110 protein-coding genes and 3 pseudogenes (1 of these 113 only partly in view) are annotated in these 115,068 nt (G+C 65.6%); 69 read left to right on the plus strand and 44 right to left on the minus strand.

What is annotated here, in order from left to right:
• Positions 1–270 precede the first annotated feature (270 nt).
• Positions 271–804 (minus strand): sigma-70 family RNA polymerase sigma factor, encoded by a 534-nt coding sequence (locus ASF21_RS10875; protein WP_055770882.1) that lies wholly within the window; start codon positions 802–804, stop codon positions 271–273.
• A gap of 64 nt (positions 805–868) precedes the next feature.
• On the opposite strand from ASF21_RS10875, the gene ASF21_RS16880 reads away from it, so the two are divergent.
• Positions 869–1,009: a hypothetical protein gene (locus ASF21_RS16880; protein ID WP_157365870.1), complete on the plus strand. Its 141-nt coding sequence runs from the start codon at positions 869–871 to the stop codon at positions 1,007–1,009.
• Positions 1,010–1,396: 387 nt separating this feature from the next.
• A pseudogene (locus ASF21_RS17350) lies at positions 1,397–1,723 on the plus strand (hypothetical protein); the annotation flags it as partial.
• 790 nt (positions 1,724–2,513) lie between these two features.
• Here ASF21_RS17350 and ASF21_RS16885 read toward each other — a convergent pair.
• Positions 2,514–2,738 carry a hypothetical protein gene (locus tag ASF21_RS16885; RefSeq protein ID WP_157365871.1) on the minus strand — a complete coding sequence of 75 codons (225 nt, stop codon included), beginning with the start codon at positions 2,736–2,738 and terminating at the stop codon, positions 2,514–2,516.
• A 104-nt stretch (positions 2,739–2,842) separates the two neighbouring features.
• Between ASF21_RS16885 and ASF21_RS10890 the strand changes: the two genes are divergently transcribed.
• Positions 2,843–3,421, plus strand: a complete 579-nt coding sequence (locus tag ASF21_RS10890) for a TetR/AcrR family transcriptional regulator (RefSeq protein ID WP_055770888.1) — start codon at positions 2,843–2,845, stop codon at positions 3,419–3,421.
• Positions 3,422–3,516: 95 nt separating this feature from the next.
• Here ASF21_RS10890 and ASF21_RS10895 read toward each other — a convergent pair whose 3' ends face one another.
• Complete coding sequence (locus ASF21_RS10895) at positions 3,517–4,680, minus strand: glycoside hydrolase family 26 protein (RefSeq protein WP_235498930.1); 1,164 nt, start codon at positions 4,678–4,680, stop codon at positions 3,517–3,519.
• Positions 4,681–4,999: 319 nt separating this feature from the next.
• Between ASF21_RS10895 and ASF21_RS10900 the strand changes: the two genes are divergently transcribed.
• On the plus strand, positions 5,000–5,362 hold the full coding sequence (locus tag ASF21_RS10900) for an Hpt domain-containing protein (protein ID WP_157365872.1): 363 nt from the start codon (positions 5,000–5,002) through the stop codon (positions 5,360–5,362).
• A gap of 59 nt (positions 5,363–5,421) precedes the next feature.
• Here ASF21_RS10900 and ASF21_RS10905 read toward each other — a convergent pair whose 3' ends face one another.
• The 4 genes from ASF21_RS10905 to ASF21_RS16890 all read right to left on the minus strand — a co-directional run bounded on the left by ASF21_RS10905 (position 5,422) and on the right by ASF21_RS16890 (position 11,232).
• On the minus strand, positions 5,422–5,715 hold the full coding sequence (locus ASF21_RS10905; protein WP_055770894.1) for an antitoxin: 294 nt from the start codon (positions 5,713–5,715) through the stop codon (positions 5,422–5,424).
• A gap of 182 nt (positions 5,716–5,897) precedes the next feature.
• A complete protein-coding gene (locus ASF21_RS10910) occupies positions 5,898–7,220 on the minus strand; it encodes a tail fiber protein (RefSeq protein ID WP_082471484.1) in 1,323 nt (440 codons plus the stop codon).
• A gap of 599 nt (positions 7,221–7,819) precedes the next feature.
• Entirely contained in the window at positions 7,820–8,260 is a 441-nt protein-coding gene (locus ASF21_RS10915) for an SRPBCC family protein (RefSeq protein WP_055770900.1), read from the minus strand.
• 551 nt (positions 8,261–8,811) lie between these two features.
• Entirely contained in the window at positions 8,812–11,232 is a 2,421-nt protein-coding gene (locus tag ASF21_RS16890) for a hypothetical protein (protein WP_157365873.1), read from the minus strand.
• A gap of 849 nt (positions 11,233–12,081) precedes the next feature.
• Here ASF21_RS16890 and ASF21_RS10920 point away from each other — a divergent pair.
• Positions 12,082–12,450: an STAS/SEC14 domain-containing protein gene (locus tag ASF21_RS10920; protein WP_055770903.1), complete on the plus strand. Its 369-nt coding sequence runs from the start codon at positions 12,082–12,084 to the stop codon at positions 12,448–12,450.
• Between the two features lie 151 nt (positions 12,451–12,601).
• Here ASF21_RS10920 and ASF21_RS10925 read toward each other — a convergent pair whose 3' ends face one another.
• On the minus strand, positions 12,602–13,609 hold the full coding sequence (locus tag ASF21_RS10925) for a LysR family transcriptional regulator (RefSeq protein ID WP_055770905.1): 1,008 nt from the start codon (positions 13,607–13,609) through the stop codon (positions 12,602–12,604).
• A gap of 174 nt (positions 13,610–13,783) precedes the next feature.
• Here ASF21_RS10925 and ASF21_RS10930 point away from each other — a divergent pair, with 174 nt between their 5' ends.
• The 4 genes from ASF21_RS10930 (at position 13,784) to ASF21_RS10945 (ending at position 17,445) form a co-directional block, all read left to right on the plus strand.
• Entirely contained in the window at positions 13,784–14,932 is a 1,149-nt protein-coding gene (locus tag ASF21_RS10930; protein WP_055770907.1) for a glutathione-independent formaldehyde dehydrogenase, read from the plus strand.
• Positions 14,933–14,981: 49 nt separating this feature from the next.
• Complete coding sequence (locus ASF21_RS10935) at positions 14,982–15,458, plus strand: hypothetical protein (RefSeq protein WP_055770909.1); 477 nt, start codon at positions 14,982–14,984, stop codon at positions 15,456–15,458.
• Positions 15,455–16,630 (plus strand): zinc-dependent alcohol dehydrogenase, encoded by a 1,176-nt coding sequence (locus tag ASF21_RS10940; protein ID WP_055770911.1) that lies wholly within the window; start codon positions 15,455–15,457, stop codon positions 16,628–16,630. Before ASF21_RS10935 ends, ASF21_RS10940 begins: the two co-directional genes overlap by 4 nt.
• Positions 16,631–16,809: 179 nt before the next feature.
• Entirely contained in the window at positions 16,810–17,445 is a 636-nt protein-coding gene (locus ASF21_RS10945; RefSeq protein WP_055770914.1) for a DUF1345 domain-containing protein, read from the plus strand.
• A gap of 574 nt (positions 17,446–18,019) precedes the next feature.
• Here ASF21_RS10945 and ASF21_RS10950 read toward each other — a convergent pair.
• Together ASF21_RS10950 and otsB are read right to left on the minus strand one after the other, a co-directional pair.
• Positions 18,020–19,048, minus strand: a complete 1,029-nt coding sequence (locus ASF21_RS10950) for a nitronate monooxygenase (protein ID WP_235498932.1) — start codon at positions 19,046–19,048, stop codon at positions 18,020–18,022.
• Between the two features lie 185 nt (positions 19,049–19,233).
• Positions 19,234–20,007, minus strand: a complete 774-nt coding sequence (gene otsB, locus ASF21_RS10955) for a trehalose-phosphatase (RefSeq protein WP_055770919.1) — start codon at positions 20,005–20,007, stop codon at positions 19,234–19,236.
• A gap of 302 nt (positions 20,008–20,309) precedes the next feature.
• Between otsB and ASF21_RS10960 the strand changes: the two genes are divergently transcribed.
• The 10 genes from ASF21_RS10960 to ASF21_RS10995 all read left to right on the plus strand — a co-directional run bounded on the left by ASF21_RS10960 (position 20,310) and on the right by ASF21_RS10995 (position 27,508).
• Positions 20,310–20,912: a helix-turn-helix domain-containing protein gene (locus ASF21_RS10960; protein WP_055771543.1), complete on the plus strand. Its 603-nt coding sequence runs from the start codon at positions 20,310–20,312 to the stop codon at positions 20,910–20,912.
• The gene (locus ASF21_RS10965) at positions 20,909–21,649 is read left to right on the plus strand and encodes a B3/4 domain-containing protein (RefSeq protein ID WP_055770922.1); all 741 of its coding nucleotides are present in this window, start codon (positions 20,909–20,911) and stop codon (positions 21,647–21,649) included. Before ASF21_RS10960 ends, ASF21_RS10965 begins: the two co-directional genes overlap by 4 nt.
• A gap of 180 nt (positions 21,650–21,829) precedes the next feature.
• On the plus strand, positions 21,830–22,675 hold the full coding sequence (locus ASF21_RS10970) for an EamA family transporter (RefSeq protein ID WP_055771546.1): 846 nt from the start codon (positions 21,830–21,832) through the stop codon (positions 22,673–22,675).
• 30 nt (positions 22,676–22,705) lie between these two features.
• On the plus strand, positions 22,706–23,599 hold the full coding sequence (locus ASF21_RS10975; RefSeq protein WP_200914829.1) for a dihydrodipicolinate synthase family protein: 894 nt from the start codon (positions 22,706–22,708) through the stop codon (positions 23,597–23,599).
• Complete coding sequence (locus ASF21_RS10980; RefSeq protein ID WP_414826628.1) at positions 23,580–24,692, plus strand: MFS transporter; 1,113 nt, start codon at positions 23,580–23,582, stop codon at positions 24,690–24,692. Before ASF21_RS10975 ends, ASF21_RS10980 begins: the two co-directional genes overlap by 20 nt.
• A 414-nt stretch (positions 24,693–25,106) precedes the next feature.
• Positions 25,107–25,259 (plus strand): hypothetical protein, encoded by a 153-nt coding sequence (locus ASF21_RS16895; protein ID WP_157365874.1) that lies wholly within the window; start codon positions 25,107–25,109, stop codon positions 25,257–25,259.
• Positions 25,260–25,435: 176 nt separating this feature from the next.
• Positions 25,436–26,020, plus strand: a complete 585-nt coding sequence (locus tag ASF21_RS10985; protein WP_055770928.1) for a recombinase family protein — start codon at positions 25,436–25,438, stop codon at positions 26,018–26,020.
• Positions 26,017–26,700 carry a M48 family metalloprotease gene (locus tag ASF21_RS17565; protein WP_082471485.1) on the plus strand — a complete coding sequence of 228 codons (684 nt, stop codon included), beginning with the start codon at positions 26,017–26,019 and terminating at the stop codon, positions 26,698–26,700. Before ASF21_RS10985 ends, ASF21_RS17565 begins: the two co-directional genes overlap by 4 nt.
• The gene (locus ASF21_RS10990; RefSeq protein WP_055770932.1) at positions 26,697–26,999 is read left to right on the plus strand and encodes a hypothetical protein; all 303 of its coding nucleotides are present in this window, start codon (positions 26,697–26,699) and stop codon (positions 26,997–26,999) included. Before ASF21_RS17565 ends, ASF21_RS10990 begins: the two co-directional genes overlap by 4 nt.
• Positions 27,000–27,022: 23 nt before the next feature.
• Positions 27,023–27,508: a hypothetical protein gene (locus ASF21_RS10995; protein ID WP_055770935.1), complete on the plus strand. Its 486-nt coding sequence runs from the start codon at positions 27,023–27,025 to the stop codon at positions 27,506–27,508.
• A 95-nt stretch (positions 27,509–27,603) separates the two neighbouring features.
• On the opposite strand, the gene ASF21_RS11000 is transcribed toward ASF21_RS10995, so the two are convergent.
• From ASF21_RS11000 to ASF21_RS11010, 3 genes are read right to left on the minus strand one after another with little or no spacing between them, the layout of a single operon-like run.
• Positions 27,604–27,921: a DMT family transporter gene (locus tag ASF21_RS11000; protein WP_055770937.1), complete on the minus strand. Its 318-nt coding sequence runs from the start codon at positions 27,919–27,921 to the stop codon at positions 27,604–27,606.
• Positions 27,921–28,277, minus strand: coding sequence for a DMT family transporter (locus tag ASF21_RS11005; RefSeq protein ID WP_055770939.1), 357 nt, complete (start codon positions 28,275–28,277; stop codon positions 27,921–27,923). The genes ASF21_RS11000 and ASF21_RS11005 overlap by 1 nt, the downstream gene beginning before the upstream one ends.
• A complete protein-coding gene (locus ASF21_RS11010) occupies positions 28,274–28,801 on the minus strand; it encodes a TetR/AcrR family transcriptional regulator (RefSeq protein ID WP_055770941.1) in 528 nt (175 codons plus the stop codon). The genes ASF21_RS11005 and ASF21_RS11010 overlap by 4 nt, the downstream gene beginning before the upstream one ends.
• 195 nt (positions 28,802–28,996) lie before the next feature.
• Between ASF21_RS11010 and ASF21_RS16530 the strand changes: the two are divergent.
• Positions 28,997–29,140: pseudogene (locus ASF21_RS16530) on the plus strand (ATP-binding protein); the annotation flags it as partial.
• Between the two features lie 221 nt (positions 29,141–29,361).
• Here the strand turns inward: ASF21_RS16530 and ASF21_RS16900 are convergent.
• From ASF21_RS16900 to ASF21_RS11030, 5 genes are all read right to left on the minus strand, one after another.
• Positions 29,362–29,502 (minus strand): hypothetical protein, encoded by a 141-nt coding sequence (locus ASF21_RS16900; RefSeq protein ID WP_157365875.1) that lies wholly within the window; start codon positions 29,500–29,502, stop codon positions 29,362–29,364.
• 745 nt (positions 29,503–30,247) lie between these two features.
• Positions 30,248–30,586, minus strand: a complete 339-nt coding sequence (locus ASF21_RS17570; protein WP_162237541.1) for a LamG-like jellyroll fold domain-containing protein — start codon at positions 30,584–30,586, stop codon at positions 30,248–30,250.
• Positions 30,587–31,175: 589 nt separating this feature from the next.
• Positions 31,176–31,754 (minus strand): hypothetical protein, encoded by a 579-nt coding sequence (locus ASF21_RS11015; RefSeq protein ID WP_055770943.1) that lies wholly within the window; start codon positions 31,752–31,754, stop codon positions 31,176–31,178.
• A gap of 574 nt (positions 31,755–32,328) precedes the next feature.
• Positions 32,329–32,580: a hypothetical protein gene (locus tag ASF21_RS11025; RefSeq protein ID WP_055770951.1), complete on the minus strand. Its 252-nt coding sequence runs from the start codon at positions 32,578–32,580 to the stop codon at positions 32,329–32,331.
• A complete protein-coding gene (locus tag ASF21_RS11030) occupies positions 32,580–33,341 on the minus strand; it encodes a GAF domain-containing protein (RefSeq protein ID WP_082471488.1) in 762 nt (253 codons plus the stop codon). The genes ASF21_RS11025 and ASF21_RS11030 overlap by 1 nt, the downstream gene beginning before the upstream one ends.
• A 589-nt stretch (positions 33,342–33,930) precedes the next feature.
• On the opposite strand from ASF21_RS11030, the gene ASF21_RS11035 reads away from it, so the two are divergent.
• Positions 33,931–34,509: a TetR/AcrR family transcriptional regulator gene (locus ASF21_RS11035; protein ID WP_055770956.1), complete on the plus strand. Its 579-nt coding sequence runs from the start codon at positions 33,931–33,933 to the stop codon at positions 34,507–34,509.
• A 490-nt stretch (positions 34,510–34,999) separates the two neighbouring features.
• Here the strand turns inward: ASF21_RS11035 and ASF21_RS11040 are convergent, their stop codons facing one another.
• The 3 genes from ASF21_RS11040 to ASF21_RS11050 form a co-directional block, all read right to left on the minus strand.
• Entirely contained in the window at positions 35,000–35,470 is a 471-nt protein-coding gene (locus ASF21_RS11040; RefSeq protein WP_055771547.1) for an Hsp20/alpha crystallin family protein, read from the minus strand.
• A gap of 264 nt (positions 35,471–35,734) precedes the next feature.
• Positions 35,735–36,520 (minus strand): GAF and ANTAR domain-containing protein, encoded by a 786-nt coding sequence (locus tag ASF21_RS11045; RefSeq protein WP_055770959.1) that lies wholly within the window; start codon positions 36,518–36,520, stop codon positions 35,735–35,737.
• 562 nt (positions 36,521–37,082) lie between these two features.
• Complete coding sequence (locus ASF21_RS11050) at positions 37,083–37,574, minus strand: MarR family winged helix-turn-helix transcriptional regulator (RefSeq protein ID WP_082471490.1); 492 nt, start codon at positions 37,572–37,574, stop codon at positions 37,083–37,085.
• A gap of 300 nt (positions 37,575–37,874) precedes the next feature.
• On the opposite strand from ASF21_RS11050, the gene ASF21_RS11055 reads away from it, so the two are divergent.
• The 7 genes from ASF21_RS11055 to ASF21_RS16905 all read left to right on the plus strand — a co-directional run bounded on the left by ASF21_RS11055 (position 37,875) and on the right by ASF21_RS16905 (position 41,654).
• The gene (locus ASF21_RS11055) at positions 37,875–38,399 is read left to right on the plus strand and encodes an Asp23/Gls24 family envelope stress response protein (RefSeq protein WP_055770965.1); all 525 of its coding nucleotides are present in this window, start codon (positions 37,875–37,877) and stop codon (positions 38,397–38,399) included.
• Positions 38,400–38,587: 188 nt separating this feature from the next.
• Positions 38,588–38,770: a DUF2273 domain-containing protein gene (locus tag ASF21_RS11060; RefSeq protein ID WP_055770968.1), complete on the plus strand. Its 183-nt coding sequence runs from the start codon at positions 38,588–38,590 to the stop codon at positions 38,768–38,770.
• Between the two features lie 201 nt (positions 38,771–38,971).
• Complete coding sequence (locus tag ASF21_RS17055; RefSeq protein ID WP_235498936.1) at positions 38,972–39,304, plus strand: Asp23/Gls24 family envelope stress response protein; 333 nt, start codon at positions 38,972–38,974, stop codon at positions 39,302–39,304.
• Entirely contained in the window at positions 39,301–39,849 is a 549-nt protein-coding gene (locus tag ASF21_RS11070) for a DUF6286 domain-containing protein (RefSeq protein WP_055770974.1), read from the plus strand. Before ASF21_RS17055 ends, ASF21_RS11070 begins: the two co-directional genes overlap by 4 nt.
• A 65-nt stretch (positions 39,850–39,914) precedes the next feature.
• Positions 39,915–40,490 carry a hypothetical protein gene (locus ASF21_RS11075; RefSeq protein WP_157365876.1) on the plus strand — a complete coding sequence of 192 codons (576 nt, stop codon included), beginning with the start codon at positions 39,915–39,917 and terminating at the stop codon, positions 40,488–40,490.
• 275 nt (positions 40,491–40,765) lie between these two features.
• The gene (locus ASF21_RS16550) at positions 40,766–40,939 is read left to right on the plus strand and encodes a CsbD family protein (protein WP_082471492.1); all 174 of its coding nucleotides are present in this window, start codon (positions 40,766–40,768) and stop codon (positions 40,937–40,939) included.
• Positions 40,940–41,123: 184 nt separating this feature from the next.
• The gene (locus ASF21_RS16905; protein ID WP_157365877.1) at positions 41,124–41,654 is read left to right on the plus strand and encodes a MarR family winged helix-turn-helix transcriptional regulator; all 531 of its coding nucleotides are present in this window, start codon (positions 41,124–41,126) and stop codon (positions 41,652–41,654) included.
• A gap of 297 nt (positions 41,655–41,951) precedes the next feature.
• Here the strand turns inward: ASF21_RS16905 and ASF21_RS11085 are convergent, their stop codons facing one another.
• Genes ASF21_RS11085 through kdpF form a run of 6 tightly spaced genes read right to left on the minus strand, consistent with a single transcriptional unit; the run spans position 41,952 to position 49,732 of the window.
• Positions 41,952–42,638 (minus strand): response regulator, encoded by a 687-nt coding sequence (locus tag ASF21_RS11085; RefSeq protein WP_055770982.1) that lies wholly within the window; start codon positions 42,636–42,638, stop codon positions 41,952–41,954.
• Positions 42,635–45,166, minus strand: coding sequence for a DUF4118 domain-containing protein (locus tag ASF21_RS11090; RefSeq protein ID WP_055770987.1), 2,532 nt, complete (start codon positions 45,164–45,166; stop codon positions 42,635–42,637). Before ASF21_RS11090 ends, ASF21_RS11085 begins: the two co-directional genes overlap by 4 nt.
• A 4-nt stretch (positions 45,167–45,170) precedes the next feature.
• Positions 45,171–45,779, minus strand: coding sequence for a potassium-transporting ATPase subunit KdpC (gene kdpC, locus ASF21_RS11095; RefSeq protein WP_055770988.1), 609 nt, complete (start codon positions 45,777–45,779; stop codon positions 45,171–45,173).
• A gap of 36 nt (positions 45,780–45,815) precedes the next feature.
• Complete coding sequence (kdpB, locus tag ASF21_RS11100; RefSeq protein ID WP_055770991.1) at positions 45,816–47,966, minus strand: potassium-transporting ATPase subunit KdpB; 2,151 nt, start codon at positions 47,964–47,966, stop codon at positions 45,816–45,818.
• A gap of 3 nt (positions 47,967–47,969) precedes the next feature.
• Complete coding sequence (gene kdpA, locus ASF21_RS11105) at positions 47,970–49,643, minus strand: potassium-transporting ATPase subunit KdpA (RefSeq protein WP_055770992.1); 1,674 nt, start codon at positions 49,641–49,643, stop codon at positions 47,970–47,972.
• Positions 49,643–49,732, minus strand: coding sequence for a K(+)-transporting ATPase subunit F (gene kdpF / locus ASF21_RS11110; protein WP_055770995.1), 90 nt, complete (start codon positions 49,730–49,732; stop codon positions 49,643–49,645). Before kdpF ends, kdpA begins: the two co-directional genes overlap by 1 nt.
• Before the next feature lie 608 nt (positions 49,733–50,340).
• Here kdpF and ASF21_RS11115 point away from each other — a divergent pair.
• Entirely contained in the window at positions 50,341–51,585 is a 1,245-nt protein-coding gene (locus ASF21_RS11115; RefSeq protein WP_082471493.1) for an NADH:flavin oxidoreductase/NADH oxidase, read from the plus strand.
• A 381-nt stretch (positions 51,586–51,966) separates the two neighbouring features.
• Here the strand turns inward: ASF21_RS11115 and ASF21_RS11120 are convergent, their stop codons facing one another.
• From ASF21_RS11120 to ASF21_RS11145, 7 genes are all read right to left on the minus strand, one after another.
• A complete protein-coding gene (locus ASF21_RS11120; protein ID WP_082471494.1) occupies positions 51,967–53,532 on the minus strand; it encodes a sensor histidine kinase in 1,566 nt (521 codons plus the stop codon).
• Positions 53,529–54,278: a response regulator transcription factor gene (locus ASF21_RS11125; protein ID WP_055770998.1), complete on the minus strand. Its 750-nt coding sequence runs from the start codon at positions 54,276–54,278 to the stop codon at positions 53,529–53,531. The genes ASF21_RS11120 and ASF21_RS11125 overlap by 4 nt, the downstream gene beginning before the upstream one ends.
• Before the next feature lie 113 nt (positions 54,279–54,391).
• Positions 54,392–54,652, minus strand: coding sequence for a hypothetical protein (locus ASF21_RS11130; RefSeq protein WP_055771001.1), 261 nt, complete (start codon positions 54,650–54,652; stop codon positions 54,392–54,394).
• 311 nt (positions 54,653–54,963) lie between these two features.
• Positions 54,964–55,839 (minus strand): FAD:protein FMN transferase, encoded by an 876-nt coding sequence (locus ASF21_RS11135; protein WP_414826629.1) that lies wholly within the window; start codon positions 55,837–55,839, stop codon positions 54,964–54,966.
• Positions 55,731–56,384, minus strand: a complete 654-nt coding sequence (locus ASF21_RS17575) for an FMN-binding protein (RefSeq protein WP_157365878.1) — start codon at positions 56,382–56,384, stop codon at positions 55,731–55,733. Before ASF21_RS17575 ends, ASF21_RS11135 begins: the two co-directional genes overlap by 109 nt.
• Positions 56,385–56,625: 241 nt before the next feature.
• Positions 56,626–56,856 carry an FMN-binding protein gene (locus ASF21_RS17060; protein ID WP_162237543.1) on the minus strand — a complete coding sequence of 77 codons (231 nt, stop codon included), beginning with the start codon at positions 56,854–56,856 and terminating at the stop codon, positions 56,626–56,628.
• A 293-nt stretch (positions 56,857–57,149) separates the two neighbouring features.
• The gene (locus ASF21_RS11145; protein WP_157365879.1) at positions 57,150–58,484 is read right to left on the minus strand and encodes a ferric reductase-like transmembrane domain-containing protein; all 1,335 of its coding nucleotides are present in this window, start codon (positions 58,482–58,484) and stop codon (positions 57,150–57,152) included.
• Positions 58,485–58,909: 425 nt separating this feature from the next.
• Between ASF21_RS11145 and ASF21_RS11150 the strand changes: the two genes are divergently transcribed.
• From ASF21_RS11150 to ASF21_RS17355, 7 genes are all read left to right on the plus strand, one after another.
• On the plus strand, positions 58,910–59,491 hold the full coding sequence (locus ASF21_RS11150) for a hypothetical protein (RefSeq protein WP_055771008.1): 582 nt from the start codon (positions 58,910–58,912) through the stop codon (positions 59,489–59,491).
• Between the two features lie 316 nt (positions 59,492–59,807).
• A complete protein-coding gene (locus ASF21_RS11155; protein WP_055771012.1) occupies positions 59,808–60,848 on the plus strand; it encodes a phosphodiester glycosidase family protein in 1,041 nt (346 codons plus the stop codon).
• Positions 60,849–60,858: 10 nt separating this feature from the next.
• On the plus strand, positions 60,859–62,076 hold the full coding sequence (locus tag ASF21_RS11160) for a bifunctional glycosyltransferase family 2/GtrA family protein (RefSeq protein WP_082471496.1): 1,218 nt from the start codon (positions 60,859–60,861) through the stop codon (positions 62,074–62,076).
• Between the two features lie 109 nt (positions 62,077–62,185).
• Positions 62,186–62,950: a DUF4956 domain-containing protein gene (locus ASF21_RS11165; RefSeq protein ID WP_082471497.1), complete on the plus strand. Its 765-nt coding sequence runs from the start codon at positions 62,186–62,188 to the stop codon at positions 62,948–62,950.
• Entirely contained in the window at positions 62,947–63,726 is a 780-nt protein-coding gene (locus ASF21_RS11170) for a polyphosphate polymerase domain-containing protein (protein WP_055771016.1), read from the plus strand. Before ASF21_RS11165 ends, ASF21_RS11170 begins: the two co-directional genes overlap by 4 nt.
• A gap of 45 nt (positions 63,727–63,771) precedes the next feature.
• Complete coding sequence (locus ASF21_RS11175; RefSeq protein WP_235498938.1) at positions 63,772–64,992, plus strand: carbohydrate-binding domain-containing protein; 1,221 nt, start codon at positions 63,772–63,774, stop codon at positions 64,990–64,992.
• An 18-nt stretch (positions 64,993–65,010) separates the two neighbouring features.
• Entirely contained in the window at positions 65,011–65,385 is a 375-nt protein-coding gene (locus ASF21_RS17355; protein WP_235498940.1) for a hypothetical protein, read from the plus strand.
• Positions 65,386–65,951: 566 nt separating this feature from the next.
• On the opposite strand, the gene ASF21_RS11180 is transcribed toward ASF21_RS17355, so the two are convergent.
• From ASF21_RS11180 to ASF21_RS17065, 4 genes are all read right to left on the minus strand, one after another.
• On the minus strand, positions 65,952–66,494 hold the full coding sequence (locus ASF21_RS11180; protein WP_055771018.1) for a dihydrofolate reductase family protein: 543 nt from the start codon (positions 66,492–66,494) through the stop codon (positions 65,952–65,954).
• 537 nt (positions 66,495–67,031) lie between these two features.
• The gene (locus ASF21_RS11185; protein ID WP_162237544.1) at positions 67,032–69,059 is read right to left on the minus strand and encodes an EAL domain-containing protein; all 2,028 of its coding nucleotides are present in this window, start codon (positions 69,057–69,059) and stop codon (positions 67,032–67,034) included.
• A 103-nt stretch (positions 69,060–69,162) separates the two neighbouring features.
• Positions 69,163–69,534: a hypothetical protein gene (locus tag ASF21_RS11190; RefSeq protein WP_157365880.1), complete on the minus strand. Its 372-nt coding sequence runs from the start codon at positions 69,532–69,534 to the stop codon at positions 69,163–69,165.
• A gap of 497 nt (positions 69,535–70,031) precedes the next feature.
• A complete protein-coding gene (locus ASF21_RS17065) occupies positions 70,032–70,460 on the minus strand; it encodes an RDD family protein (protein ID WP_055771028.1) in 429 nt (142 codons plus the stop codon).
• Positions 70,461–70,840: 380 nt separating this feature from the next.
• Here ASF21_RS17065 and ASF21_RS11200 point away from each other — a divergent pair.
• Positions 70,841–72,145, plus strand: a pseudogene (locus tag ASF21_RS11200) (M20/M25/M40 family metallo-hydrolase); the annotation flags it as partial.
• A gap of 29 nt (positions 72,146–72,174) precedes the next feature.
• Entirely contained in the window at positions 72,175–73,347 is a 1,173-nt protein-coding gene (locus ASF21_RS11205; protein WP_055771034.1) for an acyl-CoA dehydrogenase family protein, read from the plus strand.
• A gap of 45 nt (positions 73,348–73,392) precedes the next feature.
• Here the strand turns inward: ASF21_RS11205 and ASF21_RS11210 are convergent, their stop codons facing one another.
• Complete coding sequence (locus ASF21_RS11210) at positions 73,393–73,626, minus strand: DUF5703 family protein (RefSeq protein ID WP_055771038.1); 234 nt, start codon at positions 73,624–73,626, stop codon at positions 73,393–73,395.
• A 41-nt stretch (positions 73,627–73,667) separates the two neighbouring features.
• On the opposite strand from ASF21_RS11210, the gene ASF21_RS11215 reads away from it, so the two are divergent.
• Complete coding sequence (locus ASF21_RS11215; protein WP_055771040.1) at positions 73,668–73,949, plus strand: hypothetical protein; 282 nt, start codon at positions 73,668–73,670, stop codon at positions 73,947–73,949.
• Between the two features lie 150 nt (positions 73,950–74,099).
• On the opposite strand, the gene ASF21_RS11220 is transcribed toward ASF21_RS11215, so the two are convergent.
• A complete protein-coding gene (locus ASF21_RS11220) occupies positions 74,100–75,035 on the minus strand; it encodes an aldo/keto reductase (RefSeq protein ID WP_055771043.1) in 936 nt (311 codons plus the stop codon).
• A 50-nt stretch (positions 75,036–75,085) separates the two neighbouring features.
• Here ASF21_RS11220 and ASF21_RS11225 point away from each other — a divergent pair, with 50 nt between their 5' ends.
• Together ASF21_RS11225 and mshC are read left to right on the plus strand one after the other, a co-directional pair.
• Positions 75,086–75,910: an undecaprenyl-diphosphate phosphatase gene (locus ASF21_RS11225; RefSeq protein WP_055771046.1), complete on the plus strand. Its 825-nt coding sequence runs from the start codon at positions 75,086–75,088 to the stop codon at positions 75,908–75,910.
• Positions 75,911–75,933: 23 nt separating this feature from the next.
• The gene (gene mshC, locus ASF21_RS11230; RefSeq protein ID WP_055771049.1) at positions 75,934–77,199 is read left to right on the plus strand and encodes a cysteine--1-D-myo-inosityl 2-amino-2-deoxy-alpha-D-glucopyranoside ligase; all 1,266 of its coding nucleotides are present in this window, start codon (positions 75,934–75,936) and stop codon (positions 77,197–77,199) included.
• 221 nt (positions 77,200–77,420) lie between these two features.
• Here mshC and ASF21_RS11235 read toward each other — a convergent pair whose 3' ends face one another.
• Positions 77,421–78,311, minus strand: a complete 891-nt coding sequence (locus ASF21_RS11235; protein WP_055771052.1) for a PAC2 family protein — start codon at positions 78,309–78,311, stop codon at positions 77,421–77,423.
• A 105-nt stretch (positions 78,312–78,416) separates the two neighbouring features.
• On the opposite strand from ASF21_RS11235, the gene ASF21_RS11240 reads away from it, so the two are divergent.
• The 18 genes from ASF21_RS11240 (at position 78,417) to ASF21_RS11325 (ending at position 99,690) form a co-directional block, all read left to right on the plus strand.
• Positions 78,417–79,193, plus strand: a complete 777-nt coding sequence (locus tag ASF21_RS11240; protein ID WP_082471500.1) for an HAD family hydrolase — start codon at positions 78,417–78,419, stop codon at positions 79,191–79,193.
• Positions 79,190–80,344, plus strand: a complete 1,155-nt coding sequence (locus ASF21_RS11245; RefSeq protein ID WP_055771055.1) for a site-2 protease family protein — start codon at positions 79,190–79,192, stop codon at positions 80,342–80,344. Before ASF21_RS11240 ends, ASF21_RS11245 begins: the two co-directional genes overlap by 4 nt.
• 110 nt (positions 80,345–80,454) lie before the next feature.
• Positions 80,455–81,549, plus strand: a complete 1,095-nt coding sequence (locus tag ASF21_RS11250) for a tRNA (adenine-N1)-methyltransferase (protein ID WP_055771057.1) — start codon at positions 80,455–80,457, stop codon at positions 81,547–81,549.
• 233 nt (positions 81,550–81,782) lie between these two features.
• Positions 81,783–83,537: a proteasome ATPase gene (arc, locus tag ASF21_RS11255; RefSeq protein ID WP_055771060.1), complete on the plus strand. Its 1,755-nt coding sequence runs from the start codon at positions 81,783–81,785 to the stop codon at positions 83,535–83,537.
• Between the two features lie 77 nt (positions 83,538–83,614).
• Positions 83,615–85,189, plus strand: coding sequence for a depupylase/deamidase Dop (dop, locus tag ASF21_RS11260; RefSeq protein ID WP_082471501.1), 1,575 nt, complete (start codon positions 83,615–83,617; stop codon positions 85,187–85,189).
• Between the two features lie 45 nt (positions 85,190–85,234).
• Positions 85,235–85,447 (plus strand): ubiquitin-like protein Pup, encoded by a 213-nt coding sequence (locus tag ASF21_RS11265; protein WP_055771553.1) that lies wholly within the window; start codon positions 85,235–85,237, stop codon positions 85,445–85,447.
• A 3-nt stretch (positions 85,448–85,450) separates the two neighbouring features.
• Positions 85,451–86,278, plus strand: coding sequence for a proteasome subunit beta (gene prcB / locus ASF21_RS11270; RefSeq protein WP_055771066.1), 828 nt, complete (start codon positions 85,451–85,453; stop codon positions 86,276–86,278).
• Positions 86,279–86,280: 2 nt separating this feature from the next.
• Positions 86,281–87,021: a proteasome subunit alpha gene (prcA, locus tag ASF21_RS11275; protein WP_055771068.1), complete on the plus strand. Its 741-nt coding sequence runs from the start codon at positions 86,281–86,283 to the stop codon at positions 87,019–87,021.
• Complete coding sequence (pafA, locus tag ASF21_RS11280) at positions 87,021–88,382, plus strand: Pup--protein ligase (RefSeq protein WP_055771071.1); 1,362 nt, start codon at positions 87,021–87,023, stop codon at positions 88,380–88,382. Before prcA ends, pafA begins: the two co-directional genes overlap by 1 nt.
• Before the next feature lie 132 nt (positions 88,383–88,514).
• Positions 88,515–89,477 carry an FKBP-type peptidyl-prolyl cis-trans isomerase gene (locus ASF21_RS11285; protein ID WP_157365882.1) on the plus strand — a complete coding sequence of 321 codons (963 nt, stop codon included), beginning with the start codon at positions 88,515–88,517 and terminating at the stop codon, positions 89,475–89,477.
• A 44-nt stretch (positions 89,478–89,521) separates the two neighbouring features.
• Complete coding sequence (locus ASF21_RS11290; protein ID WP_055771076.1) at positions 89,522–89,917, plus strand: FKBP-type peptidyl-prolyl cis-trans isomerase; 396 nt, start codon at positions 89,522–89,524, stop codon at positions 89,915–89,917.
• Between the two features lie 122 nt (positions 89,918–90,039).
• Positions 90,040–92,028 (plus strand): helix-turn-helix transcriptional regulator, encoded by a 1,989-nt coding sequence (locus ASF21_RS11295; RefSeq protein ID WP_055771081.1) that lies wholly within the window; start codon positions 90,040–90,042, stop codon positions 92,026–92,028.
• A gap of 10 nt (positions 92,029–92,038) precedes the next feature.
• A complete protein-coding gene (locus ASF21_RS11300) occupies positions 92,039–92,389 on the plus strand; it encodes a hypothetical protein (RefSeq protein WP_055771082.1) in 351 nt (116 codons plus the stop codon).
• A gap of 37 nt (positions 92,390–92,426) precedes the next feature.
• A complete protein-coding gene (tatA, locus tag ASF21_RS11305) occupies positions 92,427–92,801 on the plus strand; it encodes a Sec-independent protein translocase subunit TatA (protein WP_200914820.1) in 375 nt (124 codons plus the stop codon).
• Positions 92,802–92,870: 69 nt separating this feature from the next.
• On the plus strand, positions 92,871–93,656 hold the full coding sequence (gene tatC, locus ASF21_RS11310; protein ID WP_055771086.1) for a twin-arginine translocase subunit TatC: 786 nt from the start codon (positions 92,871–92,873) through the stop codon (positions 93,654–93,656).
• A gap of 358 nt (positions 93,657–94,014) precedes the next feature.
• Positions 94,015–96,837, plus strand: coding sequence for a DEAD/DEAH box helicase (locus ASF21_RS11315; RefSeq protein ID WP_055771089.1), 2,823 nt, complete (start codon positions 94,015–94,017; stop codon positions 96,835–96,837).
• 59 nt (positions 96,838–96,896) lie between these two features.
• On the plus strand, positions 96,897–98,537 hold the full coding sequence (locus ASF21_RS11320) for an amidohydrolase (RefSeq protein WP_055771093.1): 1,641 nt from the start codon (positions 96,897–96,899) through the stop codon (positions 98,535–98,537).
• 427 nt (positions 98,538–98,964) lie between these two features.
• Positions 98,965–99,690, plus strand: coding sequence for a polyprenol monophosphomannose synthase (locus ASF21_RS11325; RefSeq protein ID WP_055771097.1), 726 nt, complete (start codon positions 98,965–98,967; stop codon positions 99,688–99,690).
• Between the two features lie 106 nt (positions 99,691–99,796).
• On the opposite strand, the gene ASF21_RS11330 is transcribed toward ASF21_RS11325, so the two are convergent.
• Both ASF21_RS11330 and ASF21_RS11335 read right to left on the minus strand, forming a co-directional pair.
• Positions 99,797–100,144, minus strand: coding sequence for an RNA polymerase-binding protein RbpA (locus ASF21_RS11330; RefSeq protein WP_043445375.1), 348 nt, complete (start codon positions 100,142–100,144; stop codon positions 99,797–99,799).
• A 212-nt stretch (positions 100,145–100,356) separates the two neighbouring features.
• On the minus strand, positions 100,357–101,214 hold the full coding sequence (locus ASF21_RS11335) for a putative RNA methyltransferase (protein WP_055771100.1): 858 nt from the start codon (positions 101,212–101,214) through the stop codon (positions 100,357–100,359).
• An 80-nt stretch (positions 101,215–101,294) separates the two neighbouring features.
• On the opposite strand from ASF21_RS11335, the gene ASF21_RS11340 reads away from it, so the two are divergent.
• Entirely contained in the window at positions 101,295–103,337 is a 2,043-nt protein-coding gene (locus ASF21_RS11340) for an alpha/beta hydrolase family protein (RefSeq protein WP_055771102.1), read from the plus strand.
• Between the two features lie 31 nt (positions 103,338–103,368).
• Here ASF21_RS11340 and ASF21_RS11345 read toward each other — a convergent pair whose 3' ends face one another.
• Entirely contained in the window at positions 103,369–104,034 is a 666-nt protein-coding gene (locus ASF21_RS11345; protein ID WP_200914821.1) for a peptide deformylase, read from the minus strand.
• Positions 104,035–104,181: 147 nt separating this feature from the next.
• Between ASF21_RS11345 and ASF21_RS11350 the strand changes: the two genes are divergently transcribed.
• From ASF21_RS11350 to ASF21_RS11390, 9 genes are all read left to right on the plus strand, one after another.
• A complete protein-coding gene (locus ASF21_RS11350) occupies positions 104,182–106,581 on the plus strand; it encodes an ATP-binding cassette domain-containing protein (RefSeq protein WP_055771105.1) in 2,400 nt (799 codons plus the stop codon).
• Positions 106,582–106,637: 56 nt separating this feature from the next.
• The gene (locus ASF21_RS11355; RefSeq protein WP_055771107.1) at positions 106,638–107,345 is read left to right on the plus strand and encodes a histidine phosphatase family protein; all 708 of its coding nucleotides are present in this window, start codon (positions 106,638–106,640) and stop codon (positions 107,343–107,345) included.
• Between the two features lie 9 nt (positions 107,346–107,354).
• The gene (locus ASF21_RS11360) at positions 107,355–107,909 is read left to right on the plus strand and encodes a DUF3090 domain-containing protein (protein WP_055771110.1); all 555 of its coding nucleotides are present in this window, start codon (positions 107,355–107,357) and stop codon (positions 107,907–107,909) included.
• The gene (locus ASF21_RS11365; protein WP_055771112.1) at positions 107,909–108,676 is read left to right on the plus strand and encodes an SCO1664 family protein; all 768 of its coding nucleotides are present in this window, start codon (positions 107,909–107,911) and stop codon (positions 108,674–108,676) included. Before ASF21_RS11360 ends, ASF21_RS11365 begins: the two co-directional genes overlap by 1 nt.
• A 257-nt stretch (positions 108,677–108,933) precedes the next feature.
• On the plus strand, positions 108,934–109,584 hold the full coding sequence (locus tag ASF21_RS11370) for a nucleoside/nucleotide kinase family protein (RefSeq protein WP_082471502.1): 651 nt from the start codon (positions 108,934–108,936) through the stop codon (positions 109,582–109,584).
• A gap of 109 nt (positions 109,585–109,693) precedes the next feature.
• Positions 109,694–110,266, plus strand: a complete 573-nt coding sequence (locus ASF21_RS11375) for a carboxymuconolactone decarboxylase family protein (protein WP_055771115.1) — start codon at positions 109,694–109,696, stop codon at positions 110,264–110,266.
• A gap of 683 nt (positions 110,267–110,949) precedes the next feature.
• On the plus strand, positions 110,950–112,494 hold the full coding sequence (locus tag ASF21_RS11380; protein ID WP_055771118.1) for an APC family permease: 1,545 nt from the start codon (positions 110,950–110,952) through the stop codon (positions 112,492–112,494).
• A gap of 52 nt (positions 112,495–112,546) precedes the next feature.
• Positions 112,547–113,653 carry an agmatine deiminase family protein gene (locus ASF21_RS11385; protein WP_414826630.1) on the plus strand — a complete coding sequence of 369 codons (1,107 nt, stop codon included), beginning with the start codon at positions 112,547–112,549 and terminating at the stop codon, positions 113,651–113,653.
• Positions 113,653–115,068, plus strand: partial view of an amidase gene (locus ASF21_RS11390; RefSeq protein ID WP_200914822.1) — the 5' portion only. The gene runs 345 nt beyond the window's last position; the window shows 1,416 of its 1,761 coding nt (coding positions 1–1,416); it begins with the start codon at positions 113,653–113,655; the stop codon falls past the right edge of the window. Before ASF21_RS11385 ends, ASF21_RS11390 begins: the two co-directional genes overlap by 1 nt.

Below are 115,068 nucleotides of genomic sequence, written 5' to 3' on the forward strand. Positions count from 1 at the left end.
ATGCGACCGTTCCGTTCGAGGGCTCCGGGCAGCGCACCCATGCAACGTTGCTCGGCAGCGACCTCCATCTCATCAAGGGTGGCCCGCACGGGTGCAACGTCAGCCACCCCGACGAGTGGAACCAGGCCCTGATCACCTTCCTCGCCAAATAGGTCACCGATCAGTAGTTCAGGTAGAGGGCGCGGCGGTGCTGCCCGGTTATGAAGACTGGGTGGTACCGCCTTCCTTGGTCTTGGGTTCCTGCTGGGTCAGGGGGTGGCCCCCCTTCGATTAGAAGGCTCTGTTGGCGTCGGAGCCGAGGGCTTTGTAGAGCTTCTTCAGCCCGTCCCTGATGCGGGTTTTTGCGGTCGGCTCAGGGATGCCAAGCCGGAGGGCGACTTCCGCGTAGGTCAGGTGTTTGAAGTAGGCCAAGGAGATCGCCTCGCGCTGAAGAGGTGACAGCACGGACATGCTCTGTCGAAGCCTCGCAGCGTCATCTCTATCGACGACGGTTTGTGTGACCTCGTCGAATGTCGTCGGCCAGTTCTGCCTGGTCCACCGCTCATCGCGCAGAGCTCGTGTGGTGTCCGACCTGATCCGATCGACAGCTCTGCGGTGGGTCAAGGTCATCAACCACGACATGGGATGCCCCAGATCGGGACGATAACGATCGCCTTGATCCCAGATGAGCATGAAAACTTCCTGGGTGACCTCAGCACTACGGTCAGGGTCATACAAGAACTTCCGGGCCATCCCGAACACACGGGGCGCGCACGCCCTATACAGGTCCTCGAACGCCAGTGGGTCCTTCCGGCCTGTCGCCACCAGAAGGTCGGTTAAGGCCTCCGTGGGGAGCGACCGGGAGTGGGCCGGGACGCTACTTCCGCCGATGCCGGCAGAGCTGCCGGAGCTGCCGGAGCTGCCGGAGCTGCCGGAGCTGTCGGAAGTAGCGGAGCTGCCGGAAGTAGCGGTGCTGCTGCTGTTGCCGGTGCTGCGGATGCTGTGGGTATCGGCAGGGCTGGCAGCGTGAAGAGAAACGTGGGGCACAAGGAGACTTCCTGATGAGACCAGAGCAGACACGCTTCTTGATACCGATCGAGGGAAGCTCGACCACTGTCACAGAATCCTGTTGCACCCTAGATGGAGCAGACTGCAAGCAGTCCGAGTGAGACCTTCTACGCTGACGATAACCTTTCACCTTCGTCGGATGCGCTTTTCGCTCGTGTGCGTCGTCGGTCGTTATCACTCCGGAACCAAGGTCTTCCAAGGGTCTGAGGCCACCCACACGAAATGACCGCACGGAGAAGGGATTCAGTAGAGGATTTCGGATCGCCCCAATCCGGATCCGGGTGTGGTTCGAAGCACAGTAAGCACACTGAGGAAGGTGTGCTCATTCGCACAGCAAAGGACTTATCTGATGAAGAACAGCATGCGACTGCTCGCAGTCCCCACCCTCGCCCTGGGCGCTCTGGCCCTGTCCGGCGGGTCCGCCATGGCAGCCGACGCCTCCTATTCCTCGACCCTGGGTCAGCTCAACGGCACCACGGGCACCGGCACGATCACCGTCGACGTCACCGGTGATAAGGCCATGGTCAACTTGCAGGTATCCGGCCTCGCCGAAACCTTCATGGACGGACCGTACCCCCACGTCCAGCACATCCACGGCGGTGCGGCGGGTGTCTGCCCGACCCCGGCCAACGACACCAACGGTGACGGCATCTCCGCGGTGCCCCTGGCCGACCTCNGCAGGTATCCGGCCTCGCCGAAACCTTCATGGACGGACCGTACCCCCACGTCCAGCACATCCACGGCGGTGCGGCGGGTGTCTGCCCGACCCCGGCCAACGACACCAACGGTGACGGCATCATCAGCGTCACCGAAGGCGCCGGTGGCTACGGTGCCATCCAGACCACGTTGACCACCAGTGGCGCCACCACGCCGGCTGAGGGCCTGAACCTTGAGCTCGGCGGCCAGGGCGGCACCTACAGTGTCCAGCGCGAGATCACGCTCGACGCAGCCACCAAGGCATCGCTGGAGTCCGGGACCGCTGTCGTCGTCGTCCACGGCCTGGACCCCGCTACCGCTGGCGTCTCGACCGAGGTCTTTTCCTCCCCGAGCGACCTGAACCCCGATCTGCCCCTCGGCGCTACCTCGCCGGCACTGTGTGGCACGCTGACCGCCACCCAGATGGGCGCTATGCCCCAGGGCGGAGCCGACACCGGTGTCGCCCAGGAGACCGGCACGAATACCGCCGCTCTTGCCCTCGGTAGCGGCCTCGTCCTGGCCGCAGCAGCCGGTGGCGCCTACATGGTCCGCCGGAGCGCAACTAAGGCGTAGTTGCCCGCAGGTAGCCCGATAGCGTCCCCTACCGATGACCGGACACCATGTTCAATGATTGTCCGGTCATCAGCGGGTGACTACGGAAGCGCCGCGCACCCCCTTGGGGGAGGGTGCGTGGCGCTTTTTCCGTATGGATGGCAACAATTTTTCGACGAGGTAATGCCAGACCTAGAGGCCCCGGTCCTATCCGTTCATCAGGTATGACCGCCGGCGATGTCGGACAGCGGAACCGACACCGGCGTCCCCGAGCATGGGCTGACGCCCGCACCGGCATACTCGCCCTCCGCGAGCCCCACTTTGGCTGCGGCAGCCGACGACATCTCCATAATCCGGTCCAGCAAAACTAAAAGCCCAATCATCCGGTCCGATTCCGGTTGAGAACGGGTCTGATGTCGGTGACGTGAGATCACCGTCTTCACCTGACGGATGTTGACCGCTGGACGCCGCCCGCGTTCAGCAGACAGACTGGTCTTGCTGGATTGGCGCGGGACGCCAAGTAAAGGGGACAGGGAGATGTAGCGACATGTCTGTACAAGCTCCGGGTTCAAGCGTGCGGCAGCGGATTCTTGACACGTCGTATGACCTGTTCGTCGACCGAGGGGTGCGGCAGGTGGGGATCAACGAGATCATCAGGACTGCGGGGGTGGCGAAAGCTTCCTTTTACAGTCACTTCCCGTCGAAGGACGATCTAATCCTCGCGTTCCTGGAACAACGAAAGGATCTCTTCACGATCGGGTACCTGGCCGCTGAAGCGCAAGAGCGAGCGGACACCCCGGAGGGCCGGCTGTTGGCCATTTTCGATATCTTCGATGAATGGTTCCGTGCGCGGGACTTCAGGGGCTGCCCCTACATTCGCGCCCTGCTGGAGACCGGCCCGAAAGACCCGGTCGGTCGGGCCAACGCAGGATATTTGCGCGAGATCCGCGACGAGGCCGAGCAGTCGGCCGTCACAATAGGTCTTGTTGATCCTCGGGAGTTCGCCGAGAGCTGGATGATCCTTCTGCAGGGCACCATCGTCGCCGCCCTGGGTACGGGTTACTCGTCCCCTGACCGTGTTAGGAATCTTGGCACGATGCTCATCTCGAGTCACAGAAACACCTAAACCAGGACCCTCCCCAGTGAATCCATCACCCGTTCGTACTCGCCGCGCCTGAGTGCGACTGTCCAATGCCGGCGCCTGCGGCCATATGGGACCTGTCAGGTGAGGGGTTCTCCGCAGGTTTGTGGTTCGGGTGCGTAGTGGTACCAGTCTGGTAGTGCGGTAGTGAACTCGTCGTGGGTGGTGTTGTTTTCCAGGACCGTCCAGTCCACGGGAGCGCCGACTTCGGGTTCCATCTTGTTCCACTCGAACCAGTTGACCATTTTCAGGTGAGGGAACCGTTCGTGCACTGTGGGGTCGAAGACTTGCTCCCACCAGGCCCGTTTGATATTCAGGCTTCGTAGTTCCCCGATGTCGGCCTGTACCAGGGATGCTGTCTCGGGGATGGCGACGGGTTTGCCGTGGTCCACCCCGTACTGGGTGTAGAAGTCCGGCAGCATCGAGTCGTTGCCGTTCTTTCCGTTGTAGGTCCCGGTGAGCTGGTCGATGAACTTGCCTTCCTCGGGCATCTCACTTTCGGACCAGGGGTAGGTGTTGCCCCAGTGGTAGAGGGACATGCCCACCCAGTCCACGGCGTCGTCGCCGGGATAGTAGGGGGCGTACGGGTCATCGAAAGCGGTCAGGGTTCCGTCGCCGGTGGTGTCCAATTCGGGAAACCCGGGCGCTCCGGGGAGGGATTCGAACTCACCTCCGGCGAATGGGTACCCGCCGGCGTAGTTCGGCGCCCACATCATCGCCGATCCTGGAGCCTGAGCGTGGACGGCGTCGGCGACGCGTCGGTAGGCGGCGATGTACTTGGCTGGTTGCTGACCCCATGGGTACCAGGACCCGTTCATTTCGTGCGCGAACCGAATGATCACCGGCACGCCGTTGGTGTTGAACCGTGCGAGCAGTGCTGCGAGTTCATCGGCACGCTCGGAGGTAACCGCGGCGAGGCCGTCCATCGGTTCCAGGGTCAGCAGCAGCATTCCCCCGTTCTGGCGCAGCTGTTCGGCCGCTGAGGCCAACAGGCCCGGGTCTTCCTCGTTGAACGGGAAGTCCGCGAACGTCACCGCGACTGCGGGGCGTTCGCCGAGCTTCTCGGAGTACTCGGCGAGGGTCTCCCTGCCCCATTCCAGATTCACGCCCATCAGGGTCCCGGTATGTGGTGCGAGATTCCTGCCGTCGATCGGATCGCAGGGCACGGCTTTGGGGTTGATGTTGCAGGCACACAGGGACAGCAGGAGTGCCGCCATGACCAGGCGAACGAGACGTGAGACCACACCTTCAATGTACGGGGAGGGGACCCGCCGGGAACGGGAACAGACCGAAGCTCACCGAGTCCTGCGAATACCCTGCCGAACCGAACCCACCAAAGGAGTGAACTCATCGAGGGCGGCCCAGAACAGGTAGCCGCTACTCGTGTGCTGACCGGCCTGTCCGGATGACACTGGGAACGGTTGCCACGGTGGCGGCGGGTGTCGGAACTGGGGCGGCGATGGACAGGCAGCAGGGTGGCTCGACCTCGACGTTCGTAGCCTCGCACGAGGATCTTGGTGCGTCGCTCGTGCGGTGCCTGTGATTCGGGCTTTTGACCCTGCAGTGTTCGAGGAGCTGATTGATCAGCTGGACTCGCGGGCGACTGCCACTGATTTCCTCGACTCCTTTGCTGCCATGCTCACTGACCGTATCCGCGTCATCGAGGACGCGCTCAGAGCCCACCACCATGAAGATGCTGTGCGGGCCCTGCATAGTCTGCGGGCCAGCGCCGTCATGGTCGGAGCGCGCCAGCTGGAGGCATCCACCACTCGCGCACTCGAACTCAGCAACCCCGAGTCGACTGCCGTCGGGCCACTTGTGCGGAAGCTGCAAGGCCAAGCTGACCTGTTCCGAACAGCCAGTATCCCGTTCCGCACGCCCGCGGATCTCTCCCTACACGAGTTCGAAGCACGGCAGCGCGCCTGACCGAAAGCTAGACGTCCTTGCCTGGGCCCGCAATCACTGTAGGGGCATGATGCGTGCCCTCACGAATCGGCTTTGGCGCCCCGTTCACACCGTTCTCCTGATGGGTACCTGGTCGGTCCGAAGCCTGTACCGTCACCGTCTCGGCCGTTCTTCCTGTTGAGCTTCGTAACGGCATCGGCGGTTTTCGTTTGGGCACCGGTGATGTGGCGTGAGTACTTCCCGTGGGTGCGTTTGTTGATGAAGTCGCCTGCTTTCGCGACCCCGTTGTTGACCTTGTCGGGGTTGCTGCTGATGAAGTGCAGTGCCTTGGATGCGAGGGATCCTGCTTTGCCCTGCCTGCCGAACAAGCCCATATCGAACTCCTGCTGTAGAGGGTGAGGGACGCGTGTTCCCTGGGTCCTTCACCGGTCGACCAGGCGGTCGCCGAGAGTTCTAGGAAATTCCCTATACCCGCGTAGAACTCCCTACATCAGCGCCGCTCGATGGCGCGGCGGTCAGATCACCCGGCAAAGCCCTTGTGTAGGAGTTTCCGGGGCTATCCTCGTCTGGGAAAAAAGCCTTGGAAGGCCGACATTTTCACACTGAGCCCGGGAACAGGGCTTTCCACCCTAGGAAGGGCGAAAGTCGACTTGCCGTCGCCGCCAAAACCGGTCCCGAGTAGCGAGAACAACGCACTGTACTGCGAAATCGGCATTAGCTCGCCCCGAATGCCCGCAGAACCCTGGCCGTACCATCCCTGCGGAGCCTGGGTATCTGCCGTCGCCCAGTAGCTCACATCACCCATGGTCGTAGGGGATTGATCAGGCGTGTAGACCGACCACTGGAAGTAGCCTGACTGGCATACCTGCTGGCTCATCCCGGGAGGGGCCGGGATGGAAGGCGTAGCGAAAGTCTTGACTCCGTCTCCTCCGAAGGTAGTTCCTGCGTAGGCGAACAGGCGGGAGGTCTTCGGCAACTCCTGCCCATTGGCCAACGCGTACCCGTACACAGGCTGCTCCTGCGCAAAGAGCTGCACCTTCCCGACGGAACATGTCGTATCAATCTCATCGTCCGGACCATCGAACGCAGGGTCGGCGCCTCGAGTGCAGATTCGCGCCTCGATACCGGGAGCGAGATCAGGCACAGACGGCACGGCGAACGTGTCCCCATCTCCCCCGAATCGATTGCCCAGCACCTCGAACAGTTCGGGGTACGCCTGGACATTGAGGGTACGACCGTCGGCAGGAACGTAGGGCAATGCCTCCGATTCGAATGGGAAGTAGTCGACCTCGCCCCTGAACAGGCAGCTCGTCTGGATTGAGGCATCGTCTATGAAGAGAGAGGCTTCGCCGAAGGTTGAGGGGATGTCGCCCACAGCCTCGTGTCCGATCACTCGCACGTCCAGGGTGAGCTGATTCGTTGCGTCCTCGAAGGCCGGTGACATCAGTTCAATGACGAGTCCGGGCTGCGACTCTCTGCCTGTGACACTTAGGACAGCGTTAGGTGCGTCCCCTTCGAATCCGAGAGCCGCCCACTCGTCGATCAGGGTCGCTGTGTCGATGGTGCCGCCGTCGCGCACCGGCCTGTCAGAGAACCAGGTTGTCCGGTCAGAAGCGTCGGACAGCGTGAGTGTGAAGGCGCCCTCGCCCTCTGCCTCCTCAAGCGTTCCTGATGCAGCTTGCAGCGCAAACAGCAGGTCCTCGCCCTCAGGCAGGTCGTTTGAGGCGACTCCTTCGGCAGCGGCACCGGTACTCGATACCTCGTTGGGCGCCGCCGACACGGCCGGGCTCTCAGCTGGGGATGATGTTTCACTGCTCGTGCAGGCGGCGAGGGGGGCAATCAGCGCAAGAGCAGCGGCGAGCCCGACTATTCGATTCATGGAGGCTGAGACCTTTGATGAGTGATTACCTCGGCCACCTTTCAGGCACGAGTTGCCTCAGTGTAAGCGAGTCCCCTTGCGGTCCTCAGCTTGCGACCGAGGTGCGCGAACTGTGACGCCCTCATCGCCGCGGGCCTGAGTGCTGATGGTGAATGCTGTGGCCCCGCCGGACACATACGGCCCGAGGCCGGTGTATTTCGGCGCGCTACCCCAGCGAACGAACCGATACGATTGGAAGCCCAACGACCACATCTGAAGCAGCGACCAGCACGCCGGTCGATCCGCTGCCCAAGGAGATCGTGCGTAAGTGCTGTGCCGGCAAGAGCTGTGGCAACACCAACTTCTACCTCGATGAATCCGCCATCCTTGACGCGTGTCGAACGAGTAAAAGTTCCATCAACAGCGCATCTTCCGGTTCAAGACCGAAACCTAAGGACCTTTGAGGCCGAATGCCGCAACATAAGTTCACGAGACAGGACGAGCCCCCCGGAATCTCGGGCGATTCATAGATCGACGCGAATTTGCTTCAACCGTCCTACAAAGCTTTAGCTCGTTTGAGCAGCTTGGTGCACGGAGCGTTGCACCGGCATAGCGGTGACCTAGGTTCGCTCAACCAGGTTCTTGATCTCGATGATGGCGTCCGACCACATGCCGCGCATGTCAGCTGCCCACTCCTCGGGTACCTCGAGGTTCACGAAGAGGGTCGTGACGCCGTCCGTCTCGCTGAAGGAGTAGCTCTCATGCGATCCGACGGCCGGCCCTTCGAGTACGTCAACGTCGTTGTCGATCATGCCAAGATAGCGAATCGACACGAACTCGTGAGGCCGGCTCTGAACGATCTCACCGAGCAAACCACTCCTCTTTCCGTCGTCGCTCGGGCCGAGAAAGCGGATCGTGTCGCCTTCGTTCCAACCGCCCTCATAGGTCGAACCCTCGTGGAATGCGCCCGTCCACTCCTGATAGGTATCTAGGTCGAGCATGGTTTCCCAAACGCGCTGCGCGGAGGCGTGCACATCGACGCTGAACTGAAGATTCTCCATGCACGATGATAGATCGTTGGTGCCGGGACGGCGCAAGATCGGGACAGCTCCGCAAATCACGAGGGCTAGCGGTGATGAGAGCTTTAGCCATCTGAAGACAGACGATTTACTGCCGTCGTGCCCCTGGTGACCATGTCCATCCCAGCCTAGAGTCGGACAGATGACCGAGCATTGATGGAGAGAATCACTCATCCATGGTGTTGCGTTGGGGTACACCCATATGCACAGCGCAGAATTGCTTAGATCACGTTGTATAAGGGCCCATGTGGGGGATTTTGCAACAGCGTTGCGCGAGGTCTGGACCTCGCGCAACGCTGGCGGGCAGGGGTCACAAAAGTTTTGAGTAATCGCGGAAAGGTGCTGCCTAGTCTGCAAGCACATCACGTGCGGCAGGCCGATGGACATAGTCGCCGCCGTCAAGCTCCATCACCAAGCAATCGAAACAGCAGTGCTCTTAGGAGGATCCCTTACTGAGACTTTTTCAGCCTACTCAGCTAGTGGTTCGCGACGAGACTCTGATATGTAGATAAGACACTCCTACTTAGCTTCAGCTAGTCGGCCTTCGCTGCGACGAAGGTGCCCGTTTCCATCGGAGCAGCGAGATTCTCGGATTGGCCCGATACGATGCGGTTACCTGGTTCTGGGCGGCGTTCATAGCCGCTCCAGTAGGCCGCATATTCCGATTCGAATCCCTCAACGAACCTCAGCATCTCATTAGGTGGGGCAAAAAGAGCGCCGTGAATGAGGTACTGCGAGCCAGTCAAGCCCGGTAACCCCAGCCAACTGTATGACGAAGGAGTTGAGAACTGTATTTGCTTCCCACTTGATTCCATTGTGATGTTCCAGCGCCCCCATGAATTAGCCTGACTTTTCGCCATAAAGTATGTTGTTCGAACGCCGCCTAACTGTTCAAGTCGGTCTAATGCTCGTCGAGACCGTTCCAAAGCCTCTCTTAGCTCATCTAAGGATGGCGTTTCCTGTTTTGCGTGAAGGAGCCCATTCCGTGCAGTCATAATTCCGGAATCGTTGAGGTCGGCCGATACCTGCGCGAGTACCTGGACAAACTTAACCTGAGACTCTGCCGTCAGGTCGAGGAATGGGACGATATGGTTGAAGGGAAATTTTTGGAGTTGCGTTTTATCGTGGAATTTGGGATACGACCCCTTAGTTCTTCTATACTTATCCTCGTTGACTCTGAGTTGCTCCAAGTGCTTTGAGAGACGGGAGAAGCCTTGAACAATTTGACTCAGATTCGAGTCTAATTTAAGGTCATTGTCCGAGTTCCTGCGGGCTCCTTCATGGAATTGATTGAGAGTTTGAATGGTGAACTGCGTCGCAGCATTCGGATAAAAGACGTAGGACTGTTCCGTTGTGTGATGGTCGTTCAGTAGTGACCAAGTGAGGAAAGTTAACGAGTCCATAATGAACTTTCCTAGATTCACCAAATAGTTTGACGACAGACCCCGTAGTCGCTCTTCATTCAAGCCAAGACTTGATTCAGCCGTTCGGACGAAGCTTTCAAGCTTCTCGTGATTTCGCCAATAGTCATCGCGAACATCAAGTCGTCGACCGAGGGGAAAACCTAACTTCCAAAGAAGCGCGTCCACTACCTGTATGTCTGGCTGATTGAGCGGAACTTTGAGTTCATTACCAGCATGTTCCGCGTTCTTCTTACTTGCGAGAACCAATTTTTCTATAACGAGGCGCGGCTCGGAGACTCTGAGGAACTCCTCAAGTCGAGCTTCGGTCGTGTCACCGGGTACGTCGCGCAAGAGCCAGGCCAGTTCTTCAATCTCGGGAGCCGAGTCGCTATTGAATAAGCTTCGGCTCAGAGCAGAAAGTCGAAGCAGTGGAAGCTGACGTCCACCACCAGTGAAACGAACGCCATGTTGACTTAGCTGCGGACCAAGGCGCCAAGCTCCAGATCGGCGTTGAGCATTCACCTTTGGACGTCGAATTTCGCCTTCAGGAATCTTAATAAAGTTATCCCTAACGCAAGAATCTACGATTTTAGCTAAGTCTTCATCCGATTCGGACCACAGTAGTTGTAGCATCTGTGCTCGATCCAAATTTTTAACATTCGAGTCACTTAGACCGCTAAGTCCGACACTTTTTGCGGCCGTAATGGTACGACCTGCAGTGAGCTTCGGGGAGTTCTGAAGGATGATTCTGAGTTCCGCGTCACTAAATCCATCGCCCAGTAGCTCAGGCATTGTTGAAGCATTGTTCACTTCATATCCATTGAGAGCATCGGCTGTGATGTCGGACATGAAGCCGTTCCACTCCGAAGATTCATCGGAAATTTGGTCCAGGATCTTATTCAGCGCCCGTCTATTACGGTTCACTCCTGCGTCGTAACTTGTAGAAAGTTGGACACGATGAACGCTAGGGCACGAATGATCCGAACAATGCTGCAATGGAACAGTGGTTGTGGCGTATCGAAGCCTAAGGTGGTCGCACTTGAGCAGACCAAAAGGCCCTATAAGGTATTTGCCCGCTTGAAATACACCCTGGGGCATATCCTTAAGCAGTTTGAGTGTGTCATCGTGACGTAAGTAGTCACGTTCTTCTGTAAAAAGTTCAGCTGCGCGGTCGTACAGGCTTCTACCGTAAATTAGAGGATAGGATAGGGCTTTCGACTTAATTTCATTAGAAATTGCGAGCTCGAGCTTTTCGAAGTCAAGGCTCATTACGTCAATGAGGGGGTCGATATGAACAAGGCCGAGCAATGTAAGAACGTTCGCTTCCTTGGGATTAACTTGTTCTTTCGTGACTAGTTGATCTCGAATCCTACGACCGGAAGTAGATAGGGTGATGGCCCCATTAAGTTCATCTGAGACTTTGTAGTTTGATTCTATGATGCAGTCGCGAAGTAGGGATACGAGATCAGATAGGTCAAGGTAGCGATCCCTCCAGGTTTGATCTGCATATCGCTCTGCTAGTTCCGCACGCTTGAGTGGTTTTACTGGCACTTCAAACCCCTTGTTCCCACTTAATCTGCTGTCACTGTTCTGCTCTGGACAATGATGGTTAGTGGGTAGTCCTTGGTTGCAGACTACTAGACAGGGGCGAGGGCAGCAGTGCGTATCTGTTCGATCGACTTGGTGTTCCGGATCAGGTGTTCACGAATCCAGGGACGGTAGGTCCTCCTGATCAAGCTGTCACGTACGCTCAGGTTGGTTAAGTCGGTGTTTGCCCCTGACGAGCGGGTGGCTGCAAGCTCCTCCTCTGTCGGGTTCCAAGGCTGATGGTGCTAAGAGCCGTAAGAGACATTGTTTGCGATGCCTCCGAAGCCGATGGACCTGCGATTAAGCGAAGGCGAGTTCAATGCTTGTCGAACCCGGAATCCGTGCGACGATCGCGGTCGGTCGATCGCTCCCGCAATGAGAGTGCCAGATACGAACGTATTCGCTACAGTCCCGAGCTGAGTCCTTGGTGTGGCCTTAGAGCCTCACTTTGTGTTGCTGTGGATCGCAGCGCTTCATGGCGGCATTCTGTGATTGCTAAATGGCGCGTGCACGAGCGAATGTAGACCTTCTGACCGCCCGCTGGTGGATGGGTTTGCGAACGTCCCGAATCGGGGTAAGTGCGTACAGGCGCACTTGGTTTGGGTGGTCGCGCCTGTACTGCAGTCCGATCAGGAGGTCGGCTTCTTCACCGACGAACACGGGGCCCTGACACGGCCAGCCAACCACCCGTCTGACGCGTGAATGCCTTAAGCGTGTCGGTACAGTCGGCGTACCCCAGGGTTATCAGAGGGTCGTACACGAGCTTCAGAGAGGAAGTGAGTGATTGTGTGCAGCAAAAGGTTGGGTGCTCCTGTGGAACTGCTGAGGCCGTTCACGATGGAACTGCGTAACGGGATCCTGTCGGTCGGTTGGGCCGAGGGGATGAGCGTTACTGAGGCAGATGCAGTCGCCTTCATCGAGCATGCTGAGGCGATCTGCAGGAGTACTTGTCCGCCGATGCTCGTCGAGCTCAACGAGATGATGACCTTGAGCAGTAGAGCCCTGAACCACTTCGCGAAGGAACTGAACATTGGGGCGCTGGCCCTGGTGGGTCCGTCCCCTGTCGACAAGACAATCGCAGACCACTTCACCGTGGTCCATAACCCGCCCTACCCGAGCCGCTACTTCCCCCACCGGAACGAAGCCCTTACCTGGCTGACCGCATGCTCCACGCCGGTCTGATCAGAGAGGAGGTGGCTGTAAATGACTTCACCCCGAAGTATCACAGGCAATGATCGATCGCCTAGTGCACCAACTGCGAGATGCAGTGGCGCCGGGCGATCGACCGCAAGGGCAGATTCGCGCTGACCAGGCGGGGTCGTGCTGCGGGTCATCACCTAGTGGCTTGGAGTCCTGTCAGGTGAGACGGCTTCGGTCGGGGTGGTGGTCCTGCAGGTTCTGCCATAGACGGGATTCGGTGCCGCCCATCGCCCTGGTCACTGACGGGTGCTTGTCCTTCGACATCGGTGAGCAGAGCGATGACGTCGGCGAGGGCGGGGGTGGCGGGGTCGTGCCAGATCAGTTCGAGGGGAGCCAGCAAGGGGGGCGCCACGGGGCGGACGACGATCCCGGGTACCGCTAAGTGCTCGGCCACCGCCGGTGCGACCGGTGCTACCCCATGGCCTGCGGCGACCACGCGAAGGAGGGCTTCAGGTGCATTGATGAGATTCGGCGGGGTGAGTACCTGGTCGGGACGGGACGGGCCCGCGGGGAGTAGGCGGGCGAGGAGGTAGTCGCAGATGCCGGGGAACTGATCGCGGGGGACCATCACGACCGTCTCCTCGGCGAGGTCGGTGACCGGGACGCTTTCCGCGGCGGCGAGCCGGTGCTCGGCCGACAGGGCCAGGTATACCGGCACGCGAGCCAGGAGCCGCCCCGGAAGGTCCTGGTCCTGCGCGCAGCGCACCCAGACGATGGCGGCGTCGGTGTGCCCGTCCCGGACCGCGCGGACCGCGTCGCTGTCGGTGGCGGTCACAGCGGTGACCTCCAGCTCGGAGGCCGGCCCGGAGAGGCGGCCCAGGGGATCTTTCAGGATGTGTTCCACACCCGGGGCGACGCGCAGGCTGATATGCCGATGACGGCCGTCGGCGCAGCGGACTTCGGAGCGGGCACGGTCGGCGCGGGCCAACAGGACGTGGGCGTGTTCGAGCAGCACCTCCCCGGCGGGGGTGAGGACCACACGGCGAGGGCTGCGCTCGAGCAGGGTGACGTGCAGGTCCCGCTCCAGGACCTTGATCTGTTGGGACAGAGATGGGGCAGCGATGCGCAGCCTGCCGGCTGCGCGCCCGAAGTGCCGTTCCTCGGCCACCGCCACGAAGTACCGCAGGTGTCGCAACTCCATGATTCACGTTAGCCCCTGGCTAACGAGCCGGAGGAATTATGTCGTGGTGGCCATCTGGGGTGAGGCGAACAATCGTGTCGTGCGTTGACGGGTTGCCTCGATGGGTCGCCGAAGGCGAGGAGGCCGCTGGGTCGGCGTCATCTTCGTTGCAGGATCAGTTCAAGGAGGCTCACCGTGAAGGCAGTGCTTTACAAGGGACCGAACGACGTCAGCGTCGAGGACGTGCCGGACGCCAGGATCGAACATCCCGCCGACGTGCTGGTCCGCATCACGTCGGCGAACATCTGCGGCTCGGACCTGCACATGTATGAGGGCCGCACCAGTTTCGAACCCGGACGTACCTTCGGGCACGAGAACCTCGGCGAAGTGATCGAGGTTGGTCCGGCGGTGCGAAAAGTACAGGTGGGCGAGCGTGTCGTACTGCCGTTCAACATCGCCTGCGGATTCTGCAAGAACTGCGAACGGGGTTTCACCAACTACTGCCTGACGATGCAGCCCGAGCCCAAGCTCGCTGGAGCAGCGTACGGCTTCGCGGACATGGGACCGTATCAGGGCGGACAGGCCGAGTACTTGCGTGTGCCGTATGGGGATTTCAACTGCCTGCGGCTGGGCGAGGACGCGGTGGAGAAAGAGCTCGATTACGTGATGCTCGCCGACATCTTCCCCACTGGTTGGCATGCGACCGAGTTGGCCGGGGTGTACCCGGGGGACTCGGTGGTCATCTACGGTGCCGGTCCGGTGGGTCTGATGGCCGCCTACTCCGCCATCATCAAGGGCGCCGGGAAGGTCATGGTCGTGGACCGCCAGAAAGACCGCCTGCAGCTGGCGGAACAGATTGGGGCCATCCCGGTCGATGATTCCGCAGTGGACCCCGTCGAGTTCGTCAAGGACCAGACCATGGGCTTCGGGGCGGACCGGGGCTGCGAATGCGTCGGCTACCAAGCCCACGACCCCTCGGGCACCGAGCACCCCAACCAAACCCTGAACCGGCTCGTGGATTCCGTCCGGTTCGTCGGCGGCCTCGGCGTGGTCGGTGTGTTCCTCCCCCAGGACCCCGGCGGCCCCGACGAACTCGCCCAGCAGGGCCAGGTGGCCTTCGATTACGGCAACTACTGGTTCAAGGGACAGACGATGGGCTCGGGCCAGTGCCCGGTGAAGAAGTACAACCGGGCCCTACGCGACCTCATCGCCGGCGGAAAGGCCAAACCCTCCTTCCTCGTCAGCCACGAACTCACGCTCGACCAGGCCCCCGAGGGTTACCGGAACTTCGACAACCGCGAAGACGGCTGGACCAAAGTCGTCCTCCACCCGGCCGGGGGCTGAGCGCCGTGACGTCCGACGGAGTCATCACCCCTCGAAAGGTAGGTAACACATGAAGCGAGTAATGAGCATGGCCGTCCTGGCCGGGGCAGGCGGGATCATCATCCGCCGCGTCATCCAGTCCTCGCGTAGGACCTCGGGCGAGGAGTCGCAGGATCGACGGTGGGCAGTCACCATCAACCGTCCGCCCCAGGAGGTGGCGCCGCAGGGCCAGTGGCCCGAGCCCCTCGCGAAGCTGGGCGACACCGTCGAGGTCAGGACGCGGCCCGCTCCCGGGGGCAAAGGCACCGAGCTGACCGCCCGGCTGCGTCACCGCGGACCCTCCACATCGGGCAACGCGACATCCCGGGCCAAGGGCGAAACCCCGCAGCAGGCGCTGCGCTCGGCGCTGCGCCAAGCAAAGCAGCTCATCGAAGTCGGTGAGGTCCTCCAGGTCGATCCGGCACCACACGGTACACGCAGGCGCACCCCTGGCGGACTGCTGCTCGAGGCTGCGACCAAGCGAGCCGGTAAGGAAGGAGTCCTATGAAGGCGCTGTGCTGGACCGGGGTCAATGAAACCTCCGTCGAGGAGGTCCCCGATCCTAAGATCCTCAATTCCCACGATGTGATCCTGCGCGTCATCCTCACCACCACGTGTGGGTCCGACCTACATCTGCTCGGCGGGTACATCCCCTTCATGCGCAGCGGGGACGTACTGGGCCATGAGTTCCTCGGTGAGGTCGTCGAGGTCGGTACCGGCGTCCAGAAGCACAAGGTCGGCGACCGGGTCGTGGTGTGCTCGTTCATCAGTTGCGGCAAGTGCTGGTACTGCCAGAACAAGCTGTTCTCGCTGTGTGACAACGGCAACCCCAACCCTGCGATCACGGAAGCGTTATGGGGCTTCGCGCCAGGGGGGTGCTTCGGCTACTCGCACGCCCTTGGCGGGTACGCCGGCAGCCACGCCGACTACATCCGGGTGCCCTACGCCGATCAGGGGGCATTCTCGGTCCCCGACGGCGTGCCCGATCTGACCGCGCTGTTCGCCTCCGACGCTGCCCCGACGGGATGGACCGGTGTCGATCAGGCCGAGGTCCAGGCCGGGGACGTCGTCGCCGTGTGGGGTGCCGGCGGGGTCGGGCAGATGGCCGCCGCCGCCGCGCAGCTTAGAGGTGCCGAACGTGTGATCGTGATCGACCGGATCGCCAACCGGCTACAACAAGTCGAACAGCACATCGGTGCCGAGACACTGAACTATGAGCAGGTCGACGTGGCAGCCGCACTCCGCGAGGCTACCGGCGGCCGAGGACCCGATGTGTGCATCGAGGCTGTCGGGATGGAGGCCCACAGTTCCGGCCCGGCCTATCTTTACGACCAGGTCAAGCAGCAGCTGCGGTTGCAGACCGACCGGCCGACCGCCGTTCGCGAGGCCATCCACGCCTGCCGCAAAGGCGGAACAGTATTCACCCTCGGTGTCTTCGCCGCAGTCGTGGACAAATTTCCCTTAGGCGCCGTGATGAACAAGGCGCTCACGCTGCGCGGCGCACAGCAGCACGGCCACCGCTACATCCCGCAGATCCTCGAACACATGGCTCGGGGCGAACTGACCACCGAACACCTGGCCACCCACGTCATGCCACTCGGTCAGGGACCGCGCGGATACGAGATGTTCAAGAACAAGGAAGACGGCTGCGTCCGAGCTGTCTTCCAACCCGCAGGATAGCCCGACAACCAGCAGCTCCAAGGGCGGTCAGGACATGTCGCTGCCCCTGACACCGGAACACCCGGTCGAGCCCCGGATCGCACACGCACCGACGCGCTGTCCGGGACTCGAGCATCCCGTGACGTGCGCGCCCGGATCCGCCAGCCCATGCTGAACCACTCCGCCCGTTCGAGGACCCCATGCCACCGCGTATTCTGTCAGCCCGCCGCACCCTGACCTGCCTCGGGGCAGGAAGCGCCGCCGGGATCATCGCAGCAATAACCGTCGCACCGGATCTCGGTCCGTTGGTCGGCTGGTGCGTAGCCGGCACCATCGCGCTGACCTGGGTCTGGCGTATCTGCTGGCACCAGGACCCGGCAGGCACGAGAGAACTGGCACAAGAAGAATCAGGGACCCGCATCACCGACAACGCCATCATCGCTGCATGTCTGGCAAGTATCGCGGCCGTCGCAGTCGCCCTGATCCAATCAAAAAACGCAGATCTGACCTCGGTGGCCCTGGTCATCCTCGGCGTCCTGGGCACGATGATCGCGTGGGCGCTCGTCAACACCGTCTATGCGCTGAAATACGCCCGCCTGCACTTCATCGATCAAGCCGAAAGCGGATTCGACGTCAAACAAGACCGGCAACCCACCTACAGCGACTTCGCCTACTACGCCTTCACCATCGGAATGTCCTACGCAGCACCGGAGATCGAACCGGTCACCAGCAAGACCCGACGCAAAGCCCTCCCACACGCCCTCCTGTCCTACTTCTTCGGCACAGTCCTCATCGCCGTCGCCATCAACCTCGTCACCAACCTCAGCCAACAATAAAAGAGCCCATCATCATCTCCAGGGATACCCCACAACCACAAGAGAACGCAGGGAGCCCCAGTACGTCTCAGAAACCTGAGGTTTCCGAGACACCCCAACTAGTCGAGCACTGCGCCATCGCTGCGATTCACGGTCTGCGACGAGGTGTGACAGCACCTGTAGCGAATACGTTCGATTCAGCTACAACGTCTCGCTAGCCCTAGATCCAGCCGGGCGGGGTTGAGTGCTGGTAGTCAGCCGGTGAGGTATTGAGGCTGGCCGTGGTCAAAAGAGCAGTCTCGGAGTCACGTGTCGGTGTCGAAATGTCATCGGGCGCGAAGACGGTGGCAGTGAGCTTGTCGTGAATGGCTTTGTAGAGGGCTTGATTGTCATCGTCGGAGTGGCCGCGCTGTGTAGAGATGTGGATCATAGCGACGCGGAGGGAGTGGTCGAGGCCGAGACCGGCTTCCTGGGCTACGACCTACTGCTCCGGCGCTCTGTGATGTTCTCGAACCGGTTTCGTTCGGGAGTCCGGTAGGTGCCAATCAAGGCCTGGAGGGTGTTCTTTAGCGCCCCGGCGTCAGGGGCTGGGGCGCTAGGGGCTGAGTGCGGCGATGATGTCGGCGGCCGGTCCGGTGCGGGCGTTGGGGTAGCCGGTGCCGGCCCAGAGGTGCAGTGCCTGCAGGTCGTTGTCGGCTGCTGCCGCTGCGCGCAGTGGTGCGGTGATGTAGTGGATCTGCGGGTAGGCGTGACCACTGCGGGCGTGGTCATCCATGAATCTGTTCCGCAAGCCGCGGGCTGGCCTGCCGGTGAAGGCCCGGGTGACTTTGGTCTCGGTGAACACCGGATCCTGCAGGGCTGAGCGGTGGGCCAAGTTAGTGTCTGCTTCGTCGGACAGGAGCAGGGCGGTCCCGACCTGGACTGCGGCAGCCCCTGCACCGAGGGTCGCGCGGACCTGCTCGCGAGTACTGATACCGCCTCCCGCGATCAGGGGAAGGTTGGCAGTGTTCTTGATGGCAGTGATCAGGTCGGGGAGCGGTTCGGTTCCGGGTTCCGCAGCCGGGTCGAACGTGGCCCGGTGCCCGCCAGCGTCAGGGCCTTGCACAATGAGGATCCGCGCGCCGCGCTCGGCTGCGGTGTGTGCTTCTTCCGTGGAGGTGACAGTGACGGCCGTGTGGATGCCGAGCGCGTTCAGCTCCTGTAAGACGTCGGCGTCAGGGCAGCCGAATGTGAAGGACACGACGTCGGGTTTCAAATCCCGGATGACCTCGAGCTTGTCCTGCCAGGCGTCGTCGTCCCATCTAGGCGTACCGACCTCGATGCCGTATCGGTCGGCGTAGTACTTCAGTTCCTGCCGGTACGTTTCGAGCTCCTCTTCGTCGATGTCATTCTCCGAGACGACGAAGAGGTTCACTCCGATCGGACCCTGAGTGAGTGTTCTGGTGGTGGTGATCTGATTCGCGAGTTGCTGGGGTCTCTTGTACCCGCCAGCAAGGAATCCCATGCCTCCGGCGTTGGTCACGGCAGCGACGAGTTCCGGGGTGGAGGGCCCGCCTGCCATCGGCGCCCCGACAACCGGGCGCTTCAGCTTCAACGGCAGGGACACAGGATCGATCAGGCTCACGCAAATCTCCTTTTCTGACAGGACCAGCACTTACCTCCGAACTGGTACGCGGCCGACGGTTCCAGTTGAGGGCAGGATGAATTTCACCGTAAGGACTGGGCCGGGCGAGCGACATCGCCCCTTACACACAACGTGTTCTGCGAGCCCGTCCTTCACCTGACACCTGTGGCTACTGCATCCTAGGGTTAGATCGCATCGTTGAGTCGGCGCAGCCAGTATTGAAAGTTTTCGGGGCCGTTGAAGTGGGCGCCGGATATTTCGCTTACTTCCGGAGCGATGTCCGGACCATCAATGACCAGCGTGTATCCCCCTGCTTCGGTAGCCGCTTCGAAGGCTGGCAGGTCTCCTCTATCGTCACCTGCATAGGCGACAGTCTGGAGGTTGCTGGTGTTGATGATCCGCCGGAGAGCAGTGCCCTTGTCCTGCTCCAGAGGCATGCGGAGTTCCTCCACGAACTTGCCCGGTTCATGGCGCAACCCGTGGACGTCGATCACTTCTCGAATGAGTGGGGCGATGAGTTTCATGGCACTTCCACGGTTTGGTGCGCGCCGCCAATGGACGGCGACCGCGAGGGACTTGTCTTCGACGTGGATACCGTCCATGCCGTCCAATGCGCGGTGCAACACGTCAGTGGCTTCCTTGACGGCCGTCGTCCACTCTCGGACTTCGTGGACGACCTCGATGCCATGGTCGGTGAGGTGTTCAAGACCGTAGGAGCCATACAGCTCGACCCCCGGGATGGCAGCGCGCGCCGCGAGGAAGCTGACCGGCCTTCCCGAGAGGAGCGCAACGACCGAGAGCTTTGTCGCCAGGCTTGCGAGGATTTCTTCGGTGCCGGGAAGCAACTCGCTAGCATCCGGATCATCGGTGATTCGAGAGAGAACACCGTCGAAGTCCATCACCAACCCCGCGTTCTCATTCGATACCAGAGCTTGCAATACCGCGGTCGCTGAGTCCATACACCAACCCTAGACCGAAGATATCGGGGATCATCCTGCCCATCGCGGGATGCCAGTTCGGACGGCGATGACCCTGTGAAACCAGGTGCTGCCTCCCGACGTGCTATGAAGACAACCGTGATCACCGCTGCCACCACAGGTCGATACGGAAGCGGCCGACAGCGCACAGTAAGTTGCAGCCGACCGCTCGGTCGCTCTTCATCCATGGACCATAAGGCCTCCTCCTCCCCGTTCTGATTAGGTAAGGATGGCAAAGAATTGACGCGTACAACAATGCACGAATGGTGCACTATACTGCACTTATGGATGCTAGTACGACTGCCCTCGCGGCAGCAATCGGTGGGCGAGTGCGGCAGGAGCGGCAGTCCCGGGGGTGGACTCTGGATCGGCTGGCGGAGATGGCCGGCGTGAGCCGACGGATGGTGGTCAACGTCGAGCAAGGCACCGCGAATCCCAGTGTGGGGACCTTGCTGAGAATTAGCGATTCCCTCGGTGTCGGGTTGCCGGCGTTGGTCGAGTCGCCCGAACCGAAGCCGGTGAAGGTCGTCCGGAATGGTGAGGGTGCAATCCTATGGAGCGGGGAGCTCGGTGGCCGCGGAGTATTGGTGGGCGGCACTGAATCGCCGGACGTGGTGGAGCTCTGGGACTGGACACTGGGTCCTGGGGACCATCACGGGAGCGAAGCTCACTCACCGGGCACGAAGGAACTGATGCAGGTGCAGCAGGGCACGGTGACGGTGGTGACCGCTGGGCAGTCGTTTCTCCTCGGGACCGGGGACGCAATCACGTTCCCGGGCGACGTCGCCCACTCCTACACCAATCCGGGCGCCGAACAGGCACGATTCTGCCTGGCGGTCTTCGAACCCGGCGTCGGGTCCGGGCACCGGCCGGAGGTAGCCCGATGATGGAGTTGAGCGCCCTTCAGAAGTTCCTCGACGGCAGTGTCGTCGGCGCTGACGTGTTCTCGTTGCGGTCCGACTACAGAGCTGTCCTGCTGGCCGTCGACGGGCTCGTCCCCGGCCCGAGCGACCAGGCCGGTGAGGCGCTGCTCCAGGCGGCGGAAGCTTCGGCCCGCAAAGTGCTCGGCGGCCGGTCTGTGGAGGAGTTGCCGCACGTGGCTGCGTGGCGGGAGGCGTATCGGTCGTTTGGCGCCAAGCCGCAGCGCACGCGCAATAGCCTGGAGTCGCTGCTGCGCCGCGCCGAGTCCGGTCTGCCCCGGGTCAACCGTCTCACCGACCTCTACAACGCGGTCTCGGTGCTCCATCAGGTTCCGCTGGGAGGGGAGGATCTGACCGGCTACGCCGGCTCGCCCCGCCTGGTTCGTGCCACAGGTGCGGAACCCTTCGATACCGTCGCCGGTGGTTCCCCCGTCATCGAACATCCCGATTCCGGCGAGGTCATTTGGGGCGATGACGCCGGAGTGACGTGCAGGCGCTGGAACTGGCGCCAGGGACGCCGCACTCAACTCACGGACGATACGACCACCGCTCTGTTTATCCTCGACGCGCTCGAACCTCTGGGCGATGAGGCACTTCATGCCGCCGCGGATGACCTCGCCTCTCACCTGCTGCGCTTCGGCCCCGACGTGCAGATTGCTAGCCGGCTGATCGCCGCTGACACGACCCTGTCCGTAGGAGACTGATATGTCCATCCACCCGCGCGGGTTCGCGGCGCGACAAGATCACGTACCTCTTGGCGATGACCGCCTGATCCTGGGCGGCCGTTCAATCCCGGGAGGCCTGCGATGACCACCCCCGCCTCCTCCGGTGTATCGCGTGGCACGGCAGTTCCCTTACCGGCGTGGGGGTTGGCCTTGGCAGCGATGCTGTCGATCCAGCTCGGTTCGGCGTTGTCGATGGACATGATCGCCGCCGTGGGGCCGGCAGGTACCGGCTGGCTACGACTGAGTCTGGGAGCCCTCATCCTCCTGGCACTGGTTCGCCCACCCCTGCGCACCATCCGCCGCCAGGACGTGCCGACCCTACTGGCTTTGGGCATCGCGACGGGCGTGATGTCCATTGCGTTCCTTGCCGCGATCGAGCACATCCCGCTCGGGACGGCCGTGGCGATCGAGTTCCTGGGACCGTTGACCGTTGCCGCCGTCCGCAGCCACAATGCACGGGCACTCATCTGGCCGGTCGTGGCACTGGGCGGGGTCGTGCTGCTCACCGAGCCCTGGGAGAGCGATTTCAACGCTGTCGGCGTCGGCTTCGCGGGCCTCGCGGGCCTCGCCTGGGCCGCATACATCGTGCTCACCCAGCGGATTGGTGGCCGCTTCACCGGCATCGGGATACTCTCACTCACCGTTCCCATCGCGGCTCTCACCGCCGCGGTCATCGGCATTTCCCAGGCCGCCGGGCACATCACCCCGGGAGTCCTCGCCGCCGCGGCCGGGCTGGCTATCCTGCTGCCTGTCCTGCCGTTCGCGCTGGAGATGTTGGCCCTGCGTCGGATGACACCGACCGCGTTCGGAACCCTGATGGCCCTGGAACCCGCGCTCGGTGTCCTACTTGGGCTGCTGATCCTGCACCAGCAACCCTCGGCCTTCCAGTTCGTCGGCATCCTGCTCGTCGTCCTCGCCGGTGCCGCGGCGCAACGCGATGGCAAGCGCGACCACCAACCCTTCGAGCAGGCGAGCAGCCACGCGGATCTTGACAGCATCCGCTAGAAAAATTCGTTGAAAGGAACGAAGAGGATGATGTTCACCGGTCTGAGTGCTTTTCCCCTGACCCCCCTAGCGCATGACGCGGTCGATAAGACAGCGTTCGTCCGCCTGATCCAACGGCTCACCATGGCGAAGGTCGATTCGATCACCGCGCTCGGCTCCACCGGCTCCTACGCCTACCTCAGCACGACGGAGCGGAGCCGGGGCGCCCAGCTCGCCGTGGAGCACGCCGGCCGTACGCCGGTCTTCATCGGCGTCGGGGCGCTACGCACCTCGCACGTCCTCGAAAACGTTGAGAATGCCGAGGCGGCGGGAGCTTCCGGGCTCCTGCTCGCCCCGATGACGTATCAGCCCCTCACCGACGATGACGTGTTCGAGCTCTTCAGGACCGTCACCGAGCGCTCATCGCTACCGGTCATCGTCTACGACAATCCCGCTACCACGCACTTCACCTTCACCACCGAACTCTACGGACGCATCGCTGACCTGCCCGGCATCGCGTCCATCAAGATCCCCGGCGTACCCGCCGACCCGGACCAGGCACAAGCGAGAATCCGGGAGATTCGGGCTGCCGTGCCAGCGCACGTAACGATCGGAGTCTCCGGTGACGTTAGGGCCGCTGCCGGCCTGACCGCCGGATGCGATGCCTGGTACTCCGTCATCGGGGGCACCCTGCCCGACCCTGCCCTACGGATCACCCGAGCCGCCCGCGACGGAAGGGTCTCCGACGCGATCACCGAGTCTGAACGCCTCACACCCCTCTGGCAATTCTTCACCGAATTCGGCGGAAGCCTGCGGGTTGTAGCGGCAATAGCAGAACAGCTTGGCCTGGCGACAGAATCATGCCTGCCGCTTCCCATCCAAGGACTGACGAAAGGCCAGCGGGCTCAAGTGAGCAGGATCATCGATGAGCTCGAGCTCAGATGATAGCGATCGCCCTGTAGCTCCTCCGGGGGTTGATCACGGGTCATCATCCGGCGTTTCCGCGAACGCGCAGGTCGGGAAGGGGCGCTCGGCTGGGGCGCTGGCGCGATACGTCTTCGCCGCAACACTCGTTCGCAGCGCTGATGGTGGGGCGGTCGTAGCCATTGTGCTGCTCGCACATGCCCAGGGGATGTCGGGCTCGGTAGCCGGGCTTCTCGGAGCATCGATCACTGCGCCCCACCTGCTCGGTCCGTTCATCGCGCGGCGCCTCGACACGGCCCGGGATGGGCGCATCGTCATTGCGCTCTCTGCTGTTGCCCACGGTGTGCTGCTTGGCGCCGCCGCTGTGCTGCTGCCGGTCGCCGGAGCCGCGTGGCCGGCCGTGCTGCTCTTTGCTTCCGGCCTTTTCGGTCCGATGCTCACCGGTGGGATCAGTAGTCGCCTGCCTTCTATCGCCGGCCCCGAGCAGCCCAGTCAGCGCCGGGCACAAAGCTGGGACGTCACTAGCTACGGAATCAGCGGCACCCTCGGGCCCGCAGCGGTCGCATGGATCGCAGCGGCATCGAACCCGCTCACCGCGACCTTGGTCCTGGCCGGTGCCGCCATCCTCGGCGCCGGAGCGGTCCTCGCATTACCTCGACAGGAACCACCCGACAAACCGGAGGACGTACCCTCGCCGGCGCGGACGCTACGCCTCATCTGGGACGCTGGTCCGCTTCGCCGCACGCTCGGCCTCACCGTGAGCGTCGCCTTCTCGGTCGCCGTGCTACCGATCTACGCCGTTGTACTAGCTCCCGTGTTTGGCGGGGCAGCAACCGCTGGAACACTGGTCGCCGCGTACGGGGTAGGTAATCTCCTCGGATCGGCAGTGCTCATGATCCGCCCGCTGCGCCGCGACGCCGACCCACTCATGAGCTCCCTCGCCGCACTCGTCGCGGCGACACTGATGCTGGTGGCATTCGGCCCGACGCTGCCGACAGCGCTCACCGCCTTCTGCCTGCCGGGGTCGCCAACGCACTCTTCTTCGCAGCGACTCTCGCCGCACGCAGTGAGTACGCACCCATCGAGATCCGCGGACAGGTCTTCATTTGGGTAGGTGCACTGAAGATCGCCGCCGGATCCGCAGGGACAGCCATCGCAGGACCCACTGTCACGCCTGCCGCATGGCTCCCACTAGTTGTGGCGACAACACTCACAGCCACTGCGGTGATTGCCACCACCATCCAACGCCACCGTTCACGACGGACACGGGAACCAACAGCTCTGACCTGATCCCACCAACACTCGTACGCCCAGCCACGAGCGGGGGTGAATCGCTGGCCTACTTTCGGGCCGGCAGGTCACCGTCCTGCACGCAGCACGGAACCCTGGACTCTTCGCCCTCCGAGGGCAAATCAAGGCCGACCTCGACCGGCTCCCGAATGCCACCCTGACCACCTGGTACACCCAGGCCGACCCTGAGCACCTCGAGACAATCACCGAGCGGACCGGGCCCACGGATGTCACGGGCATGGACTTGCCAGCTGGAGCGCAGTACTACCTCTGCGGGCCGCTGCCCTTCATGCAGAACACCCGCTCCGACCTCATCGCTGCCGGCGTCCCCTCACGGAACATCCAGTACGAAGTCTTCGGACCCGATCTTTGGCTTGCTGCTCCGGTGTGATCGTGACTAGCCAAGACCGCCGTCCCAAACCCCTTGAAGAATGTTGTGCGCGGGAGCAGCTACCGGCCCCGCCAAGCTTTCCAAAAAGCCCGCCATCTTGACGGAAACTCACAGTATTAGTGTTGCTTTAGGGTCGTTTTCTGGTTTTCGCCACACTTCTGTGCGAAGGTCTAGACATGACGCAACACATCGGACAGCGAATCGGATATGCCCGTGTGTCGAGCGTTGACCAGAATCTCGCCCGTCAGCTGACCAGCCTTGGCAGCGTCGATCGGCTGTTCGAGGAGAAGCAATCTGATGCGCAACGATCCGGCCGGGCCGCCCTCGCAGAGATGATCGGGTATGCCCGCCACGGTGACACCGTCGTTGTGTCGTCCATGGACATGCTGGCTCGATCGGTCATCGATCTCAATCAGATAGTGGGGGAGCTGACCGCCAAAGGTGTGACCGTGGAGTTCATCGCCGAACGGGTGACGTTCACCCCTGGCAGCGCGGATCCGTTCGCTGAGTTCCAGCTGAACATCATGGCGTCCTTCGCGCAGCTTGAGCGTGCGATCACCCGGGAGCGGCAAGCCGACGGCATCAGGGCAGCTAAGGAGCGCGGCGCCTACCAGGGCCGGTCCCGCAAGCTCACTGATGACCAACTGCTCGAGGCCCGGAACCTGATCGAGGCGCGCGTCCCGAAGGCCGAAGTCGCCCGGCGTCTGAACATCGACCGCACCACTCTGTACCGGGCGCTGGATCGGATGGCTCCCGCATGACGACTCCACGCAACCGGCCAGCCAGTAATGACCTTCTAGGGGAGGCTCGCGTCATCGTCGAGCGAGTCGCGGCACAAGCAGGTCTTCCATCACCGGCAGTTGAGCTTGCCCCAACGGTAGATAGGCCGGGCGCACCTAAGGCGAACGCCCACTATCAGGTGATCCGTGGAGTGCCAACGATCAAGATCACCGAGGCCGCTCTGCGCGAACTGCCTTCCGACGTCCTCGAGTCTCTAGTGACACACGAGTTGGGCCACCTTGCCGACGAGACGTGGTGGAAGCAGAAACGTCGGCAGTACCTCGCCGGGCTGAGCTTCGCAGCACTCCTGCTATTCGCTGGACTCATTGCGGCCGCCACCGCGGACACCTCTGACGCTGATATGACTCCTGGAGGGGTAACGATGGGGTGTGGTGCGATCGTCGCCTCGGCCGCGTACCTCATCTTTCGAGCGAACAGCCGCACAAGCGAGTTACGGGCGGATCGTTTCGCTGCACGCCAGCACGGCAACGTGTCGAGTGCTCAAGCCCTTTTCGCAGTATGGGACCGGGAGGCACCAGAACCGACACAGCACCGACGCCTACGGCTCCTCTTCCGAAGCCACCCATACCAGGCCACCAGGCTCACAGCCATCGAAGCTGAAATCACCCGGCAAGACCCGCCGGCGACCAGGAGAACATGATGATCAGAATCATCCGATGGTTGCTCACCTCGAGCATCCGGTACAGCTACCGGTTCGTCCGCGCCATCCTCCGGCTGCCGCTACTGCTGCTGCCCATCCCGCCGCAGGTCCGCAACCAGGTCGCCGGTGCCCTGGCGATCGCACTCTGGTTCTTCCTGCTCCTCGTCCCGGTCGCCGTCTCCGACAGCCCATGGTGGGCCGAGTGGCTAGTCATCAGTGCAGCTGCACTGGTGATTGTCGGCGTGGTGCGGATGGAGGGTCGCCGGCCAATCGTCCGTCGACCGGCACGCGTCCGATGACGTCCTGGCCGAGGTAGCTAGGGATGAGAACGCGCAGGGGAGAGGCTGACCGGTTCTGGGAGAAAGTCGTCAAGGGCCCGCGGCCGCATGACTGTTGGATCTGGACCGGTGCCGTGGCCGACGACGGCTACGGGCGGTTCTGGGTTACCAGGGACGGCGAGCAACGCGCCCTGCGGCCGCAACGCTACGCCTACGAACACCTCACCGGGGAGGCCCTGCACTCAGGTATCGCGCTCATGCACGTCTGCGACGTGCCGCTCTACGTCCATGCCAGCATCGGGGCGGACACGCATCTGCTGCCCGGTACTCAGGCGTTGAACATGCTTGACCGGTCCCAGAAGGGCCGGCACGCCAACGCCTCGACCTTCCGGTGGCGCGGTGTCGGCCGCGCCCAGTTCCGCGCCCAGTCAGTCGAGCTGCGTACAGTCCTCCTCGAGCACGGATGGAACGAGCCGATCATCCGGCCCCTGCTCACCGGTATCGACCCCAACGCCCCAACCCTCTTCTGATTCGGTCGGCGCTTCTCGGGGCGGCAGTCTCCTCCAAGCTGGGTGGCCCCAGCTGACGGGCCTGTGCTCACAGCATAGGCCGCTCGACGGCCTGTTTAGTGTGCTGCGCCTAGTTCGATGAGTAGGACGCCGCCGATGACGAGGACGATCCCGAGGCTCATCAGCCAGGTGAGGGGTTCCTTGAACAGGAGTTTGGAGATGATGGCGGTGAGGGCGACGCCGGCTGCTGCCCAGATGCCGTAGGCGATTCCCAGGGGAAGCCCGTTGGCGAGGGTGAGGGTGAGCATCACGAAAGCCACGAGGTAGCCGACGGCGACGGCTCCGTACCAGCGTTTGTTGTCGACGGCGAGGCGAAGGCTGACGGTGCCGGCGACTTCGAAGAGTATCGCGCCGATGAGGAAGAGGTAGGCCATCAGAGAGTCTCGGCTTTCTTGTGTGCGGCTTGGGCTCCGAGTTCGATGCAGAGGACCCCGGCGATGATGACGATGATGCCGACGCCCATGAGGAAGGTGATCGGCTCTCCGAAGATGACCAGCGATCCGATCGCTGTCAGCGCGACGCCGCTCGCCCCCCAGATGCCGTAGGCGACTCCGAGCGCCATGCCGGTGCGGAGTACGACGGCGAGCAGCGCGAACGCGCCGAGGTAGCCGACGGCTACGACGGCGTACAGGGCAGGGTGCTCGAGCGCACCCTTCAGAGACAGTGAGCCGGTCACCTCACTGAGGATGGCGGCGATCAGGAGCAGCCAGCCCTTGCTGGTTTTGTTCATGAGGTGGTTCCTTCGGTGATGAGTCGCTGGGCGATCTGTCGAACGAGGGTGTTCTCGTCCTCGCGCACGGCAGTGATGTTCAGCGCGGTGTTCAGCCAGGCACCATCAGCCAGCAGTCGGGCTGCACGAAGGGATGCGCGCTGCCCGGCAGTGCCCTCGAGGGTGTCCCCGAACCAGGGATTCAGGCGTGTGACCCAGCGTTCAGCGAGCTGGTCCCGTATGCGCGGGTCGACCATGAAGGTGAGATCGCTGTGGTCGAAGTCGCCGGTCAGTGCGTACTCGACATAGGAGCGCAGCTTCTCCACAGGTGTAGTAGCTTCCGGTGCCTGCGCGATGAGGTCGGCTTCCCACCGATCCGTGATGTGGTCCATCACCGCAACAACAAGCTTCTCCTTTGTCGGGAAGTGATGCACCACCCCGGGTTTGGTGAGGCCAGCTTCGCGGGCGACGGCGTCGAGGGTCAGCGATTCCCCTCTGCGAAGGACCGCGACGGCATGATCGAGGATTTCAGGCTTAGAGGACATCGGTACAGAGTACCTACCATACGTAAGGTAGGTCAATGTTGTTGGACGCAGATTCGGATTTGTGGTCTTGTCCGGCTTCCTGCGCAACTCCTGGTGTGCCGCAGTATGAGCTGTGGATAGGACAAGCGGCGTAGTCGTCGTGGTTGCGGAGACGTCGACGAGGACGGATCCAGCCAGCATCAACGCGTTCTCACGGTCGAACGCATCACCCGAGGAAACTTCCGACTACTCGAGCGACTCTTCCCCCAAGTGACCCGCGTCCTCAAAATCAACCAACTCGAAACCATCACCGACGACGTCATCGAAGCAGCCGCCAGCATCCTCGTCATCGGAAACTAGCGACACCGAACGATCACAAAACACCGCCAAGAAGAGCCAAGATCCACAGGCTTAGATCGTGTTGTTTTGGGGTCCTTTTGAGGCTTCCGCAACAGAAGTGTTCGAGGGTCTAGACGTCATGCAACGCCTGCGGACGGGTATGGGGTGCCAATCTCTACTACTTGTCGTTCTCTAGTTTTGGTTGGTCTCGGTGGAGGCCGTCGCGTTCGGGATTGTCCGCGTCAGGACGCGAAGTCGAAAGAGTTGACGATCGCGTCAGCGCCTGTTTCGTGGAGGTAGTTGGTGAGGCTGTGTTGTCCGAGGAGGGCGGTCACCTCGATCGCGACGTTGCCGTCCTTCCAGTTAAGGAGGATGAGGCGCATTTCCAGGGGGGGGCCGATGACGTGGTGGAAATCAGAGACTCCACCGCCGATGAGGATAGGAATAGCATTCAGTGCTCCGGGTGGGCAGGAGGTCGTCCAACCACGATCGACGGTCAGGTCAAGAGCTGTACCGGTCAGGCCACCTACAGTTACTGGAACATCGCGCACGATCTGAAGGCCCGGTCTCGTCCGGTACCAAGCTGCGAGGTCCGTGGCGCTCGTACCAACCCCGGCTTGGGGTTTCTCGCCACAGGGGGCCGGCGCGCGGACGTTCTGGTAGATGCCGATGTAGCTCCCGCCCCAAGTGTCCACATCGGTATCGCCGGTCCGGCTTAGCAGCACCTGACCTGGCAGATCCTCACCATTGGTCCACCCCTCGGGCACTGTGTACGAGAGTGTGGGTTCGAAGGACGTCGTTGTGTAGGTGCCCGCTGCGAGGGTGCCCAGGCAGATGCCGCCACCGGGTTCAGGGCAGGTGAAAGCGGCGGATTTCTCCGGTTCATACAGGGACGCGCCCTCGGGAATCTTGGCCTGCGCGGCAGCAGCGACCTCGTCTTCGCTCAGGGCCCATGTCCAGGTCCGCGTGTCGGTGATGGTCCCGTCGAAGAATCCGGCGGGTTGACGGCGTGCCTGTGCGGCCGAACAGGAGTGGACCTTCCGCTGCGTATAAGCGGTCCGTGGCGATTTCCTGGTCGCTCACCGGGTAACCGTTGAGAAAGAGTTTGGCTCGCCCGTCGTCGGCGTCTTATACCCCTGTGAGGTGAACCCATGTTGCCGGTTCTACACGCACCTGCGTCGCGCGGTCCCTGTTGGTTACGAAATCGCCACCGTTTCCGTCCTCGGGCTTGACCGAAAACGACCAGAATCCTTCGGCCACTCCTAAGAAGAACGCTCCGGCGATATCTCCTGCCTGGCTCAGGACGTCGGCATACTCCCCTGGTTGTTTCGTTGGACGGACCCAAGCGCTGACGGTGAAGCTCGAATCTGTCGCGATGGGACCAGATGTGGAGGTGGTGGCATAACCGGTGCCATCGACATGTAGACCCTCGTCCGTCCACTGGGCCCCGTCTTCGGCAGTGAGCACGACATCACCGACCGATGGATTCGAGCCTGTTAGAGACCAGACATTCTCGGCACCCAGATCCCCGGCGGGGGTGCAAGCGCTAAGCGTTGCTATCAGGATGCCAGTGAGGATTACTGCGACGGTTCGCGCGACGACGACCAGACGATCGCAAGGCTGGTCTCATCGCCGGTCGGTCGGTGAAATTCTTGCTGCCCATCATGGTCTCTTGTCATCGCGAAGATCGGGATCCGGGAAAGTTCCCGAGGATGCACCGACGGATCGGTGACGTCTGGGAGACCACGACCAGTGCCATCGTGAAGAGATGAACGCTGGTTCTAAGAATACGCCCGAGGCACGGCGTTCGTCCTTGCCGTTACGGCTTCAGCACTAGGTGTCCTGGTACCGACTGAAGCCAAGATCTTTGCTGGAATTCCTATCGCCCTGCTCGTTGGCTTCCTAGCTCAGCAAGGACTTCATCACTTCAACACCACTACGAAGTTCCAACCGAATGGCTTCGGCGGCAACGAGCCCGATACGCACTTCGACTCATAGCGTCAACAGCGTGGATTCGTTCCACGCGGCCTGCGGTGTCTCACTGAGATGGTGTGAATCAGCCTGTCAGGACATCGCAGAGCGCTTCTTGGGCTTCGGCCGAATCGAAAATGCTCAGGATGAGAACGCCGTGGTACTCCTCGTTGGGGTAGAAGATCCCTGATATGTTGGCGTACCGCGACAGGCCGTGGCTGATCTTGAGCTGATTCCCGTGGGTTGTGATCATCGCGGTGGACTCGTCACCGGGCACAGCGAGTTCAGTCCGCCAGTTCCAGCCTCCGATGATGCGGACGGTGGGATCGCTGCCTGTGGGCGACAAGGACCAAGTTCCGCTCACGCGAGATGTGACATGCCTGCCAACCAGCAGACCGTCGACGTACTCGGTGTAGATGTCCCGAGGCATCACGGAGTTTTCGTAGATCCATCCGCACGGCGTCTCGAAGGCAGGCGTGGCGTCCTCGATGAAGGAGAAGCGGGTGCGGCACAGGACTGACGTCCCGTGTTCACGGCACTCCGCTCCTTGAGGGGGCTCTGGGGTGAACCCTGATGAGTCGACAACCGGGCCGGCGACCGCGGCGGTTGCGGGGATAGCGAGCGTTCCACACATGCTCAGAAGAGCGATGATGCCCCACTGCATCAGGCCTCGTCGTTTTCGCTGAGGCTGAGGCTGAGGCTGAGGCTGGACCAAGCGGAAACCAGCAAACATGTCGTCCTCCAAGGTCCGAGGTGCCTGGGAACACCGATGGTCCTCTTGCTCACAGGCATTTACAAGGAAACGTCTTGGAAGACACCAGTTCTACGGGCGTGCGACAACCTTCTCAAGCTGGAAAACCCTCAGCAGACATGAGCCCCAGCGGTACGTGGTGCAGTTCTCATAGCGCTTGTGGGTAGTTTGCCTGATGTCCGCTCTGTGGGCACATCCCCGGTCAGGAGGGCCGGCCAGGGCGAGGGCGCCGGTGTACAGGACGACGTCGGCGGGGAAGTAGCGGGTGTAGTACACCCGCAGGGGTTCGCCCATGCCGTTGTCCGCGGAACCTCAGAGCCTCACCGCAACCCAGACCACCATCACCCGCACCACGTCAAGGACCGGGTCCTTCACGCTAAACCTCACCGCCCGCGTCGGCACCTGGACGGGCGACACACCCCTGACCCACACCATCACCTGCTGACACCTGCGTTCAGGAGGTTCGCTGCGCGGAGCAGCGTGGCTGCTATGTGTCGCTGTAGGGCGCGGTCGGTGGGGGTGGTGTTTCTTTGATGAGTTCGCTGACTGCGTGTGCGACGAGGTCCCGGTCCAGTGTTGTGAGGGTTTTCAGGCCGTGGAGGTAGGCATCGACGTCGAATTCGTCGGCGACGCCTCCGATGGAAAAGTAGCGAATCCAGACCTGGTGCACACCAAGATCGAGCTGTTCCACGGCGTGCAGGGTGTGGAGGCGCTGCTCTTCGGGCGTGTACTTGCGCACTATGCCTCACTGGTAGCGCCGATACCGTCCTGACGCTCGCTGATCATGGTGGCCATCGCCCCAATGGTGGTGTTCGCGTCCGTGGCGAGTTCGATGAGGTAGCTCATGGCTGTTGGTCGGTCCAGGTCGAAGCGTTCCATGAGGACGCCGCGGGCGACGCCGATGGTGTCGCGTTCGGCGAGGGATGTTTTGACGTCATTGCTGATGCGTTGTGGTGTGTCGGTGGCCTGGATGTGCCCGATGAGCGCGGCCGCGGACTTGGCGAGGTTGACCAGCAGTTTCTCGTCCCCGTTGGTGAAGGCGTCGGTGGTGGTGGAGTATACCTTCATCGCTCCCAGGCCGGTGGACTTGCTGAGCAGCGGCACGCTGAGACAGGAGCGGATGCCGAGTTCGGTCACCGCGGTCGTCCGTTTCTGGAAGCGGTCATCGGTGTGTGTGTCGGTGATGTTGACGGGGTGTCCGGTGGACCATGCGCTGATGCAGGGACCCTGGTTGAAGGTGTATTGGAGGTCATCGGCTTCGAGCACGCGCGGGTCGGTCGCGCCGACGCTGACGCGGGCTCCGTTCTGGTCGATGATGCTCACGCCGGCGCCGGTCGCGGGCCCGATGATGTCTCTGGCAACCTCGGCCAGGCTTTCAACGGCCTCGTGCACGGTCTGTTCGGTCAGGAGGTAGCCGTTGGTGCGCCCGAAGATCGTCATGAGTTCCGAAGCGGGCAGTGATGAGCTACTCGGGTCGGGGGAGGGGAGCGGCGGATTCATGGTCAGCCTTCACCTGTCAGAAGAGAAGGGATACCCCTTCGGTGGTAGCAGGCCGCTTGCTCAACCCCGATCCGATCCGGCTCGGACAGTGTCGCAAACAGGATCTACTGGGCATCGTACGTGCCTGTCAGTGACAGCGGCAGTCACCTCCGCACCTTGCGGAGCATCCAACCGACGCCGACATGTCTCCTTCGGGGACCCGACAGAAGATCCTTGGACTGTCCTGCCGGCCAGGGGTCGGTGCAGTGCCGAGTCAAGGCTTGGTGGGCGCGGCCGGCATCGACGGCGGCGTTGGTGACTATCGATGTGATGCGGATGGTTTGAGGTGGGCGCCCTGTGGAGCCTGCGGCTGCCCCTATTGCGGTGGATGCGTTTATGCTGATGGGGCGGGGGAGGACGGCGCCGGTGAGGGCTTGGCCGGCTGCGCTGGCGACCCCGCTCTTTTGATCTGAAAGAATCTTTTCTCACTCGGCAACCTGCGTCTCGGGCTCCCGGGGTGGACTCATCAGCGCCTACCAGACAGACTGGTCTACCCGCTTCGGCGGATTACGCGGATTACTCAGTATGCGGAAAGAGGAGGCGTCGAGATATGTCTGTACAAGCTCCGGGTTCAAGCGTGCGGCAACGAATCCTTGACACGTCATACAACCTGTTTGTCGACCGGGGTGTCCGTCAAGTTGGGATCAACGAGATCATCAGGACTGCCGGGGTGGCGAAAGCCTCTTTCTACGACCACTTCCCGTCGAAAGACGATCTGATTCTGGCGTTCCTGGAACAACGCAAGGATCTCTTCACGATCGGGTACCTGGCTGCTGAAGCGCAGGAGCGAGCCGACACCCCGGAGGGCCGGCTGTTGGCCATTTTCGACATCTTCGATGAATGGTTCCGCGCGCGGGACTTCAGGGGGTGTCCCTACATTCGCGCCCTGTTGGAGGCCGGCCCGGATGACCCTGTTGGTCGCGCCAGCGCAGGATATCTGCGCGAGATCCGCGACGAGGCCGAGCAGTCGGCTGTCGACATGGGGCTTGTTGATCCTCGGGAGTTCGCCGAGAGCTGGATGATCCTCCTGCAGGGCACCATCGTTGCCGCCCTGGGCACCGGCTACTCGTCCCCTGGCCGGGTGAAGAGCCTTGGCACGATGCTCATCTCGAGCCACCGAAACACCTGAACCACGACTCTGACCAGAGAGTCCATTGCCCGTTCGTATTCGCCGCGCCTAGGTGCGACTGCTGAATTGCCGACGACCACGGTCAAATGGGACCTGTCAGGTGAGGGTTCTCCGCAGGTTTGTGGCTTGGGTGCTTATTGGTATCCGTCCGGTAGGAGGCGGGTCCCGGAGGGGGCACGCCGCCGAGCACAGCACCGGGCTCGCGGGCCTGCTCGCCCTGGATGTAGTTGTCGACGAACGTGACGAGGCGCGGTTTGAAAATCGTCGGGGCCGCGATACCGCGGATCGACGAAAACTGAGAAGAGTAGCCCTTACCCGTACTCCGCACCCGTACACCGCGGGGTGCCCCGGCTGGTTCGTCCCCTTGTAGGCACTATTGGCGATCAGTTCTGGTCGGCCTACCCGCGGCAGCTCGACTTCGCCGCCTTCCGCTCCATCGCCGACGAGGTCGGCGCTCTCCTCTGGACCGACAGGGGAAGGGACGGGGGCGCTACGCCTCGACCGCTCCTTGGCGTTCGGTATCGGACGCGGAAGATTCGACTGCTGCTGATTCGACCGGCGCGGAGGATTCGCCGCTGACGATCTCGATCTTGCGGGGCTTGGCGCGTTCGACGACCGGAATCATCACGTTCAGGACGCCATTGTCGTACCGGGCGGAAATGCCCTCGGTGTCGATGCCCTGACCGAGGTTCAGCTGGCGCAGGAACGAGCCGCCCTCACGCTCCCGGGTCAGCCACTTCACGCCCTCGGCCCCGCGCAGGGTGCGCTCGGCGCGGATGGTCAGGAGCTGGCCATCGACGTCGATGTCGACCGAGCCGGGATCAACTCCTGGTAGGTCCGCGGAGAGGATGTAGTGGTCCTTCTCCCGGTACAGGTCCATCGGCATCAGGCGCAGTCCGGGTCGGTTCTCCAGCAGGGCGCCGGCTACGCGGTCCAGCTCGCGGAACGGATCAAATTTCATGGCCACTGAAATCAACTCCTTCGCAATGCCACCGACAGGTGGTTGGTTCTCCAAGGTTGAGCATCCTTCGCTCAACTACGAAAAATGTTAGCACTCGGGCAGGTAGAGTGCCAGAAATTTTCGACACGACCTGGCGGTACTGTTCCGACGTTCGAGCGTCTCCCTACCCTGCTGTGCAAGAGCCCGGAACCATGTCAGTGAGTAGCAGGGGCCCAGTTCAATGTCCGGTCAGGGCCTGGCCGGCGTGGACGGCGGCGTTGATGACTACGATGGCGTTGACCGGTTGCCTGTTACGGAGGTGATCAGGGTGTCGGCGAGGGCCCAGATTTTGATGTTCCGGGTGCTGGCAGCCTGGCTGAGGATGGCGAAGGCTTCTTCCTGGGAGCAGGTGTTCTGCGCCATGATGATCCCGACTGCGGTGTTGATGGTGGCGCGGTTCTTCATCGCCGCGCGTAGATCCTCGCCGGCGTCGACGAGGCCGGTCATGCGGATGGCGATTTCCAGGGTTGCCGAGACCTGGTTGGCGAACCGGTGCGCGATGTGCCGGGCGTTGTCGTTGAAGGCATGGTCGGTGTCGGAGTAGAGGTTCAGGGCACTGTAGGTCTCGCCGGGAAGGATGATCGGTACCGCGAGGACCGTGTGGACGCCGTGGTCTTCCATCGCCTGCCGGTAGGGCGAACTATCGGCGAGTGATGTGACCTGGGGGATGTAGATTTCGCGTTCCTCGCGGGCGGCGGTGAGGCAGGGGCCGTCGTCGTACCTGTACTGGACCTCGTCCATCCGGCGGGCTTGTTCGCTGCTGCTGGCAACGGTGGCGGCCTTTTTCGAACGGAGCACCGTCACGCCGCAGAACACAGTGCGGCCGGGCGCACGCAGGACGTCGACCGCCAAACTCGTCACATGGTCCAGGTACCCGATGAGGTCGCCGCTGTCCACGACGGCCTGGAAGAGTTCGTCTCCGATCTGGGCCTGATCGGAACCAGGAACCGTGCCGGGAGGCCGGGCGCTACCGGAGGTTGGGCGGGTGTCGTCGGTGGAAGGAGTGTTCATGGGTGTCCCCTGACAGGTCTGGGGCTCCGCCGAACAATGCGGGCTTCAGCTGCTGCAGGCACCATCAAGAAGAACAAAAGAGGCCGCCCAGTTCCGGACGGCACCCCTTCAGTTTAGGCGCGTGCCGCAATTAGTGCTGGTTTCTTTTCCCCAAGTCCAAGGGTGGACAGGGCCGAACTACCGGGTGTGGGGGTGACGTTGCACATGCCCGAGTACATCGACGAGGACTCGGGCCGGGCCGACCGTCCTTGGTATCCGCGGGACGCGCTCGTGCGAGGACCACTGACCGAAGCTGCGTTACCGGACCCGTGTGGCGAGTGATGTGTGGCTGGTGGCGGGTTGTTAGTCGTGGGCCGTGGTGGTGAGGATGATGTCCGCGATGATGTAACCCATTCAACGGACTTGCCTCGAGCTAGCTGCTTAACCCGGACCTCAGAAGAGGACAGTAACGAAGCCCTCTGACACTATTCTCCGTCACCACCCAACCGATCAGATGCCTGCCATGGCCCTTCCTGTCCGGGGCGGAGCGTGGCGGTCGGCGCCTCGGGGGAGGGTCGTTGGTCTAGGTGAGTCGTCGTCGGATGTCGTTGAGGACGGAAGCGAAGTAGTTCTCGATGATCATGACGTCTGCGCACTGGAGGTTTGTTGCTATGTCGAGGAAACTCGCTCGCAGCAGCGCTGCCGGGTTCTGTTCGCTCCACTCCCGCATGGAGGACGCCGGTTCGAGCAGTACGGCCCTGCGATCGGTGCTACTTGGGCGCCGGGTCACGTAGCCGTCGGCTTCCAGGCGATCGAGCACGGCGGTCGTTGTCGCGGAGGATAGCCCGAGGTGAGTGGCGATGTCTTTCGGACTGACCGCCTTGCCGTCGTTCCACTCCTGGGACAGGTAACCCAGTGTCGCCATGTCCTTGTCATTGAGATTCCGCGCATCGCGCTGGTCGCGGTACGCCTTGTTGGTGAGCTGACGCATCTCTCGGAGGTTGGACACCATGCCATCTACGTGACGCAGTTGCTCCTTCGACGGCGTGCTGCCCTGCTTCTTGGGGTTGTCCATCGTGCTGACCTGCCTGCCATCAATGCATAGGAGGCCCAGAGATTGCGCCCCCGCATCATCCCTCCACCGTGCCAGATTCAGCAATCTGTGTCACAAATTTGATAGCTAGATTACCTAGTTTGTTTGATTTTGACCTCTGGGGTAGCGTTCAGAGCAAGTCATCAACGGTTATGCGGGGGCGCGTACCGAAGAAGCAGCACGTGTTCCCCCGCACCGTCAGCCTCTTCTTCTGTGTGCCCGATCACCGGGTGACCTATCCCCATAGGGAGCGCAATGCGCTCGAACAGAAGGAGCATGTCGATGACTGAGAATCCCACCCACCCCGTTTCCAACGGCCAGGGATCCCGAGCAGAAGCTCCAACGCCGGCGGGCGCCGAGAAGACCGGGGCTCATTCCTCGGGCCTTCACACCGCGCAGGGCAACACTTCCATCGCTGACACGGTCGTGCAGAAGATCGCCGGTGTTGCGGCCCGCGAGGTTCCTGGCGTTCACGCCATGGGTAACGCCGCCCGTCGCGCCTTCGATCAGATCACTGAGCGTATCCCCGGTTCGCAGACCAACGCCTCCGGAGGCGTGAGTGTCGAAAAGGGCGAGAAGCAGACCGCCATCGACGTCACCATCGTGGTCGAGTACGGGGCATCGATCGTCGAGGTCAGCAAGACCATCCGCGAAAACATCATCAGCTCCGTCGAACGCGCCACGGGCCTGGAGGTCATCGAGGTCAACGTCACCGTCACCGTCACCGACGTTCATCTTCCGAGCGACGACGACAACGAGGATCCCGACGGCGCGAAGACCTCCTCGACGGGCAAGGAACTCCAGTAGCCGGCCCTGCCCTCCGGCTTGCCTTCCTGATTGCTTGGTCCACCACCGGGCGTTCAGTACGGACGTGCGGTCATCGGGCCGGTGCCCTGAAAACTTCTGCACCTGTCCGGTGACCGCTGGTCATCTTCCTGCTTCTCCCGCACACTCCCCATCCACGTTGCACCCTCTTCCCCGTTAGGACAACGCCCGTGTCACGCAGCACTATCGGACTCTTCGTAGGTCTCCTCCTTGGCTTCGTCGCCGTTTTCGGGGGCTTCCTGGAGTTCCTCGCCGTCATCATCTTCGCCGCCGTCGGCCTGCTCATCGGCCGGTTCCTGGACGGCGATCTTGATCTCAGCCAGCTCACCGGTTCCCGCACGAAGAGGAACTGATCCATGGATCCCACAACCAGGGCCAGGGAAGCGAGGCCGCGCCGGGCAGCGCAACAGCCAGCAAGGGCCGGGACGGTGACGGACCGGGAGCCCCGACAGGATGCGTCAGCCTCGCAAGCCCACGCGGCCCGATCAGCCCACCGAGGCGCCGAACAACACCCAGCGAATGGGTCGGCTGCAGCTGGTCGGGGCGTGCTGACGATGAACAAGAAGGTCATCGAGAAGCTAGCGGCCCAGAGCGCCCATGAACTTCCATTCCTCGATGGTGTCGGTGGGGGAGTGCTCGGCGTTGGCCGGACTCATGGCCGGGACCGCAGACCACAGGCGGCGGTAAACCTGAGCGGTAAGGACGTCACAATCTTCCTCGACGTAGCGCTCGGCTTCCCTGCGGACGTCGCTGCGCGATCGGCAGAAATCCGCCGGCATGTCACCGCCACCATCGAGCAGGCCACCGGCCTTGAGGTGCGCCGCATCGACATCACCATCCGGGCCCTCACCCCCCACACGGAACGATCACGTAGGAGCCTGCAATGAGCACCCCGACGACCAGACGCTCGATCCGCAAGCGCCCCAGCCGCAGCGTCCCGGCTTCTATCGTCGCTCTGGTCCTCCTCGCGGCCGCCGTTACGGCGGTCTGGGGTGGCATCACGGCCCTGACCGGCGGAAACACTGCGGTTACCGAAGGTGTCACCGGCGCAGTGAGCGTGCCATGGTCGGCGCAGGCGGCATACATCCCCTCCATCGCCGTCGCCCTGATCGGCGTAGCGCTCATCATCACCGCCCTGATCCCGGGACGCCACGACGCGCACCTGGTGAAACACGAGGGTGCATCCGAAGCGGCGTTGACCGGCCGGGGACTGAGAACCTACCTCGAGGACCGGGCGATGACCATCGACGGCGTCGATTCCGCCCGAGCCTCCCTCAAAGGGCGACAGGCCCGAATCCGCATCGGCACCTATGCGCTGGACCACGACGAGGTCCAGAAGGACGTCCACCAAAGGTTGCGGGCCACGGTGGACTCCCTGGACTTGAAGAATGCCCGACGCATCCGTGTGAACACCAGCACGCTCAACAACTAGGAAGACGACCTCTCATGCGACACACCGCAGGACGCCTCAACCGCGTCTGGCTCAGCATCATCGGCGTGATCCTCGTCCTGGGCGCAGGAGTCACGGCGGCAATTGGTCTCGGACTACTCGAAGGCCGCACCGTCGCCGGAATCCGCGCACCAGAGCGTGACCAGCCCATTCTCAACCTGAACCACGAACCCGCAACAACCACCACCATCGCGGCCGTCCTGGTGATCGCCGGGATCATCATCGGTATTCTCTGCGTCCTCTGGCTCCTGGCCCAGGTCCCGCGCAAACATGGAGCGTCCGACCTGAAGCTCCAGGATCCAGACAACCGGGGACTGACCGTCTTGAAGCCGGGCCTTCTCGAGGACGCCATCAGCGATCGGGTCGAAGAGCTCGAGGACGTCACCGGAGCAACGACAATCATCCGAGGTTCCTCCCGCGCCCCGGACATCACCGTCCGCATCACCACGACGTCCCACGCCGACCTGCCCAGAGTCATTGCCGATGTCGAGCACCGCATCACCAACGACCTGAACCTGACCCTCGGCAGAGGGCCAGCATCACTCGGTATCGCGATCGAGGTGAAGGCCGACCCCAAAAACGACGACACCGTCACTTTCCAACCATCCTCAGCTCACACCTAAGATCCGCACGCCTCATCAGTCCACACCCGCACGCATCCGCGCATGTCCGCTCGCATCAATTCCCATCCACTCACAGCATTGAGGAACCCATGAAAAAGATTGTCATCGCTATCGCCACCGCACTCTTCGGCCGCTACATGGAGCGGCGTCGCGTTGCCGAAGGACGCCCCAAAAAGCCCCACCGCCGCCGCTGAGCGATCGGCAACACCCAGACCCCGGCCCACCTACTGGACCGGCCCATCAGAAGCACCCATCACACAACAAAGGAGAACACCGTGGGACTTGACGACAAGATCAAGAACGCAGCCGAGAAGATCACCGGCCAGGCCAAGGAAGCCTACGGCGACGCAACCGACAACGACCGACTGCGCGCTGAGGGTCAGGCCGAGCAGTCCACGGCCCACCTCAAGGATGCCGGCGAGAACGTGAAGGACGCCTTCAAGAAGTAGCTGATCCTGGTCGAAGGCCATCTGGAGACACCTCCAGATGGCCTTCGGCTCCCACACCACCACTGCCCCCGCTGTCGCCGCGCCTCAGTCCTGCCGCTTCTGACCGCGGCTAATAGCAAGAGGGCCGAAGGCAGAGGGAGCAGCCACAGCAACCGGACGGCATACGAGGGAAGAAGGGCGCGCAATGACGTCCAGAATCAGCACAGCGGAACCGGAAACATGGTCGGACCCTCGACTGTTGAGCACGGCTGCACGCCTATGGGAATACGCTCTGAACAACGAGCTGGAAAGTCTGGACTTGACGATCGCCGGACTTGTCACCCTTCAGGCCCTGCACGCGGGAGGAACGACAAGTCAGGCCGCGTTGGCCAGGATGATCCGGGTCGAACCCCAGACTCTCCGCCGCACGCTACGCTCACTCGAAGCGAGCGGATACCTGACGAACTCCCCACAGACCCCCGGAACCCGCGGCCTACACATCAGCATGACCACCGCCGGTCAGCTGGTCCTCACCGAAGCGAACAATCTCGAACAGCGCTCCTACCGCAACCTCTCCGGAAGCAACGAGCTTCACAACGCACTTGTCACGCTCATCAAAACCCTCACCACCACACCCCCGCACGATCAAAGTGCCGCCCACGACCATCGTCAGGATCCCCAACACAAGCGCCCGGACCGACCTTCGAGGTGGGGAGGATCAGCAGCGCAGTCCTGATCAGGATCGCTTCCGTGAAAACTGAAGATGATCATCCGGGCGGGGTGGCGAGGGCTCAAATGCGCAACCCACATTACGACTTTGCGCACCGTCGGGCGCTCCACACCAGCCGCTCCTTCGACTCTACGAACAGCGAGCAGAGGGGGTCTTAACAGGATCTTGATGCGCCGAGTCAGTGAATTCCATCGCGACCTGTTCACCATTCACCTGTCTTCACGCTGTTCGGGCAGGAGATTGGTGGAGTCATCCCGTCCTCACCTGTTGAAGAGCAGCCCTACTGCCCCAGTTGCCATGCGATTAGGGGCCGTTCCCGATGAACCGGTATCCCATTCCCGCTTCTGTCCGTAGGTATCGGGGTGTGCTCGGGTCTGGCTCGAGTTTTTTACGCAGTTGACGGATGTAGAGGCGGAGGTAGCCGGAGTCACGGACATGCTCTGGGCCCCAGACCTCGGTCAGCAGGTTCTCCTGGGCTACAAGCCGTCCGGCATTCAGCAGCAACGTTTCGAGCAGCCGCCATTCGGTGCGCGTGAGGTGGATGGAGGTGCCGTCGGTGGTCCTGGTCACGGATTTGGCGGCAAGGTCCACGCGCACGTCTCCGAAGCTCATGACTGCTTCATCCTGTGCGGGTAGGCGCCGCCGGGTGAGGGCCCGCACCCGGGCGAGCAGCTCGTCCGTGAGAAACGGTTTGGTGACGTAGTCATCCGCCCCGGCGTCGAGTGCTTGCACCTTGTCGATCGAGTCCGTCCGCCCGGAGATCACGAGGATCGGTACCGTGCTCCAGCCGCGCAGCCCATGAATGACGTCGATGCCGCTGAGATGGGGCATGCCGAGGTCCAGCACCACGATGTCGGGGTGGTGCTCGGCCGCGCGCCGCAGGGCTGCAGCCCCATCGGCGGCTAGGACGACGTCGTAGTCCGACGCCGTGAACGTGATGTTGAGTGCCCGCAGGATCTGCGGGTCGTCGTCGGCGATGAGGACTTTCATGCCGCTCCGACACTGTTCCCAGTGTGTAGTGCCTCGTGCGGTTGTGGCGCGCGCGGCAGTGATACCACGGAGGTGAGTCCGCCCCCGGGGGTGTCTTCGAGGCTCAGCCGACCGCCCATGCCTTCGACGAAGCCCTTAGAAAGGGCCATACCAAGCCCGAGGCCGGTGTCATTGTCGGTGTCTCCCAGCCGTTGAAAGGGCATGAGTACCTGGTCTTTCCGGTTGTCCGGGATGCCGGGTCCGCTGTCGATGATGCGTAGTTCTGTTCGCCCGCCGAAATCGCTCACCGACAGTACCGGTGGTTCCCCGTGGCTGGCGTATCGGATGGCGTTGGACAGCAGGTTCACGAGCACGCGCTGCAACAGGACGGCATCGGCAAGGAGTAGCTGCGGCTCGGCAGGGAAGTCGAGCTCGATATCACCCGGGCCGAGGTCGAGCTCCTCAAGTGCGGGGAGGATGACGTCTTCGGGCCGCACGGACTCCAGCACGACGCCGAGCACTCCGGCCTGGATACGGCTGACGTCGAGCAGATCGGTCACGAGGTTCGACAGGGTTCCGAGGCTCTGTTCGGCGGTCTCCAGGAGCGCGCCCTGCTCACGCGGGGAAAAGGTGATGTTAGCTGATCGGAGACTTGTGACGGCAGTGGTTGCGGCGGTGAGGGGGCGGCGGAGATCGTGCCCGACGGCGGCCAGCAGGGCCGTGCGTACCCGGTCGGCCTCGGCGAGGGGGCCTATTTTACTCGCGGCCCGGGACAGATCCCGGTACTCGAGGGCTGTGTCCAATTGGGTTGTGATGACGGCGAGGAGTCTCCTGTCCGCAGCTGCCAGAGGCCGGCCAACGAGTTCCAGGACTGCACGTTCGCCCACGGGGACAGTCACTGGATCGGCCTGCCCGGGCGATGGGGGCAGGGAGGTGGCCTTGCTCAGCAGGGTCCCGTCGGCCAGCCGCAGCTGTACGGTGTCGAGCCCGAAGGCCTCCCGGGTCCGGGTGACCAGTGCCTGCAGCGTGTCCTGCCCGCGGAGCACCCCTCCCGCTATGGTCGCGAGTAGCTCGGATTCAGCGGCGGCGCGCGACGCTGCCCGGGTGCGACGCGCAGCCTGATCGACGACGTAGCTGACCAGGACGGCGTTGACGATGTAGAGAATGAGCGCAGTGAAGTGCGCCGGCTCGCCGATGGTGAGAGTTCGGACCGGGTCGATGAAGAAGAAATCCAGTGTCAGCCCGGATAGGACGGCGGCGAACAGCGCGGGCCAGATGCCGCCGATCAGGGCGACCACGATCACCAGCAGCTGGTAGCTGAGGACGTCCCCGGTGATGGACTCCTCAGACTGGAGAAGTGTCAGCAGCAGTGTCAGCAGCGGACCGCCGACCAGAGCCACCAGGGCACCGAGCGCCCGACGCCGCCACGACAGTGCCCCGCCGGCGTGCGGCAGCGCGAACCTGCGGCCGGCCGCCGCATGAGTGACCATGTGCACGTCGATCTCGCCCGACTCCCGGATCACCGTGGCGCCGATCCCAGGCCCGGTGAACAGCGCCGCAAGACGTGAGCGTCGGCTGACGCCGATGACGAGCTGGCTGGCGTTGGCGCCCTTGGCAAAGTCCACGAGGGCCTTTGACGTCTGATCGCCCACCACTTCGTGGTAGGTACCACCGAGCTTTTGCACGAGGGCCCGCTGGGCGGCGAGCTCTGCCGGATCGGCGTCGCGCAGGCCGTCCTGGTTCGTCACATGCACGGCCAGGAGCTGGCCTCCCGCGGACCGCGAGGCGATCCGCGCCCCGCGGCGGAGCAGCGTGCGGCCCTCCGGCCCGCCGGTGAGCGCGACGACGACCCGCTCGCGTGCCTCCCACTTGTCGTCAATGCCCTGTTCGGCGCGGTACCGCTGCAGTGCGCTGTCGACCTCGTCGGCGAGCCACAGGAGCGCGAGTTCGCGTAACGCAGTGAGATTGCCGACCCGAAAATAGTTGGACAGCGCGGCGTCGATCCGCCCCGACGGATAGATGCAGCCACTGGAGAGCCGCCCGCGCAGAGCCTCCGGTGCCAGGTCCACCACCTCCACTTGGTCGGCCCTCCGGAGCACCTCATCGGGAATGGTCTCCCGGTGGGGCACGCCGGTAATGCGTTCCACGACGTCGTTGAGGGACTCGATGTGCTGGACGTTGATGGTGCTCATGACGTCAATCCCGGCGTCGAGCAGCGCCTCGACGTCCTGCCATCTCTTCTCATGCCCGGTTCCCGGCGCGTTGGTATGGGCGAGTTCGTCGACGAGCGCGATCTCGGGGCGACGTGCCAGGACACCCTCGAGGTCGAGGTCGGTGAGGTGCACGCCGCGGTGATTCACGGTCCGGCGCGGCAGCACCTCGAGCCCGTCGGCCATGGCCTCAGTGGCGCGACGCCCGTGCGTCTCGACGACGGCGACGACGACGTCGCGTCCCTCACCACGGAGCCGGCGGCCTTCCTCGAGCATCGTGTAGGTCTTGCCCACCCCGGGTGCCGCTCCCAGGAACACCCTCAATCGGCCTCGTGTCATGGGCCTAAGTGTCCAGCTGAGCGAGGGCCATGTTCAACTCGACCACGTTGACCGAGGCCTCTCCGAGATAGCCGAGGTCGGGGCCCTGCGTGTTCTCCCCCACGAGGGCTTCGACGTCGGCCTCGTCAAGTCCACGTTCAGCGGCCACGCGCGCCACCTGCAGCTGCGCGTACGCGGGGCTGATGTGCGGGTCGAGCCCCGACGCCGATGCTGTGAGCGCATCTGCGGGAACCGTGGCCGGATTCACGCCTTCGAGCTCGGCGACAGCGGCCCGCCGCTCCTCGACGGCCGTGACAAGGTCGGGGTTCTCGGGGCCGAGGTTACTGCCGCCGGACCCGCCGCCGTCGTACCCATCCCCGGCCGCGGACGGACGGGACTGGAACCACTCAGGAAGGGCCGCGCCGTCGGCGTCGGTGAAGGCCTGGCCGATGATCGCGGACCCGACGGGGATTCCGTCGACGGCGAGGGGCTGGCCGTTGGCGCGGTCGTTCAGTGCCAGCTGGCCGATGCCGGTGATGGCGAGCGGGTAGCCGATGCCGAGGACGAGGGTCAGGACGATGAGGGCCCGGACGGCGGTGCCGAGCTGGCGGGCGGTACTACGAGAAGAACTCATGACGGGCCTTTGCGGTGATAGGGCAGGGGTGGACGATCAGAAACCGGGGATGAAGGACAACAGGAGGTCGATGGCCTTGATGCCGATGAACGGGGCGATGATCCCACCGAGACCGTAGATGAGCAGATTCCGGTTCAGGGTGCTCGACGCCGAGGCCGCCCGGTACTTCACACCCTTCAGCGAGAGCGGGATCAGCGCGATGATGATCAGCGCGTTGAAGATCACGGCGGAGAGGATCGCCGAGGACGGCGAATGCAGCTGCATGACGTTGAGTGCCGCGAGGGCCGGGAACGCCCCGATGAACATGGCTGGGATGATCGCGAAGTACTTCGCGACGTCGTTCGCGATGGAGAAGGTGGTCAGGGCCCCGCGCGTGATGAGCAGCTGCTTGCCGATGCGGACGATGTCGATGAGCTTCGTGGGGTCGGAGTCGAGGTCCACCATGTTCCCGGCCTCCTTGGCCGCGGAGGTGCCGGTGTTCATCGCGACCCCGACATCCGCGAGTGCGAGGGCCGGGGCGTCGTTTGTGCCGTCGCCGGTCATCGCGACGAGCGCCCCGCCCTCCTGTTCCTTGCGGATAAGGCGCATCTTGTCCTCGGGTGTGGCCTCGGCGAGGTAGTCGTCCAGGCCGGCCTCCTCCGCGATGGCCTTGGCGGTGAGCGGGTTGTCGCCGGTGATCATGACGGTGCGGATGCCCATGGTGCGGAGCTCCGCGAACCTCTCGGGAAGTCCTTCCTTCACGACGTCCTTGAGGTACACAACGCCGAGGACGCGGGCCTTACCGGTGGCGTCCCGGACGGCGACCACGAGCGGAGTCCCTCCCAGCTGGGAGATGCGGTCCACCGCCTCGTCGAGCTCCGCAGTGACGACTCCCGAGGCGGCGGTGACCCACTCACGGACGGCGTTACCAGCGCCCTTCCGGACACTCGAACCGTTCACGAAGTCGACGCCGCTCATCTTCGTCTGCGCGGAGAACGGAACGACCCCGCCGTCCACTTCCTCGCGGATGAAGCCCTCGGTGACCGCGAGGTCCACGATCGAGGTGCCCTCCGGTGTCGGGTCACTGAGCGAGGACTGCGCGGCAGCCGCGATCAACTCGTGGCGGTCGGACCCGGCGACGGTAATGAACTCACTCGCCCGCCGGTTCCCGTAGGTGATGGTGCCGGTCTTGTCGAGCAGCAGGGTGGTGACATCGCCCGCTGCTTCGACCGCGCGGCCGGACATGGCCAGGACGTTGCGCTGCACCAGCCGGTCCATGCCGGCGATGCCGATCGCGGAGAGCAGTGCGCCGATGGTCGTGGGGATCAGGCAGACGAGCAGCGCCACGAGGACGGGCACGCTGACCGCGACGTTGGAGGAGCTGGCGATCGGATTGACGGTGAGTACCACCACGGTGAAGACGATGGAGAGGGTGGCGAGCAGGATGTTCAGCGCCACCTCGTTGGGGGTCTTCTGGCGTTCGGCGCCCTCCACCAGGCGGATCATACGGTCCACGAAGGTGTCACCGGGCCGGCTTGTGATGCGCACGACGATCCGGTCCGACAGGACACGCGTCCCGCCGGTCACCGCGGAGCGGTCACCGCCGGACTCGCGCACGACAGGAGCGGATTCGCCGGTGATGGCGGACTCGTCTACCGAGGCGATGCCCCAGATGATCTCGCCGTCGCCCGGCACGAGGCCGTTCGCCTCGATCACCACGATGTCCCCGAGCACCAGGCCCGAGGACGGGACGTCGGCGATCAGGGCGCGGTGGGCACCGGGATCGGTGTCGGGCGCATAATCTCGGACCACGCGTGCCGTCGTGCCCGTCTGTGCCTGGCGGAGGCTGGAGGCCTGAGCCTTGCCGCGGCCCTCCGCGACGGACTCGGCGAGGTTCGCGAACAGAACCGTCAGCCACAGCCAGATGGCGATGAGCCAGGAGAACGACGCCGGGACGTCGCTGCCGCCCGAGGCCTCGGGTCCGCCGAGGAACGGTTCGGCGATGGCGATGGCGGTGATGAGGACCGCGCCCACCTCGACGATGAACATGACTGGCGTGCGGAACATCTCCCGTGGATCGAGCTTGCGGAACGCGCCCGGCAGGGCTTGAACAAGCTGTCCGGCGGAGAACGCAGAGGCCTTTTGTGGGGATGTGGGCGGACGGGTGGCGCTGTCGCTGACGGCGGGTGTTTTGGTGGTGGTGGACATGGTCTAGAGCAGTCCTTCCGCAAGGGGACCCAGTGCGAGCACGGGGAAGAAGGTGAGGGCGGTGACGACGACGGTGACGCCGACGAGGAGGGTGGTGGACTGAACGCGGTCCGTGGGCAGGGTGCCGGCGGTGGCGGGAACCCGGTCCTGGGCGGCGAACGCGCCCGCGAGGGCGAGGACGAAGACCATGGGCACGAAGCGACCCAGCAGCATCGCCACACCGAGCGCGGTATTCAGCCACGGCGTGTTCGCCGTCAGGCCCGCGAACGCCGAGCCGTTATTGTTAGCGGCCGACGTGAACGCGTACAGCACCTCGGACAGACCGTGAAGCCCGGGGTTAAGGATCGAGGTGCCGTCGATGTCCTCGCGGAGGGCAGGGACGGCGAAACTCAGGGCCGTCCCGGCGAGGACCAGCGTGGGCATGGTGAGGATGTAGAGGCTCGCGAGCTTGATCTCGCGAGCGCCGATCTTCTTGCCCAGGTATTCGGGCGTCCTTCCGACGAGGAGTCCGGAGATGAACACGGTAACGACCGCGAGGACCAGCATGCCGTACAGGCCCGAACCCACACCGCCCGGAGCCACTTCGCCGAGCATCATGTTGATCATCGGGAGCATGCCACCGATCGCGGTGTAGCTGTCATGCATCGAGTTCACGGCTCCCGTGGAGGTGAGCGTACTGACCGACCCGAACAGAACGGACCCGACGATCCCGAAGCGCTGCTCCTTGCCCTCCATCGCGGCTCCCGCGGCCTGCGGCGCGGTGCCGTTCCCTGCCAGTTCGGCCAGGGTTACCGCAGTCAGTGACAGCAGGAAGATCACGGACATCGCACCGAGGATGGCGTAGCCCTGCCGGCGCTGCCCGATCATGGTGCCGAACGTACGCGGCAGGCTGAACGGGATCGCGAGCATGAGGATGATCTGGAACACGCTGGTCCACGGTGAGGGGTTCTCGAAGGGATGCGCCGAGTTGGCGTTGAAGAACCCTCCACCGTTGGTCCCCAGCATTTTTATGGCCTCCTGTGAGGCCACCGGGCCGCCTGGGACGACCTGTTCACCGCCGGTGAGGGTGGTGACGGTCGTGAAGCCGTTGACATTCTGGATCACGCCGCCCACCAGGAGGACCAGGGCCGCGATGACCGCGCCCGGCAGGAGGACGCGGAAGAGAGCGCGGGTCAGGTCCACCCAGAAGTTCCCGAGCGTCGCACTGCGACGGGCAACGAAGCCGCGCACGAAGGCGATGGCGACTGCGAGGCCGACGGCGGCCGAGACGAAATTCTGCACCGCCAGGCCCGCCATCTGTACGGCGTAGCCCATGGTGACTTCCGGCGAGTAGGACTGCCAGTTGGTGTTGGTCACGAACGAGACGGCCGTGTTGAACGCCAGGCCCTCCGGGACGGCCGGCAGTCCGAGCGAATAGGGCAGCAGGGCCTGCGTACGCTGCAGCAGGTACACGAGCAGCACGCTCACGGCCGAGAAAGACAGCACCCCAGTCAGGTAGGAGCGCCACGACTGGTGCGACCCCGGGTTCACGCCCAGCACGCGGTAGAACCCCTGCTCCACGCGGAGGTCCTTCGTGCCGGTGAAGGTCCGCGCCATGTAATCACCCAACGGGCGGTAAAGCAGGGCGAGGACGACGATAACAGTCAACAACGGCAGAAGAGCCGCGGCGAGGGTCATCAGAAACGCTCCGGGCGCACGAGCGCGTAGACCAGATAGCCCAGGGCCGCGATGCCGAGCACCAGCGCAATCAGGTTGAAGACGATCACAGCTTCTCCACCGCCTGGGCGATCAGAACAACCACACTGAACAGGGCAACGACACCCACGAGATAAACGACGTCAAGCACGAGGAACTCCATTAGACGGGATAGTGCACTTCGGGCCGCCGGCTTCCTGCCGAACGGGTGCCCTGGAAGGCACGAGCTTGAGTACACACCCCGAATCGGACCGAAAAGCCGATCCTTACGCTTTCCTCACAGCGAAGCCGCACATCTCTACGGCTTCTTAACGCTCCAGCTCCGCAGGCATGCCTTCGTACCCCGCCTCGGACACTTGCGCTTCATTGCGCTTGAAGCTCTGAAACCGGTAGTCACGTGATGTGGGCAGTGCGCCGAGGAGGGCGGCGAGACGCCTCATATCCCATGGGTTGCGAGGCGTCAGTTGTCTGGCTGGATCATGAGGTGCTCAGTGCCGGGCCTATGAAGCGGATCAGCTATGTTTCCGGCCTGCGACAGGACCCGTCTGGGGATCTCTCACTGGTCCTCGGCCGCCGTGAATACAACTTAACTGGTTGGTAATAGTTGCGACCCTTGCCCGGTGTCTGACCTTGATCAACTCACTGCATCAGTACTTCCCACCGTCCTCAAAGGATTCTGATGCCGAACCTCTTCACTCCCTACACGCTGAAGGGCGTCACGCTACGCAACCGCATAGCGATGTCACCCATGACCATGTACCGGTCAACCGATGGAAAGCTTGACGACTTCCACCTCATGTACCTCGGCGCGCGTGCTGCCGGCGGTTTTGGGCTCGTCTTTCCTGAGCAAATCGCCATCACCCCTGACGGTCGCACCACGACACACTGCGCCGGACTTTACGACGACAACCAGATCGAAGGCCACAAACGCGTCGTCGACATGATCAAGTCAATGGGTGGGGTCGCCGGGATCCAGCTCGGTCACACTGGACGGAAGGGCAGCCTCGTCACACCGTGGGAGGGCGGCCACATGCTGCCGCCCGAACATGAAGCGGGCTGGCAAACCCGTGCACCCTCCGCAATCGCCTACGGCGGGGACATGCCCTACGTTCCACGGGAACTCACGACAGGTGAGATCGACCAGATCATGCAGGATTACGCCGACACCACACGTCGAGCAGTGGAGGCCGGCTACGAATGGGTGGAACTGCACTTCGCCCACGGCTACCTCGGCTCCGAGTTCTTTTCCCCTCTCGCAAATCGACGCACCGACCAGTACGGCGGCACCCTCGAGAACCGGACACGATTCCACCTCCAAGCCCTCGACGCAGTACGCGCGGTGCTACCGGATCACATTCCGTTGACCATGCGCCTGGGCATCGACGATCTCCATCCCGATGGCGTCACGGTCGATGAGTCGATCACAGCCATCCGGTGGATGAAGGAACACGGCTTGGACCTTGCCGATGTCAGCATCGGCTTCAACACCGACAATATGCAGGGCGACATTCCGATCGGCACTCTTGGCGGGATGGTGAAGAACGCCACCCGTGTCCGAGATGAAGTAGGTATACCTATCGCTACCAGCTGGAACCTGGGACAACCCGAGCTCGCCAACAGGGTTATCGAGGAGGAGTTGCTCGATCTCGTGTATCTGGGCCGTCCTGCCCTCGCCAACGCGCACTGGCCGGTTTACGCGGCCCGGCTGCTGGGCTACCAGGATCCCTTCAGCCTCGTTCCTGAAGACTGGGCTTGGTGGCTCCGAAACCTCCGAGGCGCTGATGAAGCGATCGGCTGGCCAGCTGCCACAAACGGCGCAACCCTGACGGAAGTTGCCGGAGTATCGGCGCCCGCCCCTGTCGTCGAAGAGACTGCTTTCGAGCAAGAACTCGCGGAACTGGAAGCAGAACTCAAACCCGCTTAGATCACGCGAAGCACCAGGTGAAGTCCTGACCCTCATAAGGGTCAGGACTTCGCTGCTGAACCAAGAAACTCGAAGTACGAGGGCCACCTTACGACACACACTCAAGAGGGCCGTGACGCTGCCGGATCACGGGTGTCTCGTCCTCGTGCCTCGCGTCCTACGGGATGCGAGTCGATGCGCCGATCTGACACGTCAGATATCGGCGCGAAAACACGGCAATATAGCGTTGCGATCCACACAGTCGGGCGGCCTGGGGACACCCGTTTCTTAAACGAACGTACTCGCTTCGCTACACATGGGCTACGACAGCGCAAACGATGTGGATCGGAGCGATAAATGGCGGTTTTCTGTGATCGTTAGATGGCGCACGTACAGGTGGAGCTAGAGCTCATGACCGCCCGGTGACGGATCCTTTGTGAGTTCTTGGCCGGGTGTGTGGTGTGGCTGTGAAGTAGTCGCGACCAGGGGTAGCTGCACGCGGAACTGCGTGCTGTCGGGCTTACTGGTGACGCTGATTGTGCCGTCGTTGGCTTTGATGAGGGCCTGGACGATGGCGAGGCCGAGGCCTGTACTGCCGGTGTTCGCGGTTCTTGCGGTGTCGCCCCGGCTGAATCGCGTGAAGATGGTGTCGAGGAACGCCGGGTCGATGCCGGGGCCGCTGTCGGTGATGGTGATGTGTGCGTGAGGCCCGTTCAGTATCACAGCGGTGGCGATGGCGGTGCCGGGAGGGGTGTGCTTGTGGGCGTTGGAGAGCAGGTTGATGAGTACCTGGCGGATCTCGGCTTCCACGCCGCGCACTTCGACGGGCTCGTCTGGTAGTTCCAGGCTCCAGGAGTATCCGGGCGCCGTTACCTGGGCGTCGCTGGTGGTTTCGATGACGAGTTCGGTGAGGTCGACGTCGGACACCTCACCGCGCTGGCCTTCGTCGAGGCGGGCGAGCAGCAGGAGGTCCTCGACGAGGGAGGACATGCGCTTGGATTCGCTGTCCACACGTTCGAGTGCGGATCGGCCGGAGGGGCTGATGTTCTCGCTCATGAGGATCAGCTCGGTGTAGCCGCGGATCGAGGTAAGGGGTGTCCTCAGCTCGTGGCTGGCGTCGGCGACGAACTGTCGTACTTTCATCTCGCTCGACTGGCGGGCGCGCAGGGCGCTCGTGACATGGTCGATCATCTCGTTCAGGGCCAGTCCCACGGTGCCGACCTCGGTACCCGGTTGCGCGGCCGCGGGCGGGACCCGGACGGTTATGGTGACTTCGCCAGAGGACAGGGGCAGTCGGGAGACCGACGTCGCGACGGCGGAGAGTTCTTCGAGGGGACGGAGGGACCGGCGGATGATCACCGTCCCGGTGAGGCCCGTCAGGATGAGGCCGGCGAGGGACAACCCGGTGATGGTGAGGTCCAGGGACAGGAGGGTGCTGTCCCTCTCCGCGGTGGGAAGGCCGGTGACGAGGACGGACCCTTCGGAGGTGAGTTCTCTGGGCAGCGCGGCGGCGTCGACCCGGTAGTGCCCGCTGGAGAGGGTGAGCTCCTGCGGCCGGTCGTCGGGATCGACGCCGGCCAGCAGGTCCAGGTCGGCTGCGGTGAGGGGATCGGTGGTGCCGTCGTCCTGCACCAGCGCGGAGGTCTGTGCTTGTCCGTCGCTTCCGTAGACAGCGTTGAGGGTACCGGGTCGCTGGCCTGCGGCGTTTCCGGGATCGAGGCCACGGAAGGGTCGGTCGCCGTCATCCGGGCCGTCACGAGGGCCGTCACCGCCGCCGGCACGGTCAGCGGCAGGGGCGAGGGCCTCGTCGAGCTGGCCGGTGAGGTAGTTGCTCATGGCGACGTGGCTGAAGACGCCGATCGCGACGCAGATCGTGGTGAGCAGGGCCAGGGTCGCCAGGATCAGTGTGGTGCGTAGGTGCAGCGGCCGGCGGTGTGGCCTGACGCCGGCAGCACGGGGAGTGGTCACGAGGTGGCGGGCTTGATGACGTACCCGGCGCCGCGGACGGTGTGGATCATGGGCGCGCGTCCGACGTCGATCTTCTTGCGCAGGTATGAGATGTAGAGCTCGACGATGTTGGCTTGTCCGCCGAAGTCGTAGTTCCAGACGTTGTCGAGGATCTGGGCCTTGCTGAGGACATGGCGCGGGTTCTCCATGAGGTAGCGCAGAAGCTCCCACTGCGTGGACGTCAGGAGGATGTCTTCGCCGCCACGGGTGACCTCCCGGGTGTCGACGTTCATCACGAGATCCCCGACGACGAGTTCGGCTGAGTCCGATGCCGCGACGCCGGAGCGCTGGACGAGGCGGTGGAGGCGGAGCATCAGCTCCTCCATGCTGAAGGGCTTGGTGACGTAGTCGTCACCGCCGGCCGAGAGCCCGGTGATGCGGTCCTGGACGGCGTCCTTTGCGGTCAGGAACAGTGCAGGCACGTTGGGGGCGAAGGTTCGGATCTTCTTCAGCGCCTCGATGCCGTCCACTCCGGGCATCATCACGTCGAGGACCAGCACGTCGGGGTGGAAGTCGCGCGCAGCGGACACCGCTAAGGCGCCGTCATTCGCTGTGGTGACGCTCCAGCCGGCCATGCGGAGTCCCATGCTGACGAGTTCCGCGAGGCTTGTCTCGTCGTCCACGACGAGCGCCCGAATGGGGCTGCCGTCGGGGTGCGCGAGGCGGGGCAGGTTGTCGGTCATCGAGTGGTGCGAGGCGTCGGCCATCGTGTGGGGTCTTTCGTCGGTGCCGGCGGGGCCGGGTATTGCGGCGGTGAGATGCGATCCAGTATTCCGCACCGGTCGTTCAAGGTGGCTGTACTGTGCGGGAGCCTGGTGTGTCAGGCAGCCAGGGGGCCGGCCGCAGCACCGACATCGAGCGCTCCACCGGTGTCCTGGCGGCGGACCGTGACCTGTTCCGTGGAGACGGTGGTCCCCACGAGGACGGTGGCACGAGCATCAGCCACGGGTGCCGTCGCCTCGGCGCCCAGAGGGGCGAAAGCAGTGGTGCCGAGGACCGCGGCGAGGGCCATGCCGGCGAACGCGGCACGGATTCCCTTGCGTCCTACGGTGAGCTCGGGGATGGGGCGGTAGCTGATCATGGTGTCCTCCTGGCAGGTCCGTCGTTGTTCCTCCACTTTCTTGCCTGAACTTAGACCACGGCTTATCGGCACCTGTGCGGGTGCTGTGCAGCCAGCTCTCAGCTTTCGCAGGGTGCAGGGACAGCCGTGACACAGACGCGAGCCGGATGCTTGAGCCATCAGCACGGTCGATGGAAGGTGAACGGATCGGACGAAGAACGCACCAGCCACTGACGCAGACAGTGATGCTACTCATGCAGAAGGACCGCCGGACCACAGACCCGGACGGTCCTTTTGCTCGTTCAATACCCGTTCGAACGGGTGGGGAAGTGTCAGAAGAAGGCAAACCCGGCGCTGGTACCGGGACCCCTGCTCGCGCTGGAAGGGTCGGCTGGCGGTCGTTCCACGGTCCACCGTGTCTGTCCGTCCGCGTCGATGGTGAAAATGTCGACCTTGAAGCGCTCTGCCATGTCTTGCAGGGAGTCAGTTCCACCAGCGTAGATCGCGGTTGCGATCACGTCAGCGGTGAGGATGTCAGCCGCGGCAACGCTGACCTGAACAACGGACCGGGATTTCTTCCCGGTGGTGGTAGTGGTCGGGAACCAGATGTGGTGTCCTCGTTCGCTGACTCCTGATGTAGCGATGGCCATCCGATCCGGGGACGTCGTGACACTGGCGACCATCGCTGACCTGTCCGCAGGGTCGCTGATACCAATGAGCCACGGCGCACCCGGTGACTGGGTGCCACTGCACAGGATGTCTCCTCCGCAGTTCAGGGACCAATCATGTTCGCCCTCCTGCCAGAGGAATTCCCCGGCCTGCTCGATGGCGTGGGCCTTCACGACACCGTTGAGGTCCAATCCACCATCAGGATTCTGCGGGTCGAAGAGGCCGTCGGTGACGCTGCGCCACTCTACGGCCAGGGCATACATGTCCCGGAGCTCCAGCGAGCTCCGCGACAGCGGGAGACGGCCGGTGGCAACCCTGCTCAGCTCGGAGTCCGGCTTGTAGAGGCTGAACCGCTCGTCATGGTGCCGGAAGATCCTCTGCAGGTCCCCTGAGAGAGCGACCTGCACATGTGGTGATGCCCGGAAACTGACTATCGTGCCCATCGTCTGGAAGGTCGTCGCCGGACCGGTGGTGAGGTCGTCCTCGCTGGGGGAGGAAGCCCAATCGGCCTCCCGGCCGCAGGTTCCCTGGGACGGCATGGTACGCGGGTCAAGGACCATGATGTTGCCTCGTCCAGTGCGGCTTGCAGGGACGCAGCGTAGGCCTGCGAGGTATAGGTGGATCCACTGATCATGGTGATGTCCGTGTTCTGCTGGGTGAGGACGGAGTTGTTCAGGTGGGCTTCGACTCGTTCGTTGATGTTTCGGGAGACCGGGTTCTGGGCGGTGATGACGGCGTCGACATCGGTGAAGACACCGTTTGCCACCGTCACGGCCACGCTCACGGACCCGCGTGGGTACGGGACAGGGGGGCCTGTGTATGTCCCATCTGCAGCGGCGGCAGCGTTGACTGCGTCCCCGGCGCCGATAGCCGCCATTTCTTGTCCTCGGCTGCCCTGGCCCCTGCGACCGGGACCGTCGGGGAGGTCCATGAAAGCGGTCGACATCCGCCCGCCGCCCCGGCCCGTGTCGTCAGCGCCGGCAGTCGTGGCTGCAGCGTCGTTGGCCTGGGCGCCGATCTGCCAGCCGATGATCAGGACGCAGGCAGTGGCTGTGACAGCTGAGACGACGGCTCGTGATCGCATGGGTCATCCTTCCGGGACGGGGTGGTCGGGTGCGAAACGACGTGCGAGGCACCTCGGGGAGGAGCGGTACACGGAATCATGGACGACGCGGCGGCGACGCTGGTGTCTCGCGGCAGAGGCCGGTAGATCACGGATGAGCAATGTGGTTCGGGAGGGTGGACGTCAGTGTCACCGCTCGTGCGGGCGTGAGGTGTGCGACGGGCGTACCCCGTCAGGCTTCTGCGCTCCGGTCGGGCAGACATCAGAGACCCGCCTGATCGAGGGCCGACTGCAACGATTCCAGGTAGGCCTCTGACGTGTACGTGGCTCCACTGATCATGCTGATCTCCGCCGACTGCGCCTGAAGGGCTTCCTCGCGCAGGAGTGGGACAGCGCACGTGTTGATGCGCTCCGACTTGTCGCCGTGAGTTGTGCTCAACTCGGCCGTGGCATCGGCCACGGCTCCGTCCGCGACGGTGATGGTGACGGTCACTGACCCGTACTCGTGCTCGACCGTGACACCGGTGTAGGAGACAGCGGATATGTCCGACTCCGTCGTGATGCTTGCAGATGTTCCAGAGTCAGAGCCCGAGTCAGAGTCAGAGCCCGAGTCAGAGTCAGAGTCCGTGTCAGTGGTGGTTGTGGTTTCCGTGCTGGTCGCCGGCGTCGTCGGAGTGCTGCTGACGGTGGTGCCTGCCTGGACGGTTGCCGGCTGCACGCCTAGTTGCCACCCCAGGACGAGGATGGACAGTGAGGCGACACCTGATCCGAGGAGTGCTCTGGTTTTCATAGTGCGAACCTTTCCGAATGGATGTTCTCTGACGGGAAGCCGGCGTTACGGGCGTCCGCGAGGACCAGATCGGTCCAGGGCAGGGGTCCGCAGACATACACGTCGGGCACCTGTCCTGGCGGGAGGTAGGAGGTCATGGTGTACCCGGAAGCGACGGCGGACGCCGGCAACCAGGAGGAGTTCCAGGTAGCTCGAGGCCCGGTGAGGACGAACAGTCGTGCTCCCCGCTGCTCACAGAGGGCGCTGATTTCGTCGAGGAGGTAGACCTCGTTCGGGCGTGAGGCGCGCAGGATCACGGTTGCACTTCCGTAGGGGAAGGTCAGGTCCTCGAGGAGTCCGCGGATGGGTGAGTTCCCGATGCCGGAGCCGATCAGCAGGACCTGGGCTGAGGCCCGGGCGGCTTCGGTGAAGATGCCGTAGGGACCCTCGATCGCTACCTTGGTCCCGGGCCGGATGCTCATCAGTTTCGCTGTCCCCGCGCCGAGGTTCCTGACCGTGATGCGCAGGGAGGTGGGCGTTGGTCTGGCGGATACGGAGAAGGGGTGAGGCTGCCACCACAGGTCAGGGGTGAGGAACCTCCAGATGAAGTACTGGCCCGCGCGGGTATTCAGGCGTTCCACGTCCCGGCCGGTCATATCGATCGTTGCTACGCCCGGTGCTACTTCGGTGACCCGGGTGATGCGTATCTGATGGTGCAGAGATCGGATGGTTGGCAGCAGCACCCGATAGGTCAGGACTGCCGCGCCCGTGAGGACCATCAGTGCGATCCAGTACCAGCGCTGGATGGTGCCCGGCGCGAAGAGCCCGCTGAGGCTGAACTGGTGGGGAATGGACAGGGCCACCGCTGCATAGGTGAGCAGGTGAATTCCATGCCAGATTTCCTGGGGGAGCCGGCGTTTGACGGCGATCACGGATGTCCCCGCGACGAGTACGAACAAGACCAAAGACAGGACCGCCCACCTGAGGTCCAGGCCACTGGCCCAGAGGGAGAGCGCTTCGGCCACAGGGCTGATGCCTTCGGTGGCTGCGTACCCCAGAAGGAGCAACGCTCCGTGAGCGAGGAGCAGATAGAGGATGGGTTCACCCAGGGAGCCGTGGACCAGAAGTGCCTTGTCCTGCCCGATCGTCCTGTCGATGATCGGCACCCGCGCGGACAGCAGGAACATCACGAGCACCAGGTCCATGGCTGCCAGACCCGCAATCACACCCATGGATGTCAACATTCCCGCGAACGAGCCGAATCCGGCGGCGCCGCCGTCGCTGAGGAACAGGGCGACAGCAACTGCGACGGAAGTGACCAGGACGATGGTCAGCGCATCAGCTGCCCACAAACGCTTCCGGGCCCTCTCCCTGTAGGTGGAGGCAGGCAATCCGACCGTCGGAGGCACAGCAGGTGCTGGGGGCACGTTCCGATGTGAACCATGAAGGGTGACCGGTTGGGTGGGGGACTCTCTGATAGCCATACATCAGTTCTACGAACCGACCCTATGCGTAGTATTCGCCGCCCTTAGCACCAACCTGTGAATTATGCGCGGCCTCAACTCTGAAGGCACCCGTCCGCACGTCACTTCACGACAGCTGTGAGCCCGCCACGGTCTCACAGCTTCGTGACAGGTACGCGACAGCACCTGCTTACCTTTGCACCACAGAGTTGATAGCAGTCCACCAACCAGGACGTCACACAATCGTTCACCTGAGAACGATCATCAGAAATGATCACCAAGGCCGCCCAGCGGCAGAGCGAGGACCAATCATCATGATCAACTCCACAAAGATCGCACTCGGCGCCAGCGCCGCAGCAGTCGCCCTCGGACTGAGCTTCGGCGTCACGTCGATGGCATCAGCGGCGACAATCACCCCTGCACCTACCGCCACGTCCTCCGCCACCGCTGACGACTCGACCGGAGACGATGCGACCACCGACACCGACACCGACGCCGGCAGGGGCGGACACGGGCACCGCGGCGGTGGAGGTCGCGGAATCGACGCCGCGGACCTCGCGACGGCGCTCGGCCTCGATGAGGCAACGGTGAGCGACGCACTCGACACCGCGCAGGACACCGCCCGAGACAGCATCGACACCACCGACGGGGAGAAGCACGATCGTGCAGCACTTGAGAGTGCCGTTGTCAGCTCGCTGGCCGAGACCCTAGCCGTCGATGAAGCGACTGTGCAGAGCGCCGTCGACGAGCTCCAGGCCGCAGAGCAGGCAGAGCGATCCGCAGCCGTGCAGGAGAAGCTCGACGCCGCAGTGGCAGACGGCTCCCTGACCCAGGCAGAAGCCGACGGCGCCGCCAAGGCAGTGGAGCTCGGGCTCCTCGGTGGTGGGCGTCACTAAGCCCTGAGAATGCTGAACGGAAGGCCCTGGATACCACCGGGGCCTTCCTCTCGCTAAAGCCGTCATTCAACAACGTCCTCTAACGACGTCATCGATGCGGTACCTGTGCTCAGCGCCAGACAGCGCCAGACAGCACGATGCGAACCGTCAATGGAGCCATTTGTTGCTGAACACCGGTGCGGCTGTTCTCGCCCATCGGGGGAGCGGCGCTGAGATCCACCGGTCCCACGATGGTGATAAGCCGTGAAGCACACTCACAGCCACCGCATAAGAAGGGCATACTCCTGCCATAGGGCCGCTCCGTAGAACTTGGAGTATGCCAACACACGCCAAGCCCCGTAGTCCGGGACGCCTCCGCAGAATGATCCTCGCATCCTCCCTCGCCCTGACTCTCGCTGCCGGCGGCACTACGGCCTGGGCGCTTGATCGTTTCGTCATCGAGAAGGTCGAGATCGCCAACGTGTCCGAGTACGAAGCGGAACAGGCGGCAGCAAGCACCACCACAGACACGGACACCACGGACACCACGGACACCACGGCAGGATCCGCCACCGGCACAGCCTCTGACGCGGGAGCGGACACGGTATCGGACACGGTGGCAGCGGAGTTGACGGACACCTCGTACGTCTCGGTGGACAGCAGTATCGAGATCTCCACCGTCGTCACCGGCTCGGGTGACGAGACCGTCACCTATTACGTGGCCGACGTCGAGCTGACCGACGCGACCACGCTCCGGTCTGCGTTTGCCCAGGACAGCTTCGGGGAGAACATCACCGAGACGACCTCGGAGATCGCCGCGGCCAAAGATGCGATTTTTGCCATCAACGGCGATTACTACGGCTTCCGGGACACCGGGATCGTCATTCGTAACGGCGTCGTCTACCGCGACGACGGAGCCCGGCAGGGCTTGGCCTTCTACGCGGATGGCACCGTCAAGGTCTACGACGAGACGACCACGACGGCCGAGGAGCTTCTCGCGGACGGTGTCTGGAACACGCTTTCCTTCGGACCCTCCCTCTTGGACGGCGGAGAGATCGCCGCCGGGATCGAGGACGTCGAGGTCGACACCAATGTCGGTAACCACTCCATTCAGGGCGAGCAGCCCCGCACCGCAATCGGCGTGATCGACGAGAACCACCTGGTCTTCGTCGCTGTCGACGGGCGCTCCGACGGCTACAGCGACGGAGTCACCATGACCGAACTCGCGTCGATCATGCAGGGCCTCGGCGCCACGACCGCGTACAACATCGACGGCGGCGGATCCTCCACCATGTACTTCGACGGTGAGCTGGTGAACAACCCGCTCGGCAAGGGCGAGGAACGCGGCACCTCCGACATCCTGTACATCGGGCAGTAGGGGAGCGACGGTGATCATCCTCATCCCCGCCTACCAGCCCGATGCCGCCTTGCCGCGGCTCGTGACCGATCTCCTGTCCATCGATTCGCGCCTGATGGTCCTCGTGGTCGACGACGGAAGTGGCCCGGGCTTCACCGCCGTGTTCGACGACGCCCGCCGGGTGGGAGCTACCGTGATCGGCTACCCCTCTAATCGGGGCAAGGGTCAGGCGCTCAAGACTGGTTTCGGCTACGCGCGGCGCCATCACCCCGGCGAGGGCGTGGTCTGCGCTGACAGCGACGGCCAGCACGAGGTACCAGACATCCTCCGCGTAGCGGCCCGAGTACGCGAGGAAGGACAGCGTCCGCGCTTCACTGGTTCGACGATGGTGCTGGGGGAGAGGCGGTTCGACGGCGATGTGCCGGTCCGAAGCCGACTCGGCAACGCGCTCACGCGCACCCTGTTCCGTCATGCTGCGGGTGTACGGCTACATGACACGCAGACGGGGCTCCGAGGGTATCCGGCGGCGATGCTTCCCTGGCTGCAGTCGGTGCGCGGCAACCGGTATGAGTACGAACTGAACCTGCTGCTGCAGGTCGGCCAGGCCGGCCACCGGATCGAGAGCGTCCCGATCTCCACCATCTACCTCGCAGGGAACAGCTCGTCCCACTTCCGGCCACTGGTGGACTCGGCCCGTATCTACGCACCGCTGCTGAAATTCTCCCTGTCTTCGCTGGCCGCCTTCGGGATCGACCTCGCAGCCTTCGTGGTCCTCGGCCTGCTGACGGACTCGCTGCTGTTGGCCGTCGTCGGGGCGAGGCTTATCAGCTCATCCATCAACTTCCTCATGAACCGCAGCCTCGTGTTCACTGGTGGCCGGCGCCGGCCCCCATCCGCCGCCGCTCTACGGTACTTCACCCTCGTCGTGGCCCTGCTCGCAGCGAACTACGCCTCCATCTTCCTGCTCACAGACCTCGGGCTACCCGAGATCACGGCCAAGGTCAGCACCGAAACGACGCTCTTCGTCGCCAGCTTCACCATCCAGAAACGCTTTCTCTCGAGGCGCGGGGACGCCGTCCCACCCCACGGAACTCCGCCCGAAAGTCCTCGCGCCGGCGGTCCGCAAACCCTCCGGAGCCCGATCCTGATCCAGCCACCACGGCCCGCAGCAGACCCCGCAGCAGACCCCGCAGCAGACCCGGCGACGGACTCGATGACGGACTCGATGACGGCCCGTCGCGTGGCCTGAGCCGGATCCTCGGTGCTCATATGCCGTGCTGTGCCCAGACACAGCAGTGGCACAGGGTCCGCTCGCATCGTAGAAGAAGAACATTCATCCACGTCCTGGAGAACATGACATGAACATCCTGATCCTCATCGCCGCAGACCTGCTGGCAATCACGCTCCTGACCTTCGGCTTGTACCTGCGCCGCCACCGGCGCCGGGACCTCGTCGTCTCCTACCTGGGAATGAACGTCGGAGTCCTCGCGGTAGCAACAGCGCTCTCGGGTTCGGCGGCCGGCGTCGGCCTGGGCCTCGGACTGTTCGGTGTCCTGTCGATCATTCGCCTGCGCTCCACCGAACTGGCGCAGCACGAGGTCGCCTACTACTTCTCCGCCCTCGCCCTCGGGCTGATCGCCGGCCTCGGCGCCGAGCCTCTCTGGCTGCCCCTCGCCCTCATGGGACTGATCCTCGCCGTCATGTTCATCGGCGACCACTCGCGGGTACTGCCCGCCTACCGCCACCAGATCGTGGTGCTCGACCAGGCCATTGGTGATGAGGATGTGCTCCGCCTTCGTCTGGCCGAGGTCCTGAACGCCCGGATCCATTCCGCCACCGTGTCCGAACTGGACCTCGTCAACGACAAAACGATCGTTGATGTTCGGTACGAAGTCTCCACCAACAGCCTGCCGGCCGACCGCACAGCCCTAGGGACGCCGTCCACCACCGCCCCCTCAACCTCGGACAGCTCGGTCGGCACCATCTACTACACGAACCTGCCCGAGACCTTGCCCGCAGGCGCTCCGACCCACGTACCGACCCCGAGGGACGACCCCGATGGCTCTGATCACTCCTTGGGTGGCCGTGCCAGCGGCACGCAGCAGACGGCGGACGTGCGATGAGTGTCCCGCACTTCGGGAATCTCACCAACCGGTCCGGGGTCAGCCTCGAGGAGCTCAACACCGCAGCTGCCCTGCAGACCAGAATGGACCGCAAGTACGTGGTCAGCGCCCGGACAGCAACCCACATCATCGAGAGTTTCGGCGACGACGTCCGAGTGCTCGAGATGTCCGGCCGGCGGTCGTTCACCTACGACTCCGTCTACTTCGACACCCCGACCCTGGACAGCTACCTCCTCGCCGCCCACGGCCGACGCCGCCGCTACAAAATCAGGACGCGCACCTACGTGGACAGTGACATCAGCTTCCTCGAAGTGAAGACCGAGGGGGCCCGCGCCGCGACCGTCAAGGAGCGCATCCCCTACGCGCTCTCCGACAGCCACCGCCTCACCCCTGAAGGCCTGGAATACGTCAACGAAACGCTGGCGTACTCCATCGGCACATTTCCCTCCGGCGCACTGCAGCCTGTGATCGAAACCCGCTACCGCCGCATCACCCTCTACCTACCCGAATCAAAGAGCCGGGCCACGATCGACCTCGGCGTCACCTGGTGCCGACCCGACGGGCAAGCCCACCAGCTCGACGGCGCCGTGATCATCGAAACGAAATCGGGCAGCGCTGCCAGTGCCCTCGACCGCCACCTCTGGGCGAACGGCATCCGGCCCAGCCGCATCTCGAAATTCGCCACCGGCATGGCCGCCCTCGATCCAACCCTCCCCGCCAACCGCTGGCACCGCACCATCTCAGCCTCCCTCCCGCTCCGCCCGCTCTCCCGCTGACATCCCACCTGAACCTCCCGCTTCCCAAGACCTAAGGACGCCCCCATGCAACTCTTTCCCGCCACCACCCGCGGAACGGCCCTCAAAACATCGGTCGCCGCCCTGGCGCTGGCCATCTCACTCGCCGGATGCAGTACCGGCGCCACCACGAACGCCGGCACCGCGACTGGCACCACCACCGATACCAGCACCAGCACCACTACCGACACCGACACCGACACCAGCACCGACACCACGACCGACGCGACGACCGACGTCACCGCCGATGCCGCCGATGCCGCCGCAATCACGGAGGACACCCACTACGACGCTGACGACCTGACCTGGGACGCAGCGGAAGAAGTAGTGGTCACTCTCACGGACGGCGCCAGCAGCGCCGCGGGCGACGGTGTAACAGTGGACGGCGACACCGTCACCATCACCGCAGCCGGTACCTACCGCTTGTCCGGAAGCCTCAGCGACGGCCAGGTGGTCGTCGCTGCGGGGGAGGAGGACGTGGTCCGTATCATCCTCGACGGCGTGGAGCTGACAAGCAGCACCGGCTCCCCGTTCGTCGTCACGAGTTCGAACGAATCCCTGGTGTACCTCGAGGACGGCAGCACGAACACCCTGACCGACGCCGACTCCTACGCTGACACCGGCACCGACGCACCCAGTGCCGCCCTGTACTCGATGGCCGACCTCACTATCGCCGGCGGCGGAAGCCTGACGGTGAACGGCAACGCCAACGACGGAATCGTCTCCAAGGACGGCCTCGTCCTCGCCGCCGGAGACGTCACCGTCAAAGCGGTCTACGACGGTATCAAGGGCAAGGACTACATCGCACTGCTCGGCGGAACCTATGACGTGACTGCGGGCGGCGACGGGATCAAGTCCACCAATGAGGACGAGGACGGCCGCGGTTGGTTCACCGTCTACGGCGGAGAACTCGTGGTGTCCTCGGGTGACGACGGAGTCAAGGCGACTACCACCCTCACCGTGAATGCGGGGACGGTGAACGTGACCGACTCCGTCGAAGGCCTGGAAGCCCAGCACATCATCATCAACGGAGGCACCACCGAGATCACCTCCAGTGACGACGGCGTGAACGCCGCCGGAGGCTCATCGGCCTCCAGCAGCGGCATGGGAGAAATGGAAGTAGGGGACTACACGGTGACGGTAGCCGGCGGCAGTCTCACCATCGACTCCGAGGGTGACGGACTGGACTCGAACGGCGATGCCAGTATCACCGGCGGCACCGTCGTCGTGAACGGGCCGTCGGGCTAAGGCAACGGTGCGCTGGATGTGAACGGAGAAATCACCGTCGACGGCGGGACCCTTGCCGCCGCTGGCAGCGCCGGCATGGTCGTAACACCAGGCAGCGCATCCACCCAGTCTGCCGTCCAGATCGCCTTCGGATCCACGGTACCCGCCGGCACGGCCCTCCAGATCGCGTCATCGAACGGCACCGTGGTCGGAGCCTTCGTGACCAGCAAGGACATGGCGTCGCTGATCTTTTCCTCGGCCACGATCACGGACGGCGAGACCTACACCGTCTACACCGGGGGGACCACGACCGACTCGGCAGGCATCACTGAAGGCACCCTCGACGGAGCGAACGAGCTCGGCACAATCACGGCCGGCGAATACAGGCAGTCTGCCGGTCCGGGCCGACGCTGACCTTTAGCTGATCATTCGGCCATCGCTTGAGTCCACGAGGGTGAGGGGATACGGCAGAAGGAGTTGCCGTATCCCCTCACTGCGCGATTCGGGAGCGCACCAACACGAGCTGTCGGTGTCCGTTACCTATACAGCACACGCGAACACATGCGCTCTGACTACAACACCACCGCCTCTGGGCCATCTCATTCAACGAGCCCTCAAGGGACTGCCGGCGTGAGGGTGGCGCAAACGAACGTATTCGCTACACACGGCCGAGACACCGCGAACGAGCCTGTGGAAGCTCATTTCGTGTAGCAATACTCAGTACCTGAATCTATGGAGCACTACTACTCGCGCTTGTTGATTTTCGCGACAGATCATATCTAAGGCGCTCTTTACTGACGGCGCGACTCTGACAATGCCGCCCCATCGCACCGTCCTGGGCTACCTGAAGGAGGATCCTCGCCCCTCCGCATATAGCGTCCATCTCCGCCACGGGATCCAGAACCCTATAGATCTGCATATCTACACATCAAGGAATGTAGGGAGCTCGCTGGCGGGAGGGCGGGATTTCGAAGGTCGTGCTAGGAGCCTCTGACCGGGATGTAGCGTTCTGCCCGTACTCCTGAGGCGAAGTCGGTCGTGCCGACGAGCTCCAGGTTGAGTGGCTTTGCGAGCCCCTCGAAGAGCCGGGGTCCGTGGCCGACGAGGGTGGGGGAGACGACAAACTCGTACTCGTCGATGAGTCCGGCGTCGGCAAGCGCGAGGGGCAGCGTGACGCCGCCGACGTATAGTCCGTCTCCGGGTTGCTCCTTCAGCTTCCTGATCGCTTGGACAGGGTCGCCGGTGAGCGACTCGGTATTCCAACCGTCCGGTTCGCGCGTGTTGGACACCAGGTACTTCTTGGCCGCATTGATCGAGTCCTTGAACGGACGCATCCATGGCGGTAGATCCTCAGCTGTACGCCAGAACTCCATGAGCTCGTAGGTGGTGCGGCCGAGGATGATGGCATCGGCGCGGGCAATGGTCTTTGCCGCGTGGTGGTGGGATTCCTCATTCACGGTGCCGGTCATGTGATCTACGCAGCCGTCGAGCGAGACGTTGATGGAATATCGCAGTAGTCGCATCGCCTCAGGGTGACACGGTTCTGAAGACCGCGCGATAAGGGGAGTCTGAATCTTCTGAGATTCAAGAACGGACGTGTGTGCGCCACGCATTTTCGGCGCTGTGGACGCGCTACTGGTCGTGGCGCGGATGTCAACGGACGGGCTGGCTCGGTTTGGACGCCAGGAGATGGAGATGTGAGTCACCCGTATGGCGCTGCTAAAAGGGTCGAATGACAATGAGGTGAGCGCAGTTGACATCGTCCTCGAAGTGCAAAGACGTTGCGCTCCTTCTTTCGGTTCGTCACCGACGGGACCCTGGACTTGAACCAGCCCCTGAACGACCGCACTGAGTTCTTCTAGGCCTGCGGGAAGAGAAGCACTCACCGCTGCGGGCGATGTGCTGGGGTGCAGGATCGACGAAAGTCGGAGCTCCACATACTTCCCACATGAGGAGCTCTTCCCATGAATCGCACATCCAAGCCGTCGATCGCCCGCCATGCCATGACCGAGGGCGTCCTCTGCCTGGGAATGCTCGCCTGTCTGGGAATGCTCGCCCTGTCATCCTGCAGCGCTGTCTTCGCGGACTCCGGGCGTTGGTCGGGGGCGGATGAGTGAGGAGAGCCAGTCGATGAGGTGGCGGCTTGATGCTCGGTGGATGCCGTTGTCGGTGTGTTGTTTTGCGTGCCAGAGTGGAGCGTCGTCGGGGGAGCCGAGTTCGCCGATGAAGCGTGCGAGGGGGCAGTGTTCGAGGTCCAACGGGTGGGGTGAGCTCAGTCGGGCGAACTGCCAGTGATAGGCGAGTGCTCCCAGCAGTGTCTTGATCGGTGTCTGGTGGAGTGTGAGCGAGAACGTCTCAAGCCATTGACGGCTGAGCGCCGGAGATTGCGGTTTGGCGAAGAAGTAGCCCTGTCCCAGGGATGCGCCCAGCACGATCGCTGCTTCGGTCAGGCTCTCGTCCTCGAGGCCTTCGATGACGACACCCATGTCGAGGTCCCGGCCCATCTGGATGAGGGTGGCCATGATGCTCAGGGATTCCAGCGGCCTGTCCTGGACGTTGCCGAAGAGACCCTTGTCCAGCTTGAGCGCGTTGAACGGGAAGGTGGCGAGCCGTTGGAGGCTGCTGTGGCCGGCACCGAGATCGTCGATGGCCAGCCCCACTCCGAGGTCGACGAGTTGCTCGACCGAGGCCCGCTGGGTGTCGAGGTTCATGACCTGGGATTCGAGGATTTCCAGTCCCAGGCGTGACGGTGCGAGGGCGTGTGCGTCCAACAGCGCCTTGACTATTCCTGCGGTGGCGGTGTCCTGGAGGACGACAGGCGGCACGTTGACGGAGATGTTGTGACGCACACCGTCCTCGTCCCATCGCGTCAACACGCGGAGCGCCTGGTCGAGGACCGTCGTGAAGAGGACATGCTCGTCCTCGTCCGTCAGGTAGGGCAAGAATTGGTCGGGATGTGCTGTGCGGCCATCGGGTAGGTGCAGGCGGGCCAACGCCTCGAAGAGGTGGATCGATCCGTCGCGAAGATCGACAACTGGCTGGAGGTCGATGAACACTGCGGCGGGAGAGAACTCGGACCCGGGAGCCCAGGTTGTCGTCCCCGGCGAATCCTGGCCATTCTGGCCATTCTGGCCCACTGTGTGCCCGTTGCTTGCGTCGCCGTGCATCGAGAGGCCACGTGCAGGGTGCTCGGGCGTCGACCGTACGGTTCCCAGGTTCCACCAGGCCGACCGGTCGGCTCGATTGTCCTTCACGTCATAAAGACACCGATCGGCCGTGTGGAGCACCATCTCGGCGGAGGTCAGCTCCCGGGGAACGCTGACGATGCCCATGCTCATGCCGATGACCACTTCCTGGCCATCGATGACGAAGGGCTTCTCGACCACTCGGTGGAGCCGGTCCAGCTCGCGGACCATGTCAGCACTACCAACGAGCCATTGGTCGGGTTCGAGGATGAGAAGGAACTCGTCTCCGCCGATACGTCCGAGGAAGTCGTCACTACTGAGGGCATTCCTCATCCGGTCGGACCACTGCCGGAGGACGGCGTCGCCGGCGGCGTGCCCGTAGATGTTGTTGATCCTCCGGAAATCATCCAGATCGATCAGACCGATCAGGAGGTCGGACGTTCCCGATTTCGGTCTCCTCAGGACCTTCGTCACGGCCTGCTCTGTTGCACTCCTGTTCGGTAATCCGGTGAGGTGATCGCGAAGTGCCTGATGATGCAGTTGATTCACCAGCGCTACCCGATTGCTCACGTCGCGCTGCACACTCACATAATGGGTGATCGCATGGTCGACGCCCAGGCGCAGGGGCGTGACTTTCAAATCGGACCAAAAAGCCGATCCGTTCTTACGGTAATTGAGGATCTCTCCTTCGAAAATGCCGCCGGAGGCCAGGACCTGATTCATGTCACGAATGGTCGACTGGCTCGAACCGGGCCCTTGCAGAAATCGACACGTCTTCCCCAGGACATCCTCGGACAGGTAGCCGGTGTTGAGGGTGAAGGAATCCGACGCGTAGAGGATTTTCTGTGCGGCGTCGGTGATAATGGCGAGCTCTGCAACGGCTATTTTTGCGGCGTCGATCACGCCGGGAAGGAAACCCACTGGAGGGTGGATGGATGGCACGGTCATCGGACCGACCCGATCCCGAAGACGGGGCTGCGCGTACGCCCTCGTCGGGGCTGCGGCGTCACGCCGTTTTGAGTACATCATCGCTGGTCGACGTCGGCCGGTCGTGGTCCAGAGCCGCAGCCCTGAGCTTGAACGAAGTCCCGTTGCCAACGCGAGGCAATGCCTGGCGTTGCATCTCCTGGATCGTCACCTTCTTGTCCTCCAGGCACCTGAGCATCCAGGAAGCCGCTTCGACATCAGCCCGGCAGTCCTTGCTGAGCTTGGGGGAGATCTCCTGCAGGTCCACGTAGAGGGTCAGCGACGACGCCAGTTCCTCCACGAACGACGCGCTCCTACTCATCAGCGAAGCGCACTGAGCTTTGTTTTGTTTATTCATCATCAGCCTTGCTTTCGGGCGCCAACGAAGCGAAACCTCGATGGGCGTACTCATCGACAACACTCGACCGTGAGTTTGCAGAGAAAGTGCTAGAACCTTTTATTGTCCGGCATGATCAATGTTCCTGCGAAGCTGGGGGCGCAGTTTTAGCGCAGTTTCTCGAGGGGACCTCACCATCGAGGTCCGAGGGTCGAATCGGAGGTTCCGGTCATACCGATATCGCTAAGAAAACGAGATATCAGGGGCAAGGGGTAGTCTCCACGGGGAGGTTGTCGCGATCAATGAATCATCTCGCTGCCAGTCGTCGGCGGACCGCTGACATCTCCTTTCATCAGACGTCATGCAGGGACTTTTGTGTCGAATTATTCCAAGATCTTGCCGATGGTTTTCACGGGCCTTCGACAGCTTCCCTGAATCTGTTCACGACAGATGACGGATGCTCCGACCGATACCGGCCGTAAGATCGCCCGGTCGAGAGGTGCCCCGGCCACCGTCCTCAGCGTGAAGGACGAATACCTCGGCCTGCCACTCCACGCCGACCGTCGGTCGGGTCAGCGCGTGCGGACGACCGCGAAGCGCACGGGCCTGTCGATGACCGTGTACGAGCTGGCGCTCAGAATCAGACCGATGACGAGGAGTGGCACCCCGGGCACGAGCAGAGCGCCGCCGAGCATGCGCCAGATGCCGCGCCACGCTCCGACGCGTCTACCATCGATGGTCCTGACGGTCCGCAACCCGAACAACAATTGTCCGAGAGTCCGCCGCGTACCGTAGATGACGCCATAGACGACGACGGCGATGACGAAGCTCCCGACGAGGACGATCAGCGGAAGGGCGTCCTCCTCCCCGCCGGCCACAGCCAGGAGGACGAAGGCACCACTCCACAACAGCAAGCCTGCGGCGAGGTCGACGGCATAGGCGCCGGCTCGGAACCAGAAGCCGCCCCGCCCCATCGTCCCGCCGGTACCGAGGAGAACCATCGAGCGATCAATCGCGGGTGACGGCGGGGGAGAGGTCGTGTACCGGTTCATGATGATCCACCCTAAGCGCGGCGAGCCGGTCGCGCTGGGCGCCACTCGAGCGTTCGCCGGACCCGCTGCGGAACAGCCGTGGCCACGGTCATACCGCCGGGGTTTCTCGCCGGTCGCGGTGACCGGTTCTCCCCATCCGCTTCGCGGGCCGACGGCAGACCTCGCGGTGATGACGGTGAGCGCACAACCGAGGACGCCGAGGGTGAGCACCATGAGGCCCGACACAGCGGCGATGACGAAGCCGTCGGGCGGAACGACCGCTCACCCGCCAGTCCCCACGGCGCCCGCCACCCTCGGTAGGCTGGGCAGCAACTGCTACCCAGGAGGACCACATGGGCATCACCCCCGAAGATGAAGTCGTCAGGATCTGCCAGGAACTGATCCGGTTCGACACCTCGAACTTCGGCGACAACGCCGGTCCGGGGGAGCGATCCGCCGCCGAGTACACCGCCGGCCTCATCGAGGAGGTGGGCCTGTCCACGGAACTGTTCGAAGCCGCTCCCGGCCGCACGTCCGTCGTCGCGCGCATGGAGGGCGCGGATCCGTCGCTCCCGGCCCTCGTCGTGCACGGGCACCTCGACGTCGTGCCCGCACAGAAGGAGGACTGGACCGTCGACCCCTTCGGCGGGGAGGAGAAGGACGGGCTCATCTGGGGCCGTGGCGCTGTGGACATGAAGGACATGGACGCGATGATCCTGTCCGTCCTCCGCTCCATGCAGCGCGACGGCGTCAAACCGCAGCGGGACCTCATCTTCGGGTTCTTCGCCGACGAGGAAGCCGGCGGCGCGTACGGTGCCTCCTGGCTCGTGGAGAACAAGCCCGAGGTCTTCGAGGGTGCCACCGAGGCCATCTCCGAGGTGGGCGGCTTCTCGGCGACCATCGGCGGGCAGCGCACCTACCTGCTGCAGACCGCCGAGAAGGGTATCTCCTGGCTGCGGCTGGTGGCCCACGGCCGGGCCGGGCACGGCTCGCAGATCAACACCGACAACGCGGTGACCGCCCTCGCCCGGGCCGTCACGCGCATCGGTGACCACGCCTGGCCCATCGAGCTCACGCCCACCACGCGCCAGTTCCTCGACGGCGTCACCGAACTGACCGGCGTCGAGTTCGACCCGGACAATCCTGACATCCTCCTGCGGGAACTCGGCACTGTGGCGCGCTTCGTCGGGGCGACGCTGCAGAACACGGCGAATCCTACGGTCCTCAAGGGCGGGTACAAGCACAACGTCATCCCCGGCACCGCCGAGGCGCTGATCGACGTGCGCACCCTCCCGGGCCAGCAGGACCAGGTCCTGGAGATCATCCGCGGACTCGCGGGGGAGGGCGTCGACGTGAGCTACGAGCACAAGGACACCTCCCTCGAGGTGCCGTTCGCGGGAAATCTCGTCGACTCGATGATCGATGCCCTGCACGCCGAGGATCCTGGCGCCAAGGTGCTGCCGTACACGCTCTCGGGCGGCACGGACAACAAGTCGCTCAGCCGCCTCGGCATCACCGGGTACGGCTTCGCACCCCTGCAACTGCCGGACGATCTCGACTTCACCGGCATGTTCCACGGCGTCGACGAGCGCGTGCCCGCGGATTCGCTCCGCTTCGGCGCCAAGGTGCTCGCCCGCCTGCTCACCACCTACTGACGGCAGGTGTCGGGACGGCAGGGGCGATCATGACGACGACGTCCGCAACGGCCGCCGGTCAGCTCCTCACCGCGGAGCTGCTCGAGCGCTTCCGGTGCAGGGCCGCAGGCTACGACGCCGCGAACTCCTTCTTCACGGAGGATTTCGACGACCTGGCGGCCGGCGGGTATCTCCGCATACTCGCGGACGTGCGGCCCGGCGCTTCGGGCGGGCTGACGCGCGCAGCCCGGGCCCAGCGTCTCCTGGCCTCCGCGGCGCCGGCCACCGCCCTCGGCACCAACATGCACCTCGTCTGGACGGCGGTGGCCGGCCTGCTCGCGGACCGCGGTGACACCAGCCTGGAATTCGTGCTCGACGACGTCGCCCGCGGCGAGGTCTTCGCGTTCGGGGTGTCCGAGCCGGGCAACGACGCCGTCCTCTTCGACTCCCTGACGCGCGTCGAACGGACCCCCGACGGCGGATACGGCTACACCGGCACCAAGGTCTTCACGAGTCTCTCGCCCGTCTGGACCCGGCTCGGTGTCTTCGGCAAGCTCGAGGGGCGCGACGGCGCCGAGGACTCGATCCTGCACGCCTTCGTTCCGCGCGGTACGCCCGGGGTGGAAACCTTGGCCGACTGGAATCCCCTCGGTATGCGGGCCACGCAGTCGAACACCACACGCCTCACCGATGTCCGTGTCCCTGCAGCCGCCGTCTTCCGCCGCCTCCCCGTCGGACCGAACGCGGACCTCCTGGTCTTCGGGATCTTCGCCGCGTTCGAGACCCTCATCGCCGCGGTCTATCTCGGCATCGCCGACCGTGCGCTGGAACTCGCGGCGCAGTCGCTCCTGCGGAGGCGGAGCCACACCGCAGGACGACCGCTCGCCGACGACCCGGTGCTGCGGAACCTGCTCGCGGGGGCGGCGATGCGGCGCACATCTGCGGATGCCGAACTCGAGAACGTCATACGCAACCTCGATGCGGGGGACGAGGCCGGACCGGCGTGGTTCCCGCGCCTCGTGACCCTCAAGACCCACGCGGTCGACGCCGCTGTGGAGGCGACAGGGGTCGCGCTGCATGTGGGGGGAGGGTCGGGCTTCTCGGGGGACTCCGAGGTGGTGCGCCTGCACCGTGATGCCCTGGCGGGGCAGTTCCATCCGTCGACCGTCGAATCAGCCCGGTCGACGGTCGCGACCTCGCTGCTGGGGCCGCCGTCGTCGTGACCGACCGATGGTTCCGGGACCTGACCGACCGGTAGCCCGGTGGGGTCAGGCCGTGCGCTCCACGCGCAGGACCTTCCGCCTCAGCCAGTAGCGCCTGCTGCCGCCCATGTAGATGCAGCTGCGCTCGAGCTCCCACTTGCCGTACTCGGCATGTTCGGTGAGCAGTTTCCGCGCCGCGGGGAGAGGTTCACCCGCGGTGACGGTGAGCACCAGGTACTCGTATTGCCGCCCGTAATCGCGCTCCCGGACGGCTGTCGCGTTCAGAAAATGTTCTCGCATATCCCTCCAATTTCGACCACTTTACCGATAACGTCTAGGCCATGAGCATTGATCCGCGTGTCGCGCTCCAGTCCCTCGTGACAGCCCTCGAAGAGCATCTTGCTGCCTCGGCGTCACGGAGGCGGGAGGACGATCCCGCGGTGGAGGCGGCCTACCTCGGCATCGCCGACGCCTTCGAAGTCTACGAGGAAGCCCTGTACGACGCGTTCGGTGAGGTCACCCCGCTCGAGATCTACGAAGAGTCGGACGACGACGACGATAACGACGACAATGACGACGCCGAGTACGCCTCCGACCTCGTCGACGCCGAGATCGAGCACTGACCTCTCACGCCAGGGCTCTCGCCCGGAGCGCTCGACCTTCTGATCGCCGCTCACGCTGAGGGCTCGCCGCTCACGCGCGGTCCGGCCACTCATGCGCGGCCCGGCCACTCACGCGCAGCCCGGCCACTCACGCGCAGCCTGCCCGGAATCTCAGGGAAGCAGCGCGGAGACCTCGTCGAGGACCTCGGAGATCGGCCCTGCGACGGGTGCGCCGCTGACCTGGAGGATCTCCTTCAGCTGCTGGGGTGTGCGGGCGCCGATGATGGCCGAGGCCACGCCGGGCCGGTGCAGCAGCCATCGCAGCGCCACCTCGTGGGGTTGCAGGTCCAGCCCGCGCGAAGCCGTGCACAGTGCCTCGGTGATCCGTTGCGGCTTCCCTGACAGGTAGGGCTCCACGTAGGGCGACCAGACGTCGGAGGCGCCCCTCGATTCGGACGGGATCCTCCCGCGGTACTTCCCCGTCAGGACACCCCGGCCGAGCGCACCCCAGGCGAGGATCCCCGCGCCCGAAGCCGCCGCCGCGGGGAAGACGTCGCGCTCCGCGCCGCGGTTCACGAGGGAGTACTCGACGTCGTTCACGAGGAGCGGGAAGGACGCGGCGGCGGCCGCGCGTGCGAACTCCCACCCCGCGTAGTTGGAGACACCGACGTAGCGGGCCCGGCCGGACGAGTAGGCCACGTCGAGGGCGCTGAGGATCTCGGGCAGCGGCACGGCGGGATCGGGGGAGGGCGCCAGCCAGACGTCCGCGTGGTCCGTACCCAGCAGGGCCAGGGACGCGTCGAGCGAGTCGAGAAGGCCGCGCCGCGAACTGTCCAGCCTCCTGCTGCCGGACCTCGTGGTTCCCCCCTGGACCACCAGGACGAGCTCCGAGCGGGCCACGGTGTCATTGATGAAGCCGCCCAGCATGGCCTCCGACTGACCCTCGCCGTAGCGCGCCGCCGTCTCCACGAGGGTGCCGCCGGCATCCGTGAAGAGGCGCAGCTGCTCACGCGCCGATTCCTCGTCGACCTCCTGGCCCCAGTTCATGGTGCCGAGTCCCAGAGCGGAGACGGTCAGGCCGCTCGCTCCCACGTTTCGCCGTTGCATGAGGCCAAGCCTAGGGCCTGCGCCCGGCTGCATGGCTTAGGGTCATTAGCGTGCATTGGATAGAAGCTGTCATCCTGGGATTCGTCCAGGGCCTCACCGAGTTCCTCCCCATCTCCTCGAGCGCCCACCTGCGCATCGTCGGCGAACTCCTCCCCAACGCGCAGGATCCGGGAGCCGCGTTCACCGCCATCACCCAGCTGGGCACCGAGACCGCCGTCGTGGTCTTCTTCTGGCGGGACATCGTCCGGATCGTGAAGGCGTGGTTCGGAGCGTTGCGGGGCACCGTCCCCCGGAACGACCCGGATGCCCGCATGGGATGGCTCGTGATCCTCGGAAGCGTCCCGATCGTTGTGCTCGGGCTCCTCTTCCAGGACCAGATCGAGAGCACGTTCCGCAGTATGTGGATCGTGGCGACGATGCTGATCGTCTTCGGGCTGATCCTCGCCGTCGCTGACCATGTGGGGCGCCAGACGCGGGAGCTGCACACCCTCACCTACCGGCATGGCATCCTCTTCGGGCTCGCCCAGGCGCTGGCCCTCGTCCCGGGCGTGTCGCGATCGGGCGGGACCATCACCGCGGGCCTCTTCATGGGGTACACGCGGGAGGCTGCGGCGCGCTACTCGTTCCTCCTCGCCATCCCCGCGGTGTTCGGCAGCGGTGTCTTCCAGCTGGTCAAGAGCTACGACGAGACCGGACCGTACGCGCTGCCCGAGACGGCCCTCGCCACCGTGGTGGCCTTCGTCGTCGGCTTCGCGATCATCGGCTGGTTCCTGAAGTTCGTGACGACCCGCGGGTACGGGCTCTTCGTCTGGTACCGGATCCTGCTCGGACTCGCTCTCTACGTGCTGCTCGGACTGGGCGTCATCAGCGCCTGACGCCGAGCCGTAAGGTAGAACGTGTGATTGCGTGGAACTCGACTCCTGTCCCTGAACTCGACGGCACCCAGTCGGACATCACCCTGTTCGACACGGCCCTGCAGGAAGGGACGGTCCTCGAACGGCATCCGGAGCGCAGCCTGTACGTCTGCGGCATCACGCCCTACGACGCCACACACCTCGGCCATGCGGCCACCTACGTAGCCTTCGACCTCCTCAACCGCACCTGGCGGGACGCCGGCTCGACCGTGTCCTACGTCCAGAACGTCACGGATGTCGACGATCCCCTGCTGGAGCGGGCCACGGCCACGGGCGTCGACTGGCGGGACCTCGCCACCGAGCAGATCGCGCTCTTCCGCGAGGACATGGAGGCGCTCAATGTCCTCCCGCCCGACCACTACGTCGGAGCCGTCGAGGCGGTCGAGTGGATCGTCCCCGCCGTCGAGGACCTCATGTCCCGCGGTCTGGCCTACACCGTCCCCGGTGAGGGCGGAGACCCCGACGGCGACGTCTACTTCTCGCTGGATGCGGCCGCCCTGCTGGACGAGGACGACGACGCCCGCTGGTTCCTCGGTCAGGTCTCGCACCTCGACGCCGACGCCATGGTGGTCCTGTCCGCCGAGCGCGGGGGAGACCCGGCGCGGCCACACAAGCGCAATGCGCTCGATCCACTCCTCTGGCGCGTCGCGCGGCCGGCCGAGCCCAACTGGCCGGGAGCCACTCTCGGCGACGGCAGGCCCGGCTGGCACATCGAATGTGCCGTGATCGCACACCGCTACCTCCCGGCTCCCTTCACGGTGCAGGGCGGCGGCTCGGACCTCGTCTTCCCGCACCACGAGATGAGCGCCTCGCACGCCTGGGCCTCGAGTGGCTCACCGCTCGCTCAGCACTATGCCCACGCCGGCATGGTGGGCTACGACGGCGGCAAGATGAGCAAGTCACGCGGCAACCTGGTGCTCGTCTCGAAGCTGCGCCGGGCCGGCGTGGACCCGGCAGCCATCCGGGTCGCCATCCTCGCGCACCACTACCGCTCGGACTGGTCCTGGACGGACGCGGTCCTCGAGGAAGCCGTCGCACGGCTCGCCACCTGGCGGTCCGCAGCCGCGCTCGCGGACCGCGCCGACGTCGCCCGCCTCCTCGCACAGGTCCGGGAGCACCTCGCGGACGACCTCGACGCCCCCTCGGCGCTGGCCGCGATCGACGCCTGGGCCGCCGGCATCCACGGCGACGGCTCGGGCCGGCAGGAGTTCGCCGACCTGGCGGACGCCCTGCTCGGGGTGCGCCTCTAGGCCCTTCCTCCGGGTCGAGCGCCGGGCCACCGCAACGCGTGAGCACGGCGGGCGGCCATCCCGTGGCAGCTCAGCGGGCCGACCGAAAATGCGTGAGCACGGCGGGCGGGCATCCCGTGGCAGCTCAGCGGCCCCGACCGAAAATGCGTGAGCACGGCGGGCGGGCATCCCGTGGCGGCTCAGCGGGCCGCGTTCATGGGCGGGGCTGCTACCGCCGACACTCACTGCTCGCGGCGGCGCTTCTTCAGGTAGCGCTCGAACTCGCGCGCGATCGACTCGCCGCTCGCCTCCGGCAGGTCGACGGTGTCCTTCGCCTCCTCGAGCTGACGCACGTAGGCGGCCACCTCGGGGTCCTCGGTGGCGAGCTCGTCGACCCCGCGCTCCCAGGCTTCGGACTCCTCGGTGAGGACGTGCGTCTCCACCGAGATCTGGAGGATCTCCTCGAGCTTGTTGAGCAGCGCGAGCTGCGCCTTCGGCGACGGCGACTGACCGACGTAGTGCGGCACCGCGGCCCAGAGTGACATGGTGGGAATGTCCGCCAGGAGGCCCATCTCGGCGAGGACGCCGACGATCCCGATGGGTCCCTCGTAGGTCGACGGCTCCACCTCGAGGCTCTCCCGGACGAGGTCGTCGTCGGAGGTCACCGTCACCGGGATGGGACGGCTGTGCGGTACGTCGGCCAGCAGTGCACCCACGAGGACGATGCAGTCGACGTTCAGCTCCTTCGCCAGCGCCACGAGTTCGGCCGTGTAGGCACGCCACTTGTAGGAGGGCTCCACGCCGTTGACGAGGATGAGGTCCACGGCCGAATCCGGCACGACGGCCTTGCTGATCCGCGTGTTCGGCCACTTGATGCGCCGCTGACCGGCGGAATTCCGCTTGATGACGGGACGGGTGAACTGGAAGTCGTAGAACTCGTCGGCGTCGATGGTGGAGATGCGTTCGCTGCCGAAGAAGCGCCCCATGTAGGTGAGGGCGTCACTGGCGGCCTCACCGGCGTCGTTCCAGCCCTCGAAGGCCGCGAGCATGATGGTGATGCGCCGCTCCGGCTCGCCGGCATCCTGGAAGAGATCCTGCACGCCGGTCGGCTGGTGTTCGTCGAAGCTGTCCACGTTCTCACCCTAAACCCCGCTGCGCGGCCATGTCAGGCGAGGTTGGACGGCTACGCGGACAGCTGACGCGCAGTCCTGTCAAGGGGTCACCGTAGACTTGGGACCATGGCACACCACCCCACCGGCACCGTCCAGACCCTTGCCCGCGTCGAGGCCGAGCCGGACGGCAGCAGCACCGGCGGGAACCTCGGGAGACTGCAGGGCGTGCTCTGGGACATGGATGGAACCATCGTCGACACCGAGCCGTACTGGATCCGCGCGGAGAGGGATCTCGTCGAGTCCCACGGCGGGACCTGGAGCATCGAGCAGGCCACCGCCCTGGTCGGCCAGGCCCTCGATTTCTCGGCGGGTCGGCTGCAGCAGGCCGGCGTGGACCTCGGGATCAGCGCCATCATCGAACACCTGACCGGGCGCGTCGCCGCCGACGTCGCCGCGGACGTGCCCTGGCGACCCGGCGCGCGCGAACTCCTGGCGGCCCTGCGTCAGGCGGGCATCCCCTGCGCCATGGTCACCATGTCCGAACCACTGCTGGCGACGGCCGTCGCCTCGCACCTGCCCGAGGGCACGTTCTCCCACCTCGTCACCGGCGACCGCGTCTCCGCGGGGAAGCCGGACCCGGAGGCGTACCAGCTGGGCTTCGACCTCCTCGCCGCAGATCATCCAGGGCTCACGAAGGATCGCGTGGTCGCCATCGAGGATTCCCTGCCGGGTGTGACCTCCGCCCTGGCCGCGGGCCTCGTGACACTGGCCGTCCCGCACTTCGTCCCACTGCCGCCCGACTCGCGCCGCACGGACTGGAGCACGCTGGAGGGCCGCACCCCCGCCGAACTCGCCGCCCTCGTCGCTGCCCCCGGCACGGCCCCCGCGGAGGAGCGAGCATGACCAGCTCCCCGCCTCCCGTGAAAGCAGAGCCGAGCCCGGGACTGTCCCTGGGCCGCATCGCCGGGATCCCCGTGGTCCTCGCGTGGTCCTGGTTCGTCATCACGGTGTTCATCGTGCTGGTGTTCGGCCCCCGCGTCACGAACGCGTTCCCCGGGATCGGCGCAGGCGCGTACGCCGTCGCCCTCGGCTACGCGCTCCTGCTCGCCGCCTCCGTGCTCATCCACGAACTCTCGCACGCGCTCACCGCCCGGGCCTTCGGCTGGCCCACCACGCGGATCGTCCTCAACCTGTGGGGCGGCCACACGCAGTTCGCCAGCTTCAACGCGTCCCCGGGGCGGTCCCTGCTCGTCGCCCTCGCGGGGCCGGCCGCGAACTTCGTCCTGGCAGGTATCGGCTGGGGCATCCTGCAGGCCATGACCCCCGGCTCGGTCACCTACCTCCTGGCGACCATCCTGGTCTGGGCCAACCTGCTCGTCGCGGTGTTCAACGTGCTCCCCGGCCTGCCACTCGACGGCGGCCGACTCGTCGAGAGCGCTGTCTGGAAGGCCACGGGGAGCCAGGAGAAGGGAACGGTCGCCGCGGGGTGGGCGGGCAGGGTGCTGGTGATCCTGCTCCTCGCCGTCGTGATCGGGCTGCCCCTGCTCCAGGGCCGCTGGCCGGATTTCACGGTGATCATCATCGCCGTCGTCATGGGCGCCTTCCTGTGGATGGGTGCCACGGCGGCCATCGAGAACGCGCGCATGCGGCTCCGCCTGCCGGCCATCAGTGCCGGGCGTCTCCAGCAGCGCGCTCTCGGACTGCCCGCGGGGACGACCGTTCTCGCCGCCCGTCGCCTCCTCCGCGAGCACCCGGGTGCCGCCGTCGTCATCACGGGCGCCACCGGCATCCCCGAAGCCGTGGTGGACGAGGGCGCCCTCCTCGCCGTCCCCGAGGAGGTCGCCGGGACGACGGCGGTCAACGCGACCGCCCGGCGTCTCGCCGCAGGGGCGTACGTCCCCGAGTGGGCCGAGGGGCAGGAGCTGGTCCAGTTCCTCGCCCGGCTGGAGGGCAACGAATACGCCGTCGTCAACCGCCAGGGTGCCGTCACCGGACTGCTGCACCAGCGCACCGTGGTGCAGGCCATCACAGGCAAACCGTCGCCGGGCGCCTGACCACCGCGCCCGGCCGCGGAAGGCTGGGCGCGGTGCTCCCGACCAGCGCCCCCGAAACATCCCCCATCACTGACACTGCCGGCCCCGCCGGCACCTGCCGAAGGACCATCATGAGCGACACCCCGTCCACCCCCACCGTGCCGTCCTCCGACGTCGAACCGCGGGCCACGCCGCACGGGGCCGCTGCTCGCCGAGGGTCCTTCCGGCCCGGCGAGCGCGTCCAGCTGACGGACGAGAAGGGCCGGATGAACACCGTCACCCTGACGCCCGGCGGCGCCTTCCACACGCACAAGGGCTTCCTGCAGCACGACGCCATCCTCGGCACCGCGGAGGGGACGATCCTCGAGAACACGAGCGGCCAGCTCTACCAGGCGCTCCGTCCGCTGCTCTCGGACTTCGTCCTGTCCATGCCGAGGGGCGCCGCCGTCGTCTACCCGAAGGATGCCGGGCAGATCGTCACGATGGCCGACATCTACCCGGGCTCCCGCGTGGTCGAGGCCGGTGTTGGCTCGGGCGCGCTGTCCATCTCGCTGCTGCGCGCCGTCGGCGACTCCGGCTACCTCCACTCCTTCGAACGCCGCGAGGAATTCGCCGACATCGCCCGCGGCAACGTCGAGACGATCTTCGGCGGCCCGCACCCCGCCTGGCAGATCACCCTCGGCGACTTCCAGGAACAGGTGGTGGAGCACGAGGAACCGGGCTCCGTGGACCGCGTGGTCCTCGACATGCTCGCTCCGTGGGAGTGCCTCGACGCCGTGGCCACCGTGCTGGCACCGGGCGGCGTGTGGATCAGCTACGTCGCGACCGTCACCCAGCTCTCCCGCACCGCGGAGGCCATCCGCGCCGACGGTCGTTTCACCGAGCCCGACGGCTGGGAGTCCATGGTGCGCGGCTGGCACCTCGAAGGACTCGCGGTGCGCCCCGACCACCGCATGGTCGCCCACACGGGCTTCCTGCTGACCACGCGACGGCTCGCCGACGGCGCCGTCGGTTTCACGCCGAAGCGCCGGCCCTCGAAGACCGGGTTCAGCGCGGAGGACCTCAACGCGTGGACCCCGCAGGCGGTGGGCGAGCGGGACGTCTCCGACAAGCGGCTCCGCCGGGTGGCCCGCGACGCTGCATCCACTATCCAGCGCGGCTCCCTGCCCGCCGAGGAGGCGCAGGCGCGACGCGACGCCATCGCCGACGGCGGTACGGTCGAGTAGCGGCCGGCCCGGCGCCGCCTGCCGGCCCGGGTCAACTGCGGGTCCAGCGGGGGAGAGCCTCGCCGTCGTCGCGCGTTGGAGCGTGAGTGATGGCCGTGCAGCTGATGCAGCAGGCACGGGACGGCCGCGTCAACCCCGCGTCGTCGCACGAATGACCGGTGGGCTCCGCGGGGCGGGGTCTGCGCTAAGGTCGAAAGACAGCTGACGGACCGAACCCAAGGTGGCGAACCGATATGCCGGACTCCCAAGACAACCCCGCCGCTGACCAGCGGGACGTGACTCCGCCCGCCGTGGATGCCTCGATCGCCCAGCGGCAGCTCAACGTCCTCCGCGACAAGCTCCGCCACATCGACCGGCAGCTCGCGGCCGCCACCCAGAACAACGGAAAGCTCGTCAGCGCCCTCGAAGCGGCGCGCACGGAGATCGTCCGACTGAAGGCCGCCCTGGAGAAGGAGGGCGCTGCGCCCTTCAGCTTCGCCACGGTCATGCAGGTGAATCCGCGGCGCCCCGCCGAGCCCGGCACCACCACCGAGGCCACCGTGCAGGACACCGCGGACATCCTCCAGTCCGGGCGGAAGCTCCGCGTCACCGTGAGCCCGCTCATCAACGTGCGGCAGCTCGCCGCCGGCCAGGAGGTGCTGCTCAACGAGTCCCTCACGATCGTCGCGGCCCTCGGCTTCGAGCGTGCCGGCGAGCTCGTCACCGTCAAGGAGCTCATGGGCACGGACCGCGCCCTCGTGGTCGGCCGGACCGACGACGAGCGCGTCATCAAGCTCAGCGGCCCCCTGCAGGCGGAGCGGATCCGTGTCGGCGACGCCCTCGCCGTCGACACGAAGTCCGGGTACGGGCTGGAGAAGGTCCCGCGGAGCGAGGTCGAGAACCTCGTGCTCGAGGAGGTGCCCGACATCGCCTACGGCGACATCGGCGGCCTCGGCCCGCAGATCGAGCAGATCCGCGACGCCGTCGAACTCCCGTTCCTGCACCCGGACCTGTACCGCGAACACGGGCTGAAGCCACCCAAGGGGATCCTGCTCTACGGGCCTCCCGGCTGTGGCAAGACCCTCATCGCGAAGGCCGTGGCGAACTCCCTCGCTGCCCGGGCCGCCGAGAGGGCAGGGCTGGAGCAGATCCGCAGCTACTTCCTGAACATCAAGGGACCCGAGCTGCTGGACAAGTACGTGGGCGAGACCGAGCGCCACATCCGCCTCATCTTCGCCCGCGCCCGCGAGAAGGCCTCCGACGGCAGCCCCGTCGTCGTCTTCTTCGACGAGATGGACTCGCTGTTCCGCACACGCGGCACCGGTGTGTCCTCCGACGTCGAGACGACGATCGTCCCGCAGCTGCTCAGCGAGATCGACGGCGTGGAGAAGCTCGAGAACGTGATCGTCATCGGGGCCTCGAACCGCGAGGACATGATCGACCCGGCGATCCTGCGTCCCGGGCGCCTCGACGTCAAGATCAAGATCCAGCGGCCCGACGCCGAGGGCGCCGCGGAGATCTTCGCGAAGTACATCACCCCGGATCTGCCCCTGCACGCGGACGACCTCGCCGAGAACGGCGACGACCCGCGGACCACCATCGCGGAGATGATCCGGCGGACGGTGGAGCAGATGTATTCCACGGACAAGTCCAACGAGTACCTCGAGGTCACCTACGCCAACGGGGACACCGAGATGCTGTACTTCAAGGACTTCAACTCCGGCGCCGTCATCCAGAACGTCGTCGACCGTGCCAAGAAGTACGCCATCAAGGACCTGCTGCTGGACGGCAGCAAGGGCCTGCGGATCGAGCACCTCATGCGCGCCGTGGTGGACGAGTTCCGCGAGCACGAGGACATGCCGAACACGACGAACCCCGACGACTGGGCGCGCATCTCGGGCAAGAAGGGCGAGCGCATCACGTACATCCGGACCATCGTGCAGGGCAAGGCGGGCCAGGAGCCCGGCAAGTCCATCGAGACGACGGCGAACACCGGCCAGTATCTGTGATGGACACGGGTGGACGGCTCACGGGCCGCCCACAGGGGCTGCCTGCCGTCGGTGAGGGGATCTCCGTCCACCGCGTAATGGGGACGGAGACGGAGTACGGCATCATCGCGCCTGCCCTGCCGTCGGCCAACCCCACGCTGCTGTCCTCCCAGGTGGTCAACGCCTATGCCGCGACCCTGCGCGAGGGTCTCGGCAACCTGGCCGGTACGCGCTGGGACTACACCGACGAGACCCCGCTGACGGACGCGCGCGGTTTCCGGATGGACCGGGCGCGTGCGCATCCGAGCCAGCTCACCGACGAGCCGCCGGAGCTGGACGAGCTGACGGCCGAGCAGATCGCCCTCGAGCGCGGTGAGCCGACCGAGGCGGCGGTGCTCATGAACCTCGTGCTGAACAACGGGGCCCGCCTCTACGTGGACCACGCCCACCCCGAGTACTCCTCGCCCGAGGTGACCAATCCGCTCGACGCCGTCCTGTGGGACCGCGCCGGCGACAGCGTGGCCGTCGCGGCGATGGAGAGGATCGCCGCCACGCCAGGCTTCTCCCCGGTGATCCTCTACAAGAACAACACCGACAGCAAGAGCGTCTCCTACGGCTCGCACGAGAACTACCTCGTCCCGCGGAGCGTGCCCTTCTCGAAGCTCGCCGAGGCACTCATCCCCTTCTTCGTCTCGCGGCAGGTCATCTGCGGAGCGGGCCGGGTGGGGCTCGGTGCGCTGAACCAGGACGCAGGCTTCCAGATCAGCCAGCGCGCGGACTTCTTCGAGAACGAGGTCGGCCTGGAGACCACGGTCCGGCGGCCCATCATCAACACACGGGACGAGCCCCACGCGGTCGCGGAGAAGTACCGGCGCCTGCACGTGATCATCGGGGACGCCAACCTCCACGAGGTCTCCAACTACCTGAAGACCGGGACGACGGCGCTGGTCCTCGCGCTCATCGAGCAGGGCCGCGCGCCCGTGCCCGTCCTGGCGGATCCCGTCGCGGCGCTCCAGTCGATCAGCCACGACGCATCCCTCAGCCGCACCGTGCAGCTCACCGACGGCCGCGCGATGAGCGGCCTCGACCTTCAGGAGCTCTACTGCGGGGCCGTCACCGCCGCCCTCCCGCCGGACGCCGACGACCAGACGCGTGACGTCGTCGAGCGCTGGCAATCACTGCTCGCCACCCTGCGCCGGGATCCGATGGACGCTGCCCGCCAGGTGGACTGGATCGCGAAGCTCTCGGTGCTGGAGGCGTACCGTGCGCGGGACGGGCTCGACTGGACGGACCCACGCCTCGCGCTCGTCGACCTGCAGTACGCGGATCTCCGACCGGACAAGGGCATCTACCGACGCCTCGCTCGACGCGGCGACGTCGAGCTGCTCGTCGGGCCGGCGGACGTGGCCCGTGCCGTCGTCGAACCCCCGCGGGACACCCGCGCGTACTTCCGGGGACGCTGCATCGCCGAGTACCCGGCGGAGGTCGTCGGAGCGAGCTGGGACTCGCTGATCTTCGAACTCCCGGGCGAGCGGCGGCTGCAGCGCGTACAGACCAGGGAGCCGCTCCGGGGCACGGCCGAGCTCACCGGTGCGCTCTTCGACGCGGCGGTCGACGCAGAGGATTTCCTGTCCCGATTACTGAGCGGCCCCGAGCGCCGCGTGGCACCATAGGAACCTGACCACCGCACGCATCACGACCACGAAAGGGTGGCCACCATGGCTTCACAGGACCGCATCTCCACCGGCGGCTCGACCTCGGGATCCGAGGAGGAACTCCCCGAGCCCGCCCCGGCGGCCCCCGCCGCCCCCGCTGCCCAGGAGTCCTCGCAGACGCAGGGCGTGGACGATCTCCTCGACGAGATCGACGGTGTCCTCGAGTCCAACGCGGAGGAGTTCGTCCGGGGCTTCGTGCAGAAGGGCGGCCAGTAGCGGATGCTCCCGGACGATGCAGCCGCAGCCGTTCCACGGGCCGCCTCGGCCTCCTTTTCCGCCTATCTCGGTGAACACCACCCGGGACTGCTGCCCGCCAACCGGTCCCTGGGTCCCGTGACCGCCTCGACCGACGCCTCCCACCTGGCGCCGCACGCGACGACGATCGTCTCCCTGACCTTCCCGGGCGGCGTGCTGATGGCCGGTGACCGCCGGGCCACCATGGGCAACGTGATCGCCAGCAGGCACATCGAGAAGGTGTTCCCGGCTGACAACTACTCGGTCCTCGGCATCGCGGGAAGCGCCGGGATCGGTCTTGACCTGACCCGCCTGTTCCAGGTGGAGCTCGAGCACTACGAGAAGATCGAGGCCACCATGATGAGCCTCGACGGCAAGGCGAACCGGCTCGCGGCCATGGTGCGGCAGAACCTCCCGATGGCGATGCAGGGCCTCGCCGTCGTTCCGCTCTTCGCCGGCTTCGACCCGGACCGCCACGTGGGGCGCCTGTTCTCCTTCGACGTCACCGGCGGGCGGTACGAGGAGCACGAGCACCACTCGGTCGGCTCCGGATCGGTGTTCGCCCGCGGCGCCCTCAAGAAGCTGTGGAGCCCGCGCCTCGACGAGGCCTCGGCCGTGCGTGTCGCCGTTGAGGCGCTCTACGACGCCGCAGACGACGATTCAGCCACCGGTGGCCCCGATACCGTCCGCGGGCTGTGGCCCGTGGTGTACGTGGTCGACGGTGCCGGTGCGCGCCGGATCCCCGAGCGCGAGCTGGAAGCGGTGGCACACGCCATCATCGAGGCCCGCTCCTCGGCCGGCAGGGAGGCATAGCCATGACGCAGCAGTTCTACGTCTCACCCGAACAGCTGATGAAGGACCGCGCCGACTTCGCGCGGAAGGGGATCGGGCGGGGGCGTTCGGTCGTGGTGATGAGCTGCCGCGACGGCATAGCCCTCGTCGCCGAGAACGCCTCGCCCTCGCTGCACAAGCTGGGCGAGATTTACGACCGCATCGCCTTCGCCGCCGTCGGCAAGTACAACGAGTTCGAGAGCCTCCGACAGGCCGGCGTACGGTACGCCGATGTCCGGGGCTACTCCTACGCCCGCGAGGACGTGACGGCCCGCGGGTTGGCGAGCGTCTACGCCCAGAGCCTCGGCGCCGTGTTCACGGCGGAGAGCAAGCCCTTCGAGGTGGAGCTCGTCGTCGCCGAGGTGGGCCGCTCGCAGGACGCAGACCACCTTTACCGCCTCACCTTCGACGGCTCGATCGCCGACGAGACGGGCTTCGTGGTCATGGGCGGCGCGGCGGACGCCGTCGTCGACGCCCTGCGCGGTTCCTGGTCCGCCGACCTCAGCCTTCCCGAGGCCGTCCGGGCGGCAGCCCGTTCCCTCCGGCACGACGGCGTCGTCACCGCCCGGGCGGGGGACGCGGGGGCACCCGTGCTCGATCCCTCCGTCCTCGAGGTCGCGTTCCTCGAACGCGACCCGGACACGCTGCGGGGGAGCAGGCGGGCGTTCCGCCGCATCGGCGCGCCCGAGCTCGACCTCCTGCTGCAGACCGGGCAGGACAGCTGATGGACCGCCGGATCTACGGTGTGGAGACGGAGTTCGGCATCTCCTACTCGGGGCCCAACTCCCGGCCCCTCTCGCCGGAGGAGGTGGCGCGGTACCTGTTCAGGAAGGTCGTGAGCTGGGGGAGGTCCTCGAACGTCTTCCTCACCAACGGCTCGCGCCTGTACCTCGACGTCGGCTCCCACCCCGAGTACGCCACGGCGGAGTGCGACGATCTCGCGCAGCTCATCGCGCACGACCGCGCAGGTGAACTGATCCTCGAGGACCTCGTCGCCGAGGCGCAGCGCAAACTCGCGCAGGAGGGCTACGACGGCAAGATCTACCTGTTCAAGAACAACACGGACTCCGCCGGCAACTCCTACGGCAGCCACGAGAACTACCTGATCCCGCGCAAGCTGGAGTTCTCGCGCCTCGCCGACATCCTGATCCCCTTCCTCGTCACCCGGCAGCTGCTCGTCGGAGCCGGGAAGGTCCTGAAGACGCAGACCGGATCCCTCTACGCCTTCTCCCAGCGGGCCGATCACCTGTGGGAGGGCATCTCCTCCGCCACGACGCGCTCCAGGCCGATCATCAACACGAGGGACGAGCCGCACGCGGACGCCGAGCACTACCGCCGCCTGCACGTGATCGCCGGCGACTCGAACATGTCCGAGACCACCACGCTGCTGAAGGTCGGGTCCGTCGACCTGCTGCTGCGGATGGTCGAGGCAGGCGAGATGATGCGCGACTTCCGCCTGGAGAATCCGATCCGCAGCATCCGCGAGATCTCCCACGATCTCACGGGACGCCAGCTCCTGAAGCTCGCCAACGGACGGCAGATGACGGCGCTGGAGATGCAGCGGGAGTACCTCGCGCGAGCCACCGCGTTCGTGGCGGACCACGGCGCGCACAACGCGCACGTCCCGACGATCCTGGACCTGTGGGAACGGGTACTCGACGCCGTCGAGACGGGAGACACCGCGCGGATCGACACGGAGATCGACTGGGCGATCAAGAAGAAGCTCATCGACCGATACCTCGCACGGTCCGGGGGAGACCTCGAGTCCGCCCGCGCGGCGCAACTGGACCTCACCTACCACGACATCTCGCGGTCGAGGGGCCTGTTCTTCCTGCTGCAGGCGCGGGGGGAGGTGGCACGCGTCGTCGATGACACCGCCGTGAAGGAAGCCGTCGACCTTCCGCCGCAGACCACGCGCGCACGTCTGCGCGGCGAGTTCGTCCGGCGGGCGAAGGAGGCGAACCGCGACTACACCGTCGACTGGGTGCACCTCAAGCTCAACGACCGCGCTCAGCAGACCATCCTCTGCAAGGATCCCTTCACCTCGGTGGACGAGCGCGTGGAGGCCCTGCTGCAGCAACTGTGAGTCGCCCGCGCCTGCGATCCGGCGTCTGCCAGCACTTTCACAGGAGAAACCGCCGGCCGGCAGCCGTTAGGCTTGTCAGGGCCCTTTCTTCTGCGGGCAGCCTGAACCGGTCACCAACCCGAAAGTAGTTCTGTGCGAAAAGTACTAGCATTCCTCCTTCCGCTGCTGCTGTTGCTGCTGACGGGCTGCGGCGGACCGACGACGGACAACCTGACCGGCGAGGAGTCGGGGAACTCGGCCGGCGCCGCCGAGGTCTTCGACACCGTCGAGGTGAGCGGCGGTTCCGACGAGGAGCCCCCGACCGTCGAGTTCGAGTCCCCCCTCGAGATCACCGGCGTGGCGGCGAAGACCGTCATGGAGGGCGAGGGCGACGCGATCGAGTCCGGGCAGCGGATCCGGTACCAGCTCGTCGCGCTGAATGCCACGGACGGTGAGGTCCTCGGCGACACGTACGCCCAGGGCGAGCCCCAGGTCCTGCCGGTCGACGACACGCTCAAGGAGCAGGACGCAGAACTGTACGACGTCCTGGTCGGTACGAAGGTCGGCGCCCAGATCGCCTACACCCGCCCCTCGCCCGAGCCCGCGGAGGGCCAGACCGCCCTGCCCGAGCAGCTGATCGTCCTCAAGGTCCTCTCCGCCGAGCAGCCTCCGCCCGAGCCCGAGGTCCTCTCGCCCGAGGACGTCCAGAAGCTCGACGACGAGGGTCAGCTGCCCACGTTCGAGTTCGACGACGCCGGCGTGCCGGCGGTCACCATCCCCGAGAACGAGCCCTCCGACGACCTCGTGGTCAAGGTGCTCGAGGAGGGCGACGGCGAGGCCCTGACGGACGCCGACACCATCACCGCGAACTACTCGGGCTGGACCTACAGCGACGGCGAGAAGTTCGACTCGAGCTTCGACCGCGGTGAGGCCGCGGAGTTCCCGCTCAACGGCGTCATCACCGGCTGGACCAAGGGCCTGGCCGGACAGAAGGTCGGCTCGAAGGTCATGCTTGTCATCCCCGAGCCCTGGGCCTACCCGAACGCCCAGCAGGGACAGCCCTCCGGGACCCTCGTGTTCTACGTCGAGATCGTCAGCAAGGCCGCGGCGGAGTAGTCCGGCCGGTCACCCCACACCCCGAAGCTCCAGGAAAGGAAACCATGTCCTTCGGACAGCGCGACTTCGACCGGCAGAAGCCGGAGATCGACTTCCCCTCCCATGACGTCCCCGCGGACCTCGTCATCGAGGACCTCATCGAGGGCAAGGGTGACGAGGCGAAGCCCGGCAACACCGTGTCCACCCACTACGTCGGCGTCGCCTTCTCGACCGGTGAGGAGTTCGACGCCTCCTGGAACCGCGGGGCGCCACTCGACTTCAAGGTCGGCGTGGGCCAGGTCATCCAGGGCTGGGACCAGGGACTGCTCGGCATGAAGGTCGGCGGACGACGTCGGCTGGAGATCCCCTCCCACCTGGCCTACGGACCCAGCGGCGCCGGTTCGGCGATCGGACCCAACGAGGCACTGATCTTCGTCGTCGACCTCCTGGCGGTCCGCTAGCACCACCTCCGCCCCGCCCGTCGGGCCGGAGGAAAGCACCACGGTTTCGTCCGGAAGGGACGCAGGTCGACGATCGTCGGCGTGCGTCCCTTCCGTGCTTGTAGTGAAGGTAGGGTTTCACCGTGTCCGCAAAACGTACCGAGCGCCTCCTCACCCTCGTGATCATGCTCCTCTCGAGCCGCCGGGGATTCACCAAGGAGGAGTTGTTCGACGAGATCGACCTCTACCGGGAGGCGACGTCCGTCGCCGCCCGGGAGAAGCTCTTCGACCGTGACAAGGCCGCGCTGAGGGAACAGGGGATCCCGCTCGAGTCCTTCAGCGAGGACACCCTCTTCGACAACGACAACACCGTGCAGCGGTACCGGATCAGTGCGGAGGACTACCGACTCGGCGGGGTGACCTTCCTGCCGGAGGAGTACGCCGTCCTCAACCTGGCCGCGGGCGTCTGGGACCAGGGGTCCCTGGACTCGGCGGCGTCGCGCGCCCTGCGCAAGCTCAGTTCGCGGAGCACGGACGGCGGCACCGAACTCACGCCCCTCATCCAGCCCCGCATCACCACCGACGCCCCCTACTGGGACATCGTGTGGCAGGCCCTGACCACGCGGACGCCGCTCCGCTTCCCCTACCGCGCCGCCAGTACCGGGCGCGAGGAGGTCCGCACCGTGCACCCGTGGGGCATGGGGGCCCGGTTCGGCCACTGGTACGTGGTGGGGTACGACACGACGCGCAAGGCCGAGCGCTTCTTCCGGCTCTCCCGCATGACCGGTGAGCCCGTGGTGCTGAGCGGGACGTTCGACGTCCCGGACTCCTTCGACATGAACCAGACACTCTCCTCGCTGTCCCGCAGCGAACCGGACCGGACCGCCGTCGTCGCCGTCCGCCCCGGTTCGTGCCAGGTGCTGCGCGTCCGCAAGGATGCAGAGGTCCTGCAGACGGGGGAGGAGTGGGACATCCTGCGCGTCCCCTACGCCGCGTCCAGCCCCATGGCGGCGACGATCACCGGGCTGGGCACCAATGCGCGCGTCGAGGAACCGCAGGAACTGGCGGTCGAGGTGGGGCGGCTGCTCGAGAAGGCGTACGACGCCGCCCTGGCCGCCCCGCAGGGCCTCGAGATCACCGACGGTGTGCGTCCGGCTCCGCGGCGCAAGTCCTCGTCGCAGGACCACCTCCTCCGGCTGCTCGACCTGGTGCCCTACCTCCTCGCGCACCCGGGCTCCGAGGTGGGCGAGACCGCCAGGAGGTTCGACGTGAGCGAGAGCCAGCTCACCAAGGACCTCGACCTCCTGTTCGTCAGCGGTCCGCGCCACTACCCGGACGGGCTGATGGACGTGAACATCGAGGACGGCCGGATCTACCTGACGAATGCCCGCGACCTCGCCGAACCCGTGAAGCTCAGCATGGACGAGGCCTGCTCGCTGATCGTGGGCCTGCAGGCGCTGCGGGAGCTGCCCGGCATGCGGAACAACGAGGCGATCGTGAGCGCCCAGACGAAGCTCACGGCAGCCGCCGGCGACGCGGCGCGCATCGGCACCGCGGTGGCCACGAAACTGACCGAGGACGACATCGATCCCACCCTGGAGGTGCTGCAGGCCGCGCTCCACTCGGGCGTGCGCGTGGAGGTGGACTACTTCGTCCCCACGCGGGACGAGATCACGCACCGCCTGCTCGAGCCGATCCGCATCTTCCTGCACCAGGACACGTGGTACCTGGAGGCGTGGAGCGTCGACTCCGACGGGCTCAGGAACTTCCGCCTGGACCGGATCCAGCGGGCCGCGCTCACGGACCAGCCGGCGACGGCGAGCATCGACGAGGAGTCCCTCGCCCGCGGGAGGAAGGCCGTCTCGCCCTACCGCTCGGGTGCGAAGGACCGCACGGTGACCCTGGTGCTCGAGCCCAGGGCGCGGTGGATCGCCGCCCAGTACAACGCCGAGGCCGTGCAGGAGCTCGGCGACGACCGCCTGGCGGCGAGGCTGCGCGTCGCCTCGAGCACGTGGATCCCCGGACTCGTCGCGGGTCTCGGCGGCTCGGCCGCCGTCGTCGCGCCCGAGGAACTGCGGCAGGAGACCCTGCAGTGGCTCGCCGCCGCCCGTGCCCACCAGGCCCTGGCCTAGACTGGACCCCATGCTCTGGTGGATGTGGATCGTGCTCTGGGTCGCGCTGGTCGCCGTCAGCGTGATCTTCCTCGTGGCGGTCGGTTTCGGCGTCTTCCGTCGCGGAATGCGAACTCTCGGTGAATTCGGGGAAGCCATGGATCGCTTCGAGGTGAACGCCCCCGCCGACGCAGCGGCTCCGCCCCGCGCGGCCGGTGTCCCGGGTATCGCCGTCCCCGCCGTGTTCTCGGCGCCTGAGGACGTCCGAGCTGCCCGTGACCTGGCCAGGACCCGCCGGCTCGACGACCGACGCAGCAGGCGTGTCCTGAAGCGCGACCGCCGTGGACAGCCGCAGCTCCTGCGGGACATGCCCCACCTGTGACCTAAACTGTGGTGGGGATCAACGAGAGGAATTGGGCATGAGGCTCGAAGGCTGGCATATCGTCATCATCATCGTTCTTGCGATCGTTCTGTTCGGTGCGCCGAAGCTTCCGGGTCTGGCGCGCAGCGTCGGTCAGTCATTGCGGATCTTCAAGTCCGAGGTGAAGCAGATGAAGGACGAGAACAACACCGGTGGGGCCGGTACGGATCCGGTCGAGGGTCGTATGGTCGACCCGGCGTCCCAGACGTACACCCCGACGTACCAGGCTCCCGTTCAGCACTCGCAGCCTGGTGGGCAGCCGGGCCAGTTCCAGCAGCCCGGGCAGCCGGTCCAGCATGGTGAGGGTCCTGTGGGGGGCCAGTCTCCGGCGGGGGAGTCCCGGCAGGGTGGTTCCTCGCACACGAACCAGTAGCTGGTCCTTGATCCTGTGACGACCGAGAAGGTTCCTGCGCGCGGCAGGAAGGCGAATCCTGAGGGCCGGATGGCCTTGAAGGAGCACCTCCGCGAGGCGCGTAACCGGCTGTTCAAGTCCGCGTTGGCGGTGCTGGCCGGGACGGTGGCGGGGTTCTTCCTGTATGAGCCGGTGCTGGAGGCGTTGGGTGCGCCGATCGTGGCGATCAACGAGCAGGACGGCCGGACGGCGTCGCTGAACTTCGACACTGCGGCGTCCCCGTTCGATCTGCTGATCCAGGTGTCGATCTTTTTGGGTGTGGTGCTTTCCAGTCCGGTCTGGCTGTATCAGTTGTGGGCGTTCATCACGCCGGGGCTGAAGACGGGGGAGCGCCGGACGGCGCTGGGGTTCATCGTGGTCGCGGTCCCGTTGTTCCTGACCGGGATCTATCTGGCGTGGCTGATCCTGCCGAACGCGGTGCGGGTCCTGACGGATTTCACGCCGGACCAGTTCTCGAATCTGATCAGCGTGACGGTGTATTTCGCGTTCGTGCTGCGGTTGATGTTGGCCTTCGGTATCGCGTTCCTGCTGCCGGTGGTGCTGTTCGGGCTGAACATGGTGGGTCTGGTCTCGGGGAAGCAGATCCTGAAGGCGTGGCGGATCACGGTGTTCCTGGTGTGTCTGTTCGCGGCGATGGCCGCGCCGGGTGGGGATGCGCTGAGCATGTTCTATCTCGCGGTGCCGATGTTGGTGCTGTTCTTCGTCGCGATCGGTCTGTGCCTGCTCAATGACAAGCGTCGGGCCCGCCGGAACGCGGCCCGGGAAGCGGACGTGGAAGCACACGCGGACCGGGCGACACCCCTGAACGACCTCTAGACCACACCCCGGCCGACCGGCGCCGGGAAGACGGCGGTGCGCCACGAGCCGTCCCCGCGCGGATCCCGAACGACCGACACCGATGACGACGGCTGGGTGCTGGCCGGGGGCACCTGGGATGAACTCCGCATGGCCGGACTGCCCGCGTCGACCCCGGCCCTGATGCCCCGGGGACGGTCGAGAACCAGGCCCGCCACTGCGGCACCCCGATCTGCTCCGGGAGTGCATCGACGGGAGAGTCGGCCAGTGGGCGTGCAGACGGTTCCGCTGCCTCCTATCACCGTGGGCAGGACCGGTACCCGAACGCTCTGCGCGTACAGGACGCACCCGGCCCCGCGGATGCGTCTAGGGTGGAAAGATGAGCACTCCCGCTGAGAGATACGCAGCTGCGAAGGCCCGTACGCAGCACGCGCGGACGCAACTGTCCCACTTCGAGCAGACCCTCGAGTTCGAGCTCGATCCGTTCCAGCGGGAGGCGTGTACGGCCCTCGAGGCGGGCAGGGGCGTCCTTGTGGCCGCGCCCACCGGTGCTGGTAAGACCGTGGTGGGCGAGTTCGCCGTCTTCATGGCCCTGCAGCATGGGCTGAAGGCTTTCTACACCACCCCTATCAAGGCGCTGAGCAACCAGAAGTACTCGGAGCTGGCGGCGGTCCACGGCAGCGAGCGTGTGGGGCTCCTGACCGGCGACACGAGCATCAATGCCGACGCCGACGTCATCGTCATGACCACTGAAGTGCTGCGGAACATGCTCTACGCCAACTCCGATGCCCTCGACAACCTCGGCTACGTGGTGATGGACGAGGTCCACTACCTCGCGGACCGTTTCCGCGGAGCCGTGTGGGAGGAGGTCATCATCCATCTCCCCACCGAGGTCAAGCTCGTCTCGCTCAGCGCCACGGTGTCCAACGCCGAGGAGTTCGGGGCCTGGCTCGACACCGTGCGCGGCGACACCGACGTCGTCGTGTCCGAACACCGGCCGGTGCCGCTCTGGCAGCACGTCATGGTCGGCCAGAACCTGATCGACCTGTTCGCCGGCGACGTCGCCTTCGACGAGGCCGCTCCCGCTGGTGCCGAGGCCGGCGCTCGGGACCAGTACGACGTCAACCCGGAGCTGCTCGATCTCGCGAGCAACGAGATCCGCCTGAACCAGCGCGCCAACTGGGGGGCCGGCGGGCGGCGTGGGAAGTCCCGTGCAGGCCGCGGCGGTCCACCCCAGCAGACCATCGTGCGGCGTGCCACGCGACCCCAGGTGATCAGCGCACTGGACCGTTCGGACCTGCTGCCGGCCATCACCTTCATCTTCTCCCGGGCGGGCTGCGAGGCGGCGGTGACGCAGTGCCTCCACGCCGGTCTGTGGCTCACCACGGAGGACGAACGGGACGAGATCAGCGAGACGATCGACGCCGCGACGACGGACATCCCGCGGGACGACCTCGAGATCCTCGGATTCTGGACCTGGCGGGAGGGCCTGATCAGGGGCTTCACCGCCCACCACGCCGGGATGCTCCCCACCTTCAAGGAGGTCGTCGAGCGCCTCTTCGCGGCGGGGCTGGTCAAGGCCGTCTTCGCGACCGAGACGCTCGCGCTCGGCGTGAACATGCCGGCACGCACGGTGGTCCTCGAGAAGCTGGACAAGTTCAACGGCGAGGCGCACGTCAACGTGACGGCGGGGGAGTACACCCAGCTGACGGGCCGTGCCGGCCGCCGAGGGATCGACGTCGAGGGCCACGCCGTGGTGCTGTGGCAGCCCGGGACGGACCCGGGCGCGGTGGCCGGACTCGCCTCCCGGCGGACCTACCCGCTGAACTCGAGCTTCCGGCCCACCTACAACATGAGCATCAACCTCATGGCCCAGTTCGGGCAGGAGCGGTCCCGGGAGATCCTCGAGACCTCCTTCGCGCAGTTCCAGGCGGACCGGTCCGTCGTCGGCCTCGCCAAGCAGGTCCGCAGCCGCGAGGAGTCCCTCAAGGGCTACGAGAAGTCGATGACCTGCCATCTCGGTGACTTCCGCGAGTACGCGAACCTCCGGCGCGAACTGTCCGACCTCGAATCGAATGCGTCCCGCGACCGCTCGCGCACGCTCCGGTCCGCCGCGGAGTCCTCGCTGGAGTCACTGCGGCCGGGGGACGTCATCGACGTGCCGGGCGGGCGGAGCCAGGGCTTCGCCGTCGTCCTCGACAGCGACACGGCCCGGGAACCGCGACCGACAGTCCTGACGCTCGAGACGCAGATCCGCCGGGTGGGCGTGCAGGACCTGGACGGCCCCGTGGAGGTCCTGTCCCGCATCCGGATCCCCAAGCACTTCAGCGCCCGCAGCCCGAAGGACCGGCGGGACCTCACGTCCTCGCTCCGCAACGCGCTGCAGGACCGGCGACCGGCGCGGCGCGGCGCGGACCGCGTGGCCGCAGGCTACTCGGCATCGGCGGCGGCGGAGGAGCGGGCCATCACCGACCTGCGCCGCCGCCTGCGCGCGCACCCCTGCCACGGTTGCAGCGAGCGGGAGCAGCACGCCCGCTGGGCCGAGCGGTGGTGGAAGCTGCGCCGGGAGACCGACAAGCTCGCCGGCCAGATCCGCGGCCGCACGAACACCATCGCGAAGACCTTCGACCGCGTGTCCGAGGTCCTCGGGCACTACGGCTACCTCGAGTACACCGATGACGCCGTGCGGGTCAGCGCGGCCGGTCAGAAGCTCCGCCGCATCTATGGGGAGAAGGACCTCCTGATCGCGCTGTGCATCGAGGCAGGCGCCTTCGGCGACCTCGACGCGGCCGAGCTCGCCGCCGTGACCACGGTGCTGGTGTACCAGGCGAAGCGGGAGGAACGCGGTGTGCGGCCGGTGATGCCGAGCGTCGCGCTGGAGGGCTCGGTCGAGACGATCATCCGCCAGTGGTCCCAGCTGAACGACGTCGAGGAGCAGCACCGGCTGCCCGTGACCAGCGAGCCCGAACTCTCCCTGGTCTGGCCCATGTTCAAGTGGGCGCAGGGGCGTTCCCTGCAGGCGGCCCTCAGCGGCACGGAACTCGCCGCGGGGGACTTCGTGCGGTGGTCGAAGCAGGTGATCGACCTGCTCGACCAGCTGGCCAAGGTCCCCGACCTGCCGGGCGGACTCCAGCAGACCTGCGTGCGGGCCATCAGGCTGGTGCGCCGGGGCGTGGTGGCATACTCGAACATCAGTGAGTAGGACCGGCTGCAGCCCGCGTCCTGACCCGACCCCTCCACGGAAAGCAGCCCAGCACAGCGATGCCCACGTCCCAGCGCCCCCGCCCCGTCCTCTACCGCAACGGCTCCGTCTACAGCCCCGCTGATCCGTTCGCGACGGCGATGCTCGTCGACGGCGGGACCGTCGCGTGGGTGGGAACCGAACACGCAGCCACGAACCTCGAGGGTCCGGATGTCCGGACCGTGGACCTCGACGGCGCCCTGGTCACGCCCGGCTTCGTGGATGCGCACACGCACACCACCGAGACGGGTATCGCCCTCGGCTCGATCGACCTGACAGCGTGCCGATCGCTGGCCGAGCTCCTCGCCGCCGTCGAATCAGCGGCGGCCACGGGCGCGACGACCATCCTCGGCTACGGGTGGGACGAGTCCTCCTGGCCGGAGCGGCGCGTCCCGACGGCGTCGGAGCTCGACCGCGCCGGAGGAGGAGCGCTGGTGTATCTCGTCCGCGCGGACATCCACTCCGCCGTGGTCTCGGGGACCCTGGCAGCGGGTCTCGGACTTGCCGCGGTGGACGGATGGGACGACGGCTTCGTGGTGCGCGCCGCCCACGAGACCGCCCGGCGTGCCACCCGACGCCTGACGGTGGACCAGCGCCGCAGCTACCAGCAGGCCGCGCTGCTCCACGCCGCCTCCCGCGGCTATGTCGCGGTCACCGAGATGGCAGCACCGCACATCGCGCCGAGGGAGGACCTCGAGACGCTGCTATCGATCGACGGACCGGGCCACGACCTGTCGCTCCCCGAGGTCATCCCCTACTGGGCGCAGCTGACCTCGTCGCGCGAGGAGGTCCGGGAGCTCATGCGGGGATTCGGGGGCAGGCTCGCAGGCCTCGCGGGAGACCTCAACGCCGACGGGTCGATCGGGTCCCGGACGGCCGCGCTGCGTGAGCCGTACAGCGACGACGCCGGGTCCAGCGGGACGCTCTACCTCACGGAGGACGACGCCGCCGCCCACTTGGTCGCGACCACTGCCGAGCAGGTGCAGGCCGGCTTCCACGTCATCGGGGACGCGGGCCTGGATCTCGTGCTGCGTGCCCTGGAGCGCACCGCCCAGGAGCTGGGCGTTGAGGAGGTCCGCCGCGCGAGGCATCGCCTCGAGCACGTCGAGATGGCCGACGACGCCGCGATCGCCGCGCTGGTCCACTACGGCGTGGCGGTCAGCGGCCAACCCGTGTTCGACGCGCTGTGGGGCGTGGACGGCGGCCTCTACGAGCAGCGCCTCGGACATCGCAGCAGCTCCATGAACCGTTTCGCGTCCCTCCTGTCGGCCGGTGTGCTCGTGGCCCTCGGCTCGGACAGCCCCGTGACCCCGCTGGATCCGTGGGCCTCGGTGCGGGCCTGCCTGGAACACACCTCCGCCGCGGAGACCATCTCGGCGAGGGCGGCGTTCATCGCCCACTCGAGGGCGAGCTGGCGGCTCTCGGGCCGCAGCCCGATGATGGGTCAGCTGGCTCCGGGTACCCCCGCATCCTTCGCCGTCTGGAAGGTCGACGAACTCATGGTCCAGACGCCCGACAACCGCGTCCAGTCCTGGAGTACGGACCCGCGCGCAGGCACCCCGCTCCTGCCGGCGCTGGACACCGAGAACGCTCCGCTGTGCCTCGAGACGGTGCACGACGGCACCCGCCTGTACGCCGTCGACGGCTTCGCCACGGCCTGATCCGCAGATCGTCCGACGTCGTTCCCCGGCCGGGGAACCACCCCCGCCTGACCTGCGCCGAAGGACGTTTCCGCAGGTCAGCGGGCTGTTGACACCTCCTCCACAGCACGTAAGCTTTTGCCCTACGGGTTAGAGGAACTCCTGCGGGAGGAAACCTGGCTGGTCTCCACGAGCGCAACGCATCGGCCTTCTTCCATGGCGCGTGTTGCCCCTTCGGCTGGAGCCGGCACTCACAAGGGCAGGTTCACACGTCAGTAGAAAACGATGCCGGCACGCGTGCCGGGATCGGTACGAAGACGCGTGGGCCTGCCCGAGGAGTGGCACCGGATCTCCGACGCCCGATACCGGTCGCCTATACTTGCTGACTGGCTCTGCGTGCGGAGCAGTCCCCGCGCGATGCGCATCCTCGATGGAAAGGCCCACCTGCGTGCGAGTCGTCACGATCATCCCCACCTACAACGAGATCGAGTCCCTCCCGCTGACCCTCGCCCGGCTCCGCGCGGCGGTGCCGGCCTCCGACGTCCTGATCGTGGACGACAACAGCCCCGACGGGACAGGGGAGCTCGCCGACCGCGCCGCTGCCGAGGACGACCAGGTACACGTGCTGCACCGGACCGGCAAGGAGGGCCTGGGTGCTGCGTACATCGCCGGGTTCCGCTGGGGCCTCGCGCGGGACTACGACGTCCTGGTGGAGATGGATGCCGACGGGTCGCATCGCCCGGAACAGCTGCAGGGACTCCTGGACGCGATCGATCGCGCCGATCTCGTGATCGGCAGCCGGTGGGTGACCGGCGGCAGCGTGGTCAACTGGCCCCTGCACCGCAAGCTGCTCTCCCGCGCGGGAAGCACCTACTCGCGGCTCATGCTGGGCCTTCCGGTCCATGACATCACCGCCGGATTCCGGGCCTTCCGCCGCTCCACCCTCGAGACACTGGACCTCTCGGCCGTGGAGTCGGTCGGTTACGGCTTCCAGGTGGACATGACGTTCCGTGTCGCGCGCCTCGGGTTGACGATCGTCGAGGTCCCCATCACCTTCGTCGAGCGGGAACTCGGTGACTCGAAGATGAGCGGCAACATCGTGCTCGAGGCCATCGCCAATGTCACCCGCTGGGGCCTCGCTGCGCGCTGGACCACCCTGACCGGCCGCTCCTGAGGATTCACCGACGCGTCCTCCCCGGGCCTGACGCACCGAAGGCACCCGCCGAACGGCGGGTGCCTTCTCATCGGTGCGAGGACCTGCGTCAGCAGGCCTCTCCGTCCTAGGCGGAGCGGCGCTCTCCGCGGCGCTCACGCAGGATGGTGAGCCGGTCCTGGAGGATCTGCTCGAGTTCCTCCACCGAGCGGCGCTCCAGCAGCATGTCCCAGTGCGTACGCACCGGCTTGTCGTTCGACGTGTCCGGCTTCTCGCCGTCCACCAGGAGGGCTTCCTTGCCGGTCTTGGAGACCCAGGTCGCCGGGATGTCGGCCTCGGAGGAGAAGGTCACGAACACCCGCTCGCCGTCCTCGCAGCGGTACTCGACCCGCTGGCGGGGAGCGGGCTCGACGCCGGACTCCGTCTCCATCGATTGTGCTCCGAGGCGCATGCCCCGCAGGCTGCGATCGCTCATGTCGTTCTCCTTGTCACCGTGATCCCCGCAGGACGGGGATCGTTACCGCTTGTGTGCCGTGCCGCCCGCCACCTGCAGGTGGCGGGGGAAGTCATGTGTACAACACCGGCGGGCGCGCGGATGTTCCTGCGCAGGACCGGGTAAACACCTAAGTGTACAGGGTGGGCAGTGGACCCCTGCGGCGGCCGGATCGTCGCCGGGGGCGCGCGGAGCTAGGCCGGTCGGGTCAGGACCTGCAGCGTGAAGCGCGCATCGACCTCCAGCGGTCCGGCGTCGAGCCCCCGATCGGCGGCGGCTCCTCCGGTGGTTCCGGTGACGCGCAGGTCCGCGTGCCGCGCCGCCGGTCCCATTACCAGCGCCGACCGTGCGAGGTCCCGGGGGAGAACCATCGTGTAGTCGATGTCCGTGCGCTCGGCTTCGGCGAGGACACCGGCGAAGGATGCGGCGACGTCGTCGGCCTTCTGCGGCGGTACCGAGAGGAGGGGCCCGACGGCGTCGAGCCCGGCGAGGTGCCCGGGCCGCGGGGTGACGACCACGAGGCATCCGTTCGGAGCAAGCACCCGCACGAACTCGGCGGCGTTGCGCGGGGCGAAGACGTTGAGCAGGACGTCCACCGAGGCGTCGGCCAGCGGGAGCGGGCGCCACACGTCCCAGACGAGGCTGACGCCGTGCGGCAGGCGGCGGGCAGCACGTCGGAGCGCGGCCTTGGAGACGTCGAGCGCGATCGGGACGTGGGACGGCAGGGCCTCCGACACGCCCGCGAGGTAGTATCCCGTCCCCGCTCCGGCATCGAGCGCGACCCCGCCGCGCGCAGCGTGGCGGAGGCTCGCGGCGATGACCGCATCCCTCAGCGGCGCATAGTGCCCGGAGCCGAGGAACGCCTCCCTGGCGTCGACCATCTCCGGGGTGTCGCCCTCGAACGGCGAGCCCTTGCCGGTCAGGAGGTTCACGTAGCCCTGGCGGGCCGCGTCGAACCGGTGCCCTCGACCGCACACCAGCGCCCGGCCGTCCGGAGCCAGGGGGGACGAGCAGACGGGACAGGTGAGGACGTCGTGGGGCAGCGCGGGCATCGTCCCATCCTAGGGATCCCCACCGATCTATCCTCCGTCCACCGTTGACTCAGGCCACTATTTCGGGTCTGATCGGGAGGGTGAAACCAGACCAGATCGAACTCCTGACCACCACGGGCGCACCGACCCTCCACCCGGACGGTTCCCGTCTGGTCGTCGCCGCCACCCGCCCCGACCTCCGCGCCGACAGCTATGTCGGGCAGCTGTGGGAGATCACGCTCGACGGCGGACGTCGCCGGCTCACGCGCGGCTTCCACGACACCTCGCCCCGCTTCGCACCGGACGGGACCGTCCTCGTGTTCCTGCGCGCGTCCGCCGGCGGGAAACCGCAGCTGTTCGCCGTGCAGGCCACCGGAGGGGAACCCGTCCAGCTGACCGACCAGCCGCTCGGCGTCGGCCGGTTCGACATCTCCCCGGATTCGGCGACCGTCGTCTTCGCCGCCCGCGTCCCCGAGCACGGTCGCTATGGGACCATCGACGGCGTCGGTGCCGGCCTCGAGGACCCCCGGCTGGTCACGCAGTACAAGTACCGTATGAACGGCCTCGGCTACACGACGGACAAGCGGTCGCAGCTCTTCTCCGTCACCCTCCCGGACCTCGACGACGAGCCGTATGTCACCGCCGTCGGGCGGCTCGGGCAGAAACCCGTGGAGGGCCCGGGCGCCCTGGAGGAGCAGGGGGCGGTGCCGGCGGCCACGCAGCTGACGGGTGCGGACGCGGACCACCTCGAACCGGTCTTCTCCGCCGACGGACACCGGATCCTCTTCACCGCAGCGCTGGGCGACGACGCCGATTCGACGCTGGTCTCCGACATCCACTCCATCGCGCTCGACGGCGGCGACCGTCGGCAGCTCACCAACCTGGGCGGCGACACGCTGCTCGGCTGCGGAGCACCGCGCCCCAGCGCGGACGGTGGGTCGGTCTTCTTCCTGGCCTCGGACCTCTCGCCCTCGGGTCTCGACTTCGTGGCGCGGAACACCGCCCTCTACGTGCTGAGCGTCGACGATCCGACCAGCGTCCGGCGGCTCAGCGAGCCCGAGACGGTCGACTTCGGCGACGTGCAAGATCTCGTGGCCGCCGGACCGGACGCGGTTCTCGCCTTCAACCGGACGCGGGGCGCGGGCGAACTGCTGAGGATCTCCGCCACGGGCGAGACCGAGGCCCTCGTCACCGGCCCCACCGTCGTCACCGGGGCGGACGCGGCGGGTGACGCCGTCGTCGTGTCCTACACGGATCCCGCCACCTCGGGCGACGTCGCGGTGGTCGAGGGCGCAGGGCTCCGGACGCTCACCGACTTCTCGGCGGGGCTCCGCGCGGACACCCGCGTCGGCACACCGCAGGAGCGCACCTACACCGCTCCGGACGGGACGCCCGTCCACGGATGGGTGGTGCTGCCCGAGGGGGACGGCCCGCACCCTGTCCTGCTCGTCATCCACGGCGGGCCGTTCGCGCAGTACGGCTGGGGCTACTTCGACGAGGCCCAGGTGTACGCCGCTGCGGGGTACGCCGTGCTGCTGTGCAATCCGCGCGGTGCCGCGGGGTACGGCCAGGCCCACGGGCGGGTCATCAAGGAGGCCATGGGCACGGTGGACCTCGACGACGTGCTGGCGTACCTGGACGGCGCCGTCGCCGAGTTCGACGCCATGGACGGCGAGCGCCTGGGTGTCATGGGTGGTTCCTACGGCGGCTACCTGACGGCGTGGACCATCGCGCACGACCACCGTTTCCAGGCGGCGATCGTGGAGCGCGGCTACCTCGATCCGCCGTCGTTCGTGGGTTCCTCCGACATCGGGTGGTTCTTCTCGGAGGAGTACACCGGCACGGATCCTGCGCACGTCGAGACGCAGAACCCCTTCGCGACGATCGGCGCGGTGCGGACACCGGCCTTCGTGATCCACTCGGAGGAGGACCTGCGCTGTCCCATCGAGCAGGCCCAGCGGTACTACACGGCCCTCAAGAAGCAGGGCGTCGAGACCGAGATGCTGGTCTTCCCGGGCGAGACGCACGAGCTCTCACGCTCCGGGTCCCCGTGGCACCGCCGGCAGCGGTTCGAGCACATCCTGCGCTGGTGGGCGCGCTACCTCCCGACGCCTGCGAACCCCTCGGACCCCGCCGTCCGGTAGCGGCCTCCGGGCGGCAGGAGGCGCGCCGTGGTCAGAAGCCCAGGCCGCGGCGCGCGTCCTCGACGGTCGGCTGCGCCCAGCGTGCGTGTTCCCGGTCGGACGAGAGCGAGCGCACATGCGCCCGGTCCAGGTAGAGCCGCCCGTCCAGGTGGTCGGTCTCGTGCTGGACGATCCGTGCCGGCCAGCCCTCGAAGACCTCCGTGGTGCGGGTGCCGTCCGGTCGCGTGTAGGTCGCCTCCACGGCGTGGTGGCGATCGACGACCGCCTGGTAGCCGGGGACCGAGAGACACCCCTCGTAGAAGCTGTCCTTCGCGTCGCCGACCGCGGTGTAGTGCGGATCGATCATCACGGTGAAGGGAAGGGGCGTGCGGGAGCGGGCGGCAGCCACGGCCTCGTCCGGGACGCCGCGATCCTCGAGCACAGCGATACGCAGGGGGATGCCGATCTGCGGCGCCGCGAGGCCCACCCCAGGCGCGGCATGCATCACCCTCCTCATGGTGGCGATCAGCCGGTCGAGGAGTTCGTCGTCGAGCCGGCCGTGGACCTCCTCCGCCGGATGGCGCAGCACCGGGTGGCCGGCGACGACGATGGGCGGGAGCTCGTGCGCAAGGACGGACCCGACCAGCTCGGTCATCGCCGCCGCCGTCAGGGCGTCCCCGGGGGCCGCCGGGTCGGGACTGTGGTCGAGGGTGCTCATCTCCTCAGCCAACCACACATCGCGGACAGGTCCGGGTCAGGAGCCCATTGCCGGTTCCGCCGCGGCACAGGACAATCGGACGAGCCGAACCGGGCGGGGCGGCAGCAGGCGGGGCTGACCGCCGAGCAGGAGCTTCGAGGGGACACCATGACCACGGCCACGGCGGACGAGCAGCAGGCAGCGGACGGAAGGACCGGACACGCGGCGGACACCCATGACCTGATCAGGGTGCAGGGCGCCCGGGAGAACAACCTCGACAACGTGACGATCGACATCCCGAAACGGCGGCTGTCGGTGTTCACCGGTGTCTCGGGCTCGGGCAAGAGCTCCCTGGTGTTCGACACCATCGCCGCGGAATCCCAGCGGATGATCAATGAGACCTACAGCGCCTTCCTGCAGGGCTTCATGCCCACGCTCGCGCGGCCCGACGTCGACGTCCTCGAGGGACTGACGACGGCGATCATCGTGGACCAGGAGCGCATGGGTGCCAACCCCCGCTCGACCGTCGGCACGGCGACCGACGTCAACGCGATGCTGAGGATCGTCTTCTCCCGCCTCGGCCGGCCGCACATCGGGTCACCGCAGGCGTTCTCCTTCAACGTGGCGTCCATCAGCGGTGCGGGCGCGGTGACCATCGATCGCGGCGGCACCACGGTCAAGGAACGGCGCAGCTTCACGATCACCGGCGGGATGTGCCCGCGGTGCGAGGGCATGGGCTCGGTGACCGACATCGACCTGACGCAGCTCTACGACGAGACGAAGTCCCTGAACGGGGGAGCCCTGACCATTCCCGGCTACAGCATGGAGGGCTGGTACGGCCGGATCTTCGGTGGGTGCGGGTACTTCGACGCGGATACCCCAATCCAGGACTTCACGGAGCGCGAGCTGCAGGATCTCCTCTACAAGGAACCGACCAAGATCAAGGTCGACGGCATCAACATCACCTACGAGGGCCTCGTCCCCAAGATCCAGAAGTCCATGCTCGCCAAGGACCGCGAATCCATGCAGCCGCACATCCGGGCCTTCGTGGACCGGGCGGTCACGTTCACCACCTGTCCGGAGTGCGACGGCACCCGCCTCAGCGAGGCGGCGCGCTCCTCGACGATCGACGGCGTCAGCATCGCCGACGCCTGCCGGATGCAGATCAGCGATCTCGCGGCCTGGGTGCGCGGCCTCCACGAACCATCGGTTGCGCCGCTGCTGAAGGCACTGGGGGAGACGCTCGACTCCTTCGTGGAGATCGGCCTGGGCTACCTCAGCCTCGATCGGCCGTCGGGCACCCTCTCCGGCGGTGAATCCCAGCGCACCAAGATGATCCGGCACCTCGGCTCCTCCCTCACCGATATCACCTACGTCTTCGACGAGCCGACGATCGGCCTCCACCCGCACGACATCCAGCGCATGAACGACCTCCTGCTGCGCCTGCGCGACAAGGGCAACACCGTGCTGGTGGTGGAGCACAAACCCGAGATGATCGCGATCGCCGACCACGTCGTCGACCTCGGTCCCGGGGCCGGGACCGCCGGCGGGACGGTGTGCTTCGAGGGGACGGTCGAGGGCCTGCGCGCCAGCGGGACGCTCACCGGCCGGCACCTCGACGACCGTGCCGCCCTCAAGGACGGCCTGCGCTCGCCGAAGGGTGTCCTCGAGGTCAGGGGCGCGACGGCGCACAACGTCCGGGACGTCGACGTCGACATCCCCCTCGGGGTGCTGTGCGTCGTCACCGGAGTGGCCGGCTCCGGGAAGAGCTCGCTGATCCACGGCTCGGTCTCCGGTCGCGACGGGGTGGTGGCGGTGGACCAGACGGCGATCAAGGGATCACGGCGCAGCAACCCTGCGACCTACACGAGCATGCTGGAGCCCATCCGCAAGGCCTTCGCGAAGGCCAACGGGGTGAAGCCCGCCCTCTTCAGCGCCAACTCCGAGGGTGCATGCCCCACCTGCAACGGCGCGGGCGTCATCTTCACCGATCTCGCGATGATGGCCGGGGTCGCCACCACGTGCGAGGTCTGCGGTGGCAAGCGCTTCATGGCCGAGGTGCTCGAGTACACGCTGGGCGGGAAGAACATCAGCGAGGTGCTCTCCATGCCGGTGAGCGAGGCGGTCCGGTTCTTCGCCGAGGGCGACGCGAAGGTCCCGGCAGCCCTCGCGGTTCTCCGCCGGCTGGCCGACGTCGGGCTCGGCTACGTGAGCCTCGGCCAGCCGCTGACCACGCTGTCCGGCGGCGAACGCCAGCGCCTCAAGCTCGCCACCCACATGGGGGAGAAGGGCGGCATCCTGGTCCTCGACGAGCCGACGGCCGGCCTGCACCTCGCGGACGTCGAGAACCTCCTGGGACTGCTGGACCGTCTCGTGGACGCGGGGAAGTCGGTCATCGTCATCGAGCACCACCAGGCGGTCATGGCGCACGCCGACTGGCTCGTCGACGTCGGACCGGGTGCCGGCCACGACGGCGGGACGATCGTCTTCGCGGGGACACCGGCGGAACTGGTGGCGAGCCGTGCGACACTCACGGGCCGGCACCTCGCCGCGTACGTGGGCGCCTGAGGCACCCGGCGGACGCTGTGTCCGCCCGCCGTCGTGCCGATGGTTAGGCTGGGGTCATGGCCACAGTCATCCTCGTGCGGCACGGACGCACCACAGCGAATGCCACCGGCCTCCTCGCCGGCCGGACCCCCGGCGTCAGCCTCGACGGGACCGGGCGCGGGCAGGCGGCGACGACGGCGGACCGGCTGTCCGCGGTGCCCCTGGTCGGGGTGGTGTCAAGTCCCCTCGAGCGGTGCCGCGAGACGGCGCAGTTCATCGTCGACCGCCAGTCCGGGACCCCGCAGGTCCCCATCGACGCCGATCTCACGGAATGCGACTACGGCCGGTGGCAGGGCCGATCCCTGAAGGATCTCGCGACCGAAGGGCTCTGGTCGACAGTGCAGTCCCAGCCCTCCGCCGTCGTGTTCCCGGGCGGTGAGTCGATGGCCGGGATGCAGGCGCGGGCCGTGGCGGCGATCCGAAGACAGGACGCGGCCTTCGAAGCAGAACACGGTGCCGGCGCGGTCTGGGTGGCGGTCAGCCACGGGGACATCATCAAGTCCGTCCTCGCCGATGCCTACGGGATGCACCTCGACCTGTTCCAGCGCATCACCGTCGGTCCCGCCTCGGTGTCGATCGTGCAGTACGGCAGCATGCGCCCGACGGTGCATCTGACCAATTCCGATGCGGGTGACCTGTCCTGGCTGAAGGCCGCCGCGGCCGCAGCCGATGCGCCCGTCGGCGGTGGCGCAGGTCATCCGTCACCACCGTCCCCGAGCGCCTAAAATAGGATCATGCCTACCATCGTTCACGAGTTCACCTGGCCTGACCGGGTCGTCGTCGGCACCATCGGAGTACCGGGGGAGCGCACGTTCTACCTGCAGGTGCGCACCGGGAAGCAGATCGTCAGCATCGCGCTGGAGAAGCAGCAGTCGGCGCAACTCGCCGAGAAGATCGACGAGATCCTCGACCAGCTCATCACCCTCGAGGGCAACCCCTTCAGCGTCCCCACGGGAACGCCGATCGAACTCGTGGACAACGACCAGCTCGACTCCGTGCAGGAGCAGTTCCGGACCGGCACCATGAGCCTCGGGTGGGACCCCACCACCGCGCAGATCGTCGTGGAGGCCTATCCGCTCGTCGACGCCGACAGCGACGACGACCTCGATGCCCTGGACGACGACGAGACGGACGCGTCCGAGATGCTGCTGGTGCGGATGCCGGTCGGCACCGCACGGGCCTTCGCCAAGCGGACCAGGGAGATCGTCGGTGCCGGCCGTCCGATCTGCGTGATCTGCGGCCAGCCGATCGATGCCGACGGGCACACCTGCGCCATGCCCGAGGCCTGATGCCGGCACCCGACCTCGTGGGCGCCGAACTGACGCTCACCGGCCGCATCAGGACGGCGTCCAATGCGACATTCCTCGGCAGCGTCGACGGTGCGGCGGTCGTCTACAAGCCGATCGCGGGGGAGAACCCGCTGTGGGACTTCCCCGACGGCAGCCTCGCACACCGCGAAGTGGCCGCGTTCCTCGTCTCCGAGGCGTTCGGATGGGACGTCGTCCCGCGGACCTGGCTGCGCGACGGACCGTTGGGCGACGGCATGGTCCAGCTGTGGCAGGACGCCGATCCGGAGCAGGATGCCGTCGACCTCGTCGGGGCCGACGAGGTTCCCGAGACCGGCTGGAAGCACGTCCTCGAAGGTCAGGACGAGACCGGCCGGACCGTCGCCCTCGTCCACGAGGACACGACGGCGCTGCGGCGCATGGCGGTGTTCGACGTCGTCGTCAACAACGCCGACCGCAAAGGGGACCACATCCTCGCGATGACCGACGGGCACCGGCACGGCGTGGACCACGGGCTGACCTTCCACACCGAGCACAAGCTCCGCACCGTCCTCTGGGGCTGGGTGGGGGATCCGCTGACCGCCGACGAACTCGACGGCGTCGCCCGTGTCAGCGGAGCGCTCGATGGCGCATTGGGTCGTGCCCTCGCGGCGCTCATCACGCCGGGTGAACTCGCGGCCCTCGCGGCCCGTTGCGACCGGCTGCGATCCGCGGCGCGATTCCCCGAGCCACGCGGCGGGATGCCCGCTGTGCCGTGGCCGCTGTTCTGACCCCGTTCCGACCGCTGTTCCGACCGCTGCCAGGGAGGGGACAGGGGAGGCGTCGGGCGCTGTCCCGGACGCTGATGGTCGTGACCGACCGCCGGTCCTTCCGCCCGGTGGCCGACCACGACGGACCGGAATCGCCGGTCGACCCGTGCAGCCGGAGCTTGTCCGGGCCCACGTGGTGCAGAATCTCCTGTCATGACCATCACTGCTGACCAGCGACGTCCGACCATGAAGCGACTCATCCCGCGACGCTCCGCGCGATGATCGTCACGCCTGTCTCGGACCCTCGCCAGCTCGCGGCACTGCTTCCGCGGGCCACCGACGGCAGTCGCTTCCTGCTCGGCATCGTCGGGGCGCCCGGCGCCGGGAAGTCGACCGTGGCAGAAGCCGTCGTCGGCCTCGACGCCGCCGCGCACGCCTCGGTACCCATGGACGGGTTCCACCTCGCCGATCAGGCTCTCCTCACCCTCGGGGTGCTCGACCGGAAGGGCGCACCCGAGACCTTCGACGCCCACGGCTACGCAGCTCTTCTTTCCCGGCTGCACGAACGACCGGACCACGTCGTGTACGCGCCGGCTTTCGAGCGCGCCCTCGAGCAGCCCCTGGCGAACGCCCTGCCGGTGCCGCCGTCGTCGACCCTGATCGTCACCGAGGGGAACTACCTGCTGCTCGATGCCCCCGGCTGGCGGGAGGCTCGGGACCGCCTCGACGAAGTCTGGTTCATCGACATCGACCCCGACGTACGCCGTGCGCGGCTCATCGCCCGCCACGTCCTGTTCGGCAAGACGCCCGCGGCCGCCGAGGAATGGGTGCGCCGCGTCGATGAACCCAATGCCGACCTCGTCGCTGCGACCCGTGACCGTGCGGACCGGGTCCTCGACCTCTCCGCCTGGCAACCCGCCCGACCTTGATCGGGGAGTCCGCGACGGCGCGGGAAGCGTTCACCGGTGCCGCCTGCTCTGGCCTGCCGTTCTCCGACGCCTGATGCTGGAGGCCCGACGTACTGCAGGAGGTCCGACAGTGAGCATTCTCGAGCAGGTGTCCGAGAGCGAGGCGACGGGCGAGATCGCCGCCATCTATGGCGAGGATGCCGACTCCCTCGGCTACGTCGCGGCGCACACCAAGGTCCTTGCGCTGCATCCTCCCGCCTACCGTGCGTGGGAGGGACTGATCAACGCCATCGCCGGGTCGATGGACCCCCGGCGATACGAGTTGGTGACGCTCGCTGCGGCCCTGGGCATCGGAAGCAGGCATTGTCGGCTCGCGCACGGCCGGAAGGCGTTGCCCTACATCGGCGAGGATGAACTGACGGCCATTGCCCGGGACTACCGCACGGCGGGCCTGTCGTCTCCTGAGGTGGCGATGATGGTCTTCGCCGAGAAAATGAGCACCGCGTCGGCGTCGATGACCGACGCCGACGCACTCGCCCTGCGCGCCGAGGGGTTCACGGACCTGGAGATCGTGGAGATCGCTCTCGCGGCGGCCGCCCGTAACTACCTCAGCCGCGCCCTGCAGCCGCTGGGCTCGGACGTGGATGTTCCGCCCGGCCTGAGCGCGACCCTGACATCTGCACTTCTCGATCAGCTTCGGTAGATCATCCGTGGCGCTTCCAGAGCCGACGGTCAACGACCGATGATGCCGCGGCCCGCAGTTCTCGCACCGGTGCGGGCAAGACCTTCAGGAACCGGATGGCCCCTTCTAGAGGGACTGGTAATTCACCGATAATCTACATTATGTCAACTAGCTTCGACAATCATCCCTCTTCCAGTCTGCGCCGACCCCACGTCTCTAGGCTGCGCCGACCCCACGTCGAATGACAGCGAGTCTGCAGCGGGCTCATAGAATTCGCTCCTGCCGCTCCATTCCCGGCGAGCTCCTCACAGGTGTCGACGGCGCTGTCTTTCTCTCGACGGCCGGAGTGCCCTTCGTGATGCCCATGGCGAGCAGGACATCGGCCGTCTCTTGCCGAAGGGCTTGTCCCGGATCAGTCACGTCCTCTACAGTGATCCAGAAATAATGAACGTCATTCATTTTGTGGCGTCCGTCATGACCAGGAGGACACCATGCGCGCTGCCGGATGCACCGGGGACGCACGACCCTCCAGGGCAGTCGGCGCACACGCCTGACCGTACGGTCCGGTCGACGACGAAGCACGATCTGCTCCGTCCGCGTCGTCCGAGGATCGTCACCGCACCTCACGGCTGCGGCGTGTCACCACCTCCCGCGGACGGGTCGACGAGGACCCTCCGCCCCGTCAGAAGAGGCACACCATGAGAATGTCCGGCACCGGAGCGACCAGCACCGTACCCACACCGAGGGATACCCCATCCCTGTCCCCCAAGGGTCTGGCCCGGGGCCAACTCGGCCTGCTCGCCATCGTCGTCATCGGGATCTCGACGATCGCTCCCGCCTATGTCCTCACCAGCACCTTGGGTCTCACCGTGGCCGAGATCGGCGTCCACCTCCCCGCGATCTTCATCGTCGGCTTCATCCCGATGTTCCTGGTCGCCCTCGCCTACAAGGAACTCAACGCCGACTCCCCCGACAGCGGCACCACCTTCACCTGGGTCACGAAGGCCTTCGGGCCGTTGCTGGGCTGGATGGGTGGGTGGGGCCTGCTCGCTGCCAACATCATCGTGCTCTCCAATCTCGCGGGTGTCGCCGTCGATTTCTTCTATCTGTTCCTCGCCCAGCTCACCGGCACTGCGTCCCTCGCCGACCTGACGACCAACAAGGCCGTGAACATCGTCACGTGCCTGGCGTTCATGGCCGTCGCCGTCTGGGTGTCCTGCCGGGGCATCCGCACCACCAAGTCCGTGCAGTACGTCCTCGTGGGATTCCAGCTCCTCGTCCTGGCCTGGTACACCGTCCAGGCCTTCGGCCGCATCGCTGCCGGTCAGGCCTCAGGACTGGCCTTCAGCTGGGAATGGTTCAACCCGCTCGGTATCGAGAGCTTCTCCGCGTTCGCGGCCGGCCTGTCCCTGTCGATCTTCGCCTTCTGGGGATGGGACGTCTGCCTGACCGTCAGCGAGGAGGCCACCAACGGGCGGCGCACTTCGGGGCTTGCCGCGACGATCGCTGCGGCAGTCATTCTCGCGATCTACCTGATCGGCTCCATCGCCACGATCATGTTCGCCGGGACCGGGGACACAGGCCTCGGCCTGAACAACCCGGACAACTCCGAGAACGTCTTCACGTCCCTCGCGGCGCCCGTCATGGGCCCGTTCGCGATCCTGCTCTCACTGGCCGTCCTCTCGAGCTGCGGCGCATCGCTGCAGTCGACCTTCGTGTCCCCCGCGCGCACCCTGCTCGCCATGGGCTACTACAAGGCCTTGCCTGCCAGGTTCGGATCGGTCAGCCCGACCACGAATTCCCCCGTATACGCCACGATCTTCGCCGGCGTCCTGTCCGGCGGCTTCTACGTCCTGATGCGCATCATCAGCGAGAACGTCCTCAATGACACGATCCAGGCCCTCGGGCTGATGATCTGCTTCTACTACGGCCTGACGGCGCTGGCCTGCGTCTGGTACTTCCGGGCCTCCCTGTTCACCAGCACGAGGAACATCCTCTTCAGGTTCCTCGCCCCACTCCTCGGCGGCCTCGGCCTCATCGTGGTGTTCCTGCAGACCGCCATCGACAGCTGGGACCCCGCTTTCGGCAGCGGATCAGAGCTCTTCGGCGTGGGCCTCGTCTTCGTGATCGGCATCGGCATCCTCGTCGCCGGCGCCGTCATCATGCTCATCTTCCGGGCCCGGAATCCGGAGTTCTTCAACGGGCGCACCCTGACCGAGGAGTCGTCGGCGCTCGTCATCCCCGAGTGACGGGGCACCCGACGGCGACGACCACCGACTCACACCACGGAAGCAAGGAATCATGAACAGCTCAGGAACCGCCGTCCCCGCCTCGGTGACGGACGCAGGGCCGAGTCGGGCGGACGCGCGCACGACGACGATGCCCCCGGAGTGGGCACCGCACGAACGCACCTGGATGGCCTTCCCGCCCTCCAACGACACCTTCGGGCGGCCCGGATCAGAGACCCTGGGCCGCGCCCGCGCTGCGTGGGCCCGCGTCGCCCGCACCATCGCCCGCTACGAACCCGTCGCCGTCCTGGCCGACCCCGCAGACGTCGACACCGCACGGACCATGCTCGGGCACGCCATCGCCGTGCACCCCGTCCCGCTCGACGACGCCTGGCTCCGGGACTCCGGACCCACCTTCGTCCACGGGCACGACGGATCGGTCCACGGTATCGACTGGATCTTCAACGGCTGGGGAGCGCAGTCCTGGGCGGAGTGGGGCAAGGACGAACAGGTCGGACGGCAGGTCACCGAGCTCGCCGGCGTGGGAGCGAAGAGCAGCGTCCTGGTCAACGAAGGAGGTGGTTTCCACATCGACGGACACGGTGCCGTCCTGCTCACCGAGACGGTGCAGCTCGACCCCGGACGGAACCCCGACGCCACCAGGGCGAGCGTGGAAGCCGAGGTCCATGCCCGGCTCGGAACACGTCATGCGATCTGGCTCCCACGGGGCCTCAGCCGCGACTACGAGGAGTTCGGCACGCGGGGGCATGTCGACATCGTCGCGAGCTTCACGCCGACCGGCACACTCCTGCTGCACCGCCAGGACGACCCCGACCACCCCGACCACCCCGTCACCCGATTCCTGCGCTCCGTCCTCGAAGCGGCTGTCGACGCCGACGGATCTCCCCTGACGATCGTCGACGTTCCCGCTCCTACCGTCATCGAGGAGGAGGACGCCTTCGTCGACTGGTCCTACATCAACCACTATGTCGCCAACGGCGTCGTCGTCCTCTGCGCCTTCGACGACCCCAACGATGCAGCAGCACGACGGATCCTCCAGGAGGCCTACCCCGACCGCTCCGTGGAACTGGTCGATGCCCGCGACATCTTCGCCTTCGGCGGCGGCATCCACTGCATCACCCAACAGCAGCCCGCTCCCCACCCGGGCACGGTGACCTGATGTTCGACGTCGTGGAAGCGAGCATCGCCGAGCTCAGGGACGCACTCACCACCGGAAGGACGACGAGTGAGGAAATCGTCACGGCCTACCTCCGCCGGATCGAGGCCTACGACCGAAGCGGCATCCGGCTGAATTCCGTCGTCGTCATGAACCCCACGGCCCTCGACGAAGCTCGTGCGTCAGATCGACGCAGGGCACGTACCGGGACCCTCGGCCCGCTCGACGGCATCCCCTACACCGCCAAGGACAGCTACAAGGTGCAGGGGCTCACCGTCGCCGCCGGATCTCCCGCCTTCGAGGACCTCGTGGCGCAGCAGGACGCCTTCACCATCGCACGGCTCCGCGCCGGCGGAGCCGTGCTGATCGGACTCACCAACATGCCGCCCATGGCCAACGGCGGCATGCAGCGCGGCGTCTACGGTCGCGCCGAAAGCCCCTACAACGCCGACTACCTCACCGCTGCGTTCGCCTCCGGATCGTCCAACGGATCCGGGACTGCCACCGCCGCGAGCTTCGCCGCCTTCGGCCTCGCCGAGGAGACCTGGTCGTCAGGGCGCGCCCCCGCCTCCAACAACGGCCTGTGCGCCTACACGCCATCCCGCGGCCTCATCTCCGTCCGCGGGAACTGGCCGCTCGTGCCGACCATGGACGTCGTCGTCCCCCACACCCGCACCATGGCCGACATGCTCGACGTCCTCGAGGTGATCGTCGCCGACGACGACGAGACCCGGGGTGACTTCTGGCGCGTGCAGCCCTGGATCCCCATCCCGCCCACATCCGAACTCCGTCCCCACTGCTACACAGACCTTCATCCCGGGGCTCCCGACGCGGCACGGCACGTCCTCGCCGGCAGACGGTTCGGTGTCCCCCGCATGTACATCAACGCCGATCCCGACGCCGGTACCGGTCCCGACCCCGGTATCGGAGGACCCACGGGTCAGCGCATCACGACCCGCGATTCGATCATCGAGCTGTGGAAGCGGGCGCGGCGGATCCTCGAGCAGGCAGGCGCCGAGGTCGTCGAGGTCGATTTCCCCGTCGTCTCCAACTACGAGGGCGACCGGCCCGGAGCTCCGACGATCGCGACCAGAGGGCTCGTCAGCCCGGACTACCTGCGCCGCGAGATCCTCGACCTGTCGGCATGGGCCTGGCACGATTTCCTGCAGGCCAACGACGACCCACGGCTCTCGTCACTGGCCGACGTCGACGGAACCCTGATCTTCCCCGCGCCCGACGGCGCACTGGACCGCTACAGCGGCTTCGATGACGACATCGCGGCGTATCCCGAGCACATCCGCCGCAACGATGCCGTCAGCATGACGAGCATCCCCCACCTCGCGGAGGGGCTGCGCGGTCTCGACCAGACGAGGCACGTCGATCTGGACCAGTGGATGGACCGCCTCGGACTGGACGCC

The sequence above is a fragment of the Arthrobacter sp. Leaf234 genome, from assembly GCF_001422665.1.
Lineage (GTDB): Bacteria > Actinomycetota > Actinomycetes > Actinomycetales > Micrococcaceae > Arthrobacter_D.

Coding starts and splice junctions, on each gene's coding strand:
- ASF21_RS16880 (WP_157365870.1), top strand. CDS start 869: ATGCCGGCAGAGCTGCCGGAGCTGCCGGAGCTGCCGGAGCTGCCGGAG.
- ASF21_RS10890 (WP_055770888.1), top strand. CDS start 2,843: ATGTCTGTACAAGCTCCGGGTTCAAGCGTGCGGCAGCGGATTCTTGAC.
- ASF21_RS10905 (WP_055770894.1), bottom strand. CDS start 5,715: ATGGGCTTGTTCGGCAGGCAGGGCAAAGCAGGATCCCTCGCATCCAAG.
- ASF21_RS10910 (WP_082471484.1), bottom strand. CDS start 7,220: ATGAATCGAATAGTCGGGCTCGCCGCTGCTCTTGCGCTGATTGCCCCC.
- ASF21_RS10915 (WP_055770900.1), bottom strand. CDS start 8,260: ATGGAGAATCTTCAGTTCAGCGTCGATGTGCACGCCTCCGCGCAGCGC.
- ASF21_RS10925 (WP_055770905.1), bottom strand. CDS start 13,609: ATGGAGTTGCGACACCTGCGGTACTTCGTGGCGGTGGCCGAGGAACGG.
- ASF21_RS10935 (WP_055770909.1), top strand. CDS start 14,982: ATGAAGCGAGTAATGAGCATGGCCGTCCTGGCCGGGGCAGGCGGGATC.
- ASF21_RS10940 (WP_055770911.1), top strand. CDS start 15,455: ATGAAGGCGCTGTGCTGGACCGGGGTCAATGAAACCTCCGTCGAGGAG.
- ASF21_RS10945 (WP_055770914.1), top strand. CDS start 16,810: ATGCCACCGCGTATTCTGTCAGCCCGCCGCACCCTGACCTGCCTCGGG.
- otsB (WP_055770919.1), bottom strand. CDS start 20,007: ATGGACTCAGCGACCGCGGTATTGCAAGCTCTGGTATCGAATGAGAAC.
- ASF21_RS10960 (WP_055771543.1), top strand. CDS start 20,310: ATGGATGCTAGTACGACTGCCCTCGCGGCAGCAATCGGTGGGCGAGTG.
- ASF21_RS10965 (WP_055770922.1), top strand. CDS start 20,909: ATGATGGAGTTGAGCGCCCTTCAGAAGTTCCTCGACGGCAGTGTCGTC.
- ASF21_RS10970 (WP_055771546.1), top strand. CDS start 21,830: ATGCTGTCGATCCAGCTCGGTTCGGCGTTGTCGATGGACATGATCGCC.
- ASF21_RS10975 (WP_200914829.1), top strand. CDS start 22,706: ATGTTCACCGGTCTGAGTGCTTTTCCCCTGACCCCCCTAGCGCATGAC.
- ASF21_RS10980 (WP_414826628.1), top strand. CDS start 23,580: ATGAGCTCGAGCTCAGATGATAGCGATCGCCCTGTAGCTCCTCCGGGG.
- ASF21_RS16895 (WP_157365874.1), top strand. CDS start 25,107: ATGGACTTGCCAGCTGGAGCGCAGTACTACCTCTGCGGGCCGCTGCCC.
- ASF21_RS10985 (WP_055770928.1), top strand. CDS start 25,436: ATGACGCAACACATCGGACAGCGAATCGGATATGCCCGTGTGTCGAGC.
- ASF21_RS17565 (WP_082471485.1), top strand. CDS start 26,017: ATGACGACTCCACGCAACCGGCCAGCCAGTAATGACCTTCTAGGGGAG.
- ASF21_RS10990 (WP_055770932.1), top strand. CDS start 26,697: ATGATGATCAGAATCATCCGATGGTTGCTCACCTCGAGCATCCGGTAC.
- ASF21_RS10995 (WP_055770935.1), top strand. CDS start 27,023: ATGAGAACGCGCAGGGGAGAGGCTGACCGGTTCTGGGAGAAAGTCGTC.
- ASF21_RS11000 (WP_055770937.1), bottom strand. CDS start 27,921: ATGGCCTACCTCTTCCTCATCGGCGCGATACTCTTCGAAGTCGCCGGC.
- ASF21_RS11005 (WP_055770939.1), bottom strand. CDS start 28,277: ATGAACAAAACCAGCAAGGGCTGGCTGCTCCTGATCGCCGCCATCCTC.
- ASF21_RS11010 (WP_055770941.1), bottom strand. CDS start 28,801: ATGTCCTCTAAGCCTGAAATCCTCGATCATGCCGTCGCGGTCCTTCGC.
- ASF21_RS16900 (WP_157365875.1), bottom strand. CDS start 29,502: ATGCGCCTCATCCTCCTTAACTGGAAGGACGGCAACGTCGCGATCGAG.
- ASF21_RS11015 (WP_055770943.1), bottom strand. CDS start 31,754: ATGCAGTGGGGCATCATCGCTCTTCTGAGCATGTGTGGAACGCTCGCT.
- ASF21_RS11030 (WP_082471488.1), bottom strand. CDS start 33,341: ATGAATCCGCCGCTCCCCTCCCCCGACCCGAGTAGCTCATCACTGCCC.
- ASF21_RS11035 (WP_055770956.1), top strand. CDS start 33,931: ATGTCTGTACAAGCTCCGGGTTCAAGCGTGCGGCAACGAATCCTTGAC.
- ASF21_RS11040 (WP_055771547.1), bottom strand. CDS start 35,470: ATGAAATTTGATCCGTTCCGCGAGCTGGACCGCGTAGCCGGCGCCCTG.
- ASF21_RS11045 (WP_055770959.1), bottom strand. CDS start 36,520: ATGAACACTCCTTCCACCGACGACACCCGCCCAACCTCCGGTAGCGCC.
- ASF21_RS11050 (WP_082471490.1), bottom strand. CDS start 37,574: ATGGACAACCCCAAGAAGCAGGGCAGCACGCCGTCGAAGGAGCAACTG.
- ASF21_RS11055 (WP_055770965.1), top strand. CDS start 37,875: ATGACTGAGAATCCCACCCACCCCGTTTCCAACGGCCAGGGATCCCGA.
- ASF21_RS17055 (WP_235498936.1), top strand. CDS start 38,972: ATGAACAAGAAGGTCATCGAGAAGCTAGCGGCCCAGAGCGCCCATGAA.
- ASF21_RS11070 (WP_055770974.1), top strand. CDS start 39,301: ATGAGCACCCCGACGACCAGACGCTCGATCCGCAAGCGCCCCAGCCGC.
- ASF21_RS16905 (WP_157365877.1), top strand. CDS start 41,124: ATGACGTCCAGAATCAGCACAGCGGAACCGGAAACATGGTCGGACCCT.
- ASF21_RS11085 (WP_055770982.1), bottom strand. CDS start 42,638: ATGAAAGTCCTCATCGCCGACGACGACCCGCAGATCCTGCGGGCACTC.
- ASF21_RS11090 (WP_055770987.1), bottom strand. CDS start 45,166: ATGACACGAGGCCGATTGAGGGTGTTCCTGGGAGCGGCACCCGGGGTG.
- kdpC (WP_055770988.1), bottom strand. CDS start 45,779: ATGAGTTCTTCTCGTAGTACCGCCCGCCAGCTCGGCACCGCCGTCCGG.
- kdpB (WP_055770991.1), bottom strand. CDS start 47,966: ATGTCCACCACCACCAAAACACCCGCCGTCAGCGACAGCGCCACCCGT.
- kdpA (WP_055770992.1), bottom strand. CDS start 49,643: ATGACCCTCGCCGCGGCTCTTCTGCCGTTGTTGACTGTTATCGTCGTC.
- ASF21_RS11115 (WP_082471493.1), top strand. CDS start 50,341: ATGCCGAACCTCTTCACTCCCTACACGCTGAAGGGCGTCACGCTACGC.
- ASF21_RS11125 (WP_055770998.1), bottom strand. CDS start 54,278: ATGGCCGACGCCTCGCACCACTCGATGACCGACAACCTGCCCCGCCTC.
- ASF21_RS11130 (WP_055771001.1), bottom strand. CDS start 54,652: ATGATCAGCTACCGCCCCATCCCCGAGCTCACCGTAGGACGCAAGGGA.
- ASF21_RS11135 (WP_414826629.1), bottom strand. CDS start 55,839: ATGCCGTCCCAGGGAACCTGCGGCCGGGAGGCCGATTGGGCTTCCTCC.
- ASF21_RS17575 (WP_157365878.1), bottom strand. CDS start 56,384: ATGCGATCACGAGCCGTCGTCTCAGCTGTCACAGCCACTGCCTGCGTC.
- ASF21_RS11150 (WP_055771008.1), top strand. CDS start 58,910: ATGATCAACTCCACAAAGATCGCACTCGGCGCCAGCGCCGCAGCAGTC.
- ASF21_RS11155 (WP_055771012.1), top strand. CDS start 59,808: ATGCCAACACACGCCAAGCCCCGTAGTCCGGGACGCCTCCGCAGAATG.
- ASF21_RS11165 (WP_082471497.1), top strand. CDS start 62,186: ATGAACATCCTGATCCTCATCGCCGCAGACCTGCTGGCAATCACGCTC.
- ASF21_RS11170 (WP_055771016.1), top strand. CDS start 62,947: ATGAGTGTCCCGCACTTCGGGAATCTCACCAACCGGTCCGGGGTCAGC.
- ASF21_RS11175 (WP_235498938.1), top strand. CDS start 63,772: ATGCAACTCTTTCCCGCCACCACCCGCGGAACGGCCCTCAAAACATCG.
- ASF21_RS11180 (WP_055771018.1), bottom strand. CDS start 66,494: ATGCGACTACTGCGATATTCCATCAACGTCTCGCTCGACGGCTGCGTA.
- ASF21_RS11190 (WP_157365880.1), bottom strand. CDS start 69,534: ATGAGTACGCCCATCGAGGTTTCGCTTCGTTGGCGCCCGAAAGCAAGG.
- ASF21_RS17065 (WP_055771028.1), bottom strand. CDS start 70,460: ATGGTTCTCCTCGGTACCGGCGGGACGATGGGGCGGGGCGGCTTCTGG.
- ASF21_RS11205 (WP_055771034.1), top strand. CDS start 72,175: ATGACGACGACGTCCGCAACGGCCGCCGGTCAGCTCCTCACCGCGGAG.
- ASF21_RS11210 (WP_055771038.1), bottom strand. CDS start 73,626: ATGCGAGAACATTTTCTGAACGCGACAGCCGTCCGGGAGCGCGATTAC.
- ASF21_RS11215 (WP_055771040.1), top strand. CDS start 73,668: ATGAGCATTGATCCGCGTGTCGCGCTCCAGTCCCTCGTGACAGCCCTC.
- ASF21_RS11220 (WP_055771043.1), bottom strand. CDS start 75,035: ATGCAACGGCGAAACGTGGGAGCGAGCGGCCTGACCGTCTCCGCTCTG.
- ASF21_RS11240 (WP_082471500.1), top strand. CDS start 78,417: ATGGCACACCACCCCACCGGCACCGTCCAGACCCTTGCCCGCGTCGAG.
- ASF21_RS11245 (WP_055771055.1), top strand. CDS start 79,190: ATGACCAGCTCCCCGCCTCCCGTGAAAGCAGAGCCGAGCCCGGGACTG.
- ASF21_RS11250 (WP_055771057.1), top strand. CDS start 80,455: ATGAGCGACACCCCGTCCACCCCCACCGTGCCGTCCTCCGACGTCGAA.
- arc (WP_055771060.1), top strand. CDS start 81,783: ATGCCGGACTCCCAAGACAACCCCGCCGCTGACCAGCGGGACGTGACT.
- dop (WP_082471501.1), top strand. CDS start 83,615: ATGGGGACGGAGACGGAGTACGGCATCATCGCGCCTGCCCTGCCGTCG.
- ASF21_RS11265 (WP_055771553.1), top strand. CDS start 85,235: ATGGCTTCACAGGACCGCATCTCCACCGGCGGCTCGACCTCGGGATCC.
- prcB (WP_055771066.1), top strand. CDS start 85,451: ATGCTCCCGGACGATGCAGCCGCAGCCGTTCCACGGGCCGCCTCGGCC.
- prcA (WP_055771068.1), top strand. CDS start 86,281: ATGACGCAGCAGTTCTACGTCTCACCCGAACAGCTGATGAAGGACCGC.
- pafA (WP_055771071.1), top strand. CDS start 87,021: ATGGACCGCCGGATCTACGGTGTGGAGACGGAGTTCGGCATCTCCTAC.
- ASF21_RS11290 (WP_055771076.1), top strand. CDS start 89,522: ATGTCCTTCGGACAGCGCGACTTCGACCGGCAGAAGCCGGAGATCGAC.
- ASF21_RS11300 (WP_055771082.1), top strand. CDS start 92,039: ATGCTCTGGTGGATGTGGATCGTGCTCTGGGTCGCGCTGGTCGCCGTC.
- tatA (WP_200914820.1), top strand. CDS start 92,427: ATGAGGCTCGAAGGCTGGCATATCGTCATCATCATCGTTCTTGCGATC.
- tatC (WP_055771086.1), top strand. CDS start 92,871: ATGGCCTTGAAGGAGCACCTCCGCGAGGCGCGTAACCGGCTGTTCAAG.
- ASF21_RS11315 (WP_055771089.1), top strand. CDS start 94,015: ATGAGCACTCCCGCTGAGAGATACGCAGCTGCGAAGGCCCGTACGCAG.
- ASF21_RS11320 (WP_055771093.1), top strand. CDS start 96,897: ATGCCCACGTCCCAGCGCCCCCGCCCCGTCCTCTACCGCAACGGCTCC.
- ASF21_RS11330 (WP_043445375.1), bottom strand. CDS start 100,144: ATGAGCGATCGCAGCCTGCGGGGCATGCGCCTCGGAGCACAATCGATG.
- ASF21_RS11335 (WP_055771100.1), bottom strand. CDS start 101,214: ATGCCCGCGCTGCCCCACGACGTCCTCACCTGTCCCGTCTGCTCGTCC.
- ASF21_RS11345 (WP_200914821.1), bottom strand. CDS start 104,034: ATGAGCACCCTCGACCACAGTCCCGACCCGGCGGCCCCCGGGGACGCC.
- ASF21_RS11350 (WP_055771105.1), top strand. CDS start 104,182: ATGACCACGGCCACGGCGGACGAGCAGCAGGCAGCGGACGGAAGGACC.
- ASF21_RS11355 (WP_055771107.1), top strand. CDS start 106,638: ATGGCCACAGTCATCCTCGTGCGGCACGGACGCACCACAGCGAATGCC.
- ASF21_RS11360 (WP_055771110.1), top strand. CDS start 107,355: ATGCCTACCATCGTTCACGAGTTCACCTGGCCTGACCGGGTCGTCGTC.
- ASF21_RS11365 (WP_055771112.1), top strand. CDS start 107,909: ATGCCGGCACCCGACCTCGTGGGCGCCGAACTGACGCTCACCGGCCGC.
- ASF21_RS11370 (WP_082471502.1), top strand. CDS start 108,934: ATGATCGTCACGCCTGTCTCGGACCCTCGCCAGCTCGCGGCACTGCTT.
- ASF21_RS11380 (WP_055771118.1), top strand. CDS start 110,950: ATGTCCGGCACCGGAGCGACCAGCACCGTACCCACACCGAGGGATACC.
- ASF21_RS11385 (WP_414826630.1), top strand. CDS start 112,547: ATGAACAGCTCAGGAACCGCCGTCCCCGCCTCGGTGACGGACGCAGGG.